Annotated in this window: 89 protein-coding genes, 1 tRNA gene and 1 riboswitch (1 of these 91 running past the window's edge); of the genes, 34 read left to right on the plus strand and 56 right to left on the minus strand. The window is 63.7% G+C overall.

From position 1 onward, the window contains the following. Nucleotides 1–289, plus strand: the 3' portion of a protein-coding gene (locus C7401_RS21100; protein WP_112173332.1) for a nucleotide pyrophosphohydrolase. The gene continues 62 nt to the left of window position 1, outside the view; 289 of the gene's 351 nt are visible here — the last part of the coding sequence; its start codon lies beyond the left edge, outside the window; its stop codon occupies nt 287–289. 47 nt (nt 290–336) lie between these two features. On the opposite strand, the gene C7401_RS21105 is transcribed toward C7401_RS21100, so the two are convergent. The 8 genes from C7401_RS21105 to recA form a co-directional block, all read right to left on the minus strand. After that, nucleotides 337–2,178, minus strand: a complete 1,842-nt coding sequence (locus C7401_RS21105; protein ID WP_112173333.1) for a PglL family O-oligosaccharyltransferase — start codon at nt 2,176–2,178, stop codon at nt 337–339. Between the two features lie 222 nt (nt 2,179–2,400). Beyond that, nucleotides 2,401–3,021, minus strand: coding sequence for a pilin (locus C7401_RS21110; RefSeq protein WP_373864451.1), 621 nt, complete (start codon nt 3,019–3,021; stop codon nt 2,401–2,403). Between the two features lie 142 nt (nt 3,022–3,163). Beyond that, a complete protein-coding gene (locus C7401_RS21115) occupies nt 3,164–3,886 on the minus strand; it encodes a TerC family protein (RefSeq protein WP_112173335.1) in 723 nt (240 codons plus the stop codon). 187 nt (nt 3,887–4,073) lie between these two features. After that, nucleotides 4,074–4,955, minus strand: coding sequence for a succinate--CoA ligase subunit alpha (gene sucD / locus C7401_RS21120; RefSeq protein WP_112173336.1), 882 nt, complete (start codon nt 4,953–4,955; stop codon nt 4,074–4,076). 98 nt (nt 4,956–5,053) lie between these two features. Continuing rightward, nucleotides 5,054–6,220, minus strand: coding sequence for an ADP-forming succinate--CoA ligase subunit beta (gene sucC, locus C7401_RS21125; RefSeq protein ID WP_112173337.1), 1,167 nt, complete (start codon nt 6,218–6,220; stop codon nt 5,054–5,056). Between the two features lie 50 nt (nt 6,221–6,270). After that, nucleotides 6,271–6,966: a DUF2889 domain-containing protein gene (locus C7401_RS21130; RefSeq protein WP_112173338.1), complete on the minus strand. Its 696-nt coding sequence runs from the start codon at nt 6,964–6,966 to the stop codon at nt 6,271–6,273. Nucleotides 6,967–7,084: 118 nt separating this feature from the next. Then, a complete protein-coding gene (gene recX, locus C7401_RS21135; RefSeq protein WP_373864449.1) occupies nt 7,085–7,882 on the minus strand; it encodes a recombination regulator RecX in 798 nt (265 codons plus the stop codon). 167 nt (nt 7,883–8,049) lie between these two features. Further along, entirely contained in the window at nt 8,050–9,126 is a 1,077-nt protein-coding gene (gene recA / locus C7401_RS21140; protein WP_112173339.1) for a recombinase RecA, read from the minus strand. Nucleotides 9,127–9,363: 237 nt separating this feature from the next. Between recA and C7401_RS21145 the strand changes: the two genes are divergently transcribed. The 4 genes from C7401_RS21145 (at nt 9,364) to C7401_RS21160 (ending at nt 13,897) form a co-directional block, all read left to right on the plus strand. Then, on the plus strand, nt 9,364–10,122 hold the full coding sequence (locus C7401_RS21145) for a response regulator transcription factor (protein ID WP_112173340.1): 759 nt from the start codon (nt 9,364–9,366) through the stop codon (nt 10,120–10,122). A 12-nt stretch (nt 10,123–10,134) separates the two neighbouring features. Then, entirely contained in the window at nt 10,135–11,775 is a 1,641-nt protein-coding gene (locus C7401_RS21150) for a sensor histidine kinase (protein ID WP_112173341.1), read from the plus strand. A 316-nt stretch (nt 11,776–12,091) separates the two neighbouring features. Then, nucleotides 12,092–13,750, plus strand: a complete 1,659-nt coding sequence (locus C7401_RS21155; RefSeq protein ID WP_112173342.1) for an MFS transporter — start codon at nt 12,092–12,094, stop codon at nt 13,748–13,750. A 70-nt stretch (nt 13,751–13,820) separates the two neighbouring features. Beyond that, nucleotides 13,821–13,897, plus strand: a tRNA-Met gene (locus C7401_RS21160). A gap of 90 nt (nt 13,898–13,987) precedes the next feature. Here the strand turns inward: C7401_RS21160 and C7401_RS21165 are convergent. Beyond that, nucleotides 13,988–15,214 (minus strand): hypothetical protein, encoded by a 1,227-nt coding sequence (locus C7401_RS21165; RefSeq protein ID WP_112173343.1) that lies wholly within the window; start codon nt 15,212–15,214, stop codon nt 13,988–13,990. Between the two features lie 186 nt (nt 15,215–15,400). On the opposite strand from C7401_RS21165, the gene C7401_RS21170 reads away from it, so the two are divergent. Beyond that, a complete protein-coding gene (locus tag C7401_RS21170) occupies nt 15,401–16,258 on the plus strand; it encodes a hypothetical protein (RefSeq protein WP_146757963.1) in 858 nt (285 codons plus the stop codon). 66 nt (nt 16,259–16,324) lie between these two features. Continuing rightward, on the plus strand, nt 16,325–17,383 hold the full coding sequence (locus C7401_RS21180; protein WP_146757964.1) for a CAP domain-containing protein: 1,059 nt from the start codon (nt 16,325–16,327) through the stop codon (nt 17,381–17,383). A 15-nt stretch (nt 17,384–17,398) separates the two neighbouring features. Here the strand turns inward: C7401_RS21180 and C7401_RS21185 are convergent, their stop codons facing one another. Then, nucleotides 17,399–18,415: a sensor domain-containing diguanylate cyclase gene (locus tag C7401_RS21185; RefSeq protein WP_244314954.1), complete on the minus strand. Its 1,017-nt coding sequence runs from the start codon at nt 18,413–18,415 to the stop codon at nt 17,399–17,401. Between the two features lie 186 nt (nt 18,416–18,601). Further along, nucleotides 18,602–19,357, minus strand: coding sequence for a FadR/GntR family transcriptional regulator (locus tag C7401_RS21190; RefSeq protein ID WP_112173425.1), 756 nt, complete (start codon nt 19,355–19,357; stop codon nt 18,602–18,604). 67 nt (nt 19,358–19,424) lie between these two features. Here C7401_RS21190 and dgoD point away from each other — a divergent pair, with 67 nt between their 5' ends. Beyond that, nucleotides 19,425–20,573, plus strand: coding sequence for a galactonate dehydratase (gene dgoD / locus C7401_RS21195; RefSeq protein ID WP_112173348.1), 1,149 nt, complete (start codon nt 19,425–19,427; stop codon nt 20,571–20,573). 215 nt (nt 20,574–20,788) lie between these two features. Here the strand turns inward: dgoD and C7401_RS21200 are convergent, their stop codons facing one another. Beyond that, a complete protein-coding gene (locus tag C7401_RS21200) occupies nt 20,789–21,715 on the minus strand; it encodes a CopD family protein (protein ID WP_112173349.1) in 927 nt (308 codons plus the stop codon). Between the two features lie 530 nt (nt 21,716–22,245). On the opposite strand from C7401_RS21200, the gene C7401_RS21205 reads away from it, so the two are divergent. From C7401_RS21205 to C7401_RS21220, 4 genes are all read left to right on the plus strand, one after another. After that, nucleotides 22,246–23,001 (plus strand): c-type cytochrome, encoded by a 756-nt coding sequence (locus tag C7401_RS21205; protein ID WP_112173350.1) that lies wholly within the window; start codon nt 22,246–22,248, stop codon nt 22,999–23,001. Nucleotides 23,002–23,023: 22 nt separating this feature from the next. Next, a complete protein-coding gene (locus tag C7401_RS21210) occupies nt 23,024–24,319 on the plus strand; it encodes a c-type cytochrome (RefSeq protein WP_112173351.1) in 1,296 nt (431 codons plus the stop codon). Nucleotides 24,320–24,650: 331 nt separating this feature from the next. Next, nucleotides 24,651–25,271 carry a PAQR family membrane homeostasis protein TrhA gene (gene trhA / locus C7401_RS21215; RefSeq protein WP_112173426.1) on the plus strand — a complete coding sequence of 207 codons (621 nt, stop codon included), beginning with the start codon at nt 24,651–24,653 and terminating at the stop codon, nt 25,269–25,271. A 254-nt stretch (nt 25,272–25,525) separates the two neighbouring features. After that, complete coding sequence (locus C7401_RS21220; protein ID WP_112173352.1) at nt 25,526–27,178, plus strand: DEAD/DEAH box helicase; 1,653 nt, start codon at nt 25,526–25,528, stop codon at nt 27,176–27,178. A gap of 123 nt (nt 27,179–27,301) precedes the next feature. Here C7401_RS21220 and C7401_RS21225 read toward each other — a convergent pair whose 3' ends face one another. Further along, nucleotides 27,302–28,135, minus strand: coding sequence for a ferritin-like domain-containing protein (locus tag C7401_RS21225; protein ID WP_308012633.1), 834 nt, complete (start codon nt 28,133–28,135; stop codon nt 27,302–27,304). A gap of 653 nt (nt 28,136–28,788) precedes the next feature. On the opposite strand from C7401_RS21225, the gene C7401_RS21230 reads away from it, so the two are divergent. Beyond that, nucleotides 28,789–28,986 carry a hypothetical protein gene (locus C7401_RS21230; protein WP_028205977.1) on the plus strand — a complete coding sequence of 66 codons (198 nt, stop codon included), beginning with the start codon at nt 28,789–28,791 and terminating at the stop codon, nt 28,984–28,986. 311 nt (nt 28,987–29,297) lie between these two features. Here C7401_RS21230 and C7401_RS21235 read toward each other — a convergent pair whose 3' ends face one another. Beyond that, nucleotides 29,298–29,675 carry a hypothetical protein gene (locus C7401_RS21235; protein WP_112173353.1) on the minus strand — a complete coding sequence of 126 codons (378 nt, stop codon included), beginning with the start codon at nt 29,673–29,675 and terminating at the stop codon, nt 29,298–29,300. A gap of 242 nt (nt 29,676–29,917) precedes the next feature. Between C7401_RS21235 and C7401_RS21240 the strand changes: the two genes are divergently transcribed. After that, a complete protein-coding gene (locus C7401_RS21240) occupies nt 29,918–30,604 on the plus strand; it encodes an HAD family hydrolase (RefSeq protein ID WP_112173354.1) in 687 nt (228 codons plus the stop codon). Between the two features lie 96 nt (nt 30,605–30,700). Here the strand turns inward: C7401_RS21240 and ribB are convergent, their stop codons facing one another. From ribB to C7401_RS21260, 4 genes are all read right to left on the minus strand, one after another. Then, nucleotides 30,701–31,429, minus strand: a complete 729-nt coding sequence (ribB, locus tag C7401_RS21245; protein WP_112173355.1) for a 3,4-dihydroxy-2-butanone-4-phosphate synthase — start codon at nt 31,427–31,429, stop codon at nt 30,701–30,703. Between the two features lie 166 nt (nt 31,430–31,595). Further along, a riboswitch (FMN riboswitch) is annotated at nt 31,596–31,769 on the minus strand. A gap of 136 nt (nt 31,770–31,905) precedes the next feature. Further along, nucleotides 31,906–32,634, minus strand: a complete 729-nt coding sequence (locus tag C7401_RS21250) for a helix-turn-helix domain-containing protein (protein WP_112173356.1) — start codon at nt 32,632–32,634, stop codon at nt 31,906–31,908. A gap of 189 nt (nt 32,635–32,823) precedes the next feature. Continuing rightward, the gene (locus tag C7401_RS21255; protein WP_112173357.1) at nt 32,824–34,011 is read right to left on the minus strand and encodes an MFS transporter; all 1,188 of its coding nucleotides are present in this window, start codon (nt 34,009–34,011) and stop codon (nt 32,824–32,826) included. A 37-nt stretch (nt 34,012–34,048) separates the two neighbouring features. Next, entirely contained in the window at nt 34,049–34,480 is a 432-nt protein-coding gene (locus C7401_RS21260; protein ID WP_112173358.1) for a VOC family protein, read from the minus strand. A 136-nt stretch (nt 34,481–34,616) separates the two neighbouring features. On the opposite strand from C7401_RS21260, the gene C7401_RS21265 reads away from it, so the two are divergent. From C7401_RS21265 to C7401_RS21325, 13 genes are all read left to right on the plus strand, one after another. After that, the gene (locus C7401_RS21265; RefSeq protein ID WP_112173359.1) at nt 34,617–35,588 is read left to right on the plus strand and encodes a LysR family transcriptional regulator; all 972 of its coding nucleotides are present in this window, start codon (nt 34,617–34,619) and stop codon (nt 35,586–35,588) included. Between the two features lie 297 nt (nt 35,589–35,885). Beyond that, nucleotides 35,886–37,259: a tRNA (N6-isopentenyl adenosine(37)-C2)-methylthiotransferase MiaB gene (miaB, locus tag C7401_RS21270; RefSeq protein WP_112173360.1), complete on the plus strand. Its 1,374-nt coding sequence runs from the start codon at nt 35,886–35,888 to the stop codon at nt 37,257–37,259. A 50-nt stretch (nt 37,260–37,309) separates the two neighbouring features. Further along, nucleotides 37,310–38,419, plus strand: coding sequence for a PhoH family protein (locus C7401_RS21275; protein WP_112173361.1), 1,110 nt, complete (start codon nt 37,310–37,312; stop codon nt 38,417–38,419). A gap of 34 nt (nt 38,420–38,453) precedes the next feature. After that, nucleotides 38,454–38,915: an rRNA maturation RNase YbeY gene (gene ybeY / locus C7401_RS21280; protein ID WP_112173362.1), complete on the plus strand. Its 462-nt coding sequence runs from the start codon at nt 38,454–38,456 to the stop codon at nt 38,913–38,915. A 12-nt stretch (nt 38,916–38,927) separates the two neighbouring features. Continuing rightward, nucleotides 38,928–39,611, plus strand: coding sequence for a gamma-glutamylcyclotransferase (locus C7401_RS21285; protein ID WP_112173363.1), 684 nt, complete (start codon nt 38,928–38,930; stop codon nt 39,609–39,611). 179 nt (nt 39,612–39,790) lie between these two features. Continuing rightward, on the plus strand, nt 39,791–40,684 hold the full coding sequence (locus C7401_RS21290; protein WP_112173364.1) for a CorC family transporter: 894 nt from the start codon (nt 39,791–39,793) through the stop codon (nt 40,682–40,684). A 177-nt stretch (nt 40,685–40,861) separates the two neighbouring features. Further along, the gene (gene lnt, locus C7401_RS21295; RefSeq protein WP_112173365.1) at nt 40,862–42,586 is read left to right on the plus strand and encodes an apolipoprotein N-acyltransferase; all 1,725 of its coding nucleotides are present in this window, start codon (nt 40,862–40,864) and stop codon (nt 42,584–42,586) included. A gap of 258 nt (nt 42,587–42,844) precedes the next feature. Further along, the gene (gene glyQ / locus C7401_RS21300) at nt 42,845–43,852 is read left to right on the plus strand and encodes a glycine--tRNA ligase subunit alpha (RefSeq protein WP_112173366.1); all 1,008 of its coding nucleotides are present in this window, start codon (nt 42,845–42,847) and stop codon (nt 43,850–43,852) included. Between the two features lie 17 nt (nt 43,853–43,869). After that, a complete protein-coding gene (glyS, locus tag C7401_RS21305; protein ID WP_112173367.1) occupies nt 43,870–45,969 on the plus strand; it encodes a glycine--tRNA ligase subunit beta in 2,100 nt (699 codons plus the stop codon). A gap of 22 nt (nt 45,970–45,991) precedes the next feature. Then, nucleotides 45,992–46,555 (plus strand): D-glycero-beta-D-manno-heptose 1,7-bisphosphate 7-phosphatase, encoded by a 564-nt coding sequence (gene gmhB, locus C7401_RS21310; protein ID WP_112173368.1) that lies wholly within the window; start codon nt 45,992–45,994, stop codon nt 46,553–46,555. 147 nt (nt 46,556–46,702) lie between these two features. Next, nucleotides 46,703–47,464: a lysophospholipid acyltransferase family protein gene (locus C7401_RS21315; protein ID WP_112173369.1), complete on the plus strand. Its 762-nt coding sequence runs from the start codon at nt 46,703–46,705 to the stop codon at nt 47,462–47,464. A 175-nt stretch (nt 47,465–47,639) separates the two neighbouring features. After that, on the plus strand, nt 47,640–48,530 hold the full coding sequence (locus C7401_RS21320) for a M48 family metallopeptidase (RefSeq protein WP_112173370.1): 891 nt from the start codon (nt 47,640–47,642) through the stop codon (nt 48,528–48,530). A gap of 88 nt (nt 48,531–48,618) precedes the next feature. Beyond that, nucleotides 48,619–49,782, plus strand: coding sequence for a glycosyltransferase family 4 protein (locus tag C7401_RS21325; RefSeq protein WP_112173371.1), 1,164 nt, complete (start codon nt 48,619–48,621; stop codon nt 49,780–49,782). Nucleotides 49,783–49,824: 42 nt separating this feature from the next. On the opposite strand, the gene C7401_RS44430 is transcribed toward C7401_RS21325, so the two are convergent. From C7401_RS44430 to gloA, 13 genes are all read right to left on the minus strand, one after another. After that, on the minus strand, nt 49,825–50,817 hold the full coding sequence (locus C7401_RS44430) for a hypothetical protein (protein ID WP_133254566.1): 993 nt from the start codon (nt 50,815–50,817) through the stop codon (nt 49,825–49,827). Between the two features lie 49 nt (nt 50,818–50,866). Next, nucleotides 50,867–52,009, minus strand: coding sequence for a glycosyltransferase family 4 protein (locus tag C7401_RS21330; RefSeq protein ID WP_112173372.1), 1,143 nt, complete (start codon nt 52,007–52,009; stop codon nt 50,867–50,869). 33 nt (nt 52,010–52,042) lie between these two features. Beyond that, entirely contained in the window at nt 52,043–53,176 is a 1,134-nt protein-coding gene (locus tag C7401_RS21335; protein ID WP_112173373.1) for a glycosyltransferase family 4 protein, read from the minus strand. 1 nt (nt 53,177) lies between these two features. After that, a complete protein-coding gene (locus C7401_RS44435; protein WP_146757965.1) occupies nt 53,178–54,422 on the minus strand; it encodes a hypothetical protein in 1,245 nt (414 codons plus the stop codon). Then, entirely contained in the window at nt 54,419–55,567 is a 1,149-nt protein-coding gene (locus tag C7401_RS21345; RefSeq protein ID WP_112173375.1) for a glycosyltransferase family 4 protein, read from the minus strand. The genes C7401_RS44435 and C7401_RS21345 overlap by 4 nt, the downstream gene beginning before the upstream one ends. Continuing rightward, complete coding sequence (murJ, locus tag C7401_RS21350; RefSeq protein ID WP_112173428.1) at nt 55,564–56,880, minus strand: murein biosynthesis integral membrane protein MurJ; 1,317 nt, start codon at nt 56,878–56,880, stop codon at nt 55,564–55,566. Before murJ ends, C7401_RS21345 begins: the two co-directional genes overlap by 4 nt. 74 nt (nt 56,881–56,954) lie before the next feature. Continuing rightward, nucleotides 56,955–58,013, minus strand: a complete 1,059-nt coding sequence (locus tag C7401_RS21355) for an NAD-dependent epimerase/dehydratase family protein (RefSeq protein WP_112173376.1) — start codon at nt 58,011–58,013, stop codon at nt 56,955–56,957. A 25-nt stretch (nt 58,014–58,038) separates the two neighbouring features. Continuing rightward, nucleotides 58,039–59,316, minus strand: coding sequence for a Vi polysaccharide biosynthesis UDP-N-acetylglucosamine C-6 dehydrogenase TviB (tviB, locus tag C7401_RS21360; protein WP_112173429.1), 1,278 nt, complete (start codon nt 59,314–59,316; stop codon nt 58,039–58,041). A gap of 18 nt (nt 59,317–59,334) precedes the next feature. Beyond that, nucleotides 59,335–61,569, minus strand: coding sequence for a polysaccharide biosynthesis tyrosine autokinase (locus C7401_RS21365; RefSeq protein WP_112173377.1), 2,235 nt, complete (start codon nt 61,567–61,569; stop codon nt 59,335–59,337). A gap of 85 nt (nt 61,570–61,654) precedes the next feature. Then, entirely contained in the window at nt 61,655–62,089 is a 435-nt protein-coding gene (locus C7401_RS21370) for a low molecular weight protein-tyrosine-phosphatase (RefSeq protein WP_112173378.1), read from the minus strand. Then, nucleotides 62,089–63,153 (minus strand): polysaccharide biosynthesis/export family protein, encoded by a 1,065-nt coding sequence (locus tag C7401_RS21375; protein ID WP_244314955.1) that lies wholly within the window; start codon nt 63,151–63,153, stop codon nt 62,089–62,091. The genes C7401_RS21370 and C7401_RS21375 overlap by 1 nt, the downstream gene beginning before the upstream one ends. Before the next feature lie 165 nt (nt 63,154–63,318). Then, the gene (locus C7401_RS21380) at nt 63,319–64,398 is read right to left on the minus strand and encodes a glycosyltransferase (RefSeq protein ID WP_112173380.1); all 1,080 of its coding nucleotides are present in this window, start codon (nt 64,396–64,398) and stop codon (nt 63,319–63,321) included. A 642-nt stretch (nt 64,399–65,040) separates the two neighbouring features. Then, nucleotides 65,041–65,424, minus strand: coding sequence for a lactoylglutathione lyase (gloA, locus tag C7401_RS21385; protein ID WP_112173381.1), 384 nt, complete (start codon nt 65,422–65,424; stop codon nt 65,041–65,043). A gap of 171 nt (nt 65,425–65,595) precedes the next feature. Between gloA and panE the strand changes: the two genes are divergently transcribed. Both panE and C7401_RS21395 read left to right on the plus strand, forming a co-directional pair. Next, complete coding sequence (gene panE, locus C7401_RS21390; protein WP_112173430.1) at nt 65,596–66,537, plus strand: 2-dehydropantoate 2-reductase; 942 nt, start codon at nt 65,596–65,598, stop codon at nt 66,535–66,537. 125 nt (nt 66,538–66,662) lie between these two features. After that, on the plus strand, nt 66,663–67,625 hold the full coding sequence (locus C7401_RS21395) for a DMT family transporter (RefSeq protein ID WP_112173382.1): 963 nt from the start codon (nt 66,663–66,665) through the stop codon (nt 67,623–67,625). Nucleotides 67,626–67,644: 19 nt separating this feature from the next. On the opposite strand, the gene rsmA is transcribed toward C7401_RS21395, so the two are convergent. From rsmA to C7401_RS21415, 4 genes are all read right to left on the minus strand, one after another. Then, the gene (rsmA, locus tag C7401_RS21400; protein WP_112173383.1) at nt 67,645–68,472 is read right to left on the minus strand and encodes a 16S rRNA (adenine(1518)-N(6)/adenine(1519)-N(6))-dimethyltransferase RsmA; all 828 of its coding nucleotides are present in this window, start codon (nt 68,470–68,472) and stop codon (nt 67,645–67,647) included. A 15-nt stretch (nt 68,473–68,487) separates the two neighbouring features. Next, a complete protein-coding gene (gene pdxA, locus C7401_RS21405) occupies nt 68,488–69,510 on the minus strand; it encodes a 4-hydroxythreonine-4-phosphate dehydrogenase PdxA (protein ID WP_112173384.1) in 1,023 nt (340 codons plus the stop codon). A gap of 23 nt (nt 69,511–69,533) precedes the next feature. Then, on the minus strand, nt 69,534–70,892 hold the full coding sequence (locus tag C7401_RS21410; RefSeq protein ID WP_112173385.1) for a peptidylprolyl isomerase: 1,359 nt from the start codon (nt 70,890–70,892) through the stop codon (nt 69,534–69,536). A gap of 109 nt (nt 70,893–71,001) precedes the next feature. Then, nucleotides 71,002–73,386, minus strand: coding sequence for an LPS-assembly protein LptD (locus C7401_RS21415; RefSeq protein WP_112173386.1), 2,385 nt, complete (start codon nt 73,384–73,386; stop codon nt 71,002–71,004). Between C7401_RS21415 and C7401_RS45030 the strand changes: the two genes are divergently transcribed. Genes C7401_RS45030 through murU form a run of 3 tightly spaced genes read left to right on the plus strand, consistent with a single transcriptional unit; the run spans nt 73,316 to nt 75,479 of the window. After that, nucleotides 73,316–73,615, plus strand: a complete 300-nt coding sequence (locus tag C7401_RS45030) for a hypothetical protein (RefSeq protein ID WP_165842007.1) — start codon at nt 73,316–73,318, stop codon at nt 73,613–73,615. The genes C7401_RS21415 and C7401_RS45030 overlap by 71 nt on opposite strands. 17 nt (nt 73,616–73,632) lie before the next feature. Continuing rightward, the gene (locus C7401_RS21420; RefSeq protein ID WP_112173387.1) at nt 73,633–74,706 is read left to right on the plus strand and encodes an aminoglycoside phosphotransferase family protein; all 1,074 of its coding nucleotides are present in this window, start codon (nt 73,633–73,635) and stop codon (nt 74,704–74,706) included. Between the two features lie 11 nt (nt 74,707–74,717). Continuing rightward, a complete protein-coding gene (gene murU, locus C7401_RS21425) occupies nt 74,718–75,479 on the plus strand; it encodes an N-acetylmuramate alpha-1-phosphate uridylyltransferase MurU (RefSeq protein ID WP_112173388.1) in 762 nt (253 codons plus the stop codon). A gap of 43 nt (nt 75,480–75,522) precedes the next feature. On the opposite strand, the gene C7401_RS21430 is transcribed toward murU, so the two are convergent. Continuing rightward, the gene (locus C7401_RS21430) at nt 75,523–77,442 is read right to left on the minus strand and encodes an ABCB family ABC transporter ATP-binding protein/permease (RefSeq protein ID WP_112173389.1); all 1,920 of its coding nucleotides are present in this window, start codon (nt 77,440–77,442) and stop codon (nt 75,523–75,525) included. 295 nt (nt 77,443–77,737) lie between these two features. Between C7401_RS21430 and C7401_RS21435 the strand changes: the two genes are divergently transcribed. Next, complete coding sequence (locus C7401_RS21435; RefSeq protein WP_112173390.1) at nt 77,738–78,133, plus strand: acyl-CoA thioesterase; 396 nt, start codon at nt 77,738–77,740, stop codon at nt 78,131–78,133. Nucleotides 78,134–78,184: 51 nt separating this feature from the next. Here the strand turns inward: C7401_RS21435 and C7401_RS21440 are convergent, their stop codons facing one another. Together C7401_RS21440 and C7401_RS21445 are read right to left on the minus strand one after the other, a co-directional pair. Beyond that, nucleotides 78,185–81,802: a sensor domain-containing protein gene (locus tag C7401_RS21440; RefSeq protein ID WP_258397176.1), complete on the minus strand. Its 3,618-nt coding sequence runs from the start codon at nt 81,800–81,802 to the stop codon at nt 78,185–78,187. Nucleotides 81,803–82,024: 222 nt separating this feature from the next. Then, complete coding sequence (locus C7401_RS21445; RefSeq protein WP_112173391.1) at nt 82,025–82,507, minus strand: nitrate reductase associated protein; 483 nt, start codon at nt 82,505–82,507, stop codon at nt 82,025–82,027. A gap of 157 nt (nt 82,508–82,664) precedes the next feature. Here C7401_RS21445 and fdhD point away from each other — a divergent pair, with 157 nt between their 5' ends. Beyond that, complete coding sequence (gene fdhD, locus C7401_RS21450; protein WP_258397177.1) at nt 82,665–83,522, plus strand: formate dehydrogenase accessory sulfurtransferase FdhD; 858 nt, start codon at nt 82,665–82,667, stop codon at nt 83,520–83,522. Between the two features lie 14 nt (nt 83,523–83,536). On the opposite strand, the gene C7401_RS21455 is transcribed toward fdhD, so the two are convergent. The 18 genes from C7401_RS21455 to C7401_RS21540 form a co-directional block, all read right to left on the minus strand. Beyond that, the gene (locus C7401_RS21455) at nt 83,537–84,307 is read right to left on the minus strand and encodes an enoyl-CoA hydratase (protein WP_112173392.1); all 771 of its coding nucleotides are present in this window, start codon (nt 84,305–84,307) and stop codon (nt 83,537–83,539) included. Between the two features lie 123 nt (nt 84,308–84,430). Beyond that, nucleotides 84,431–85,630 carry an acetyl-CoA C-acyltransferase gene (locus tag C7401_RS21460; protein ID WP_112173393.1) on the minus strand — a complete coding sequence of 400 codons (1,200 nt, stop codon included), beginning with the start codon at nt 85,628–85,630 and terminating at the stop codon, nt 84,431–84,433. A 34-nt stretch (nt 85,631–85,664) separates the two neighbouring features. Continuing rightward, a complete protein-coding gene (locus C7401_RS21465) occupies nt 85,665–88,106 on the minus strand; it encodes a 3-hydroxyacyl-CoA dehydrogenase/enoyl-CoA hydratase family protein (RefSeq protein ID WP_112173394.1) in 2,442 nt (813 codons plus the stop codon). A gap of 142 nt (nt 88,107–88,248) precedes the next feature. Continuing rightward, nucleotides 88,249–90,036, minus strand: a complete 1,788-nt coding sequence (locus C7401_RS21470) for an acyl-CoA dehydrogenase C-terminal domain-containing protein (RefSeq protein ID WP_112173395.1) — start codon at nt 90,034–90,036, stop codon at nt 88,249–88,251. A gap of 69 nt (nt 90,037–90,105) precedes the next feature. After that, a complete protein-coding gene (locus C7401_RS21475; RefSeq protein ID WP_028206015.1) occupies nt 90,106–90,705 on the minus strand; it encodes a TetR/AcrR family transcriptional regulator in 600 nt (199 codons plus the stop codon). 268 nt (nt 90,706–90,973) lie between these two features. Next, the gene (locus C7401_RS21480; protein ID WP_112173396.1) at nt 90,974–92,362 is read right to left on the minus strand and encodes a phospholipase D-like domain-containing protein; all 1,389 of its coding nucleotides are present in this window, start codon (nt 92,360–92,362) and stop codon (nt 90,974–90,976) included. Next, complete coding sequence (gene nudB / locus C7401_RS21485; RefSeq protein ID WP_112173397.1) at nt 92,359–92,835, minus strand: dihydroneopterin triphosphate diphosphatase; 477 nt, start codon at nt 92,833–92,835, stop codon at nt 92,359–92,361. Before nudB ends, C7401_RS21480 begins: the two co-directional genes overlap by 4 nt. Nucleotides 92,836–92,982: 147 nt before the next feature. After that, complete coding sequence (gene aspS, locus C7401_RS21490) at nt 92,983–94,788, minus strand: aspartate--tRNA ligase (RefSeq protein ID WP_112173398.1); 1,806 nt, start codon at nt 94,786–94,788, stop codon at nt 92,983–92,985. Nucleotides 94,789–94,850: 62 nt separating this feature from the next. Beyond that, nucleotides 94,851–95,492 carry a DUF502 domain-containing protein gene (locus C7401_RS21495; protein WP_112173399.1) on the minus strand — a complete coding sequence of 214 codons (642 nt, stop codon included), beginning with the start codon at nt 95,490–95,492 and terminating at the stop codon, nt 94,851–94,853. A 91-nt stretch (nt 95,493–95,583) separates the two neighbouring features. Further along, complete coding sequence (locus C7401_RS21500) at nt 95,584–95,961, minus strand: FmdB family zinc ribbon protein (protein ID WP_112173400.1); 378 nt, start codon at nt 95,959–95,961, stop codon at nt 95,584–95,586. A 273-nt stretch (nt 95,962–96,234) separates the two neighbouring features. Further along, entirely contained in the window at nt 96,235–96,885 is a 651-nt protein-coding gene (locus C7401_RS21505; RefSeq protein ID WP_112173401.1) for a methyltransferase domain-containing protein, read from the minus strand. Between the two features lie 50 nt (nt 96,886–96,935). Beyond that, entirely contained in the window at nt 96,936–98,513 is a 1,578-nt protein-coding gene (gene ubiB, locus C7401_RS21510) for a ubiquinone biosynthesis regulatory protein kinase UbiB (RefSeq protein ID WP_112173402.1), read from the minus strand. Between the two features lie 18 nt (nt 98,514–98,531). Then, nucleotides 98,532–99,167, minus strand: a complete 636-nt coding sequence (locus C7401_RS21515; protein ID WP_112173433.1) for a ubiquinone biosynthesis accessory factor UbiJ — start codon at nt 99,165–99,167, stop codon at nt 98,532–98,534. Between the two features lie 174 nt (nt 99,168–99,341). Then, nucleotides 99,342–100,376, minus strand: a complete 1,035-nt coding sequence (locus C7401_RS21520) for a Tim44 domain-containing protein (RefSeq protein WP_112173403.1) — start codon at nt 100,374–100,376, stop codon at nt 99,342–99,344. A gap of 36 nt (nt 100,377–100,412) precedes the next feature. Beyond that, a complete protein-coding gene (gene ubiE, locus C7401_RS21525) occupies nt 100,413–101,144 on the minus strand; it encodes a bifunctional demethylmenaquinone methyltransferase/2-methoxy-6-polyprenyl-1,4-benzoquinol methylase UbiE (RefSeq protein WP_112173404.1) in 732 nt (243 codons plus the stop codon). 89 nt (nt 101,145–101,233) lie between these two features. Then, nucleotides 101,234–101,656, minus strand: coding sequence for a gamma-butyrobetaine hydroxylase family protein (locus C7401_RS21530; RefSeq protein ID WP_112173405.1), 423 nt, complete (start codon nt 101,654–101,656; stop codon nt 101,234–101,236). A 60-nt stretch (nt 101,657–101,716) separates the two neighbouring features. Further along, on the minus strand, nt 101,717–102,142 hold the full coding sequence (locus C7401_RS21535) for an HIT family protein (RefSeq protein ID WP_112173406.1): 426 nt from the start codon (nt 102,140–102,142) through the stop codon (nt 101,717–101,719). Between the two features lie 41 nt (nt 102,143–102,183). Continuing rightward, a complete protein-coding gene (locus C7401_RS21540) occupies nt 102,184–106,230 on the minus strand; it encodes a DUF3683 domain-containing protein (protein ID WP_112173407.1) in 4,047 nt (1,348 codons plus the stop codon). Nucleotides 106,231–106,865: the final 635 nt, after the last annotated feature.

Here is a 106,865-nt window from a genome sequence, read left to right on the forward strand (position 1 = left end):
ATTTCACACGCTGCGCAACCTGATCGCCTCCACCAGCATCGAAGCCGGCGAGTTGCTGGAGACGGTTCAGTGGAAAACCGATGGCGAGATCGACGCCCTGCTCCACGATCCCGAGCAAATCCGCAATCTCAGGCACGAGTGCGCGGACGTGTTCATCTACCTCATGCTGGTCGCGCACACCGCCGGATTCGACCTCGTCGATGCGGCCGCGGAAAAGCTCAAGCTGAACGAAACGCGCTACCCCGTGGAGAAGGCAAAAGGAAGCGCCGCGAAGTACTCCGAGCTTTGATTGCCGGATGCGCGGCGCCCGGGGCTTGCCTTAGCCCCGTTTGAGACTCAATCGTCCGAATCGTCCTCGTCGTCCTGTTCGATCGACTTCGCCGGCATGCCGTACTTCTTCACCAGTTGCGCCTTGAAATCCGCAAGCGTGTCCTGCCCTTCGAGCAGGCCATAGACCGAGGCGAGCTGGGTCGGCCAGTCGTGCAACTCCGTCGCGAAGATGCGCAGCCGCTCCATCGTGTCGAGCGCGCCCGCCGTGTCGCCGTTCAGCGCCTGCAAGACGGCATAGCGGCGCAGCACCGTTTCGCCCGGCAAGAGCGCAATGGCGCGCTGGTGCGCATAGAGCTTGCTGGACAGGCTCGCCGCGTTCATCGGCAGGAGCGTGGCCATGCCGTAGTCGCCCCACGCGCCGAACAGGCGCGAAGGATCGTCGGCGTAGTCGCGCGCAGGATGCTGGCCGTAGTACAGCACCTCGGCACGGTTGTAGTCGCGCAGCACCGGGAACAGCGCCGCAATGCCGCCGAACACCACAACCGCATACACGCCGAGCGACACGCGCGAGCCGACGGCGCGCAGAGGCTTCGTTTCGAGCAGGCCGAACACGAACATCGCGGGCAGCAGGAAGAACATGTACTGCTGCGGATATTCGACGAGCGCATGCATGACGAGCACGCCGATCAGCATGAAGCCGAACACGCGCTCGGCGGTGTGCGGCGCGCGCAGCGCACGCACGAACCACGCGACGAGCCCGAGCACGACGATCACGATGCCAGCGAGGCCGGTCTTGGCAAGCAGGTCGAGGAAGATGTCGTGCGCGTTGTTGGCGATCTCGACGCCGCCCAGCGTGCGCACGAGTTCGAACTGATGGATCGGAAAATCGCCCCAGCCCACCCCGAGCACCGGATGCGACTTGAACATGGTCCAGCCATAACGCCATAGCGCGAGGCGAGGCGCGATCTGGCTGGCGTCCTTCATGCGGTCGGCGGCCGACTGAGCAAGGTCCAGGTTGTAATGGACGTTGGCCCAGCGCACGTACGCGTTCATGGCGAAAAAGATCGCCACGAGTGCCACGGGAATGATCCAGGCGCGCAGGCCGCCCGACTTGCGATCCGTGGCCGCCGCCGAGGCCAGGCCTTGAGCGTTCGAGCCGCGCCCGTCACCCGCCTCGGTGCGGCAACCGGTGAGCGCGATCCACAGACCCGCAACGAAGATCACGCCCATCTGCAACCACGGGCCACGCGACACCGTGAGCGCGAGGCCACCCGAATAGACCGCGGTGAGCACAGCCCACAGCACGGGATTCAGGCGGCGCGTTTGCACGAGATACATCGCGCCGGCCATGGCGAACGCGATATAGGAGGCGAGGTGATTGGCCTGCGCCATATTGCCGAAGGGCCGCCGGTCGACGGTAATGTTGTACGCGACCACGAACGGCGTGACTTTCGTTTCCAGATGGAACAACTGGATCAGCTGGCAGAACACGGCGAAGAGGCCGCCGATCTGCAACGCAAACGCCCCCCATACGAGCGCGGCCTGCATGAGACGCGCGCGTGAAATGGTGTACCCCGCATGCGTGGCCACGAAAGCGGCGAGCAGGTAGCCCGCGCCGAGCCAGTTCATCGAGGGCTCGGCGAGCGGCAGCGCAAACGTCTGCACGACCAGCAAGAGGCCGAACAGCAGCGGCACCAGCGCGACCGTGGGCGAGGCGAAGCCCTCGCCCGTACGCGCCGGACGCACGAGCATCAGCGTCGAGGCGCCCACCAGCAGATAGAGCGTCAGCGCAACGAATTCCGCGTAGAACGTGGGAATCGGATAGGTGTGGTTGGCGACGGCATAGGGCAACGTCAGCGCAAGAGCCAGCAGGACGAACGTAAGGTAACGCGCAAAATTGGAAGGCATGTGTTAGGCGGGGGCGACGGCAACCGGCGCACTATACAAAACTTTTCCGCCGCTGTGCGGGAACGTCCGTTCGGACCGTGCCCGCACGCACTGCGCGGCGGTGCGAACAGGCGCTCGCGCCAGCGGCGTGCCCGCCGGTCGAGCGGGCGCGAACGGGTTCACCGTTGCGCCCGCAGCGGCCGCATTTGCGGCGTTGGCCGCGTTGGCCCGCGTTGGCCCTCGTTACGCGCGGCACTCCGGCGGCGCGAGATTGCCGGCGAGCGTTGCTGCGTCCACGGGCGCTGGGCCCGAGCCCGGCGCACCGAGCGACGAAGCCGTCTTGCCGGCTGCGAAGCACTCCCACGTGAGCGTGCCGCCCTGCACGCCGCCCTGCGCGAGCGCGACGCGCGCGGTGGGCGCATCGGCATTGTCGGGCACCGACGGCACGAGCACGATCGTGTTGCTGCCCTCGGGCGCCACGCGCGAAGTGAAGGCAACGGTGATCTGGCCAGTCGCGTCGTCGATGTGCATCGACTCCACGTTGCGCGTGGCCGGTGGCACCGTGTAGCCGGCGCCGAACGCATTGCCGCTCGCAGCGTTCTCCGCCACGGCAAGGCGCGCCGCTGCCGCGAGCGAGAGGCCCTCGCCTACCCGGCTGCGGGCAAGGTAGTCCTGGTACGCGGGAATCGCGTAGGCGGCGATCACGCCGACGATCGCGAGCACGATCATCAGTTCGATCAGCGTGAAGCCGCGCGCCGCCCACCGGCAGGCGAGGTTCGCGAAGCGCGATAGCCGGGCCAGGCCCGAACGTGAAGCATGCGAGCCGACGCACGCCGACGGGCTCAAGTCGAGTACAGATACGATCATCTTCAGGGCTCCTGAAACAAGAAACGCCCGCTCACACGCGTGAACAGGCGTCTTGATCGTATCGGCGGCGGTGCGCGCGCTACAGTCGGCCAAATGGCTTAGGCACAGCGGCAGCGCAATGCCGCCGGGCGCCCGATGCTCAGTGGGATTGCGGCCCCTGCGCCGCGCTGCGCCGCGCGTTGCGGCGCCTGAGCCAGGACCCCAGCGCGACGACGAACACCGCCCCCGCCACGCACATGCCGTACTCGGCCACGGGCGTGTCGAGCAGCGGCCAGCGGTCGCCCGCGGGATCGTTGATGATGAGGCCGCCCGCGATCCAGCCCAGCAACGCCGCGCCGAGCGTCACGATCACCGGATAGCGGTCGAGCAGCTTCAGCACGAGCTGGCTGCCCCACACGATGAGCGGAATGCTGACCATCAGCCCGAAGATCACGAGCGCGATGCGGTGGCGCGGATCGGCGGCTTCGGCCGCACCGGCAATCGCCACCACGTTGTCGAGGCTCATCACCGCGTCGGCCACGATGATCGTCTTGATCGCACCGATCAGCTTGTCGGCGGGCTTCACGTTGGCGTGTTCGAGATGCGAAGGCGCGAGCAGCCGCACGCCGATCCACAGCAGCAGCAGGCCGCCCGCGAACTTCAGGAACGGCACGTTGAGCAGCACCACGGCGAAGGCGATCAGCACCACGCGCAGCGCGATCGCGCCGGCGGTGCCCCACAGGATGCCGCGCAGGCGCTGCTGCGCAGGCAGGTCGCGGCAGGCGAGCGCGATCACCACGGCATTGTCGCCGCCGAGCAGGATGTCGATGACGATGATCTGGATGACAGCGCCCCAGTGGAGCGACGCGAAAAACTCGAGCATGGAAGCGGAAACCCAGCGGAAACTCAGGATCGGCGGCTCAAGCGGCGAGCCAAATAAAAAAGCGAGGAGGCCATGACTGGCTCCCTCGCTTTTTGTTCGGAAACCTCGTGAAAGGATTCCGCAAGCATATCAAAAAACGCTGACCGCTCGCGCATGCGTCATGCACGAGTGGCAGCATCTTTCGAAATTACAGCACCGACTTCAGCAGGCGGGCCATTTCCGACGGATTGCGCGTGACCTTGATGCCGCACGCGTCCATGATTTCCAGCTTCGCGTCGGCCGTATCCGCACCACCCGAGATCAGCGCGCCAGCGTGGCCCATGCGCTTGCCCGGAGGCGCCGTGACGCCTGCGATGAAGCCAACCACCGGCTTCTTCATGTTGTCCTTGATCCACTCAGCAGCATTAGCTTCGTCCGGACCGCCGATTTCGCCGATCATGATCACGGCGTCCGTATCCGGATCGTCGTTGAACATCTGCATGACGTCGATGTGCTTCAGACCGTTGATCGGGTCGCCGCCGATACCGACTGCCGACGACTGGCCGAGGCCGATCGCGGTCAGCTGGGCAACCGCTTCATACGTCAGCGTGCCCGAACGCGACACGACGCCGATGCGGCCCTTGCGGTGGATGTGACCCGGCATGATGCCGATCTTCAGCTCGTCCGGCGTGATCGTGCCGGGGCAGTTCGGGCCAAGGAGCAGCGTCTTGCGGCCTTCGCGGCGCATACGGTCCTTGACTTCGATCATGTCGCGGACGGGAATGCCTTCCGTGATACAGATCGCGAGATCGAGGTCGGCCTCGACGGCTTCCCAGATCGCGGCAGCAGCGCCTGCCGGCGGCACGTAGATGACCGAAACGGTCGCGCCGGTGGCGTCCTTGGCTTCACGCACGTTGGCGTAAATCGGAATGCCTTCGAAGTCTTCGCCGGCCTTCTTCGGGTTCACGCCAGCGACGAACGCTTCACGGCCGTTCGCGTACTCACGGCAAGCGCGGGTGTGGAACTGACCGGTCTTGCCGGTAATGCCCTGCGTGATGACCTTGGTGTCTTTGTTGATCAGAATCGACATGTATTGTCCTCTGTTCGTTTGGCGTCATGCGTCGCGCCAGACCGCTTCTTGCGTTGCGGTGTTCGCGCCGTCACCACGCCATTCGTGTCCGGTGAAAATTACTTGCCTTCGGCAGCCGCGACAACCTTCTGCGCAGCTTCTTCCATGCTGTCTGCCGAGATGATCGGCAGGCCCGATTCGGCCAGCATCTTCTTGCCGAGGTCCTCGTTCGTGCCCTTCATGCGCACGACGAGCGGCACGTTCAGGTTCACGGCCTTCGAACCGGCGATCACGCCTTCCGCGATCACGTCGCAGCGCATGATGCCGCCGAAGATGTTCACGAGGATCGCCTTCAGGCCCGGGTTCTTGAGCATGAGCTTGAACGCTTCGGTGACCTTCTCGGTCGTGGCGCCACCGCCCACGTCCAGGAAGTTCGCCGGCTCGCCGCCGAACAGCTTGATGGTGTCCATCGTGGCCATCGCGAGGCCTGCGCCGTTCACCAGACAGCCGATGTTGCCGTCGAGCGAGATGTACGCGAGGTCGAATTTCGAGGCTTCGACTTCAGCCGGATCTTCTTCGTCCAGGTCGCGGTAAGCGACGATTTCCGGATGACGGGCCAGCGCGTTGGAGTCGAAGTTGAACTTCGCGTCGAGCGCGATCACCTTGCCGTCGCCGGATACGTTCAGCGGGTTGATTTCAGCCAGCGATGCGTCCGTTTCCCAGAATGCCTTGTACAGGCCTTGCAGGATCGTGCGGGCTTGCGGAATCGAAGCAGCGGGCACACCGATCTTCGCGGCGAGGTCGTCGGCCTGGGCGTCGAGCAGACCCGTCGACGGCTCAACGATGACCTTGTGGATCAGTTCCGGGTGCTTTTCGGCAACTTCTTCGATGTCCATGCCGCCTTCGCTCGAACCCATCAGAACGATCTTTTGCGACACGCGATCAACGACGAGGCTGACATACAGCTCTTGCTTGATGTCCGCGCCTTCTTCGATCAGCAGACGGTTGACCTTCTGGCCTTCCGGACCGGTCTGGTGCGTGACGAGCTGCATGCCGAGGATCTGGTTCGCGTATTCGCGGACCTGCTCCAGCGTCTTGGCAACCTTCACGCCGCCGCCCTTACCGCGGCCACCCGCGTGGATCTGCGCCTTGACAACCCAAACCGGGCCGCCGAGCTCTTCAGCGGCCTTGACCGCGTCATCCACCGAAAACACCGGGATGCCGCGCGGGACGGCGACTCCGAATTTCCGCAGGATTTCCTTACCCTGGTACTCGTGAATCTTCATGCGTGATTCCTTCAGTCTGAGAGTTGGAGTGAACTTCGATTCCGCTGTTCTTATTCATGCGCGGTGGCGTCGGCCCTGCCCTCTTGGCCCGGGTTCCTGCCCTCGCGCACGCTGGCGACTTCAGCACCGCGCTCTATTGAACGCGGCACATGGCCATACCAGCGCGGATAAAACTGCTTCACCGCCTCCCCGTCGAACCGCAGCGCATGGCAGCGGCCAAGCTGGAAGGGCGGCTTTTCACCGGCGGCCTCATTGCCTCCGGCGGTCTTGCCGTGTTCCGGTCCGGGCTCTTCGCCCGGCGAGCCATTCGATGTATCCCACACCTCTCCGACGAACGCCTGGATTGCAGTGGTCGGCAATACGCCCAACATTTCTGTGAGATGCGTGCAGCCGACCGTGCCGGCGAGGAGCCGGCCCGCTTCGCGGCGGAAGTTCTGGAGGAGATTGAGCCCGATAAGGGCCCGATAGGCAGGATGAGCGTTCTGGCACTGACCGTCATAAGGCACCCAGTCGGACGACGCTTCTGCGTCGACGACGTTGAGCTTGCGATCGATCGTAATGCGCAGCCAGAGTTCATGGATCGGCAGACCATTGGGCCGGACACCGGCGGCGAGCGGCACGTCGCGTGGCTTGTGGTCGGTCAGGCACGCGTCGATGTCCCACAGGCCGTCTTCGCGCTCATACGCAACCGCCCGGATGGCGCGCTGGTGGCGCAACTGGCGGGGCACGGGCGGAGGAAGCGGCATGCTAAAGGTAAGACCGGATTGGAAAACCTCGTGATTTTAACATACCGGGTATTTGAGACAGCCGGGAACACACAGGCCGCTCATGGTCAAGCGTGCACGGCTTTTCGAGACGGTTGACTCAATTATCGGACCAGTCGTCCTCAATCCCCTTGAGGATCTTGCCGATGATCGACATCGAGAATCCGCGCGCCGCGAGAAAGCGCGCCTGGCGCGCGCGCTCGGCGGGCGTTTCGGGCAACTGGCCGTACTTCTTTTGCCAGACGGCGCGGGCGCGCACGAGTTCGGTCTCGCGCAGTTGCGTGCTGACCTCTTCGATGAGCGTCTCGCCCACGGCGTGGCGCTTGAGTTCGCTCACGATACGCCCTGCCCCCACGCGCGCGGCGCGACGGTGCACGACGCTTTCGGCAAAGCGGGCGTCGGAGAGCCAGCCTTCGCGTTCGAGCGAATCGAGCAGCACTTCGAGTGCGTCGGCGTCTTCGGTGTACGGCATGAGCTTGCGCGAAAGTTCCGCGCGGCTGTATTCGCGGCGCGAGAGATAGCCAAGCGCGCGACCTTTGAGCGAGCGCTCGGGGCGCTGTCTGGCTGCCGATGATTTTTCGCGCGCGCTTTGCCGGGCAGCGCGCGTGACGGTGCTGCGCTCGTAGCGGTCGCCTTGGGGTTCGGCAGCCTCGTCCGGCTCGGCGGTCGGTGCATACAGCCGCTTTTTCAGCGATGTCTGCGAGGAAGAATCGAATGGCGGGCTCGACGAGGCTTCGTCGCCCGCGCCAAAGAAGGCTTCGAACGGCACTTCGAAGACTGCGCCGCCATCGTCGCTGAGATCGGCGGGCGAAGAGTCGGCCGCGCCAGAATGCGCAAAGCCGCGATCGCCCGCATGGGCGTCGCGGCTTGAACCGGCTGTTCGCGACATCGTAGACATCGGCGACGATGCCGACGAAGGCGAAATTCGTGATTCGGCACGCAAGTTCGCCTGCTCGCCAGACTGCGAGGACGTGGAGGACGTCGAAGACGCCGCCGGGGACGGCGGCGCCGAAGCAGACCCGCCCTTGCGCATCAGCTTGCCTTGTCTACGAGAGCCTGGAGAACTTACTCTTCGTCAGCGATCTCGACTTCGCCGGAGTCTTTGACGCCGTCGGGCATCGCACTCACGCCGAGCGATTCGCGAATACGGTTTTCGATCTCACGGGCGATGTCCGGATTCTCACGCAGGAATTCGCGTGCGTTGTCCTTGCCCTGGCCAATGCGCTCGCCGTTATAGCTGTACCACGCACCTGCCTTGTCGACGATCTTGGCCTGCACGCCGAGGTCGATGACTTCGCCCTGACGCGAAATGCCTTCGCCGTAAAGAATGTCGAACACGGCTTCGCGGAACGGCGGCGCAACCTTGTTCTTCACGACCTTCACGCGCGTTTCGCTGCCGATGACTTCGTCGTTCTTCTTGATCGAGCCGATACGGCGAATGTCCAGACGCACCGATGCGTAGAACTTGAGCGCGTTGCCACCCGTGGTGGTTTCCGGGTTGCCGAACATCACGCCGATCTTCATGCGAATCTGGTTGATGAAGATCACCATGCAGTTCGTCTTCTTGATCGTGCCGGTGAGCTTGCGCAGCGCCTGCGACATCAGACGCGCTTGCAGACCCGGCAGCGAGTCGCCCATTTCGCCTTCGATTTCGGCCTTCGGCACGAGCGCCGCGACCGAGTCGATCACGATCATGTCGATCGAGCCCGAGCGCACGAGTGCGTCGGCGATTTCGAGCGCCTGCTCGCCCGTGTCCGGCTGCGAGATGAGCAGTTCAGGCACGTTCACGCCGAGCTTGGAAGCGTATTGCACGTCGAGCGCGTGTTCCGCGTCGATGAACGCCGCCGTGCCGCCGATCTTCTGCAATTCGGCGATCACTTGCAGCGTGAGCGTGGTCTTGCCCGACGATTCCGGACCGTAGATCTCGACCACGCGGCCGCGCGGCAGACCGCCCACGCCGAGTGCGATGTCGAGACCGAGCGAACCGGTGGAGACCACCTGGATGTCCTCGACCGCGTCGCCGTCGCCGAGTCGCATGATCGACCCTTTGCCGAACTGCTTTTCGATCTGCGCGAGCGCGGCGGCCAGCGCCTTGCTCTTTTCAGCAGTCAGCCCAGCCGAGCCTTTCTTGCTATCTTCCATGAATCGTCCTTTGCTATGATGAACGGCGTCTCGTGACCATGCGCACGCCTTATTCGGGCTAATGCACACGAACGCAGACACTGTATAAAAAAACAGTGGTTTTGGCAAGCCCTTCCGGCTAACCAGAACCGTGAATTTCGGGAGACCGCCCCGCGTCGGCTGGCCGCGCCTTCAAAGGTACGGTGCGGCGCGGGCGCTACGAGGCTCACCAGAGCTCGAAGGCGACGCTGGCGCAACATGCGAATCCTCATTGCCGAAGACGACAGCATACTCGCGGACGGGCTCGTCCGATCACTCCGCCAATCGGGCTATGCCGTTGATCACGTGCGTAGCGGCGTGGATGCCGATACGGCCTTGTCGATGCAGTCGTTCGACCTTTTAATCCTCGATCTGGGCCTGCCGAAAATGCCGGGCCTCGAAGTGCTGCGCCGTTTGCGCGCGCGCAATTCCAACCTGCCCGTGCTGATCCTCACCGCCGCCGACAGCGTGGACGAGCGCGTGAAAGGCCTCGACCTCGGCGCCGACGACTACATGGCCAAGCCCTTCGCGCTCAACGAGCTCGAAGCGCGCGTGCGCGCCCTCACGCGGCGCGGCGCGGGCGGCGGGCCGACCATGGTGCATCACGGGGCGCTGTCGTTCGACCAGGTCGGTCGCATCGCGCGCATCCACGACCAGGTGCTCGATCTTTCGGCGCGCGAACTCGGCGTGCTCGAAGTGCTGCTCCAGCGCATCGGGCGGCTCGTTTCGAAGGAACAGCTCGTCGATCACCTGTGCGAATGGGGCGAGGAAGTCAGCAACAACGCGATCGAAGTCTACGTGCACCGGCTGCGCAAAAAACTCGAAGCGGGCGGCGTGCGCATCGTGACCGTGCGCGGGCTCGGCTACTGCCTCGAAAAAGAAGCGAAGGAAGCGCAGACCGGCGCAGCCCCGTCGCGCGCCGCGGCCGCCGCGCCCGAGGCTGCGCCGGCCATGCCCGCCAGCCACTACTTCAAGTAAGAGGGAGCGACGATGGCCGGGCGTCCTGCCGCCGCGCGCTCCGCGCCGCCCCACGGCGCCGCGGGCGCTGCCGGTGAAGACGCGTCGGGCGCCTCGGCATCCGGCGCCGACGCCCTCGACGACGAAGCGCGCGACGCCCGCTACGCCAACCCGTTCGCCCCGCCCGACGAAACCGAAGCCGTTGCCGAGGCGCGCCCGCGCTCGCTCTTCGGCGAAATTCTCGACTGGATGCTCGCGCCGCTGCTGCTGCTCTGGCCGATGAGCATCGCGGTCACCTATCTCGTGGCGAAGTCCATCGCCAACGGCCCCTTCGACCGCGCACTCGAAACCGACGCCTACGTGCTCGCGCGCCAGATCCATCCGGTCAACGGCGTGGCCGAGCTGACGCTGCCCGCCTCCACGCGCGACTTCCTGCGCGCCGACAATGTGGACAGCGTGTACTACCAGGTGCTGGGCAGCCGCGGCGAACTGGTGGGCGGCGACCGCGACATGCCGCTGCCGCACGACGACGACCGCCCGCCGCCAGGTGTCGTGGAGTTTCGCGACGACACGCTGCACGGCATCGACATCCGCGTCGCCTATACGACGGTGGAGCCGACGCATCCGGGCGCCGCCGACCGGCAAGGTCAACCCGTGCTCGTGCAGGTGGCCGAAACGCTCGACAAGCGCCGCCAGCTCGCCAACGACATCATCAAGGGCGTGATCCTGCCGCAGTTCGTGATCCTGCCGCTTGCCATTCTGCTCGTGTGGTTCGGACTCTCGCGCGGCCTTGCGCCCCTGCACGCGCTGCAATCGAATATCCGCATGCGCCGCCCCGACGACCTCTCGCCGCTCGAAGCGCGTCGCGCGCCGCCCGAGATCGAACCGCTCGTCACCTCGTTCAACGACCTGCTCACGCGGCTCGAACAGAACATGGAGCTGCAAAAGCGCTTCATCGCCGACGCCGCTCATCAGATGAAAACCCCGCTCGCGGGCCTGCGCACCCAGGCCGAGCTCGCGCTGCGCCAGGACGCGCCCGCCGAGGTGCACCGCTCGCTCGAGCAGATCGCAACGAGTTCCGAGCACGCCGCGCGGCTCGTCACGCAGTTGCTCGCGCTCGCGCGGGCGGAAAACCGCATGACCGGCCAGATCTTCACACCGGTGGACGTCGCGGACGTGGCGCGCCACGCGGTGCGCGACTGGGTGCAGCCGGCGCTCGCCAAGCAGATGGACCTGGGCTACGAAGGCCCGGAAACGGCGTATGGCGGCGAGGAAAGCGGCGAAGAAGAAAACGCGCGTATCGAAGTGGACGGCAACCCCGTGATGCTGCGCGAGATGCTCTCGAACCTCATCGACAACGCGATCCGCTACACGCCCGCGGGCGGGCGCATCACCGTGCGCGTGCGGCCCGAGCCCACGGCCGGCGTGGTCCACCTCGAAGTGGAGGACACCGGCATCGGCATTCCGGCCGCCGAGCGCGAGCGCGTGATCGAGCGCTTCTACCGCATTCTCGGGCGCGACGGCGAAGGCAGCGGGCTGGGTCTCGCGATCGTGCGCGAAATCGCCACGATGCATGGCGGCACGCTCGCCATCGAAGACCACGTCTACCAGGAAACGCCGCGCCTGACGGGCACGCTCGTGCGCGTGACATTGCGCCTGCGCGCACGCGCCTGAACCGCGCGAGCGCTGCGCAAGCGGTGAATCCGCCGCGAAACTGACGGATCGGGTCAGAAAACCGGGATGGGACTTACCCTTAGCCAGCCCGCTCCACACGCCGCCAGACAATGACGTTGAAAGACGTTACCGCATAAATAAACGAATCTATGCGATCTTGACCGACAATAGACGATCGAACCCCATTCTCACAGCCTGATCAGAAACTCGCACTCGCGTCAGAAGCCCGTAAGTTTCCATTCCAATAATGCTTCGCAGGACCGCCGGTCGAAGCGTCGCCCGCCGGACCACACGCATATCAATATTGGAGACACATATGGCAACCGTTGGCGGACAAGTCTCGCACGCGCCGATGACCAGCGACGAAAAACGCGTGATCTTCGCGTCGTCGCTCGGCACCGTGTTCGAGTGGTACGACTTTTACCTGGCAGGCTCACTCGCGGCCTTCATCAGCAAGAGCTTCTTTTCCGGCGTCAATCCCACAGCCGGCTTCATCTTCACGCTGCTCGGCTTCGCCGCGGGCTTCGCGGTGCGCCCGTTCGGCGCGATCGTCTTCGGGCGCCTCGGCGACCTCGTGGGCCGCAAGCACACGTTCCTCGTTACGATCGTCATCATGGGTGTGTCGACCTTCGTGGTCGGCTTCCTGCCAGGCTACGCGTCGATCGGCATTGCCTCGCCGGTGATCTTCATCGGCATGCGTCTCTTGCAGGGCCTCGCGCTCGGCGGCGAGTACGGCGGCGCCGCGACCTACGTCGCGGAACACGCACCGGCCGGACGCCGCGGCTTCTACACCGCCTGGATCCAGACGACCGCCACGCTCGGCCTGTTCCTGTCGCTGCTCGTGATCCTCGGCGTGCGCACCTTCGTGGGCGAAGAGCAGTTCGGCGCATGGGCATGGCGCATTCCGTTCATCGCCTCAATCCTGCTGCTGGCGATTTCGGTGTGGATCCGCCTGCAACTCGACGAATCGCCGGCATTCAAGCGCATCAAGGCGGAAGGCAAGATCTCGAAGGCGCCGATCAAGGAAGCCTTCGGCCAGTGGAAGAACCTCAAGGTCGTGCTGCTCGCCCTCTTCGGCGTGACCGCCGGCCAGGCCGTGGTCTGGTACACGGGCCAGTTCTACGCACTCTTCTTCCTCACGCAAACGCTCAAGGTGGACGGCGCGAGCGCCAACATCCTGATCGCGGTGGCGCTCCTGATCGGCACGCCGTTCTTCCTGTTCTTCGGCGCGCTCTCGGACAAGATCGGCCGCAAGCCCATCATCATGGCCGGCTGCCTGATCGCGGCGCTCACCTACTTCCCGATCTTCAAGGCGATTACGCACTACGCGAACCCGGCGCTCGAAGCGGCGACCGCACGCGCACCGATCGTCGTGATCGCGAATCCGGACGAGTGTTCGTTCCAGTTCAACCCGGTGGGCACCTCGAAGTTCACAAGCTCGTGCGACATTGCGAAGAGTGCGCTCTCGAAGGCCGGCCTGAACTACGAGAACGTGGCGGCCCCGGCCGGCACGCTCGCGCAGATCAAGGTGGGCGATACGACCATCGACACGTTTGATGGCCGGGCAGCCGGCGCCAAGGAAGCGGGCGCGACGTTCGAGAAGACGCTCGCGGCAACGCTCAAGGCGGCGGGCTATCCGCTCAAGGCCGACCCGGCGCAGCTCAACTGGCCGATGACGGTGGTGATGCTGACGATCCTCGTGATCTTCGTGACCATGGTGTACGGCCCGATCGCGGCGATGCTGGTGGAGATGTTCCCGACGCGCATCCGCTACACGTCGATGTCGCTGCCGTATCACATCGGCAACGGCTGGTTCGGCGGCTTCCTGCCGGCAACGGCCTTCGCCATCGTGGCGGCGCGAGGCGACATCTATTCGGGCCTCTGGTATCCGATCATCATCGCGCTGGTGACCTTCGTGATCGGCATGCTGTTCGTGAAGGAAACCAAGGACTCGGATATTTATGCGCAGGATTGAGCCGCGGTTTGAAAAAAGATGAAGAAGGGGGTTGACGGCCCTAGGGTGGGCAGGCATAATTCTCTTCTTCGGCGAATTAGCTCAGCCGGTTAGAGCGACGGAATCATAATCCGCAGGTCCGGGGTTCGAATCCCTGATTCGCCACCAGTTGCAAGAAAAAGCCGCTGTCCCACAAGGACAGCGGCTTTTTTGTTTTGAAACGCCGGGCGCGCCCTTCCCGGCGCACGCCGCCCTTCCCTACCCCCGCGAAGGCAGCGTAGAGAGCATCCGCACCAGATCCTGCAAACGCCGTTCCCCCGTTTTCGCGAGGATCGAGCGCAACTGCGTGCGCGCCGTGGCCACGCTGATCGCCGCGGCGGCCGAGTACTCGTCCACGCTCACGCCCTTCGCCAGCTCATGCGCGAGGCGCGCTTCCGCCGGCGTGAGTCCGAACACCGCCTTGAGCGAGCCTGCGGAAATGGTCGATTTGCGCCGTTGCGGCGTGATCAGCACGACCAGCTCCGCGCCGCCCAGCACGAACGGAAAACTCGCGGGGTCGCCGCCAGCGTCGGGCCTGGCATCGTCGAACAGGCTGCCCGTCACGCTCGACACCGGGCGCACGAGCTGCTCCGGCGCCACCGGCAACACCGTCACGAGCTGCGTCGATTCGGGCGCGCGCTGCACATCGCTGCCGCCATGCAACGCGAGCGTTTCCGGCTGGCGCGAAAGGCGCACGCGCGCGAATACCGCCGAGAGCTTCGCGGCGTCGCCGAACGCGCACGCCACGAGTTGCCGCCCACGCGCCTTCACCCACGTCTGCCCCTTGAGGAGCGCCTGCGCCGAGCGGTTCAGGAAGATGATCCCGTCGTTCGCATCGACCGTGAAAACGGCCTGTTCGAGCGCGTCGAGCCCGGCTTCGCCGGCAAAGAGGCCCGCACGAAAGCGCTCGTTGCGCATGGCGATGCGCAGCGTGCGCTGCATGTGCGGCACGAGACGCGTCACCGCCTGCTTCTGCTCCGCGGAAAAATGGCCGTGGCCGCTCGTGTGGTTGAACGCGATATACGCGGAGATACCGCTCTCGCGCAGGATGCACGCGTTCAGGATGTAGCGCGCGCCCATCGGAATGATCAGGTCCTGGTAGAACTCGTCGCGGCTCACGAACGAGTCGTCGAAGTGATCGTGGCACGCGAACACGGTGCCCGGCGGCTGGTGCGTGCTGTACTGGCGGCGCGGGTCGATGCTGCCGTAATACTGCTCGTATTTGGCGGCTTCGCCGAGAAATGAGTGATCGGTGAGGATCGAGAAGTGGTGACGGTCGTTGCGATCGTCCCAGGCCATCAAATGACAAAAGCTCGAACCGATCCAGCGGTCGATGCGCTTGACGGTGTCTTGCAGACCGCCCGGATTGAGGACGGACTCGTACAGCTCACCCACGAGCTCATCCCACAGGCCGAGATCCCCGACCGCGCCTTTTTGCTGAACCATCACCCCGACCTCTTACACGGCTGCTTTTTATGGGAAGCGTATCCGCGATCCCCAGCGAACGAATCATCACTTTTGATGAGCCGCTCTCAGCGCTTTTGACGATGCCATTCGATGGCCGACGCGACACACTGGCACGACGAACGCAGCTTCGCCAGTCACTTCGCCCTGATAGCCGGAACGATCGCCATGCATAAACACTACCTCGCCACAATTTCCGTCGCCGCCTTGCTTCTCGCCGCATGCGGCAAGCAGGACGACACGGCTGCAAAATCCACGAGCGCCACCAGCAACAGCGCCGCGCCCCAGACGCAAGCGGCAGCACAGCCAGCGTCGGCTGCGGATGCCAACGCCGCGCCCGTCATCGACAGGAGCGCGTACACGCGCACCGTCTTCATGCAGTTGACCGACTTCACGGCCGACGACTGGAAAGACTTCGAAAAGACGACCATCGACGCCGTCGAGAATTCGAGCACCACGACCCCGGATCAACTGGCGGCCATCAAGTTTCCCGGTTACGCCAGCATCACGAATCCGTTCGACAAGGACACCTTCCAGAAAGCGCACGCCCAGGACCTGACAATCACGGCCACGGCACCCGCGAAGATCCGCATCGTCCAGACGGTGCCCTCGCGCGACTTGCTGCCCGGCAATCCGCTCAAGGGCGAATACGTGATTCAGGCACTCTTTCACGACGGCGACATGCTGGGCTACTCGTTCACGGACAGCGCGACGAGCGTCACGCCCGACGGCAAGATCGTCGAAAAAAGGCTCGATCGCACGATCCGCTACAACCTCAAGTTCAACCGGAACATCAATCAGGAGTTCCACAAGACCGTTTCCGTGGACGCGGCAAAGACCGTGGAATCGCGCATCCAGCGCGAAAACGGCGGCGCTGCATCCGTGCCCGTGATCCTCTACGGCACCGTGCAGTCGGTGGCCACGCAGACCTGGCCCACGAGCAGCAGCCTCGACGTCAACGTGCAGGTCGATGCCTATGAAGTCGGCTACGGCAAGGGCAAGGCGATCAAACCGCTGTTCGACTAAACGCGCCGTCGCGAGGCGTCGCACGCTGGCGCACAACACAACGACATCGATCATTCGGGGAACAACGTGAAGGCCAATCTCTTCGCCTCGCAACGCGTGGCTTCCACCGTGTTGCTGAGTCTTCTTGCGGCTTGCGGTGGCGGCAGTGGCAGCAGCGGCGGTTCCTCGTCATCGAACGCGTCGACGCCCTCTTCGAGCCCAGCCATTGCGCTCGTGCCATCCACCTCGGCAACGATCGCGGCATACGCCGAAACGGGCAACCCGATTGCCGACAGCTTCGGATACCTGAACATGATCCGCGAGACCATGGGCCTGCGCGTGCTGGCGCAGGACGCCAACGTGGCCACCGCGTCGCAGCATCACGCGAACTACCTCGTGGCGAACGACGCGCAAGGGCACGACGAGGTGGCGGGTCAGCCCGGCTTCACGGGCGTCGATCCGCAAACGCGCATCGCGGCGCTGCATCCCACGGCATATACCGGCGAGGTCACCATCACCGTGCAGTCGAACCAGCTGCCGGACAGCCTGTACGACATCGAAACGCTTTTCAACGCGCCGTTTCACCGCATCGTCATGCTTTCGGACTTCGCGCTGGCCGGCGTGGGCTACGGCACAAGCGATCAGGCGGGCGCGGTGAACCTGTATAGCGCGCTCAACGTCGATTTCGCCGATAGCGCGAACAGTCTCGCGAGCAATCAACTCGTTGCGTACCCATACAGCGGCCAGACGGGCGCGCCTTACCAGTGGATCGCGAGCGAGAGCCCGAATCCGATGAACGATGTGCCCAACTACATTGGCAACACGGTTGGCTATCCGGTCACGATCCAGGGCGCGACCGGCGACGCGCTCGTCATCTCTTCGTTCAGGATCGCCTCGAATGGCGCGGACGTGCCCTGCCAGGAAGTCGATCCGCAAACGGCGAGCATTGGCGGCGACCTGCACGGCGCGGCAATGTGCACGCCCTTCCAGCCACTCACGCCCAATACGCCCTATACGGCCACGGTCGCGGGAACGAAGAACGGTCAGGCGTTCAATGTGAGCTGGAACTGGACGACGGCGACGGCCGCCGCCGTGCAAAAGCAGGCGGTCGGCGGCGCGCAGGGTATGAAGGTGACGATTGAGTAATCGTGGTCGCGCCGGTTAGCGCATACGCTTGCGCTCGCGCTTGATTTCGTACATCGAACGATCGGCGTATTCGATCAGCGTCGTCATCTCGACGCCGTCTTCCGGCAAGATGGCCACGCCCACGCTCACACCGAGATCGATGCGCTTGCCTTCGAATTCGAATGGCTCGCCCACCGTTTCCACGAGCCGGCGGCTGTACGCTTCGGCGTCCTTGCGCCCCGCGATGCCTGGCAGGATCATCGCGAACTCGTCGCCGCCCACCCGCGCGGCCGTGTCGACACGGCGGCTGTTGCGCGCGATGCGCGAGGCGGTCTCGCGGATCGCAGCGTCCCCGGCGCGATGGCCATGGAGGTCGTTGATGGGCTTCAGGCCGTCCATGTCGAGGTTGAGCACGCCGAGTCCGCCCGCCGAGCGAACGGCGAGATCCACCGACTGGCGCAGGCGATCGTAAAAGAGCGCGCGATTGGGCAAGCCCGTGAGCGCGTCGTGCGTCGCACGCAGATAAAGCTCGCTCGTTTCGTGCTGCGCGGCATGGAACATGGCCGCCGCGATCAGCTCGGACATCAGCGAAAGCACGCGGATGTCCTCGTCGCCGAATGCGTTGACTTCGGCATTCATGACCTTGAGCACGCCGACGGTCGTCTCGAGATGCTTGAGCGGCATGACGATCATCGAGCGCAGACCGGCGCGGCGGCAGGCTTCGCGATCCACGCGCGCGTCGGTTTCGGAGTCGTCGCAGCGCAGGATTTCACCCGTGCGCACGCACTGGCCGGAGAGGCTCGTTTCGCGCGCAAGCCGCATGCCAAGGAGATTCGCGACACTGCCCGAGGCCGCGCGATACACCATGTCCGAGCCTTCGGCCAGCTCGACCACGGCGCCTTGCGCGCGCGTGAGCCGCTCGGTGCGCTCGGCCACGTAGGCCATCACGCCGCCGAGATCGAGGCCCAGTTTCGCGATATCCGACTGCGCCTTGATGATTTCCAGCAGGGTTGCGTTGTTCAGTTGCGTGTCTTGCGCTTCGTTTTTCTTCATCGCTTCAACCGTTTGCCTCGCCTTCGCCATCCTGTCGGCGCTGTAAGCCCAGGTGCCGTCAGATCGGCTTAAAGCATAGCAAACATTGCGAATCAGCTTCACGCAAACGTTTCAATCGCCCTGTTTGCGGTAGGCATTTTGGCTCGTTGCGGCGGCAACCATCGCCGGTTGCGCTCAACCCTCCGCTCAACCCTCAATACGCTCGCGCGTCACGCGCAACAGCGCGGCCATCGCGCGGCTCGCGGCGTGGGCGTCGCGGCGCGCAATCGCATCGAACACGGCGGTGTGGTCGGGCAGCGCCGCGTTGAACACCTCGGCGCGCTTCGCGTTCACGCGCAACTGCCCTTCGAGCGTGCGCTCAATGAGCGTGCCGAGCGGCACCAGCAACTCGTTGCGACAGGCGCCCAGCACGGCGAGATGGAAGCGCAGGTCGGCGCGCACCCATTCGTCCACGTTGCGCGCCCGCTCCATCGCCGCGTGCGCGCCGGCGAGCGACGCGAGCGCATCGGCGTCGTGCGCGCTCGCGGCGAGCCCCGCCGCAAACGGCTCGATCATCTCGCGCATTTCCTGGAGCTTGAGCGCGAAGGCGAGCGGCGGCGCGACGCGCGCGTACCAGTCGAGCACGTCGGCATCGAGCAGATTCCACGCCTCGCGGGCGCGCACCCGCGTACCCACGCGCGGTCGCGATTCCACAAGCCCTTTCGAGGTGAGCGTGCGCAGCGCCTCGCGCAGCACCGTGCGGCTCACGTCGAACGCTTCCATGAGTTCGGCCTCGCGCGGCAGCACGCACGCGGGCGGGTAGTCGCCGCGCAGGATCGCGCTGCCAAGTTCGTAGGCCACCGTGCCGTGCAGGTCGCGTTGGATCGCCGTTCTCCTGGATATTGGGAAGTGATGCGAAATAATACTATTAATAGCACTTAAAAGCGATTTTTGCAGTAGCATGGCGCTCAAGACGCGCGGCATCCGCCCTGCATGCGATGCGTGCGCCCTGTTCCCTCGGAGACACCGCATGAAAATCACCAAGCTCGAAACCTTCGTCGTCCCGCCGCGCTGGCTCTTTCTCAAGATCGAAACCGACGAGGGCATCGTCGGCTGGGGCGAGCCGATCGTCGAAGGCCGCGCGCATACGGTGGCCGCCGCCGTCGACGAACTCGCCGACTACCTGATCGGCAAGGACCCGCTCCTGATCGAAGACCACTGGCAGGTGATGTACCGCGCGGGTTTCTATCGCGGCGGCCCGATCACGATGAGCGCGATTGCGGGCGTCGATCAGGCGCTCTGGGACATCAAGGGCAAGCATCATGGCGTGCCGGTGCATGCGCTGCTCGGCGGCCAGGTGCGCGACAAGATCAAGGTGTATTCGTGGATCGGCGGCGACCGTCCGAGCGATGTCGCCAACAATGCGCGCGCCGTGGTCGAGCGTGGCTTCAAGGCCGTGAAGATGAACGGCTCGGAAGAGTTGCAGATCATCGATACCTTCGACAAGGTGCAAGGCGTCATCAACAACGTCGCGGCCGTGCGCGAAGCGGTGGGCCCGAATGTCGGCATCGGCGTGGACTTCCATGGCCGCGTGCACAAGCCGATGGCCAAGGTGCTCGCCAAAGAGCTCGATCCGTTCAAGCTGATGTTCATCGAGGAGCCCGTGCTCTCCGAGAACGTCGAGGCGCTGCGCGACATCGTCAACCAGACCAGCACGCCGATCGCGCTGGGCGAGCGGCTGTATTCGCGCTGGGACTTCAAGCACATTCTCGCGGGCGGCTACGTGGACATCATCCAGCCCGACGCCTCGCACGCGGGCGGCATCACCGAGTGCCGCAAGATCGCCGCGATGGCCGAGGCCTATGACGTCGCGCTCGCGCTGCACTGCCCGCTCGGGCCTATCGCGCTCGCCACCTGCTTGCAGATCGACGCGGTGAGCTACAACGCGTTCATCCAGGAGCAGAGCCTCGGCATTCACTACAACAAGGGCAACGATCTGCTCGACTACATCAGGAACCCGGAGGTCTTCAAGTACGAAGACGGTTTTGTGTCGATTCCGCAGGGCCCGGGCCTTGGCGTCGACGTGAACGAAGAGAAGGTGCGCGAGATGGCGAAGATCGGGCACCGCTGGCGCAATCCGGTGTGGCGTCACGAGGACGGCAGCGTCGCCGAATGGTGATGCCGGGGTGATGCGGGAACGCGCGGCGACGACGTCGCGCGTTACGCGATGCCTTGCGCGCCGCGCATGATGCCGGCGTAACGTTTAGCGAGATTTTTCGCTGCCCGCGCATGCCGCCGCGGGCCTGGCGAGCGACGTAAGCCGGTTGCGCACACAGCCGGTTCACGCACAGCCGCGCCGCGGCACGGCTGTGCGTAAGCGCCAGCAGCCGCGCCTCAGCCCTGCAACACGTAGCCCGGCACGCTGTGCGCGAGCGCGGCGGCCGCCACGAGCACGCCGATCATCACGATCGCTTCGAGATGGATCACGTTGACGAAGCGGCGCGCCGCCGCCGTCGACGCCGCACGGCGCAACTCCGGCATCGCCACGAGCCGGTTGAAACCGCCCAGCACGAGCGCGAGCACGACGAGCGCGCACTTGAGCAGGAGCACGCGGCCCCAGGCGCTGTCCACCAGCGCCTCGACCGAGCCGCCGGTGCCGCGCAAGGCGTTGAACACGCCCGTCGCGATCACGAAGCCCACCGCGAACATCGCCACGTTCGACACCTGTCCCGCCGTGCGGATCAGCACGCCGCGCGCGGTCGATGCGCCAAGCGCGGGCAGCACGGCGAGACCGCCCGCCATGACGATGCCGCTCCACGCGCTCGCGCTCAGCACATGCAGGGTATGCAGGCCGAGCGCCGCCGAGGCGAAGCCCGCGTCGGCAGCATGACCGAGGCCCGCGCGGCCCCCCGCGATAGCGATGAGCGCTAGCCACAGCACGCCGTCGCGCGCCACGCTCGACGCCGCGAACGCGCAGCCGAGCAGCACGAGCGCGCCCAGGAACGCGACAGACCACGCGTGCCCGACATGGGTTTGCGCAAGCACGGTGCCGACCACGCCGAACGCGCCGGGCAGCGGCTCGCCGCTGATCGACGCGCTTTCGTAGAGCATCCACATGAGGAGCGCTGCCACGAGCACGAACGCCGACGCGCGCAACGAACGCTGCGCGCGCAGCCACGCGAGGCGCGCGGGCGCGACCGCCGTGCGGCCGTCCTTGTCGAGCCACGCGCCAAAGAACGCCGAGCCGAGCGCGAACGCATACGCAATGTTGACGAGGGTCGCCATGGCGACCTGCCCGATCCAGAGCCAGTCAGCTTTCATCGGACCGCGCCCTCCCGCAGGTTGCCGGTGCCGCGGGCTTCGCGGAGCGAGGAAGGAGGCGAACAGTGCGCTTGCTGCAACGGTAAGGAAAGTGCAATTGGAGTCATCGAGACAAGTGGCAAGGAAACAACATGAAACACAAGGCCGAAGCGGCGGCCACGAGGCGCACGCAAACGGAAACACGTCGGAATCACAGCGCAAACCCGGCGCACACACAATCCGCGCGGGTGCCTGCTTCGATAGGCGCCGCGCCTGTCGGTTCAATGCGCGCGGCATGAACCCTCGCGAGGAGTGTGGCGCGGGTGCGGGACAACCCCGTGTCACCGTTTGGCGAACAGGTGCAGAATCATAACCGGCGACGATGCGACGTTCCGCCGCAAGACCGCCTCGGCGGCGCATGCGGCAAATGGTCACTACCGGTGCCGAATGCTAGAATCTGCTGCGTCGCCGCAGCGCGCACGGTCTTCGGCTTTCATCGCGCGCAGCCTACAAGCCGGGCCGTTCGAAGCCTGGTCAGGTCCACGATAAAGATGGAGTTACGCGTGTCCCCAAGACGTATCTTCCGACCGCTCATTCCGCTCGTCGCGCCTCTGGGAGCAGCACTTTTGCTCGGGACGACCGGCGCTCTCAACGCTGCGCATGCCCAAACCCCGCAGCCCAAAGCCCCCGACACGATCGAATCGCGCGTGCAGGGCTGCACCGCGTGCCACGGCTCGCACGGTCAGGGCACCGACAACGATTACTTCCCGCGTCTCGCCGGCAAGCCGGCCGAGTACCTGTACAACCAGCTAATGAACTTCCGCGAGGGTCGCCGCAAGTACCCTCCGATGAATTATCTGGTCACCTATCTCTCCGACGACTACCTGCACGAGATCGCAACGTTCTTCTCGCAGCAGCGGCCGCCCTACCCGCCGCCCGCCAAGCCGTCGGTGAGCGACACCACGCTCGCGCGCGGCCGCGACATCGTGCTGCACGGCGTGCCGTCCAAGCAGGTGCCCGCCTGCGCGGCCTGCCACGGCGCGAAGCTCACCGGCATGGAGCCGGCCATCCCGGGTCTCGTTGGCCTGCACGCGGACTACATCAGCGCGCAGATCGGCGCATGGCGCTCGGGCTCGCGTCACGCGAAGGCGCCGGACTGCATGCATGAGGTCGCCACGCGCCTCAGCGACGACGACGTCAACGCGGTCGCGGCCTGGCTCTCCACGCAGAGCGCGCCGCAAAACCCCGTGCCGGCAGCCGCCGGCTCCTTGAAGACGCCGCTTGCCTGCGGCAGCGAACCGCAATAAGGCGCCGGGGGAGACAGCCAATATGAACCGCAAGTCCCTGTTCGCACTTTCCGCCGTGATCGTGGCCGCCGCCGCGGCACTCGTGCCCGTGCTCTGGTCGGGCACCGACTACCTGCGCAACGGCGCCGCACAAGCCGCAACGCCCGCCGACCAGGCCGATCTCATCAAGAAGGGCGAGTATCTCGCGCGCGCCGGCGACTGTATCGCCTGCCACACGGTGCGCGGCGGCCAGATGTTCGCGGGCGGCCTGCCGATGGCGACGCCCTTCGGCACGCTCTACACGCCCAACATCACGCCCGACGACCAGTACGGCATCGGCAAATGGAGCGCCGACGACTTCTATCGCGCCATGCACACGGGCCGCTCGAAAGACGGCAGCCTGCTCTATCCGGCGTTCCCGTTCGCGAGCTACACCAAGGTCACGCGCGCCGACTCGGACGCGATCTACGCCTTCCTGCGCTCGGTGCCGCCGGCGAACATTCCGAGCCGCCCGCACGAGCTCAAGTTCCCGTTCAACAACCGCAACCTGTTGATCGGCTGGCGCACGCTGTTCTTCCGTGAAGGCGAGTTCAAGCCCGATCCGACCAAGTCGGTCGAGTGGAACCGCGGCGCGTATCTCGTGGAAGGCCTCGGGCACTGCGGCATGTGCCATACGTCCATCAACGCGGTGGGCGGCCCGGTCAACTCGGCGGCCTTCGCGGGCGGTCTGATCCCGCTCCAGAACTGGTACGCGCCGTCGCTCACGGGCAGCGAAGGCGGCCTCGGCGACTGGGACATCAAGGATATTTCGAGCCTCCTGAAAACCGGCGTTTCGGAGCGCGGCGCGGTGTTCGGCCCGATGGCGGACGTGATCCACAACAGTCTGCAATATCTTTCGGACGACGACATCCACGCGATGGCCTCGTACCTGAAGACCATCCCGCAAAAGAAGGAAGCGCCCGAAACGATGCAGATGGAGACGTCGGAAGCGTTCGGTGGCGAACTCTTGCAGCAAGGTCAGAAGATCTACCATGACCAGTGTGCAAAGTGCCACGCGGAGAACGGTCTCGGCATGCCGCCGAACTTCCCGCCGCTTGCGAACAACCAGTCGATCCAGATGCATTCGGCTGTGAACCCGATCCGCATGGTGCTCAACGGCGGCTATCCGCCGAGCACGGGAGGCAATCCGCGCCCGTACGGCATGCCGCCGTTCGCGCAGTCGCTCTCGAACCAGGAAGTCGCGGCGGTCGTGACGTTCATCCGCATGTCCTGGGGCAACAAGGGCACGCCGGTGTCTCCGCAGCAGGTCGCGGATTTGCGCTCGTCGCCGCTGGACTGACGCACCGCCCGGCCGACCCGAGTTCGCGCTTTGGCGCTGATTCGGGTCCCCTGCGGTCCCATGCGGTCCGGTGGGCCGCCGTTGGGGCCTTAGCCCTTACTGCGGCCCCAGGCAGGTCGTTGCTGCTATAGTGGCGTTTGCCTGATAAGGGCGCAGTCCGCGAAAACGTGGGCTGCGCCCTTCGCTATTTGGCGCCGGGCCGCGCGGTTGAGGCGGTTCCGTGGCCCGTCGGGCGCAATCTTGAACAAGGCGGTCGAGCACCGTGTGTCGCATGACCTGGAACGATGTTCCGCAAGCGCGCCACGGGCAAGAAGAAGAAGGAGTGGTGGTCATGCACGCCGGTGAGCGTCTGAACAGCATTACTCACCTCGTGGGCGCGATGTTGTCGATAGCGGGGCTTGTCTCGCTCGTGACGCTCGGGGCGCTGGATCACGACGCGTACAAGGTCGTGAGCTTCGCTGTCTACGGCGCGATGTTGTGCGCGCTGTACACGATCTCGACGCTGTATCACGGCGTGCGCGGCGTGCGGCTGAAGTCGGTGCTGCAAAAGTGCGACCATGCCGCAATCTATCTGCTGATCGCGGGAAGCTATACTCCGTTCACGCTCGTGACGCTGCGCGGTCCCTGGGGCTGGTCGCTCTTCGGCGTGAGCTGGGGGCTCGCGGTCCTCGGCATCGTGCAGGAGCTCACGCTCGGGCGGCGCACGAGAGCGCTCTCCATGGTGCTCTATGTGGTCATGGGCTGGCTCGCGGTGGTCGCGGTCCGCCCGCTCGTCGAGGCATTGCCGGCGGCGGGCACGGCGTGGCTGCTGGCAGGCGGCCTCATTTACAGCGCCGGCATTTATTTTTTCGTCAATGACGAACGCATCCGGCACGGACATGGGATCTGGCATCTGTTCGTGCTCGCCGGGAGCGTCTGTCAGTTCGTGAGCGTCGCGCGCTACGTCGCGTGACGCGTCAATGTGAAGGCTTCGCATGGTCGCCGCAGTGTCCGCGACCGCGCGATGCAACTTAACGCCAGACGACGAGTCTTGATAGACCGTCCGCTCAAGAAAAAACGCGGCGCGCGCACTGGCGCGCCGTCCGAACAACGCGAGGGGAGCGCGAGGCGCCGGGCGGATCATTTCGCCGGGCGGCGCTCCACGTTTCGCAGCGCGCCTTCGGGCTGCGCCAAGCTGCTCGCGCCACTGCAATACAACAGGTCTTTATGTCTTTCGATTCTCTCGGCTTGTCCGAACCGCTGGTCCGCGCAGTCAACGAACTTGGGTACACCACGCCCACGCCGATCCAGGCGCAAGCGATTCCCGCCGTGCTCGGCGGCGGCGACCTGCTCGCCGGCGCGCAAACCGGCACCGGCAAGACCGCAGGCTTCACGCTGCCGATCCTGCAACGCCTCTCGCAAATGCCGCCCGCCGCGGGCGCCAAACGCGTGGTGCGCGCGCTGATCCTCACGCCTACGCGCGAGCTCGCCGCCCAGGTCGAAGAAAGCGTGCGCGCCTACGGCAAGTATCTGAAGCTCAAGTCCACCGTCATGTTCGGCGGCGTGGGCATCAATCCGCAGATCGACGCGTTGCGGCGCGGCGTGGACATCGTGGTCGCGACGCCCGGTCGTCTGCTCGATCACATGCAGCAGAAGACCATCGACCTCTCGCAGCTCGAGATCCTCGTGCTCGACGAAGCCGACCGCATGCTCGACATGGGCTTCATCCACGACATCAAGCGCGTGCTCGCGAAGCTGCCGCCCAAGCGCCAGAACCTGCTCTTTTCGGCCACCTTCGCCGACGAGATCAAGGCGCTCGCCGACAGCCTGCTCGACTCGCCCGCGCTCATCGAAGTCGCGCGCCGCAACACCACGGCCGAAACGGTTGCGCAGAAGATCTACCCCGTCGACCGCGACCGCAAGCGCGACCTGCTCACGCATCTGATCCGCCAGCACAACTGGTTCCAGGTGCTGGTGTTCACGCGCACGAAGCACGGCGCGAACCGCCTCGCCGAGCAGCTCACGAAGGACGGCATCAGCGCGCTCGCGATTCACGGCAACAAGAGCCAGTCGGCACGCACGCGCGCGCTCGCCGAGTTCAAGGACGGCACGCTGCAAGTGCTCGTGGCCACCGACATCGCGGCGCGTGGCATCGATATCGACCAACTCCCGCACGTGGTCAACTACGACCTGCCGAACGTGCCCGAGGACTACGTGCACCGCATCGGCCGCACCGGCCGCGCGGGCGCGACGGGCGAAGCGGTTTCGCTCGTGTGCGTGGACGAGCATCAACTGCTCAAGGACATCGAGAAGCTGATCAAGCGCGCGGTGCCGCAAGAGGTCATCGCGGGCTTCGAGCCGGACCCGAACGCCAAGCCCGAGCCGATCCAGCGCCGCAGCCAGCAAGGCCGCTCGCCGCGTCAGGGACAAGGGCAAGGCCAGGCCCAAGGCCGCGGTGCGTCGAACGGCGCGAACGGCGGCCGGCCGGCGCAGGCGCGTGAAGCACGCGAGCCGCGCGAATCGCGTGACTCGCGCGGCGGCAATCGCGAAGGTAGCCGCGAAGGTGGCCGTGACAGTGGTCGCGAAGGCAACCGCGCGCATGCAGCCACTGGCGGCGGCAACGGCGGTCAGCGCCAGGCCAAGCCCGCCTCGAACGGCGTGCGCACCGCCAAGCCGGTGAAGCAGCAGCAAGGCGCCAATCACGGCGCGCAAGGCGGACGCGCGGACCATACGCGCCGCGAAAGCCAGCGCGGCGTCTCGCACGAGAGCGCGCTGGGCCGCCCGCAACGCAAGCAGCAAGGCGGCAACCCGGGCGCGCTGCTCGGCGGCCGCCCCGGCGGCAATTCCCGCCGTGACGGCAACGGTCAGCGCGATCGCTGATCCCGCGTGATGCCGAGCCGGTCCACCCTGCGTTGACCGGCCTGCGCCACGAAACGACAAAGCCCGCCTTGCAGCGGGCTTTGTCGTTTTCGCGCTCGCCGAAGCGTGAGCGGAATAGCGGAACTAGCGGAAGAATACGTGCTGCGTGATCTTGGCGAGCGGATAATGCACGCCCGGCTGGATCTTCGCGGGCAGGTTGAGCGGCTTGAGCAGCATCTTCACGCACATGTCGGCGGAAAGATTGTGGCGCACGAGTTTGTTCACGCGCGCAGTGAGCTCGCGATTGTAGGCGTCGTCGCGCACGCGGTCGGGATAGCGGCCCGCGAACACATGGCGCAGCGCGATCTCGGAATCTTCGTTCTTGATCTCCATCACGCGGCGCATGAGCGCACCGAGCACGGCGAGGCGGCCGTGACCTTCTATCTGGTTGTACTTCTTGAAATAGCGGAAAAAGTGCTTGTAGTGACGCACTTCGTCGCTGCGGATATTGTCGGTGATTTCCTTGAGCACCGGCTCGTTCGAGCATTCGCCGATGGCGCGGTAAAGCGTGGCGGTGCCCGTTTCAACCACGCAGCGCGCGACCATTTCGAGCGCGCGCGTTCGTTCGAACTCCTCGAACGAGCAGGTCTTCGAATACTCGTCGATGAAGCTCTGAAACGCCGCGTCCCAGTCGAACTCAGGCCAGACGTACTGAATGTAGGTCTTCAGCGCGCGTCCATGCTGAAGCTCCTCGGGTTCCCATTCACGGTTGAGCCACTCGGAGACCTCGGGGTCGCCGTTGAAGAACACGCTCAGGTTGCTGGTGTAAAGATCGGAGCCGCTTTCGATGAATGAAGAGGCGCACAGCAGGAGCATCAGGTCTTCATTGGCGGCGGCACGTTGACGGTCGATGCGGGTGAGATCGATGTCTTCGATGCGCCAGGGCATCACATGGCGAGGCTCGTTTTCATTGCGCATTGTGTCGTACTCCCGAAGCGGTAGCTACGCTCACGCCGCCTCGCGCATGACCGGAGGCCCCCCGAGGCCCCGCATGCCGCGCGTGTTGCGTGTGGCGAAAGTTACCAGCCATCCTTATTGCATCTTAGCTGTTGTTTAGCGTGGTTGCAGTCACAGAGCACAGACCGGGCCTGCTCGGCACAGTTCCGGAAACAAACAATTTCGGTGCCCGGCGTCATGCGTCGCGGCGGCGGAATTGATGCGCGCAACCGGCTGCCGCCATCGCCCGCCATCGCCCACAAGCGCGCACGGCACAGGAAAGCCCGCGATGCATTCCGGATAGGGCACGGCTCGCCGCGGCGCGACACGAACTTCAAGTGAAATCGCGAATCCCGACGGCTTGTGACACCGCCGATGGCTCGCACGAATGTCAAAGGGAATATTTTCGGGACGTGGTTTGTACAACGCTGCGCCGTTGACTACACTCCAGTTCCCCGTGGCAGATCCCGGGCTGGATGCCGTTTTGGCCGCGCACAAGCGGCCCGGACGGCCGGTCCCTCCGGCCAGACGATCTGCTCGGTCGCAGGCTTTCGCTCACACCACCGCATTCCTGTCGCCTTGCCGCCCTGCGGGCCGCAACCGGCGACCTCTGATGCGGCAACACGGAGAGAACGATGCTGAGTCCGCATGAATTCGCCACCCTGCTGCTAGTGCAGGACGCCCCCAACCAGCTCGACATGGAACGAGAAGAACTGGACGCCCTGCTCGAACGACAGCTCGTCCAACTGGAGCGCCTCGCCTCCGGCCTCCAGCAATGGCGATTAACCGAAATCGGCGACTCCGCGTTGCGCGCCATCAAACGGTGTTCGTAGCCTGAGCCAGCGGGCCGCGCGCCCGCCCAGCCACAGGCTCCATTGCCCCCTATCGATTTGCGCGGACGCGAGGGTCGTCCGCAAGCCCGCCCGGTCGGGCACATCCCCGATGCAGGCGCACGGCAGTAGACGTACGCGCCTGCAGTGCATGGTCACGCGGACCCGCGCGCTTCATGCCCGCGTGACCATTTTTTTGCGCATTCGCGCCAAGGTTCCTCGCGTGCCGTGCCCAGCCGCGCGCGTGTCGGCACGCACCCTGCGGCGCCCATGTGCACGCTACGCGCAATACCCGCGACAGCCTCGTTGCCCGATTAGCCCGCCCGCAGCGTGGGGTCGGCTGCCGCACGCCAGCTTAGCGCCTGCGCGCGCTGGTCGTTGAGGAAGGTAATCCACTGGTTGCGCGCCGCCTGGTCGCTGCTCTTGCCAAGCGTGGCGTACTGCTTCGCGAGTTCGGCCTGGAAGCCGCAGAACTGGGCCTGGGGCAGGCGGCCACGACGCTGGGCCACCCAGGCGTCGAGAATGGCCGAATAGGCGCCCGGCGCGTAGGCGCCAAAGTCCACGGCCTCGCCGCCGCACATCTGCTGCAACGCGGCGAGCGACGGCGCGCGCCCCCCGCCCTGCGGCCCCGGCGGCGCGCCCACGCACCCCGCGAGCAATACGGCCGCGCCGATCCACGCAAATCCACGCATGATTGCCTCGTTTTCGTTTTCGACTGGTTAGAACGGTTGCATCCTGACGCGGCTATTGTCGCACCGAGCCGCGCACCCGGCAGCCTGGCCGCGCGGCCTGGGCGAACGCGCCGCGCGGTGCCCAAACCCCCGCGCAAAAGCACGTATCATTGGGGGTTTCCACCCTCCCGCCGCTCAGGCGCGAGGCGTCGCGCCGGGTCGATTGCCGCGCGTCGCCCCGCCTCTCGCCCTACGTATCACGCATGATCGACCATCTCATCTGCGACTGTGACGGCGTGCTCGTCGACAGCGAAGTCATCGCCGACCGCGTTCTGTTCGAAACGCTCAGCAGCACCTTTCCGGGCATCGATTTCCACGCCGCCGTGAATGCGGCGTTCGGGCAGCAGACCTCGCGCTTTCTCGCCGACGTCGCAGCGCGCTTCAATCTCACGATGCCCGAGGACTTTCTCGAAACGATCGAGCATCGCTGCGAAGCCGCCATCGCCGAATCGGTGAGCCCGATCAACGGCGTGCGCGACGCGTTGCGCCAGGTCGCGCTGCCCGCCGCCGTCGTTTCGAACAGCCGCCTCACGCGCGTGCACGCTTCGGTGCGCCGCGCCGGGCTCGACACGATCTTCGGCGAGCGCATTTTCAGCGCGGAGCAGGTCGCGCGGCCCAAGCCTTACCCGGACGTGTACCTGCACGCGGCGAAGCAGCTCGGCGTGGAGCCGGCGCGCTGCGTCGTTGTCGAGGACAGCATTTCGGGATTGAACGCCGCGCGCGCGGCGGGCATGAAGACGATCGCGTTCGTGGGCGCGAGCCATATCCCGTCGGGCTATGCCGACGTGCTGCGCGAGATGGGCATCACGCGCATCATGGCGCGCATGGAGGAGCTGCCGGCGCTCGTCGAGGCCGGCGTGCGCGGCGAATTCGGCGACGTGCAGTCGTGAGGCAACGCTGTGTGCGAAGCAGGCGCACAGCTTCGATGAAAACGCGACGCGGCGCCAGGCGGCGCCGCGTCCGTCAAACCGCTACTTGAGCGTTGATCAAGCAGGCTCGGCGCAGCGCTCGCGCGCGGCCGCGATCGACTCGCGGAACGCCACCAGCTCGGCAATCGAGAGCACCGGCAGGTTGTGCAGCTTCGCGAAGTCGTCGACCTGCTTGCCGCGCGCCATCGTGCCGTCCGGATTCATCAGCTCGCACAGCACGCCGGCGGGCGCCAGGCCCGCGAGCACCGCCAGATCGACCGTGCCTTCGGTGTGGCCGCGGCGCGCCAGCACGCCGCCCTTCTGCGCGCGCAGCGGGAACACGTGGCCGGGGCGCACGATGTCGGCGGGCCTGGCGTTCGGGGCGATCGCGGCGCGTATCGTCGTCACGCGGTCAACGGCCGAAACGCCCGTGCTCACGCCGTCGCGCGCTTCGATCGACACCGTGAACGCGGTGCGGTTGCGGCTTTCGTTGTGCGCCACCATGGGCGGGAGTTCGAGCGCGCGCACCTTCTCGTCCGAGAGGCACAGGCAGACGATGCCGCTGCATTCGCGGATAAAGAGCGCCATCGTTTCAGGCGTGAGGCGCTCGGCGGCAACGATCAGGTCGGCTTCGTCCTCGCGGTCGTGGTCGTCTTGCAGCACGACCGGACGGCCCTCGCGCATGGCGTCGAGCGCGGCGGCGATGCGCGGGGGCACCGGCTCGGCATCGAGGAACGGGAGGTCGGCGGCGGCGTCGGGCAGCGCACCGGAAGTCGAAGCGAAAGTGGAACTGGCAGTAAGGGACATGTGAAACGCTCCTCGCAAGAGTTAGGCGAAAAACGTTTCAGGGCATTGCAAACAGACAGGAATCCCCGGCGCGCGTCGTCCGGCAGACACGCCGCGCTCCCCGATGGAACGGGGACGCACAGGCATGGGCCGAAGCGCCGCGGCGCATGGGCAAACATGACCATCTGCACATCTTCTTTCATCCGGACTCTGACCGTCGGCTCTGGCATCGCACCAGATCTGCTGACCCTGCGCATCACATCATGAGGCTCGCGCAGGCGCTCGCGGGCTCGCTGGCCTTGCCTTGCGGCGCGGCCGGCATACCGCCGGTGGGGAATTTCGCCCCGCCCTGAAGACGCACTGATTACCGGATCAACCGGCGGGCAAAGGATACAACGGGCTGCGATTGCGTGCAGCGGGAAAAAGTACGACTAGACAATTTTCTCGAAACCGGTTTTGTGCGACGCATCATGGCTACGAACGGGTTCATACGGGCTTCATGCGGGCTGCGCCGCCACCGCCGTCACGGCGCTCACCTCGGCCGGCTCGCTTTCGGCGACCGCCGGCGCGGCGGGCACGTCCCAGCGCGGCGGCGTCTCGGCGTTGAGCGTCACGCGAAACACGCGCGCCTCGGTGTCGCCGGGGTTGCGCAGGCTGTGCGGCTGGTCGGCGTCGAACACGATCGCGTCGCCGGTCGCGAGCAACTGGCGGCGGTTGTGCACGCTCACTTCGAGCGTGCCCTCGCTCACCACGAGGTTCACCGTCGTGCCCGGCGAGCGGCGCACGCCGGGCTCCGTATGCAAAGGCGCAATGCGCAGTTCGTGGAACTCCGCGGTGGCGGGCTCGCCTTCGGGGTAAAGCGCGCGCGCCGAATAACGGCCGTCGGCGCTTACGAGGCGCGACGCGCGCTCCGCAGGCAGATGCTCGAAACCGTTCACGGCATGCCGACGCAGGAACGCCGACACCGACACTTTGAGCGCCGCCGCCACCTTGCACAGCACCTTGATGGACGGCACGCTGCGCGCCGACTCCACCTGGGCGAGCATGGCGCGCGAGACACCCGAGGCGCGGGCGAGCGCATCGAGCGAAAGCTGGCGCTCGGCGCGCAGCCGCGCGAGGTTCACGCCCACGAGATGCTCGAGCGTCTCGAAAGTGTCGTTAGGTCCTTCGGTGTGCGCAACATGGTTGGGCTGCGCGTCGCGCACGAGCGCGAGGGGTGAATGCATGGCTGCCTCCGGGCTAGCCGCGTGAGAAGCGGCGCAAGAGCGTGAATGGAGGCAAGACTAGCATTGCGATTTGCCGCGCCCAACGAAGTTATCTTCACACTGTTATCAGCATTGCAGAGCGCGATTCCGGGATTGCTTTCGCGCTGTGCGCATAAGCCGGATCGGCGCGTCATGCAGCGTGATCCAGCATCACGCGTCCTGTCCCACGGCCACGTTCGCCCCGCGCACCGACGCGCCGCGCGTGTCGAGCCGCGCCGCCGCCCACGTGAGCACGAGCGCCGCGAGCGAGACGACCGCCGCCACCCACGGCAGCGAGTCGAGCGCCACGCCGTGTGCGATGGCGAGACCGCCCATCCACGCGCCCATCGCGTTGCCCACGTTGAACGCACCAATGTTGAGCGTCGATGCGAGATTCGGCGCCGCGGCGGCTTTCGCCACCACGCGCATCTGGAGCGGCGGCACGGTCGCGAACGCAGCGATGCCCCACACGAACACGGTAATGGCGGCCGGCCACATCGCATGGCTCGTCTTCGTGAAGATGGCCATCACCACGGCGAGCACCACCAGAATGCCCATGAGCGAGGGCATCAGCGCGCGGTCCGCGAGCTTGCCGCCCAGCGTGTTGCCGAACGTGAGCCCCACGCCGAACAGCACGAGCATGAGCGTCACGCCGCGCGGCGAGAAGCCGCTCACCTGCTCGAGAATCGGCGCGATATAGGTGAACACGACGAACACGCCGCCAAAGCCGAGCACGGTCATGCCGAGCGCGAGCCACACCTGCGGGTCGCGCAGCACGCGCACTTCGTGGCCGAGGCCGATCGGGCCGCTGTCGTGCTGATTCGGCACGAGCGCGCTCACGCCGATCAGCGAGATCATGCCAAGGCCGCTCACGATCCAGAACGCCACGCGCCAGCCGAACTGCTGGCCAATGGCCGTGCCGAACGGCACGCCCAGCACCGTGGCGAGCGTGAGGCCGGTGAACATGAGCGCGATAGCGCTCGCGCGCTTTTCCTGCGGCACGAGCGAGGCGGCCACCACGGCGCCGATGCCGAAGAACGAACCATGCGCGAACGAGGCCACGACGCGCGCGACCATCAGCAGCGAATAGTCCGACGCGACCGCGCACATCACATTGCCGACGATGAACACGCCCATCAGCAGTTGCAGCGCGAGCTTGCGCGGCATGCGGCTCGTGAGCGCGGCGAGCAGCGGCGCGCCGGCCGCCACGCCGAGCGCATAACCGGTCACGAGCAGGCCGGCGGCGGGAATCGTCACGTGCAGATCGCGCGCGACGTCGGGCAACAGGCCCATGATGAGAAACTCGGTGGTGCCGATGGCAAAGGCGCTGATCGCCAGCGCAAGCAAGGGGATAGGCATGGAAATCTCCGAAAATCGGCCTTGGATTCAGTGGATATCAGTGGGATTCAGGTGCACCCGGTTGCACGCCGGCAGGCGCGCCAACCGGCGACGACGTCACGAACTCGACGACGACGCCCGGCGCGAGCGCCACGAAAAGCTGCACCTCGGCGCTCGCGGGCACTTCGGCGACCTGGTACGGCACGCGGTGCGCGGCGAGCCGCTGCAACAGCGCGCGCCACGCCTCGCCGGGCGCGACGCGAAACGCCACGTGGTCGATGCGCGGCGCGACGAGCGCGGGCGGTTGCGCGGGCACGGTCGCATCGACGAGATGCACGAGCGGCACGCGCGCGCTGCCCTTCGCGTAGAGCCAGTGACCGTCCACGCGAAATGGCGGACGCGGGCCGTCGTCGAGACCGACGATGTCGCAAAAGAAGCGGCGCGTCCCTTCGAGGTCGGGCGTAACGAGCGTGACGTGATCGAGTTGCATGGCGTGTAGGGCGCGCCCGGCGGAAGGCCCGGCGCGGCAGTTGTCCTGAAAACACGCGCATTGTCGGGCTTACGCGCAATTTTGATAATTGGCGTAGCATTTGAAGCATTTTCAATCTTTTTCTAATAATCGCGCGATGGACAATCTCGGCGACGTGCGCCTTTTCGTGGAGGCGACACGCCTCGGCAGCCTTTCCGCGGCGGGCCGCAAGCTAGGCCTCACGCCCGCGGCGGCAAGCGCGCGGCTCGCGCGGCTGGAGGCGGAACTGCACGCGCGCCTGTTCGACCGCACCACCCGCCAGCTGCGCCTCACCGACGAAGGCCGCGTCTACCTCACCTGTAGCGAGCACGCGCTGCGCTCGCTCGACGACGCCAAGGCGGCCTTGCAGGAGGGCCAGAACGCGGTGCGCGGCAAGGTGCGCATTTCCGCGACCTCGGACTTCGGCCGCAACCTGCTGATGACCTGGCTCGACGAGTTTCGCGACCGCTACCCCGACGTACGTTTCTCGCTGATGCTGACCGACTCGATCTCGAACCTCGTGCTCGAAGACATCGATCTCGCGATCCGTTTCGGCACCCCGCAGGACAGCTCGCTCGTCGCGCGCTGGCTCGCGCCGAACCGCCGGGTGCTGTGCGCTTCGCCCAAGTACCTCGCGCGCCACGGCGAGCCGCGCGAACCGAACGATCTGGCCCGCTTCGACTGCATCGTGATCGGCTCGGCGGCGGGGCCGGTGAACGAATGGCGCTTCACGCGCGGCGACGAAACGCAGACTTACACCGTGCCGCTCGACGGCGCGCTCGAATCCACGGATGGCGAAGTCGTGCGCCAGTGGGCGCTGTGCGGCTATGGTCTCGCGGTGAAGTCGATCTGGGACGTGGCCGACGACCTGCGCGCCGGGCGTCTCACGACCGTGATGCCCGAGTGGCGCTACCCCGACGCGCCGCTGCACGCGCTCTATCACCGCAACCGCTTTCTCGCGCCGCGCGTGCGGGTGCTGCTCGATTTCCTGACCGAGCGTTTCGCGCAGACTTCGGGGGAGCTGGAGGCGCTCGTGCCCTGCACGGATCCCGCCGAGGCGACGCAAAGCCGAAGGCGCAAACGGCTATAATGTCCGATTGCGCGCAAAGCGATCCGCAGACGCATCCGTCGTGTCGAATGCCCTTCGGCCCTGGAAAATACCTCGGCAAATGCGTCGGCAAAAAGAAGCGAAAAGCAAAGCGGAACGCCCCAGATCGCGAGGCGCGCATGGCCAGAAAGAGGATGCCAACGCCGGTCTCGTAGCCGGTCTTCCGCGCCCGATTCGACCCCCATAAAACACCGTAGTCCTGACGTGCAGACCGTGCATCACGCGCGCGCATCAAGCGGACGACGCCCCCAGGTCAACCACTGCGAACGGCGAAACCCGATGACCAAGAAAGTTTATGTAAAGACCTTTGGCTGCCAGATGAACGAGTACGACTCCGACAAGATGGTCGACGTACTCGGCGTTGCCGAAGGTCTCGTGAAGACGGACACCCCCGAAGACGCGGACGTCATTCTCTTCAACACCTGCTCGGTGCGCGAAAAGGCGCAGGAAAAGGTCTTTTCCGACCTGGGCCGCGTGCGCGAGCTCAAGGAAGCGAACCCGAACCTGCTGATCGGCGTGGGTGGCTGCGTGGCAAGCCAGGAAGGCGCGGCGATCGTCCAGCGCGCGCCGTATGTGGACCTCGTGTTCGGCCCGCAAACGCTGCACCGCCTGCCGCAGATGATCGACGCGCGCCGCGCCTCGGGCCGCGCGCAGGTGGATATCAGCTTCCCCGAAATCGAGAAGTTCGACCATCTGCCGCCCGCGCGCGTGGAAGGCCCGAGCGCGTTCGTCTCGATCATGGAAGGCTGCTCGAAGTATTGCAGCTACTGCGTCGTGCCGTACACGCGTGGCGAGGAAGTCTCGCGCCCGCTCGACGACGTGCTCACCGAAATCGCCGGCCTCGCCGACCAGGGTGTGCGTGAAGTCACGCTGCTCGGCCAGAACGTGAACGCCTATCGTGGCGCGTTGACCAACGGCGCGCACGACGTGGCCGACTTCGCGACGTTGATCGAGTACGTCGCGGAGATCCCCGGCATCGAGCGGATCCGCTACACGACTTCGCACCCGAAGGAATTCACGCAGCGCCTGATCGACACGTACGCGAAGGTGCCCAAGCTCGTGAGCCACCTGCACCTGCCGGTGCAGCACGGCTCCGACCGCGTGCTCATGGCGATGAAGCGCGGCTACACCGTGCTCGAATACAAGTCGATCATCCGCAAACTGCGCGCGATCCGCCCTGACCTGTCGCTCTCCACGGACTTCATCGTGGGCTTCCCCGGCGAGACCGAAGAGGACTTCGAGAAGATGATGGCGCTCGTCGAGGAGATGAGCTACGACACGAGCTTCTCGTTCATCTACAGCCCGCGTCCGGGCACGCCCGCCGCGAACCTCTCCGACGACACGCCGCGCGAAGTGAAGCTCAAGCGCCTGCAACATCTCCAGGCCACGATCGAAGAAAACGTGGCGCGTATCAGCCATTCGATGGTCGGCCGAGTCGAGCGCATTCTCGTGGAAGGCCCTTCGCGCAAGGACCCGAGCGAACTGTCGGGCCGCACGCAGAACAACCGTGTGGTGAACTTCCCGGCGCCGCTCGCCTCGCACGCGCGCCTGATCGGCCAGATGATCGACGTGAAGATCAACCACGCGTATCCGCACTCGCTGCGCGGCGAACTCGTGCTCACGCACGAAGACGCTTCGACGCTCGCGCATTAATCTCCGTTAATCGCCTACCCAGTATCGGAATTCAGGAGTTCAGAGACACCTTGAAGCCCAATCAGCAGCATCTGGAATTCAACGCGCCGCGCGACGACAATGCGCGGCTTGCCAACCTCTGCGGCCCGCTCGACGAAAACCTGCGGCAGATCGAGCAAGCGCTCGACGTCACGCTCGCGCGGCGCGGCCATCGCATCAGCATTCGCGGGCGCGGCGCCAGGCTCGCGCTCGCGGCGCTCGAAAACTTCTACAACCGGGCACGCGACCCGCTGTCGGTCGACGACATTCAGCTCGCGCTCGTCGAAGCACGCCACGCGGCGAACGACCCGCGCGGCAACGGCAACGGCGGCCTGCGCGGCAACGCGAATGGCGGCAACGGCGGCAACGACGCCACGGAAATCGACCCGCGTTTTCGCGGCGACCCCGACCACCCGTTCGACGAGCCCGCGCGCGAAGGCGTGGACGTCGAGGAACTCGGCCCGAAGCTCTACACGCGCCGCGCCGACCTGCGCGGGCGCACGCCGGCGCAGCGCGAGTACCTCAAGCAGATCATTTCGCACGACGTGACGTTCGGCATCGGCCCGGCCGGCACCGGCAAGACCTATCTCGCCGTGGCCTGCGCCGTGGACGCGCTGGAACGCGACCAGGTCAAGCGCATCGTGCTCACGCGTCCGGCCGTGGAAGCGGGCGAGCGTCTGGGCTTCCTGCCGGGCGACCTCGCGCAGAAGGTCGATCCGTATCTGCGCCCGCTCTATGACGCGCTCTACGACCTGCTCGGTTTCGACAAGACCGCGAAGATGTTCGAGCGCCAGATGATCGAAATCGCGCCGCTCGCGTACATGCGCGGGCGCACGCTCAATCACGCGTTCATCATCCTCGACGAGGCGCAGAACACCACGCCCGAGCAGATGAAGATGTTCCTCACGCGTATCGGCTTCGGCTCGAAGGCCGTCGTGACCGGCGACACCACCCAGGTGGACCTGCCGCGCGGCCACAAGAGCGGCCTGATCGAGGCGCAGCATGTGCTGGCGAACGTGCGCGGCATCGCCGTCACGCACTTCACGAGTGCGGACGTGGTGCGCCATCCGCTCGTCGCGCGCATCGTCGAGGCTTACGACGCGCACTCGAAAAGAGACGAAAACGTTGGCGACGCGCGCTGACGCCGTGGTCTGTCCCGCTTCGCTGATCTAGCCCATGGCCCGTGCACCCAAACTCAAACTGACCGTGCAGTTCCCCGCCGCGAAGGCGTTTCCCGAGCACAAGGCCGCGCTGCCGCGCGCCACGGTGGCGGCGTGGCTCAAGGCCGCCCTCTTCGCGGACGCGGAACTGGCCGTGCGCTTTGTCGACGCCGAGGAAGGCCGCACGCTCAACCGCACCTATCGCGGCAAGGACTACGCGACCAACGTGCTCACCTTCGCCTACGCGGAGAGCGAGGACGACCCGGTCACGGGCGATCTCATCCTGTGCTGCCCGGTGGTGGAAAAGGAAGCCGCCGAGCAGGGCAAGCCGCTCGCCGCGCACTACGCGCATTTGCTCGTGCACGGCGCGCTGCACGCGCAGGGTTACGATCACGAGGACGAGGACGAGGCCGAGGAGATGGAAGGCATCGAGACCGAGGTGCTCAACTCGCTCGGCTTTCCCGATCCGTACAAGTAACGCTCCCCCGCAATGAACGACAAGCGCACGCCCGACTTCGCTCCGCCCTCAGCCCTGCCCGAGGCGGGCGACGCGAGCGTGCCCTGCCCCGGCTACCCGCCGGCGCTCGGCGAGTCGAAGCTCCTGAGCGACGACGAACTGCGCGCCTCGCTTGCCTGCACACTCAAGGACTGGGACGGCGCGAGCGACCTCTGGCTGTTCGGCTATGGCTCGCTGATCTGGAACCCAGGACTGCCCACCGTGGAGAACGTGCGTTCGCGCGTGCACGGCTACCATCGCGGGCTCTACCTGTGGTCGCGCGTGAACCGCGGCACGCCCGAGCAACCGGGCCTCGTGCTCGCGCTCGACCGCGGCGGCGCGTGCGCGGGCGTGGCGTTCCGGCTCGCGGCCGAAGGCGTGATGCCGCACCTCGAAGCGCTCTGGCGCCGCGAAATGCCGATGGGCTCCTACCGCCCAGCGTGGCTGCCCTGCGTGCTCGCCGACGGCCGGCGCGTCGCCGCGCTCGCCTTCGTCATGCGACGCGACGTCGCATCCTACACAGGCAAGCTTTCCGAAGCGACCGTGCGCGCCGTGTTCGGCTGCGCGTCGGGCCGCTACGGCACGACACTCGATTACGTCCGCCGCACCGTGGACGCACTGCGCGAGAGCGGCATGCGCGACCGGGCGCTTGAGCGGCTGCTCGCGCGCTGCGCGTAAAGTCGCGTGGCGGCCTGCCCCTTTTTCGTCCACCGCGCGGCAACGCCCCATCTGCGTTAGGATTGATCTGCCGGTGTGCGCCGAACGTGTGTCATTACACGGTCGCGCCACAGGCATGTTGTATCCTTAACCCTCCGTAACAGCGCGCCCCGCCCCAAAGCGGCAAGGGGCGCACCACCATGAACGACTCCTATCCCAGTCGACGCCAGACCGACAAACCGCAGGAAAAGCGCTCTCTGCTCGAGCGGCTAACCGACTTCATCTCGCCCGAGCCCGACTCGCGCAGCGAGCTTCTCGAAATTCTCCAGGACGCGCACGCGCGCAACTTGATCGACGCCGATTCGCTTTCGATGATCGAAGGCGTGTTCCAGGTGTCCGAGCTTTGCGCGCGCGACATCATGATCCCGCGCGCCCAGATGGACGCGATCAACATCGCCGAAAGGCCTGACGAATTCATTCCGTTCGTGCTGGAGAAAGCGCACTCGCGCTACCCCGTGTACGACGGCAACCGCGACAACGTGATCGGCGTGCTGCTCGCGAAGGACCTGCTGCGCTACTACGCCGAAGAGGAGTTCGACGTGCGCGGCATGCTGCGCCCGGCCGTGTTCATCCCCGAGTCCAAGCGCCTGAACGTGCTGCTGCACGACTTTCGCCAGAACCGCAATCACATCGCCATCGTCGTGGACGAATACGGCGGCGTGGCCGGTCTCATCACGATCGAGGACGTGCTGGAACAGATCGTGGGCGACATCGAGGACGAGTACGACTTCGACGAGGAAAGCGGCAACATCATCGCCTCGCCCGACGGGCGCTTTCGCGTGCGCGCGCTCACCGAGATCGTGCAGTTCAACGAAGCGTTCGGCACCCATTATTCCGACGAGGAAGTCGACACGATCGGCGGCTTCGTCACGAATCACTTCGGCCACGTGCCGCATCGCGGAGAAAAGGTGCGCATCGACGACCTGATCTTCGAGGTGCTGCGCGCCGACGCCCGCCAGGTCCACATGCTGCTCGTGCGCCGCGACCCGATGGCCGGACAGCGCGAATCCGCGTTGCTGCCGCCGGGCACCTGAGCCCGCCGCGAGCGCGAAACGACGACGCCAGCCTTCGGGCTGGCGTTTTGCCTTGAAGGGCGCGACCGCGTATCGACCCGGTATCGACGCACGAAAGTGCTATCGTTGCGCTCGTCCCACATTCCGCGCCTGTGGTTTTCACCGCCGCGCTTTTTACGTCGCACTTCACCGCATCGCATGGCAGAACCGATCGATTCCCGCGCGCGCCGCAAAGCGCACGCGCCCGAAGCCGCAGAGACCGCCGGCAGCGCCACGAACGGCGCGGTGCGCCGCGCGCTGCCCTTCTGGCACTATCTCGCCGCCGCCGCGCTCGGCGCGCTCAATACGCTTTCGTTCGCGCCCACGCCGCATGGCGGCTGGCTCGCCATCGCGATCTTCGCCGGTTTCTATTTCTGGCTCACGCGCACCACCGGCTGGAAAAGCGCGCTCTTCACGGGCTGGGCCTTCGGTTTCGGCAACTTCGTAAGCGGCGTGTGGTGGCTGTACGTCAGCATGCACTTCTACGGCGGCATGCCCGCGGTGCTCGCGGGTGCGGCGCTCGTGCTGTTCTCGCTCTATCTCGGCGTGTATCCGGCGCTGGCCGCGCTCATCTGGTCGTTCTGCGCGGGCCACGCGAAAAACGGCCGCAGCGGCGACCTGCCGTTCTCGCCCACGTGGCACGGCGCGTTCGCTTTCGCGAGCGCCTGGGCGCTCGGCGAATGGGCGCGCGGCTACGTCTTCACCGGCTTCCCGTGGCTTTCGAGCGGCTACGCCCAGGTGGACGGCCCGCTCGCGGGCTTCGCGCCGGTCGTGGGCGTCTATGGCGTGGGCTGGGTGCTCGCGCTCGTGGCCGCGCTCATCGTGCAGGCGCTCTTGCGCGCGCGCCGGGCGAATGCACGCTCCTCGGGGGACGACTCCGGCGTGCCGTCGCGCGGCGCGGTCGCCACGCCCGCGCTCGTCGCCGTGGCCGTGATCGCCGCCGGCCTGCTGCTTCCGCTCGTCTCGTGGACGCAACCCTCCGGCACGCCGCTGAACGTGCGGCTGCTGCAAGGCAACGTCAAGCAGGAGATGAAGTTCTCCGAGTCGGGCATGACCGACGCGCTCAACGAGTTCCAGAAGCTCATCACCGAAAAGCCCGCCGATCTCATCGTCACGCCCGAAACCGCGGTTCCGGTGCTGGTGCAGGAGATTCCCGAGAAGTTCGGGCGCGACATCCGCGCCTTCGCCGACGGCACCCACACAGCCATCCTGTTTGGCGCCGTGGGCGGCACGATCACGCCCGAAGGGCGCGTGGTCGATTACACCAACAGCCTCTTCGGCATCACGCCGGGGCAGAACGGCCTCTACCGCTACGACAAGCACCATCTCGTGCCCTTCGGCGAATTCGTGCCCTGGGGCTTCCGCTGGTTCGTGAACCTCATGAACATCCCGCTCGGCGACTTCGCGCGCGGCGCGCCCGTGCAACCGCCCTTCTTCGTGCGCGGCCAGCCCGTGGCCGTGGACATCTGCTACGAGGACATCTTCGGCGAGGAAATCGCGCGGACCGTGCGCGAGAATCCGACTTCGCCGGGCATCCTCATCAACTCGACGAACCTCGCGTGGTTCGGCGACACCATCGCGCTCGACCAGCACTTGCAGATCGCGCGCATGCGCTCGCTCGAAACCGGCCGCCCGATGCTGCGCGCGACCAACACGGGCGCCACCGCCGCCATCGACGCGAAAGGCCGCGTGATCGCGCGCCTGCCCACGTTCACCGCGGGCTCGCTCGACGTGAAGGTGGAAGGCACGACCGGCTTCACGCCCTACGTGACGAGCGGCAACAACACCGTGGTCGCCGTTTCGCTCCTGCTGCTGGCGTTCGGCTTCGCGTTCGGACCGGCTTTCAAGCGGGCGAAGACGCGCACGCAGGCGATGGCGGAATAAGGCGCGCGCAACGCCCCACCGGCGAAGCCAAACGCGAGGATTCTGGCGACCCAAAGCCGACGCAAAAGCGGCCCGAACCCCGCCCAGGCCTCAACGCTCCGGCAATCCGGTAAAATTCAACGTTTTAGCACCTGGCCGCCTCCCGGCCCGGGCCACGCAAAGAAAAGGGGCGAGGCGCACAACGCCGCCCCGCCCGCGCGCGCGCCTGGCGGGGCCGCCGCATTCCGCCCCCGAAAGTCCGAAAGACACTAGGCACACATGCTCACGTTTCAGCAAATCATCCTGACGCTCCAGTCTTACTGGGACAAGCAGGGCTGCGCGCTGCTCCAGCCGATCGATATGGAAGTCGGCGCCGGCACCTCGCACGTCCACACCTTCCTGCGCGCAATCGGCCCCGAGCCGTGGCGCGCGGCCTACGTGCAGCCCTCGCGCCGCCCGAAAGACGGCCGCTACGGCGAGAACCCGAACCGCTTGCAGCACTACTACCAGTACCAGGTGGTGCTCAAGCCCGCGCCGGAGAACATTCTCGACCTGTACCTCGGCTCGCTCGAAGCGCTCGGCTTCGACCTGAAGCAGAACGACGTGCGCTTCGTCGAGGACGACTGGGAGAACCCCACGCTCGGCGCCTGGGGTCTGGGCTGGGAAGTGTGGCTCAACGGCATGGAAGTCACGCAGTTCACCTACTTCCAGCAAGTGGGCGGCCTTGACTGCAAGCCGGTGCTCGGCGAAATCACCTACGGGCTCGAGCGCCTCGCCATGTATCTGCAAAAGGTCGAGAACATTTACGACCTCGTCTGGACCGAGTGGGAAGAGCAAGGCCCGAATGGCCCCGAGACCCGCCGCCTCACTTACGGCGACGTCTACCACCAGAACGAAGTCGAGCAATCGAAGTACAACTTCGAGCACGCGAACGTCGACCTGCTGTTCACGTTCTTCAATGCGTACGAGAGCGAAGCGAAGCGCATGATGGAGCAGCAACTCGCGCTGCCCGCCTACGAGCTCGTGCTCAAGGCCGCGCACACCTTCAACCTGCTCGACGCACGCGGCGCGATTTCCGTGACGGAGCGCGCGGCGTATATCGGCCGCATTCGCGCGCTTTCGCGCAGCGTGGCGCAGTCGTACTACGAGTCGCGCGAGAAGCTCGGCTTCCCGATGCTCGGCAACCCGGTGCATGGCGTACCCGGCCTCACCACCGACGAACAGGACGCCGCGATGCCCGCCTGGGCGCCGCCGCTGAAGGTCGAACGCAAGTTCGGCGAGGAATGACCGGATCTCCGACAACAATGACCCAAGCTCATCACGCCACTCTCCTCGTCGAACTGCTGACCGAGGAACTGCCGCCCAAGGCCCTCGCGCGCCTGGGCGACGCGTTCGCCGAAGGCATCGCGCAGCGCCTCGCCGCGCGCGACCTGATCGAAGGCGATCTGTCGTTCGAACGTTACGCCACGCCGCGCCGCCTCGCCGTCACGATCAAGAACGTGCGCAGCGTCGCACCCGAAAAGCAGGTGCGCGAAAAAGTGCTGCCCGTTTCGGTCGCGCTCGACGCGGGCGGCCAGCCCACCGCGCCGCTCGCGAAGAAGCTCGCCGCGCTCGGCTTCCCCGACTTCCCGGTGAACGACCTCGAACGCGCGAGCGACGGCAAGAACGAAGCGTTCTTCCTGCGCTACTCCGCGCCGGGCGCCACGCTCGCCGACGGCCTGCAAGCCGTGCTCGATGAAGCGCTCGGCAAGCTGCCGATTCCGAAGGTCATGAAGTATCAGCGCCCGGACGGCAGCGACGTGCAGTTCGTGCGCCCCGTGCATCGCCTCACCGTGCTGCACGGCGACCAGATCGTGCCGGTCACGGCATTCGGCATCGACGCCGACGACACCACGCGCGGCCACCGCTTCCTCTCCGAAGGCCTGATCGCCATCCAGCACGCCGACGACTACGCGCACACGCTCCAGCACAAGGGCTTCGTGATTGCGAGCTACGCCGACCGCCGTGAATCGATCCGCGCGCAACTCATCGAACAGGCGGGCAGCGACAAGGTCGTGATGCCCGAATCGCTGCTCGACGAAGTGAATTCGCTCGTCGAATGGCCGGTTGTGTACGCATGCAAGTTCGAGGACGAGTTCCTGCAAGTGCCGCAGGAATGCCTGATCCTCACGATGCAGACGAACCAGAAGTACTTCGCGCTCACCGATGATCAGGGCCGCCTGCGCTCGCGCTTCCTGATCGCCTCGAACATCGCGACGCAAACGCCCAACGAGATCGTCGAAGGCAACGAGCGCGTGGTGCGCCCGCGACTCGCCGACGCCAAGTTCTTCTTCGAGCAGGACAAGAAGAAGCCGCTGGCCGATCGCGTGCCGCTGCTCGCCAACGTGGTCTATCACAACAAGCTCGGCTCGCAGTTGCAGCGCGTGGAGCGCCTCGAAGCGCTGGCCGGCCAGATCGCCGAGCTTTGCGGCGCGGACGCCGCGCTGGCCAAACGTGGCGCACGCCTCGCGAAGGCCGACCTGCTGACCGACATGGTGGGCGAGTTCCCCGAGCTGCAAGGCACGATGGGCACCTACTACGCACGCCACGACGGTGAACCCGATGAAGTGGCGATTGCGTGCTCCGAGCACTACCAGCCGCGCTTCTCCGGCGACGCCCTGCCCGCCACCACGACGGGCACGATCGTCGCGCTCGCGGACAAGCTCGAAACGCTCGTCGGCATCTGGGGCATCGGCCTCGCGCCGACCGGCGAGAAAGACCCGTTCGCACTGCGCCGCCATGCGCTGGGCGTGCTGCGCATTCTCGTCGAGAAGCAGTTGCCGCTCGACCTCGTCGAACTGCTGCGCGCGACCTACGCGCAATTCGCCGGCAACGCCGCCGTGACGGAATCGACCCAGGCCATCTACGAGTTCTGCATGGACCGCCTGCGCGGCATGCTGCGTGAACGCGGCTTCGCTGCGACCGAAGTCGACGCCGTGCTCGCGCTGAATCCCACGCGCCTGAACGACGTCGTCGCGCGCCTCGACGCCGTGCGCGAATTCGCGGCGCTCGCGGAGGCGGCATCGCTTGCGGCGGCCAACAAGCGCATCTCGAACATCATCAAGAAGTCCGAAGGTGCCGAAGATGCGGGCGTGCAGATCGCGCTCTTCGTCGAAGCCGCCGAAAAGGCGCTCTACGCACAGCTCGAACAGGTCGCGCCGCGCGTGGAAACGCAGCTCGCCGCGCGCGAGTACACGGGCGCGCTCACCGCGCTCGCGGCACTGCGCGAAACCGTGGACACCTTCTTCAACGACGTCATGGTCAATGCGGAAGACCCGGCGCTGCGAGCGAACCGCCTCGCGCTGCTCAAGGCGCTCCATCGCCAGATGAACAGCGTCGCGGACATTTCGCGGCTCGCCGCCTGAGCGGGACTGAGCGGGAGACGCCATGCCGACCAGCACCACCAGAAAACTCGTGATCCTCGACCGCGACGGCGTGATCAACGCCGACTCCGACGCGTTCATCAAGTCGCCGGACGAATGGATCGCGATACCCGGCAGCCTCGAAGCGATCGCGCGCCTGAACCAGGCGGGCTATCGCGTCGCGGTGGCGTCGAACCAGTCGGGCATCGGGCGCGGACTGTTCGACATGGCCGCGCTCAACGCCATGCACACGAAGATGCACCGCCAGGCCGCGGCCGTGGGCGGACGCATCGACGCCGTGTTCTTCTGCCCGCACACGGCGCAGGACCACTGCGAATGCCGCAAGCCGCAGCCCGGCATGCTCAAGATGATCGCGGAGCGCTTCGAGATCGCCCCGGCGGATACACCCGTGGTGGGCGACTCGCTGCGCGACCTGCAAGCGGGCGCGGCGCTCGGCTTTCGCACGCACCTCGTCCGCTCGGGCAAGGGCGAGAAAACGCTCGCTGCGGGCGGCCTGCCCGAAGGCACGCAGATCCACGATGACCTGCGCGCGTTCGCACTCGACTTTCTCGCGAGCGAACCCGCGTAGACACAACCGCCGTGCACGCAAGCTCGCACGCGAAACTGCCCGCATCGTCGCCGGCCCCTGGCCGACGACGGTGCTAACCCGGCGGCACGGCGCCGCGCCGGACGAGAAACCGGCCCACGCCGCGCACGCCCCAGACCGGCTCGACCGATGCGCTTTATCCGCTCCCTGCTGCTGTTCGTCTACTTGATCGCCTACACGATTCCGTACGCGACGGCCTGTTTCATCGCCTTCCCGTTCCTCAACGCGACGCGCCGCTACTGGATGGCCGTGGGCTGGTGCCGCTCGACGCTCTTCGTGGCGCGCTGGCTCAATGGCATCAGCTACCGCATGGAAGGCATGGAGAACCTGCCGAACGGACCGGCCGTGCTGCTCTCGAAGCATCAGTCGGCCTGGGAGACGCTGGCATTCCCGGCGCTCATGCCGCGCCCGCTGTGCTACGTATTCAAGCGCGAACTGCTGTTCGTGCCGTTCTTCGGCTGGGCGCTCGGCATGCTGAAGATGGTTCACATCAACCGCAAGGAAGGCAAGAACGCGTTCACCTCGGTGATCCGTCAGGGCAAACTGCGGATGGCCGAAGGCGCATGGGTGATCATGTTCCCCGAAGGCACGCGCATACCGGTGGGCAAGGTGGGCAAGTACAAGACGGGCGGCCCGCGCTTCGCCATTGAAACGGGCGCGCCCGTGGTGCCGATCGCGCACAACGCGGGCCACGTCTGGCCCCGAAACTCGTTCACCAAATATCCGGGTATAGTCACGGTGTCGATCGGCAAACCGATCGACACGACCGGACTCACGCCCGACCAAGTGAACACACGCGTGGAAAAGTGGATTGAAGCGGAAATGCGGCGCATCGATCCTGACGCGTATCGCGAAACGGATGGCGCAGCAACGAAAGCGGCGCGGATCTGACGCGCGGGGATGGCCAGCGTGCGCCGCGTGGATTGTCGCGCGGTTGCGCGAGCTGCTTGCCGCTCTCGCGCGCCAATGTAAAGGCCACGCTTCACCGCCAGATGAAACGCGCAAACGCCCCGCGAGCCAGGGCAAACGCCCACGCCCTCCACGCGCATCCGCACCAGGCCTGACGATGCAGAAGTCCCCCTCGCCGCGCCCGACCGCGGCACTCGACAACCGGCAACTCGATTTGCCGCTTTTCGCCGAACCGGCGCCGGCTGCGGCGCCCGCCTCTCCCTCTCCTTCCCCTTTCCTCACGCCGACACCTGCGCCTTCGCCTGGCAAAGCACCGCTCGCCCCCGATGGCACGCGGCTGCGCAGCATCGCGCTCGGCACGCATACGCTGCATTACCGGCTCAAGCGCTCGTCGCGTAAATCGATCGGGTTTGTGATCGATGGCACCGGGCTCAGTATCACCGCGCCCAGGTGGGTCACGATCGCCGATATCGAAACCGCTATTGCGGAGAAGCAGCGGTGGATTTTTGCCAAGCTCACCGAGTGGCAAACGCGCACCGAGCAACGGGCGTTGCCTCGCGTGGAATGGGGCGATGGTGCGGAGTTGCCGTATCTTGGCAAGCCAATCACTCTGAAGCTCGGGGCTTCGGGGCTCGCGTTCGATGAGGAGACTCGCGTGCTGGCGCTGCCGCTGCCGCCGCATGCGGATTCGCAGCAGATCAAGGATCGCGTGACCGGGTGGCTTCAGGGTGAGGCGAAGCGGGTTTTTGGCGAGCGCCTTGCGGTTTATGCCGCGAAGCTGGGGGTTACGTTTCGTTCTTATGCGCTTTCTTCCGCTGCTACGCGCTGGGGGAGTTGTTCAAGCGAAGGGAGGATTCGCTTGAACTGGCGGTTGATTCATTTTCCGGTTTCCGTGGTGGACTATGTTGTGGCGCATGAATTATCGCATTTGCGTGAGATGAATCATGGACCGAGATTTTGGGAAACGGTAGAGTCGATCTTTCCGGAATATCAAGCCGCTCGGAAGGCGCTCAAACTACATCCGCCCGAGATGCTGCCCGGAATGTGATTTGCCGCTGTCCGGCGATCTATGTCTTTGATACAAAACAGCACGCGTAAGCTTGCAGTGTTAAAACACGTCTCAGTTTTCCGCTCAAATGAAGATTGTTCACATCATCTCCGGCCTTGGTGTTGGGGGTGCAGAGACAACGCTGCTCAGCCTGGTTAGGCATACACAAAACACCGACGTCATCCATACTGTAATTTGCCTTTCGGCGCTTGCCCCGCTTGCAAGCGATTTCATAGACGCTGGCGCAAAAGTTCGCATACTCGGAATGCATCATTCGCGTCCAAATCCTGGCGCCTTTGTACGTCTCACAAAGTGGATTTTGGAAGAGGAACCCAGTGCGGTACAAACATGGATGTACCATGCGGACTTAATCGGTGGAATTGCCACCAAGATTGCTAACGTCATTAAGCGTATTCGCCGCACACATCCGCTCCCGAAACTTGTCTGGGGAATTCACCGGAGTGAAGTGCCTACGAGGCATAGCGCAATCACTCGATATACTGCCCGCCTTTGCTCAATTCTCTCCAGATATATTCCAGATCAAATTGTGTGTTGCGCAGAGGCCGCCCGGCTGTCTCATATTCAATTTGGGTACGACAGCGAAAAAATGACCGTTATACACAACGGCTTTGACACGGCAAAATTCTCACCGAATCCCGAGATGCGGTTAGCAATGCTCACCGCCTGTCATCTTCCGAATGACTCGCTATTGATCGGAATTGTCGGCCGCTTCAATCCGGCAAAGGATTATGATAATTTTTTGCGCGCCGCAGCCATTGCAGCAACACGTCTTCCGCACGCACGATTTCTGATGGTCGGCAAGGATGTCGATAACTCGAATCACACCCTTTGCGAGCGCATCGAGGAACTCGGCTTGACTGACAAAGTCACGCTTTTGGGCCCTCGTCGCGATGTCGTACAGTTGATGCCGGCGTTCGATTTCTTGTGCCTTTCATCCAGAACAGAGGGATTTCCCACCGTTGTGGGCGAAGCGATGGCCTCTGGTACACCCTGCGTTGCCACCAACGTGGGGGACACTGCGCTATTGGTCGGCGAGACTGGCATAATCGTCCCTCCCGCCGATTCCACCGCTCTCGGACTCGCCCTCGAAAAAATGGGCCTCGCTACATACGAAAAACGCGCGGAGTATTCAATGCACGCCCGGCGCAGAATCATCGAAAATTTTTCTATTAGATCGTGCTGGGACCGTTATTTTAAAATTTACTCGGAGAATAAATCCAGAATTAGATGACGACATCAGATGGCGGATGCAGTTCGGACCTCATAATTCTAATCAATTGATCCTCTTGACGATCAAACCTTGTGGAATGAATCCGTCCACCGATGAATTAATTTTTCCTGCCGAGTGCCAATTCGATCCGTTTACGACAATGTCCCCCGAAATATTTCTACACGTTGACGGAAGTCCGTGCACACGATAGGCCATATCTCTACTACCGAAATCCGCATGGTTTGATATTTCTATATCAATCTTGACTGGTAACTTCCCGGATAACGCCCACAACCAGATCTGAATACCGACCTTACACCTCCTCGACAACGGATTATTGATTCGTATGTCTTCGAGGACATCATTGTTACTATTCGGCTCAATATCGAGCCCGGCAGACGGTAGCGTCCCTTCGATATCCTCCCAGATAGGGTCATCGAACCGGATATGTCGTCCGCTGACTATCGAAACGCCCTGCCTGCGACAATTCATTGCGTGGTGGGATACAACGTGAATTTCCTGGCTCTTTTTCGATGGCGTTGAATAACTGTTCGCCACGTATATACCGTCGCCCCAACACCCCCGCGTTACGGGATTCAGAATCTTTACATTTGACGCTCCTGCAATGGAAATTCCCATTCCATAACCTTGCGCCCGCTTGTTGTCGTCGGCAGTTGACAATTCACGACTGCCGTCAAGCACTGCATTTTCAATCAAAACATTACTGATATCCCAAACCCTCAATATCTGGTGATTTGGCTCTGAATACGGCAATAGCTTCAGCGATGCACCTGGCGCGAATCGAATATGACTACCGTTGCGCAATGAAAGACCGGCCGCATCAATGCGGCTATTTCCAGTTATTATCAGTGTTCTTCCGGCAGCTGCATCAATTGCTTTTTGCAGTGCAAGCCGATCATTCGCGACCCCGTTCCCAGCGACATTAAAGACCTTATCAATAAGCGGAGCTTCATCGCCGTACGATAATTGAGCGTGCTTTGCGAGCGAGCCTATGCCAATAGTAGTCAAGCTCTGTAGAAATACCCGACGCTTCAATTAAATCACCTCCCAATTTCGTGAAAATTAATAACTATTCTCGTTATATTCACAACTCAATCAACTCCCGATAAACAGAAATCGTCTTATCGATAACAATGCGCTCATCGAACTCCTCCAAAGCTCGTTCACGTGCCCGCGCACCCAATTTCAAACGCAAATTGCTGTCATCATCAAGAGACCGAATCGCTGCGGCCAATGCTCTGTAATCGCGAACTGGAACCTTGAAGCCATCGACGCCGTTGTGCGTCACAACCTCCCGGCACCCCGGCACATCGGTGGTGACTAGAGGCAGTCCACACGCTCCGGCCTCGATAAGCGTCTTCGGCAGCCCCTCTCGATAACTAGGCAAAACCATGGCGTCGACTTGCGCAAATAATTTCGGCATATCGTCTACATGTCCCACCCATTCAACGATGCCCTCATCAACCCAGCGCTCTAGTGCATCCATACCAACGGCAGCTGGGTTGCCAGAATCTGGCTCGCCGGCAATCAGAAAGCGAATTTCCCTATTTTCATCGCGTAGAAGTCGAGCTGCATCCACATATTCTTTAATGCCCTTATCCCAAAGCAATCTCGCAGCAAAGAGCACCACCATGGGTTGATGCAACTCATCATCGGCTGTTCTACCAAGAGGTTGAAATCGCTCACAATCGACCCCTGAACCTTTGATCAGCCGAATTCTCTCCTTTTCGACCAATCTGGCTTCAACAAACATTTCAAGATCATCTGGATTCTGCAGGATCAGGCGCGTGCGGTTCCCATTCAGCACCCCTCGCAGCAATGCCCTAACCACAGGACGAAGCAAGCGTGCCTTGATATCCCGACTAGTAAATACATAGCCCAAACCGGCTACGGCACCAACTATCGCCTTCACACCGCTCAGTGACGCGCACAGTGCGCCGTAGACCGCACATTTGATCGTGAATCCGTGAACAATATCTGGTTTCTCACTGCAAAATAGTACGATAAGTTGCCTGATCACACTTAGTTCATCTAATGGATTCAGACTGCGCCGATCCATGTCTATCGAATACCACCTGAACCCCTCTTTCTCCAGCAGCTTTCCGTACTGACCAGGTGGCGAGACAAGTAGCACCTCGCATCCCTTGTCACGTAACGCGCGCGCCAGCGACAATCGAAAATTATAAATATACCAATCCGTATTTGCGAACAGTATTATCTTCTTCATTTTTTATATTAGTATAATTACGCGCACCTCAAATTATTGATGTGCATCTCGGCCATACTTTCGTGATTCAATTGCAACTTTAAAGACACGATCCCAGATCTTCATCACTGCATCGATCGAGTAGCGTCGTCGAATTGAATCTGCTCCGCGTCGCCCCAATTCTTCTCTCAATGCCCCCGCCCTCATCAGATCAGCTAACGCCTGCGCATATGCGTCTTCATCGCTGTGCCCGACCAGAGACCCAACCACACCACCCTCCGTCAATTCCCGAGGTCCGCTCGGGCAGTCTACGGCTACAACTGGAACGCCCAAAGCCATCGCTTCCATCATCGCCATCGGCAAGCCTTCATATTTTGATGTGAGCGCAAATAAACTCGCCCGTCGCATAGAAGACCACGGGTCCGTTGTTTTTCCCGGGAGAAATATGCGCTCAGTCAGACCAAGTTCCGCAATTTGGCACTCCAATCTCTTTCGGTCCGGCCCTTCACCGATAATAACTAGTTTCCACTCCGGGAATTCACTTACGATCTTCGCAAACGAGCGAATTAGCATATCAAAACGCTTGAGAGGCTGAAGACGACCAACCCCAATCACATGTGAATCAACCTTCTCCTTGTCAGTGTGCACGCTATCCCGCTCTAATCCAGCTGGAAGCGGATTCGGGACAACCATGATATTTTTTGCCCCACCCAGAATTGTGCGAAATTGCTCAACAACGCCTTCGGTCAAAACCGTGACCACCGACGCCTTTGGATAAAAAAAACGCCCCATCCAGTTCCAGAATGGCCGCCTTCCATCAGCGATGGGATTACTATGCTCACACGCGATTATTGGCACCCCCGTGCCCTGAAGTGCGGCAATTACCACCATATTCACATTCGTAAGTAGCGAAACGACTATGTCAACATTGCGTTCCCGGATCAACTTCCGGATTGAGAGAATACGTTTGACATACGAGACCGGACCGCGAGCAGTACTCTCTATTACATCGGCAAGGTATATAAATTCAATTTTATCGGAGAGTGAATAGAAACATGAGCCTCGACCGGTAAATGTTGCAATCAGCGTTACATCATGGCCCCTTTCCGACCACGCGTTAGCCAGTGTCGCTGCAACTCTCTCTGCCCCACCACTTCCCATCGAATTGACAAAGACGGTGATTTTCAATTTATACCTCGACCTTGCACGGTTGCTTGAGTTGATGAGTAGACTCTCTCTCACCAAAAGCGGAAATCCAGAATGCAATGAAAAAAAGCAGCCCTCCCGGCTGCGCATCTGCCGATCCAACTAGAGTTTGCAAAACAAAGAAGGCAATTGCAAACGCCCTCAGCAATCCTTTATCTCCCGGATTGGTAAATTTTATCCATTCCCTAAAAAAAATTATCCATGCAATTGAATAAAGAGCAACAGAGAAAATACCGCCACCTAACATCAATGTCGCGAAGGTAGAATCCGTAAAATATTTGTTTTCGAACCCGATTCCAAATATATTCCCATTGAAAAACACCTCCTTCAGCGCCATAGAATTCGTCGATGAGCGACTCCCGACACTAGAATCATTAACGAATCTCGACAAAATTATTGAAGAAATTTCGTCACCGAACATTGCATATACGATAGCGACGAAGATCGATGCAATCGCTATGCCTTTTGACCGTACCCGAGAAATCAGCACAATAATCGAAGCAATCATAAAAGAGCGACTTATCGAAAGCATTGAAATTATCAGCGATACTTTCCCACCCTTCTCCTTCCAGCGTGATATGTAGAGTGCTGCCGCACTAAAATAAATGAAAGAAAAGAAGAATGGATTTGGCGTTAAACCAACGGCCCGCACAATTTTTGCGCAAAATCCGGCAGAATTCAGACAGTCGCCGCCGACTTTCACCGGCAGGCTATGCAGAACGAATGGAGCGACAGGGTAAATGAACTGAGCCAAGCCCCAGATAAAATGAATGGTCAAGGAAAAAAATACTGCAATCCGCATTCCTCGCCCCCAATATCTTGCGAACACCGGTGCACAAAATAGAAACATCGTTGCTTGAAGTATAAAGGGCCGAAATCCGAGCATATTGTCAGCGACAGAATCGTCGATAACGTGATTTCGCCAATCAATCAATTCTGGGCTGCTTGCTGCATGACCGATAAGCCCGGGAACAGGCGTTAGAATTAGAAGTGCACAAAAGGCGATTTCGCCTCGGTTAAGCCCAATTTTCCCCTGGCAGGTCAGCACCAATCCGTAAGCGACAGAAATTCCTATAACGAGATAAGAGAGATAGCCAGGAACCGCTAAGCCGTCGAAACTCTCTGGTTTTTTAGATGGCCAATATAAAACAAGGAACAGAAAGAGTAATGGGGAGAATAAACATACGCAAACAATATTATTTCGAGATCGAGCTAATGCTGTCGTCATGTTTCCACTCCTTGGCCGTTCTGCGCGTCAGATTCCAGTAACTTCAAGAACAAGTCGAGCCAGGTTTGAACTATCCCCTCTTCCGAATATTGACTGCGGACCTCGACCGCGCGAGCCGCGATCTGGCTGCGAATCATCTCGTTGTTGATTAGCTCCTCGAGTGAATTCGCCAGAGCCTCAACGTCGCCAACCGGCCGGACGAGCCGTCCGTTTTCGCCGTCCTTGATGATGTCTCGCGGGCCCGTATCACAGTCATAGCTCACCACTGGGACACCCATGGACATCGCCTCAATCAACGTCATGGGAAACCCCTCAAACCTCGAACTCAAAGCGTAGATATCAGACCTTGAGTACCAATCAGATACATTTCCACAGTTACCGGGAAGGAAGACTCTGCCCTCAAGTCCGCGCTCGCCAATCATCTTCTCCAAATCCAACCGACGATTTCCCTCACCTAATATCACCAGGTCCCAAGACTCAGCTCTGCACCGAATAATATCGAATGCTTCAATTAGATAGTCGAAACCTTTTTGATTGACGAGTCGACCAACGCCCAAGATTAATTTTCTTCCCTCGCTAACAAAGGAATCTGGATGCACGGTTGGTTCGCCGTTTCTTATCGGCCACGTTACAGGATTCGGTATTACTGAAATATTCTGACATCCACATTCTTTTGCCAACCAGTCTCCGCTCTCTCCGGTCAATGCAATAACGCGGCTAGCACGTCTATATGTTACATAGCGTAAAAAACTCCAAAATTTCCCCGGCAACAATTTTGGCGGATGATTATGCTCGGTAACAATGACATGGCATCGCATTCCCGCTGAAGCAATCATTGAGATCACAGATGCACGCGTCATTATCCCTAGAAGAATATCCGGCTTCTCTTGTTGCACTACCTCCCTAAGAGATTTCAGTCGCTTCCAGTTTGTTCGAATCGTTTCGCATATACCTTTACTTGCCCCAAAATTCCCAATAACCAAGCGCTTTACCGCAGGTGACGGACGGTAGAAGTCCTTTTCCTCAGTTTCGAGCGTCACTATAGTTACTTCATGCCCCAACCTGCTCCAGGCATTCGCTAAATTGACCGTCACACGCTCTGCTCCGCCCGCAAATAGTGAATTCAAAAAGACAACGATCTTCAAGGCACACCTCCGTTTTTCGATTTCCCCTTGCTTACATGCTCAAAGAGTAGATAACAAGCCAGAGACGAGGCATGCATCATTGCGGTCGCCAGTTGAATTCCTGCCAAGCCAAGCCAATTAATCAGACATAAATCTGCAATCACTTTCACGAAGAAATTGATTGAAGCGATTATTGTCATCGCCTTAAATCTCCCCTGACTCGCAAATAACTGAACCATCACGAGAACAGGGAAATAGAATGGAATTTGGACGAGCCCCCATCGCAAGAGGTTAGCCACCACTGCCGTGTCGGTTGACGTGAACGCACCACGTTGATATAGCATCGCGACGGCCAGCTTTGAAAACAGGGAAGCAAACAACGCGACGCAAATCGCGCCGATGAATGTCACCACCGTCCACCGCCACGCAATGCGCCCTGCCCGAGGTCCGTCTCCCGCACGCTGAAGCTCGGAGAACACCGGTAGCACAGCCCTGCTGATCGCTAGCGCGCCCATCCCCATCACCAAGGCAAGCAACCTGTTTGCGTAACCAAGCGAGCCAATTGCGCCGTCACCAAGATGCGCGACGAAATATTGGTCCACGGGAGTGACACAACTCATTAGTAACTGACCAGCCGAAAAAATCCCAACTGACATGCATAGTTTTGGCCACTCGCGCGAGCACAACGTAAATTTAGGTAGCACCATTGTCTGATCGGCTTTTCCAGATAGAACCGTAAGCCACGTCAGTTGAAGTGCGTAGCCTATCGTGGTCCCCAGCATTAGCGCGTGAATTGCCTGCGAAGGTGGCGTAAGCAAAATCGTCGCAAGTAATGTGAGCGCGGGAACACACTCCAATAAGGTATTAATGTGGCGTTCCCGTGCTTGAAGTCGTGCTGACTGAATGCTGATGAGCACGGTCAATATGCCGATCGGCATTATTCCCCTAGCCAATTCCTTGACAATGTCCTGCGTCTGCGTTGAAAGCTTCCCGCTCACGATACTCAGCGCGGGTTGCCAGAACACAAACAACAGTAATGTGATGACACTACTGACCATCAACCCGCATCCCTGCAATTCGGCAATGAATTCACGTCTCTCTGGAGGGGGAGCGTGTCTAAGCCGAACCAAGGTTGGGATAAGAACGGTACTCAGTATCGTTACTAATGTACCGGGTATCCATGTTACAAGAGTGAGCGTAAGCTGATAGGCGTCAACGATCGAACTCACGCCATATCGATACGCGATTGCCATCTCTTTGAAGGCGCCCGCGAATTTTCCAATGAATACAAAGAAAGATACCCACGCGGCACCTTGAATAATTCTCCGGTGCATCGCGTGCGAATCTTGAAAACGAAAAGAGTGGCGCGCCCTAAGGCGCGCCATTATTGAAGCAATCATTTCTTAAGTTAAAGCGACTTCATTTCCGACCAACCAATTTCACGCTCAAAACGATCGACATACCAATTCATGGCGATCGCCAATCCCTCCTGAATATGGATAGGGTCACTGTATCCGAGTAATCTGCAAATTTTCTCGATACTAGCCTGCGAATGGAGAACATCTCCCCCTCGGAATTCACCGTAACGTATCGGGCTGCTATTCGCTATTTTCCGGTTACGCAATTGCTCGGCAAGAATCTCCAGCAGTTGGTTCAACGTTGTCCTCCCGCCAACTGCAACGTTATAGACTTCGTTTTTCGCATTGTTTGCCGCCGTAGCCGCAAGAATATTTGCCTGAACAACGTTTTCGACGTAGCAAAAATCTCGACTAGTCTTGCCATTGCCGTTAATCTGGATTCCCTCTCCTCGAATCAGCGCGGCTATCCATCTCGGAATGACAGCAGCGTACGCACCATTCGGATCCTGACGTTTCCCAAATACGTTAAAGTAGCGCAGGCCGACGGTGTTGAAATCGTAGCTTCGCGCGAAAACATCTGCGTAAAGCTCGTTCACATACTTTGTTACTGCGTACGGTGACAGAGGCTTACCGATGAGATTCTCCACCTTGGGTAGGCCAGGATGATCCCCGTAAGTTGAGCTTGACGCAGCGTACGTGAAACTCTTTACCTCCTCATCGCGCGCCGCAACCAGCACGTTGAGAAAGCCACCAATGTTGACGTCGTTCGTTACGACAGGGTCCAGCAACGATCTTGGGACCGATCCCAATGCGGCTTGGTGCGACACGTGATCAATACCCTGGGTTGCCCGGGCGCAGTCCGAAGCATTGCGGATGTCACCTTCGATCAGCTTGAATCTTGCCCATCGCTCCGAACCGACGGAGGAACTTACCTCCTCCAGATTGCTGTGGCTTCCCGTCGAGAAGTTGTCCAGACCGACTACCTGCTGATCCAACTTGAGAAGAGCCTCAAGAAGATTTGAGCCAATGAACCCAGCCACGCCGGTTATTAACCAGCGTTGCGGACAGCGTGCCAAATCCTCACAGGCAATCGTATAGCGATTTTTCATTTCGGCGCGTTCTAGCTGGATGTGGTTACAGGCGAAGATCGGATGAACCGGCCGGAAAGACATACTTGAGGTCGTAGAGTACGTGTTCGAGCTTTCCGAATCTCCGAATGGCTTCTACACCCATATCGGCAAATTCCTTGTGTGCCACCGCAAGGACGACTGCGTCGTAGCTTTGCAAGGACGGCTGCGCCACGAGTTCAATGCCGTATTCGTGACGAGCTTCCTCGGCAGAGACCCAAGGATCGAACACGTCGACATTCATTTCGTATTGCTTGAGCTCGTTGATAATGTCAACGACTCGCGTGTTGCGGAGGTCGGGGCAGTTCTCCTTGAACGCAAAGCCCAACATGAGCACGCGCACATTATTCATCGTGATTCCGCGCCGTGTGAGCGCCTTCACGAGTTGCGAAGCGACATAGACCCCCATGTTGTCATTGACTCGCCGTCCGGCGAGAATAATCTCGGGGTGGTAGCCAATCGCCTGTGCCTTGTGCGTCAAGTAATACGGATCTACGCCAATGCAATGGCCGCCCACGAGACCCGGCCGAAACGGCAGGAAATTCCATTTCGTCCCTGCGGCTTCAAGTACCGATTCGGTGTCGATATCCATCCGATTGAAGATGATCGACAATTCGTTGATAAGAGCAATGTTTACGTCGCGCTGCGTGTTCTCAATCACCTTCGCCGCCTCGGCAACGCGGATACTGCTAGCTTTATGCGTACCCGCCGTGATGATCTCGCCATAGAGTGCGTCAACTACGTCGGCGACTTCAGCCGTGGACCCTGAGGTAACCTTCCGGATAGTGGATACCCGGTGTGATTTATCACCCGGGTTGATTCGTTCCGGGCTGTACCCCACGAAGAAGTCAACGTTGAATTTCAGCCCGGAAACTCGCTCAAGTACCGGCACGCATTCTTCTTCGGTGGCACCCGGATAGACCGTGGACTCGTAAATGACAATATCGCCCTTCCTCAACACCCGGCCGATCGTCTCACTTGCTCCATAAAGCGCGGACAGATCCGGACGCTTATATTGGTCGATTGGCGTCGGCACCGTGGCAATGAATATGCTGCATTCACGCAGATCTTCGATCGTGTGGCTGAATTTCAGGCGCCGCGCCTCAGCAAGCTCCGCCTCGCTGACTTCAAGCGTGGCATCCCGCCCTTCCTTTAGCGAGTCAATGCGAGGCCGGTTGATGTCGAAGCCTACGACATCCCGTCGCTTTCCAAACTCCACCGCTAACGGTAGCCCAACGTAGCCCAAGCCGATGATGCCAATTTTGGTTTCACTGGTTAACTTCATGAACATTTCCCTGGTAGCCTAAACCTTGTCCCGCTTCTCGTAGCCGTACGAAACGTAGCGATAGCTCGCATATTTCCCACCGTATGAGAACTTTCCGCGCGACTTCATACCATTGACCAACAACCCGGCGACCTGCGTACCCACTTGGTCCAGGCGCTTGACTGATTCATCAACTTCGCCAACCCGCGTCTTTCCAGACCTGGCCACAAGGAATACGCGCGCGGCGTGCGGAGCCATAATTTCTGCATCAGAAACAGCAAGTACAGGTGGGGCATCGACAAGGACAATGTCGTACTGGGCCGTCGCTTCTTCGAGAAGAGACGACCAACGACCATTTTCCAGAAGGTCAGACGGATTGGACTGGAACTCGCCGGTAGCAAGGAAATCGAGCTTCGGCCTCACTGAGCGCATGGTCGCGGCCGCCAGCGTCATCTTCCCCAGCAATACGTCAGCCAGCCCACGCTCTCTTTCGACCCCCAAGTACTGGTTTAGATAGCCACGTCGCAGATCGGCGTCGATTAGCAGAACGCGCTTTCCGGAAGCTGCGAACAAATCGGCGAGGTTTGCTGATATAAACGATTTACCGATGCCAGGCGTAGCGCCACTTATCATCACAACGTTATTTATCGCTTCGAGTAGCGAGAATTGAAGAGCGGTTCGCAGACTGCGAAGACTTTCCACAGCGGGATCTCCGGGTGCTACCGACGCTAGCACAGCGGATTTGGCATCCAGCCCATCAATCTTGCGAGCGAGCGCAGCCTGCGCGTCGCTATACGGAATAGTCGCAATAACATTGAGGCCGGTATATGTCTCGAACGTATGCGGATCGCTGACCCCGTGGAATAGCGCTTCACGCAACCAGGCCAAGCCAACGCCGCAGGCCAGGCCTAACAGTGTCGCGGCAGCAATGACTAGAAGCTTCTTGGGCTTGACGGGCATTTCGGGCACGTATGCACTGTCAACGATTCGAACGTTTCCAATCTTGCCGGCCTTTATGAGGCGCAACTGCTCCATGTTGTTGCGCAACGCGATATAGAGATCCGTATTCACGCGCACATCGCGCTCAAGTCGTACCGCACCTTGTTCGTCCAACGGCAATGTTTTGATGCGCTCAGATACCCGGCCGATCTGCGTTTGCGTCGCGTTGACTTGCTCGTCGATTGCCTTGACTGCGGGGTGTTCGTCACCAAAGCGGGTCAGCAACTCCTGCCGCTTTTGACGCAGCGTGAATAATTGATTCTCGAGGTCAGCGGATTGCTGCAGTACGACTTTCGCCTCCTGACCGATGTCGATGATCCCGTGCTCATTGCGATACTGGTTGAACCGGTCCTCGGCTTGCTCCAGTTCGCGCTTCATATCGGGCTCTTGCTCGGACAGGAACTGTAGGGACTGCTCCGCCTGCGCTGCTTTCCTATCAGCGTTCTGCTTCAGATACTGCCCCCCGATCTCATTCAGCGTTGCGGCAATGAGCTGAGGATCGCGACCTTGGAGTGAGGCTGTAATGACGTCAGAGTCTTTCCCCGCCGATGCAATCTTCAAACGCTTCTGCACATCATCAATGGTTTGCAAGCGCGAATGCCGCTCGAGCACGAAGGCGGCGCCTGCTTCGGCGAACAATTTCCGGACGACGAGGCGCCCCGGCCCGGCGGACGTAGAAATGGTCAGCGGCGTTCCGACGTTGCCTCTGGCGATCTGGGTCAAGCTATCGCCTTCCAATGTGTAGCCGCCGTTGCCGGTCGCCGTGAGCTTGAGCTGATGATCGTAGAGATCGGAAGGCAAATCGAAGTCTGCGACCTCGATGCGCTCGGTTCCCCACGTGTATCCGCCAACGCCAAGGAAACCCGGACTAGAGAGCGACTTGGCCCGGCGTGAAATCCACTCGCCGATGAATGGAAATCTGACGGTTCTGGCTGTGATGTAGAGTCCCAATTCGTCCACGGCACGTGAAACAACGAGCCGCGAACCGAGAATCTGTATTTCGGAGTCTGAAGTCGATTTGACGTCGAACATCGAAGACAAATTGCCGATCAGGCTTTTCGCGGCGCTGTCTGCACTATCCTCGACCTGGACAACGATATTCGTCTCGTACACGGGAGTCGCTAGATATGCGTATAGCGCCCCCAGCAGCATAAACACCGCTGTGACGACTGCGATCAACAGTTTGTGTTCGACCAGTACATCCAGTAGGGCTGTGAGGTCGATTTCATCGGACTCGATCTTCGCGTCGGCAGAGGATTGTTTCAAGGGAGACATGGTTGCTACAGACCTGCTGGTTCAAGACTTCCGGGGTTGCCGAACTTCAATCGGATGGTTGGGGGTGACAAACGTGTCAACGGGGCTAAATGGCCGCTATTCGGCCTACCCAGTCGGAAATCCCCTGTTCAATCAAATCGGCACAATCGGAGAACTGTTCGCGGCCACGCTGATACGGATCAGGCACATCGAAGCGGCTGAACTGACCAATCTGGAAAACGCGTCCGCAGGTGAATGTGTAGTTTTGTTCGACGGCATATTTCTGCTCCGCATCCATAACCAGAATAAGTTCCGCGTTCCGGCAAATCGCAGCGGAAACCTGCCGCGCGCGATGCGACGAGATGTCAATGCCGCGGTCTCTCATCACGGAGACCGCGTGAGCCTCTGCCCCAGAGTCGACAAGGGCTCCAATGCCCGCTGACTCCACGCGGCAACCCGGCAAGCGCTTGCGCATCATCGCTTCGGACATCGGGCTGCGACACACGTTGCCGACACAGACCATAAGAATCGACGAGATCATCAATACCCTCCCCAAGCCTGACGGCCCACATTGATGCCCTGCGCACTCGGCAGGAGCAGGTTCATCACGCGGCTCCATCGTGCGAGCCCCGTCGAATCGACGTACACGACGTCCTTGGCTTGCAGCTCAAAGTGCTCGGCGAGTGCGAGACCAACCGGCGAAGCGCTATCCAGACGGAAGACGTCGGGCTTGGACGGATCCTCGGTTGCGCGCACCACATAGATCGCCGCCGGCTCTGCGCTCGTCGGATTCACGCCAAGCGCGGCTCCCAACGCCTCGTTGAGCGTCAAGCGGCCATCGTGCATGGGCAATGCAACTGGACGCGTGACCTCCCCAGTCACCAGCACCTGGTTATAGGTTTGCGGTAGAACTCGCACGACATCACGATCCTGCAGAAAAATCTTCGATGCATCGATCTGACGATCAGCCAGCGCTGGTAGATTGATATGGATCATCTTCCCGTCGCGAATGATCTGAATCTGGCTCGTATCGCCTACGCCGGGCGTCACGCCATTTGCCTCGCTCAATGCCTCGGCAAGCGACATTGGGATATTCGTGATCGGCTTTACGCCAGGTTGCGTCACTTGTCCCTCGACGAAGATCCGCTGACTGCGATAGGCCACCACGCTAACCGTCATCTGCGGATTACGCAGATAAGCTGCGAGCGACTGCTTGAGTTTCACCTGCAACTGAGGAACCGTGAGACCGACCGCTTTAACACTTCCTATGTAGGGGTATTGAATCGTTCCGTCATCTCCGACAACAAAGCCGGGAATGGCCTGAGTGCTCAGACCCGGCCCACTTGGTAGTTGCCCGGCAGTGTCGCCAATTGTGTAAGTCAAGTTGGGAACGACCAGTTCCGGGTGGTCCCACGTAATGATGGAAAGAACGTCCCCCGCCCCAATCCGATATGCACGAGGGCTGCCGACCAGTGCTGCGACGTCAGAGCCAAACGCATCGCGTGCGGCTTTCTGATCTCGAACCAGCTCTGGCGTGATTCGCTTCACGAGAGGCACCGAATTCGGGTCGAGCGGATCGACCGGCGCGTGTGCGTCGAAGCGCATGCCCGGAGCCATTGCACATGCGCCAAGCGTTGCAACCAGCGTAGCTGCGGTCAGTGCAGATCTAAGGAGACGAAATAGCGACATTTACGAGTAGATCAACGGAACTTCACACAGCGAAGACGCACAGCAGTCCTGCTGCCCATACCAAAACACAACCTCCGCTCGCTATCGGGATTTCAACCACGACGGCGTTTTGAAGCGTGCGATCGAGAAGTACAGCCAGACATAGGTCATGCAAAAGAGGACCGAAAAGAAGACCAGCGCTAAAGGCTCGTTCCAAAAGAGCGTTGCCGGCACCACCGCCGCAAATGTCAGAATCCACAAACGTGGCGTCGTACGAGAATTGCGGTTGTTCCAGACGTTATCGGCCGAGTCTGCTTTCACGGCACGCCGGAACAACAGCGCATGCAAGTGCCCTCTATCTGGCGCACCTACTGGCACGCCCCGGAGGAACATGCGTCGGTACATGGAGAAGAGTGTTTCGAACACCGGATAGATGGTGACGAGCAACGCATAGAACGGCGAGACTTCCTTGTGCCGCGTAATCAGCAGGATGAGGAGTTCCGCCGTAAAAAAGCCCGTGAAGTACGCGCCGCCATCGCCGAGAAATACCTTTGCGACTGGATAGTTCCACTGCACGAAACCGAGGATCGCGCCAATGAGCGCGAGCGCCATCGACACAATCAGGCTGTCCCCAACTGCGTGCGCCACGTAAGCCAGCGAGGCGAGAATGATCATCGTCACTACGGACGCAAGCCCGTTGAGCCCGTCGATGAGATTGATCGAATGAACCACGCCTGCGACGCCCAAAATCGTGAAAGCCGTCGCGGCGATTGGCACGAGCAGTACGAGATCGAGCCCCGGCACGTTGGTATGCGTAACGATCGCCTGCAATGCCCAGCAGGCGAGCGCGGCTGCGCCCGCAGCACAAACAAGCCGCAGACTCGCACTGATCTGTTTGGTCAGATCTTCGGCGAATCCGGAAAGGAACACGGGCGCCGAGCAGATCAGGAGTTCCCAATGTTCATGCGCGCTCAGACGCCCGTTGTATTCCTCAAATGCAAACGCGAGGGCAAATCCCGCAAAGATTCCCAAGCCACCAATTCGGGGCACGGCAACACTATGGATTTTTTGAATGCCTTCAAGGTCGTGATCCATGGAGAACACGCCGTGGAAATGCGTCCACCGCACGATCATCGTGACGACCATGGACGACACGAGAAAAGCTATCAGTAAGATAGACATCGAGCATTCCCATCAGATGACGTGAAGGATCCGCCGACGCAGCTCAAAACAAGGCGGATCATTGGCAAGCCCAGAATTTCGATAAAGTGCCTGCATTTCGCTCATCGCTGTCAGCGGATTCGGAGGCGGCACCCACGCGTGCAAGAGATGACCTTGAGATTGAAGTGCGCAATCTCGAACGCTACATTTCACGCGCAAGCTTTTTGCTTAACCGTTGTATGTGTCATGACGAAGGGTAGAAGTCTCTTCCGCCTGCACTTCCGCGTATATAGGAACAGTCTTAAATACCGTGGGAATACGCAGCAGCCCCCCGGCATGTCATCCCAAAGCCCGCAAACACCCTCCTTCAGTGCTGGACCAGCCTTCGATACGCCAACGACAAAATTTGTAGTCCGAATCATTTATATCGACGTATTCATGTGCAATACAAACAAGGGAACTTGATCACTGTGGTGTTCGGATGCACAGGCCACAAACGGCCGCGACCATAACCTTGACGAAATCAATCAAGGACAAGATTTACATTTCTATAAATTTCCGGTTATTTTATTTTTGATTACCGGAACACTATTAGTCCCATTTAAAACTCAACGAGCTTTAAAAAGCGGCGCCAGATCATTTGACACCGCCCCAGAAACCACCCTACTTCTTCTGAATAAATTCGATCTTGTACCCATCCGGGTCGGTCACGAACGCGATCACCGTGCTCCCGTGCTTCATCGGACCGGCTTCGCGCACCACCGTGCCGCCTTGCTCCTTGATCTTCGCGCAAGCGGCGTAAGCATCTTCCACTTGCACGGCCAGGTGACCGAACCCCGTGCCGAGGTCATAGGAAGCCGTGTCCCAGTTGTGCGTCAGTTCGATCACGGTGCCGTCGCGCTCGTCCGTGTACCCGACGAAGGCCAGCGTGAACTTGCCATCGGGGTAGTCTTCGCGGCGCAGCAGTTTCATGCCGAGCAGTTCGGTGTAGAACTTGATCGAGCGATCCAGGTCGCCGACCCGGATCATCGTGTGCAGCAGGCGCATCGTGTACTCCGTTTTGCCGTCGTCAAAACCCGGACTCTACCAAAAACGCGCCGGCCCTGCCCGCCCCGGCAAGATGTGCCGTTTTGCTCTAGCATGGACGCCATCCTGATATTGCCGCGGCAATTTCACTATACGAATGTAAGCAACGTGCGTAAGGAATGAGGAGTGGACATGCGAATTCTGGTTGTCGGTGCCGGTGCAACGGGTGGCTATTTCGGCGGGCGGCTCGCCGCCGCGGGGCGCGACGTGACGTTTCTGGTGCGTGAAGCGCGCGCCGCGCAACTGCGCGAAGACGGCCTCGTGATCCGCAGTCCCGCGGGCGATCTCACGCTGCGCGACGTCAAGTCGGTCACGCGCGAGACGCTTGAGGCGCAAGGCGGCCAACCCTTCGATCTCGTCCTCCTGAGCTGCAAGGCGTACGACCTCGACAACGCCATCGATTCCTTCGCGGCCGCCGTCGGCCCGAATACGCTGATCCTGCCGCTCCTGAACGGCATGCGCCACCTGGAGGTCCTGCAAGCCCGCTTCGGCACGCAGGCCGTGCTGGGCGGCGTGTGCCTGATCGCCTCCACGCTCAACGAGAAGCGCGAAATCGTGCATCTGAACGACGCGCACGCCATCACGTTCGGCGAGCTTGGCGGCGGCGTGTCGCCGCGCGCGCAAGCCGTGGCGGAACAGTTCTCCAACGCCGGCTTCAACGTGAAAGCGAGCGATCACATCCTCCAGGAGATGTGGGAGAAGTGGGTGTTCCTCGCGTCGCTCGCGGGCAGCACGTGCCTTTTCCGCGCGCCCGTCGGCGTGATCCTCGCGACGCCCGACGGCGCCGCGACCGTCGAGCGTCTCTTTGCCGAATGCCGCGCGATCGCCGCCGAGCACGGCCATGCCGTGCGCGACAGCTTCCTCGAGCGTTCGCGCGCGATGCTGTTCGCCACGGGTTCGACGCTCACGGCATCGATGCTGCGCGATGTGCAGAACGGTTCGCGCATCGAGGCCGATCATGTGCTTGGCGACCTGATCCGGCGCGGCGGCGCGGCGCAGCGCGCGTCGAGCGAGCTTTCGGTGCTGCGTGTCGTCTATAGCCAGCTCAAGGCCTACGAGGCGCAGCGCAAATAAGTGGGCTGAAAAGCGGCCCGAGCGCCGCGCGTTCGCCTTCCATTGCCCCGGTAGGGCCATCGTCGGTTAGTAGTAAGCTTTTTTGCTATCGTAACGCTCCGCCCTTTCCCGCCGAGCGTGATTCGATGAGCACCGTCGCTTTGCCCGCGCGCCGCGCGCCCGACTTCCAGGCCGTCCTCCTGATGGTCGTGATTTGTGCGATCTGGGGCTTTCAGCAGGTCGCGATCAAGACCGCCAACGCGTCGGTGCCGCCCGTTTTCCAGGCGGGCCTGCGTTCGGCCATCGCCGCTTTGCTCGTGTGGGGCTGGGCGCGCGCTCGCGGCATGCCGCTCTTTCGCGCGGACGGCACGCTCGCCGCGGGGGTGCTCGCGGGCGGGCTGTTCGCGGCGGAATTCGTCTGCATCTTCGTCGGCCTCACGATGACGAGCGCCTCGCGCATGGCCGTCTTTCTCTACACCGCGCCGTGTTTCACCGCGCTCGGGCTGCACTGGTTCACGCCCGGCGAGCGCATGCGTCGCACGCAGTGGATCGGCGTGACGGTGGCGTTTCTCGGCATGGCCCTCGCTTTCGCCGATGGTTTCGCGCGCAAGGGTACGTCCGGCGACACGCACGCGATGCTGATCGGCCTCGCGGGCGACGGGCTCGGCGTGCTCGGCGGCCTGGTCTGGGCGGCGACCACGGTGATCGTGCGCTCCACCCCGCTTGCGCATGTGAGCGCGAGCAAGGTGCTCTTTTATCAGCTTGCGGTTTCGGGGGTGGCGCTGCTCGCGCTCGCGGCGGGCATCGGCCAGATGGAAATGCACGCGGTCACGCCGCTCGCCATCTTGAGCCTCGGCTATCAGGCCGTAGTGGTGGCGTTCGTGAGCTATCTGACGTGGTTCTGGCTGCTCACGCGCTATATGGCGTCGCGGCTTTCCGTTTTCTCATTTCTCACGCCGCTCTTTGGCGTCACGTTCGGCGTGGCGTTGCTGGGCGAGTCGTTCAGCAGCCGCTTCCTCGCGGCCGCCTTGCTCGTGCTCGCCGGCATCGCGCTCGTGAACGCGCCAGCGAAGGTACCAGCAAAGGTACCAGCGAAGCGGCGCACCTGACGCCGCCTCACCCGCTCTCTCAAGCGCCGCTCGCGCCTTCCAGCGCCTGCGCGAGACTCACGTATTCCTCAACCGGCACTTCTTCGGCGCGGCGCGCCAGGTCGAAGCCGAGCGCGTCGAAGTCGAGACGATCGCGATAATCGCCCAGCGTGTTGCGCAGCATCTTGCGGCGCTGCGAGAACGCGGCCGTCACGAGTTCGCCGAGCACGGCCTGATTCACCTTCGGCAGTTCGTGCGGCGCGAACGGAATCATGCGCACGATAGCCGAGTCCACCTTGGGCGGCGGCTGGAACGATTCGGGCGGCACGTCGAGCATCTTGTCCATCACATAGCGATACTGAAGCATCACCGTGAGGCGGCTAAAGTCCTTGCTGCCCGGCTCCGCCACCATGCGTTCGACCACTTCGTTCTGCAACATGAAGTGCTGGTCGATCACACGGTCGGCGAACGTGGCGAGATGAAACAGCAGCGGGCTCGAAATGTTGTACGGCAGGTTGCCGACAATGCGCAGCGTGGGCTTTTCGCCGGGCGCCGCAAGCGAGCCGAAGTCGAACTTGAGCGCGTCGCCCGCATGGAGTTCGAGCAACGGGCCAAACTTCTTCGTGAGGCGCGCGATCAGGTCGCGGTCCAGTTCGACCGCGTGCAGCGGCGACTCGGGCGTGGCGAGGCGCTCGATGAGCGGTCCGGTGAGCGCGCCGAGACCCGGCCCGATTTCGACCATGCGCTCGCCGCGCTGCGGACGAATGACGTCGACGATCGAATCGATCACGCCCGTGTCGACGAGGAAGTTCTGGCCGAAGCGCTTGCGCGCGAAGTGGCCCTGGTGCTGTCTGCTGCTATTGGACATCTTGTCTGGAATCAATCAGATAGCGCGCCGGTGGCGCGCCATCGAAACGGCGGTGTCGAGGGCGGCGATCAGGCTGCCCGCGTCGGCGCGGCCGGTGCCGGCGAGGTCGAGTGCGGTGCCATGATCGACCGAGGTGCGCACGATCGGCAAGCCAAGCGTCACGTTGATGCCTTCGCCGAACGTCGCGTATTTCAGGACCGGCAGGCCCTGGTCGTGGAACATCGCCAGCACGCAGTCCGCGTCCTTGAGGTAGCGCGGCTGGAACAGCGTGTCGGCGGGATACGGGCCGCGTGCGTCGATGCCTTGCGCGGCGGCGGCGGCCAGCGCCGGGGAAATCACGTCGATTTCTTCGCGGCCCAGGTAACCGTTCTCGCCCGCGTGCGGGTTGAGGCCGGTCACGAGAATGCGCGGCAGCGGCACGCCGAAATGATGGCGCAGATCATGGTCGATGATGCGCAGGGTTTCGACAAGGCTTTCGACCGTGAGCGCCGCCGAAACGTCCTTGAGCGGCAGATGCGTGGTGGCGAGCGCCACGCGCAGCGGCCGCGCGCCAGTGCCCGCCAGCATCATGACCACACGCGGCGTATGCGTGCGTTCGGCGAGGTATTCGGTGTGGCCGGTGAAGGGCACGCCGGCGTCGTTGATGGTGCTCTTTTGCAGCGGCGCGGTGACGATCGCGTCGAACTCGCCTGCCAGTGCGCCGTCGATGGCGCGGTCGAGCAGCGCAAGCACGTAGCGGCCGTTTGCGGCGTCGAGCTTGCCCGGCTTCGCGGGCGTCGCGAGCGCGACATGTTCGACCTGCACGGGCTGGTTCGCCAGCACGGCGCTCCAGTCAACGTGCGCGGCTTGCGCGCGGGCTTCGATCAGCGCGCTGTCACCGAGCACGACGAACTGTGCGTCGGGCCAGTGCGCCGAAGCGCCCGCCAGCGCGGCGGCGCTCAGCTCGGGGCCGACGCCGGCCGGCTCGCCGGTGGTGATGGCGATGCGAATCGGGCCCGCCTTCCGCGGAGCCGGCGACGACGATGCGGAGGCGTTCATGGCTCGAATCCTTGGCTGGGCGCTCAGTTGTGCGGCGGCGTCATGCCCGCGATCTTATAGCTGACGTAGGCGCTGTCGCGCAACTGGCGCAGCCAGTCGGCGTAAGCCTGCTCAGCCTTGCGCTGACCGATGGCCTGGCGCGCGAGCTCCATCTGCTGGGCGATCGAGCCTTCGGCGTCGCGGCGGCCCAGCACCTGGATCAGGTGGTAGCCGTACTCGGTGCGCACCGGTTCGCTCAACTGGCCGTCCTGGAGCGTGTTCATGGCGCGCTCGAATTCAGGCACCGTTTCACCCGGACTGATCCAGCCGAGGTCGCCGCCCTGCGAGGCCGAACCGTCCTGCGAATAGGTGCGCGCGAACTTGGCGAAGTCGCCGCCCGCTCCGATTTCCTGGCGGATTTCGAGCAGCTTCTGGCGTGCCTGCGGTTCGGACATGCCGTCGCCCACGCGCAGCAGAATGTGGCGCACGTGCGTTTGCACGAGCTTCGGCGCATCGGCTGCCGTGCCCTGGCCCTGGCGGCGCTCGACGAGACGTACGATCTCGAAACCGTCGTTGGTGCGGATGACCGTGGGGTTCACCTCGCCCGGACGCAGCGTGGCCGCGGCGGTCACGAACTCGGGCGGCAGCTTCGACGGCGGCAGGAAGCCCATGTCGCCGCCCTTGGTCGCGTCGCTCGCCTGTGAGTTCGACTTCGCGAGGCTCGCGAACTTGCTGCCCGACTGCGCCTCCTTGAGCAGCGCGTTGGCCTTCGCCTGCGCGGCTTCGATGTCGGTTTCCGAGGCGTTCAGCGGCGCCTTGAGGAAGATGTGCTCGAAGTGCAGGTCGTTGCTCTGGCCCGCGTTCGGTCCGCGCTGGCTCGCGATGTAGTTCGCGACTTCGGCGTCGGACACCGTGACCTTGCTGTCCACTTCCTTCTCACGCAGCTTCGAGAGCGTGAGTTCGGTGCGCGCGTCCCGCATGAAGGTGGTCCAGGGCACGCCCGCCGCCTCGATGCGCGAGCGGTAGCTCGCGAGATCCATGCCGTTCGCCTGCGCGAGGCGCTCGAGCGTGCGGTTCACGGCGGCGTCGTCGACGGTGATGCCGTCTTCCTTGGCCTTCTGGAGCTGGATGCGCTCCAGCACCATCTGGTTGAGCACCTGCGCGCGCAGCTGGTCCATCGGCGGGACCGGCGCGTTCTGCTGCTGGAGACGATGCGAGATGAGTTCGACACGGCCGTCGAGCTCGCGCTGCGTGATGACGCCGTCATTGACGACTGCGGCGATCGTGTCGACTGTCTGGCCGCTGCCGCCAGGAAGCCCTTGTGCTTGCGCCGGCGCGACCGGCAACACGAATGCGACGGCGAAGAGACTCGCAGCGTACGCTGCCAGGCGAAGCTTTTTCATGATTCCCACAGATACTCCAATGTTGGCGGGCACGCTTCGCCCGTCTCTATGCAACTCACACCGCGTTGCCCCAAGGCGCCTTTTCAGGAAAAGCACGCCGGATCACGCGTTATTGATAATCGGTGAAGCGCGACGGCGACGGAGCCTGCCCCGGCAGCTGCGTATACCCCGGCACGCTGGCCTTGAACGCCGCCACCAGCCCGTTGTCGACGTTCGACAGCCCCTTGAGCGTGAGCTGCGCGAGAAAGCGCGTGGCCGAATTCGGCAAACCCGACGTATTCACGCCGTTCGCATAGCGCTGCAAGCCAACGCCGAGCACCCAGCAGTCCGCGTCGTACTGCATGCCAACCAGGCCGTCGACAACCCGGTGGCCGTTCAGATCGTAGTTGAAGCGGCCCACGGCGTACACCCGGTGCGACAACGGCCATTGAGCCGAGATCAGAACCTGGTTGATCGGCGTGTAGTCGAGCGTGGTGTTCGCGCGCGTGTAGCGGTAGGCCACGTTCAACACCCGGCTCGGTCCCGGGCTGTACCCGAAACCGATGCTCGCCTTCGTGAGCTGGTTGTTGTCGGCATTATATTGGAACGCCGTTTCCGAAGCGAAACCGCCCCCGATCTTCAGCGACGCGCCCGCGATCAGGTCCGAATGCGTCGCCTGCTCGGTCGTCTCGCCCGGCAAGAGCGTGACGCGCTGGTCCTGGAAGTAGTACTGCTGCGCGATCACGAAGCGCGCGCGTTCGTCGCCCGTCGCCGGGTCGATGAAGCGCGTGGTCAGTGCGGCCGTGATGCGGTTCGCGTCGGCGATGCGGTCGTTGCCAACGAAGGTGTTCGGCGTGAAGATTTCCGCGAGACCGAAGTCCGACTCGGCCGTGTCGAAAAGGGGCGCGAACTGCTGGTTGCGGTACGGCGTGTACACGTAGTACAGGCGCGGTTCCAGCGTCTGGATGTAATCCTGACCGAACAGATGCACCGAGCGGTCGAACACGAGGCCCGTGTCGAAGCTGAAGGTCGGGATCGATTCGGTGAAACTCTTCGGCGTGCCGGCCGGCGAACCGAAGGTCGACCCCGGCGTGCCGATGTTGCTCAGGTTGTACGACGCGAAGTGCCACTGCACCTTCGGCGTGACGAAATAACCCGGCCCCATCAACGAGTACGACACGTACGGGTTGAAGACGACGCGGTCGCCTTCGGTCGCGTTGTCTTCCGTGATGCGGAAGCGCGAGTAGTCCGCTTCCATGCCGTAGTCGAAGCCGCCGACGTTGTACTTCGCGTACTTCACGTTCAACTGCGGCTCGCGGCCGTACGGCGGCGTGGACGACTCGACCGTCTGCCAGTGCTGGTAGCGGCCCAGCACGGACCACGGTCCGTTGTTGTACGTGAGGCCGGCTTCCTGCTGATACAGCGTCTGCGTGCCGTTCAGGAACTGGTTGGCCGGCGACGACAGGTCCGACGGATAGGTGTTGTCCGAGACCTTGTTGTAGTAGATGTACCCGCCGAACCCGTTGCCGAAGTTCTGGTTGTGCTGGATGAACAGCGCATAGCGGTTCGTCTTCGTGATCGCGTCGTCGGGCAGGAAGGTGCCGGTGATCGATCCCGAGTAGTTCGTCGAGAGATACCGGTAGTTGCCCTGCAAGAACACGCCCCGCTTCGAGATGATCTCGGGCGTGAACGTGAAGTCGCGATTCGGCGCGATGTTGAAGTAATACGGCAGCGAGATTTCGTAGCCGTTCGTCGAACTGATCGAGAACGTGGGCGGCAGGATACCGCTGCGCCGGTCGCCCGAGAGCGGGAACGACAGCCACGGGCTCGCGAAGACCGGCACGTTCTGGAAGAACAGCACGGCGTTGTGCGCGACGCCTTCGTCGCTGCCCGTGTCGAAATCGAACTCGCTACCCTTGATGTACCACGCCGGATTGGTCGAGCACTGGCACGCGGTATAGGTGCCGTTCGTGAGCACCGAGCGCTCGCTGTCCAGCAGGTCGGCGCGCGCGGCGCTGCCCGAGCCGCCCGTGACCGTGAAATGGTATTTCGGCGCGGGCATGAAGCCCTCGTTCGCCTCCACCTTCAGGTGCGCCTCGGGCCCCGCAAACGTCGTGCCGTTCTGCGAAACCACGACATGGCCATACGCATTGGCCATGTCGGTGTCCTGGTCGTAGTGCAGGGCGTCGCCCGTGACCACGTTCGTACCCTGGCGCAACTGCGCCGCGCCGCGCACCGCGAGGTCGGTGTCCGCCGTGCCGGTGGTCGAATCGCCGAGCACGAAGGTCGCCGGGTGCTGGCCCGGCGCGTTGGGGTGATCCTCGAGTTGCGGCGCGAGCCACAGGCTCCACGGGCCGTCCAGCGGCTGGGGCTGCGCGGCCGCGCCGGAGAGCTGGGCGTGCGCAAGCACGGGCACCAGACCCGGTACGGCCATGAGTGCCGCGATGAGCCGCCGCTTGCCCGGCACGCCGTCGTCACTGTTGGAGATCGTCTGGAAAAACTGTCTGGGCGGCATGTATGGTTTTGGCGAATCGGCCCGGCCGCCTGCCCTCTGCACGATGGTGGCCCGCCAGCGCGCCCGCCTCCCGATGAACCGGATCGAGGCCGGGCTGCACACAATTAATTACAATTCATCGGACGATGGACCGGCGATGAATGCGGCGAGTGAACCGTCATGCGGGCTTTGGCGCGAGTCGCGTCAAAAAAGTCGTGGGGTATTATATGGCAAGACGTTGATCCACTGATTTTGCCTCTGGCTTTCATGACCTTTTCCGCCGCGCATTCCTCCACCGATTCCCCCGCCGGGCCCCCAGCCGACAAGCGTCGCGACCTGCTCGCCGCCTGGCTCGGCAGCCACGCCGAACGCTACGCCCTGAGCCTCGACACGCTCGCTGCGGCCTCCGCCGACGCGAGCTTTCGCCGCTACTTCCGCCTGTCGAGCGCGGGCGAGCACGGCGCGACGCTGATCGCCGTCGACGCCCCGCCGCCCGAGAAGTGCCGCGAATTCGCCCAGGTCGCGCAGTTGCTCGACGCGGCCGGCGTGCATGTGCCCCGCGTGCTGGAAGTCGATTTCGACGCGGGCTTCATGCTCGTGACCGATCTGGGCACCGCGCCCTATCTGAAAACGCTCCAGCAAAGCGGTCCCGGCCCGCGCTCGCGCGAGCTGATGCGCGACGCGCTCGACGCGCTGATCCGCTGGCAACTGAGTACGCGCGAAGGCGTGCTGCCCGCGTTCGACGAAACCTTCATGCACCGCGAGATGGAGCTGATGCCCGAGTGGTATCTGGAGCGCCATCTCGGCCGCAAGGTGGACGAGGCCACGCGCGGCATGCTCGACCGCACCTTCGCCCTGCTCGTGGCGAGCGCGCGCGCGCAGCCGCAAAGCTTCATGCTGCGCGACTTCATGCCCCGCAACCTGATGATCGCAACGCCCAACCCCGGCGTGCTCGACTTCCAGGACGCCGTGTACGGCCCGATCACCTACGACGTCGTCTCGCTGCTGCGCGACGCGTTCCTGACCTGGGACGAGGAGTTCGAGCTCGACTGCTTCGCGCACTACTGGGAGCGCGCGAAGAAGGCGGGCCTGCCCGTCGATGCCGATTTCGGCGAGTTCTATCGCCAGCTCGAATGGATGGGCTTGCAGCGCCACATCAAGGTGCTCGGCCTCTTTTGCCGCATCAACTATCGCGACGGCAAGCCGCACTACATGGACGACCTGCCGCGCTTTCTCGGCTACGCGAGCAAGGTCGCGCACCGCTATCGACCGCTCGTGCCGTTCGCGCGGCTCATCGACGACCTGCAAGGCAGCGCCGTCGAAGTCGGTTACACGTTCTGAGCCGGGCTGCCATGACCCCATCGAATCACGCGCCGGCAACGGCGAGGGCCGGCAGCGGCCGCACCGCGATGATCTTCGCCGCCGGACGCGGCGAGCGCATGCGCCCGCTCACCGACACCTGCCCGAAGCCGCTCCTCGAAGCGGGCGGCAAACCGCTCATCGTCTGGCAGATCGAGCGGCTCGCCGCGTCGGGCTACACACGCATCGTCATCAACCACGCATGGCTTGGCGCGCAGATCGAAGCCGCGCTCGGCAACGGTTCGCGCTTTGGCGTGACGCTGCACTATTCGCCCGAGCACGACGCGCTCGAAACGGCGGGCGGCATTGCGCAGGCGCTGCCGCTCATCGAGTCGAACGGCGTACCCGAAGTATTTCTCGCGGTGAGCGGCGACGTCTACAGCGCCTACGATTTCGCACGCCTGAAAGCGCGCGCCCAGACGCTCGCGGCGCAGGCCGAGCCCGGCATGCATCTCGTGATGGTGCCGAATCCGCCGTTTCATCCGAACGGCGACTTCGCGCTGAACGCTGAAGGGTTGCTCTCGCTCGAAGGCGCGCCGCGCTACACGTTCGGCAATATCGGCCTTTATGACACGCGCATGTTCCGCGACCTCGCGCCCGGCACGAAGCGCGCGCTCACGCCGTACTATCGCGAGTCCATCGCGCAGGGGCGCGCGAGCGGCGAGCTGTACGAAGGCGCCTGGGAAAACGTCGGCACGCCCGCGCAACTCGAAGCGCTCGACACCGCCTTGCGCGGCGCCGCCCGCCACGGCTGAAACGCGCCGTACGCACGCCGGCCTGCGCTCGGCGCGGCGCGCATCAATGGCCACCCGCCGCCGGCGCTTCGACTTGCCCCTGCTGCCCCGCTTGCGTCTGGGGCGTCTCGCTCGCCTTTTGCTGCTGGAGCGCCCACATCTGCGCGTAGTGTGCGCCCGCGCCCAGCAACTCCGCATGCGTGCCGCGCTCCACGATGCGCCCATGATCCATCACGATGATCTGCTGCGCGTGCACGACCGTGGAGAGCCGGTGCGCGATCACGAGCGTCGTGCGCTCGCGCGCGATCTGGTCGAGCTCGTGCTGGATGGCGCGCTCCGAGCGCGAGTCGAGCGCTGACGTCGCCTCGTCGAACAGCAGAATCGGCGGATTCTTGAGCAGCGTGCGCGCGATCGCCACGCGCTGCTTCTCGCCGCCCGAGAGCTTGAGGCCGCGCTCGCCCACGGGCGTGTCGTAACCCTTCGGCAAACTTTCGATGAACGCGTGAATATGCGCCGCACGCGCCGCCGCGATCACTTCCTCGCGGCTCGCCGTGGGACGGCCATAGGCGATGTTGTAGTAGATCGAATCGTTGAACAGCACTGTGTCCTGCGGCACGATGCCGATCGAGGCGCGCAGCGAATCCTGCGTGACGTCGCGGATATCCTGGCCGTCGATCGTAATCGCCCCGCCGCTCTTGCCAGGATCGGCGCGATCGAGATCGTAGAAGCGGAACAGGAGCCGCGCGAGCGTGGACTTGCCCGAGCCGCTGTGCCCCACCACAGCCGTGGTCGTGCCCGCGGCGATCGTGAAGCTCAGGTCGTGCAGGATCTGCCGCGAAGGCTCGTACGCGAAATTCACATGCGAAAAGCGCACCTCGCCGCCGCGCACCGCGAGCGCGGGCGCGCCGGGCACATCGGCCACTTCGCGCTCGACGACGAGAAGCGTGAACATGCGGTCCATGTCGGTGAGGCTTTGCTTGAGCTCGCGATACACCACGCCGAGAAAATTGAGCGGAATGTAGAGCTGGAGCATGAACGTGTTGATGAGCACGAGATCGCCGAGCGTGAGCCGCCCCGCCATCACGCCTTGCGTCGCACGCCAGAGAATGAACACGAGCCCCGTGCCGATGATCGCCTGCTGCCCGAAGTTGAGCGCGGAAAGCGAGTGCTGTGACTTGATCGCGGCCTTGCGGTAGCGGCGCAGATTCTCGTCGTAGCGCGTGGTCTCCCACTCTTCGTTGCCGAAGTACTTCACGGTCTCGTAGTTGATGAGCGAATCGATCGCACGCGCGTTGGCGCGCGAATCGAGCTCGTTCATGGTGCGGCGGAAATGCGTGCGCCACTCGGTCACCTTCACCGTGAACACGATGTACGCCACGAGCGCGATGAGCGTCACGATCGCGTAATACGCCTCGTACTTCACCACGAAGAAGCCGAGCACGAGGCCCACTTCCACGAGCGTCGGCAGGATGCTGTAGAGCGAGCACGAAATGAGCTGCGTGATGCCGCGCGTGCCGCGCTCGATGTCGCGCGACATGCCACCCGTTTGCCGCTCCAGGTGAAAGCGCAGCGAGAGCGCGTGCAGATGGCGGAACACCTTGAGCGCGAGCTGGCGCACGGCGCTTTCCGTCACCTTCGAAAAGAGGATTTCGCGCAACTCGGTGAACAGCGACGTCGAGAGCCGCACCACGGCATACGCCACCACGAGCAGCCCGACGCCGCCCGCGAGCACGATGCCGGGCGCGTGCTCCGCCCGCCCAAGCGCTTCGAGATGACGCACGGAAGCGAGGCCGTCGACGATGTGCTTCATCACGATCGGCACGCCGAGGTTGGCCACCTTCGCGCCGATCAGGCAGGTGAGCGCGAACGCCACGCGCCATCGATAGGCGGTGAGGTAAGGCAGCAGCGAAACGATCGTCTGCCAGTCGTTGCGCGGCCCGGTGGCGGGCAGCGCGGGTTCATTGGAAGCGGGAAAGCGGCGCATGGGCGAGCGGCGAAAAGCGTGCGGGATGCGTGCGCCCGGCGACGCGCGAAGGCCGGTGCCGGGCGCGTCGCAAGCGGCACGACGAGTCTTGTGGGGTTATCGGCGACGGGTTTCGCGACGGTGGAAGGCGCGAATGGACCGCCCGCCCCACCGGATGCTTTCCCGTACAATTCCTGATCGACGTATTGTCGCAGAAGGCGGCGGGCGCCGCTGGCCGCGCCAGATTGGCCCTGGATTGGCTCCTCGCCCGCGCAGTTTCGCCGCCCGCCGTTCGATCCCTTTTCATGGATGCCCGATGACCGACTCCTTCCCGCTCCCCCCCAAATCGCCTGCCTTGCGCGTCGTGCCGCAACCCTCGGACGCCAACGTGCACGGCGACGTCTTCGGCGGCTGGATCATGGCGCAGGTCGACATTGCCGGCTCGATTCCGGCCAGCCGCCGCGCCAACGGACGCGTCGCCACCGTCGCGGTGAATTCGTTCGTGTTCAAGCAACCGGTGTTCGTGGGCGACCTGCTGAGCTTTTATGCCGAGATCGTCAAGACGGGCACGACTTCGGTGACCGTCGAAGTCGAGGTCTACGCACAGCGCATGCGCCTCCAGGACGAAGTCGTCAAGGTGACCGAAGCCACGCTCACCTACGTCGCGACCGGCGCGGACCGCCGCCCGCGCGCCCTGCCGGACGTCGAATAAGTCCACTGCGAACGCCGCGACCCGCGCCGCGGCGCTCGCCTTGCGACCGGCTCAGGCCGTCCACGCAAGCCCGGGCGGTTCCTCATAGGCCGCGCTCGCGCGCAGCAGCGCCGCCGCCTCGTCGCCGGGCAGCGGCGGCGCGAAAAAGTAGCCCTGCAACTCGTCGCACGCGCGCTCGCGCAGGAAGGCGAACTGCGCCGACGTCTCCACCCCTTCCGCGATCACTTGCAGCCGCAGCTCGTGCGCAAGCGCGATGATGGCCGCCGTGATCGTTTCGTCGTCGCTGCTCGTGCCGATGTCGGCCACGAACGAGCGGTCGATCTTGAGCCGGTCCACGGGCAGGCGCTTGAGGTAGCTCAGGCTCGAATAGCCGGTGCCGAAGTCGTCGATGGCGATGCCGATGCCGAGCGCGTGCAGTTCGTTCAACATCGACACGGCCTCCTCCGCATTGCGCATGAGCGTGCTTTCGGTCAGCTCGATTTCGAGCCAGCAGGCGTCCAGCCCGGTTTCCTGAAGCACATCCTTCACGAGCTGCGCGATGTCGCGCTGATGGAACGTCTTCGCCGAGAAGTTCACCGAAACGCGCACGGGCGGCAGCCCTGCGAGCTGCCACGCGCGATTTTGCCGGCACGCCTCGCGCAGCACCCAGTCGGAGAGCGGGCCGATCAGGCCGCTTTCCTCGGCCACGGGAATGAACTGCGCGGGCGAGACGAGCCCCACCTCGGGGTCGCGCCAGCGCACGAGCGCTTCCATGCCGACGATACGACCGCCCTCGATCTCCACCTGCGGCTGGTAGTGCAGCAAAAACTCGCCGTCGCGCAGCGCGCGGCGCAGGCGCCGCTCCAGGTTCAGGCGCACGCTCACATTCGCGTTCATCTCGGGCTGGAAGAACTGGAACGTGTTGCGGCCCATGTCCTTCGCGCGATACATCGCCACATCGGCCTTCTTGAGCAGCGACTCCGCGTCGTTGCCGTCCTGCGGGTACACGCTCGCGCCCATGCTGCAACCCACGTACAGCTCGGTGCCGTCGATCCACACCGGCTCCGAGATCAGCGTGCGCGCCCGCTCCATCCAGCCGATCAGCGACTTCTCGTCGATGGTGTCGGTCAGCACGATCACGAACTCGTCGCCGCCGTGGCGCGCGACCGTGTCGGTCGTGCGCGTGCAGCGCTGGAGCCGCTCGGCCACCACGCCCAGCAGCCGGTCGCCCACGCTGTGGCCGAGACTGTCGTTCACATTCTTGAAGCCGTCGAGGTCGATGAACACCACCGCCACGCCCGTATCGTGCCGCTGCGCCGCGAGCAGCGCGTGCTGGAGCCGGTCGCGCAGGAGATTGCGGTTGGGCAGCATCGTCAGGCTGTCGTAGTTCGCCTGGTATTCGAGCTGTTCCTGGTAGCGGATCAGCTCGGTCACGTCGTTGATGATGCCGATGTGATGCGTGATGCGGCCGTCCAGATCGGGCACGGGCGCGATCAGCAACTGGTTCCAGAAAAGCGCGCCGTCCTTGCGGTAGTTGCGCAGCACGGCGCTCACCTCGCGATTGGAAAGCAGCGCCTTGCGGATGGCGATGAGGCCTTCCTGATCGCGGTCGTCGCGTTGCAACAGCCGGCAGTCCTGACCGACCACCTCGGCCGGATCGAAGCCCGTGATGCGGCGAAACGCCGGATTCGCGTACTCGATCAGGTTGCTGCCGCCCGGCCCCGGCGCGGTGATGAGAATGGCGTTCACGCAGGCGTCGAGCGCGCGGCTTTGCAGGCGCAGCGCGAGGTCGGCGCGCTTGCTGTCGGTGGTGTCCGAATACGAACCGAGCACGCCGATCACGCGGCCGTCGCCGTCGAGCAGCGGCAGCTTGCTCGTCATGGTGGTGCGATGCAGGCCGTCGATCGTCAGATCCTGCTCGAGGTTGATGCGCGGCAGGCCCGATTCGAGCACGTCGCGGTCCTGCTCGCGCATGACGTCGGCATACGCACGCCAGGGCAGCTCGTCGTCGGTCTTGCCGATGATCTGCTCCGGGTACGAGAGGCCCGCGTCGCGCGCGAAGGTCATGTTGCAGCCGAGATAGCGCGATTGCGCGTCCTTCCAGAAGATGCGCTGCGGAATGTTGTCGATCACCGACTCGAGCATCTGGTTCGAGCGCTGCGCCTCCGCTTCGGCCTGGATCTGCTCGGTGACGTCGTCGGCGAGCACGAACACGGCGTCGCGGCCGAGGAAGGTGAGCGAGTGATGCGAGATGTCCGCGCTGATGAGCGAGCCGTCGCGGCGGCGATGGTGCCAGATGCCGGCCATCGTGCGCACGTTCTGCGTAAGCGTGTCCGAGCGCGAGAGGTGCTGCTCCAGGCGCGATATATCCTCGGCCGGACGGATGTCGCGGATCGTCATCGCGAGGAATTCTTCCTCGCTGTAGCCGTACTGCTGGATCGCGGCGGTGTTCACGGCGAGAAAGCGCAGCGTCTCGCGGTCGAACACGTACATGGGCACCGGGTGCGCGTCGAAAAGGCCCTGGAAGCGCTCGTTGCGCAGGCGCATGCCGCTCACCGCGCGCAGCTTTTCGCGGGCGGCGCTTTCGCGCGCGCCGAACGTGTAGATGAGCAGCGTCGCGCCCGCGAGCATCGTCACGATCAGCAGCAGCGAGGCGCGGCCGCCCGAGCGCGCCGAGTCGGCGAGCGCGCCGGCCAGCGCGAAGTCCTCGGCGCTTTGCAGCGCCGCGAGGCGCGCGGCGAGCCGGTCCACCCGCATGTCGATGCGGATGTATTCGTTGGCGAGCCATGCCGCCGTAGCGGGCGACTGGGTTGTGGCTTCGGTTGTGACTTCGGTCGCGGGTGTAGCGGTGGCTGATGCAGGGGCCGATGCGGGGACCGATGCGCTGTTCGCGACGCCTGGCGCATTCGTGAACGCACTGTCAGATGCAAGCGAAGCGAGTGCATCGGGCGCGACGGCGCTTGCCGCCACGACAGGCGCACCGAGCGACGGCATGATCGCGCCGGTCACCACGTGGCCGGCCGCGCGGGCATCCTTCGCGCTCGCCCACTGCGTGACTGATCGTGCGGCTGACTGCGTGACTGACTGCGCAGCCGTCGCGGCGGCGTTGCGCGCAAGTGCGTCGCGGGCGGCCGGCTGCACCTTGGGCGCGCGCGCCGCATTCGCGGGCGACGCCGAGCCGGATTCCTGCGCCGCCGCACCGCCCTCCACCCCGTTGTCCGCCACGGCCTGCGCGGCCACGGGAGCGCTCGCGCCCTGCGCAACCGCGACGGCCTGGGCGCGCTCGTCGACCAGGCGCTGCTCGGCGCGCGCCAGCGTCGTGTCGATCTCGCCCGCAATCGCCGTGGCTTCCAGCGCCGCGGCGTCGAAGCGCGCCGCGAGGTCCGCGTTGCCCGCCAGTTCCGCACGCAGCGCGCGGCCGGTTGCGTCGAGTTGCGCGGCGCGCGTCTCACGCGCCCCTGCGGCCTCGGGCACCCCTTGCTGCGCGAGACGCCCGAGCGCGCTCACGCCACCGCCCAGGGCGTCGCGATAGAGGTCGAGGTCATGGCGGATCCGGGCGGCTTCACCGGCGCGCCGGTCGATCTCGCGCTGGGCGTCGATCTGCGTCCACGCGACAAAGGCGTTCGCGCCCACGGCCGCCGCAACGACGGCCAGATTGATGAGTTGGCGCTTCGAAAAAAGAAGGTTCATGAAAGCCGAGCGTCGTTCGCGCCCGCGCCGTGTGCGCGGGATGATGGGTCACGAACTGCGCGCGACCGGTCGGCGCCTGAAGCGCCAACCCGAAATAACGGCACGGCCAGGCTCGTCTTGAGGGGCCAGGCGGGGAAAGTGGGGAAAATTCGCGCACGCTCGCTCGCACGCGGCAAGCGCGTGCGAGCGAACGGGGAAAAAGCGGAAAAAGAGCGGGAAAAATCAGCGGGGCGCCGCCAGCCCGAACTCGTGCATCGCGGGCGCGAAGTCGTGATTGCTCTCGGGCTTGCGCGCGAGCTTGGCGAGCACGTAGCGCTGGAACGGATCGAGCTGCGACCACGCTTCGACGCCGGGCGCGCGCAGGTTGGCGAGCTCCGACTGAAGCGCGATGCCGCCCGGCACCGCACTCACGTCGCGCCATGCGGGCGCTTCATCGGGCGCAAACCACTCGGGCTCGACGTTTGCATGCGTGCGCATCATCTCGAAGAGCGCGTGGTCGAAGTTGGGCTCGATCTGCGTGTCTTCGTCCACGGGAAAGCACGCCAGCAACCGGCGGTCTTCGTAGGGCAGCAATTGCCATTGCGCGAGCGAAATGCGCAGCCCGAAGCGATCCAGATTGAAGCGCACGCACATCGGGATAAAGGTGAGGTTTTCCGACGAATCGACCTCGAAGCGGAAAAGGAGCGGAGCTTCGTTTAATGCCATGACGGTGTCCTCGCGACGCGGGCATAAGCGGACACAAACGCACATCAGCGCACGCGGCCCGCTTGAGGTATTTTAGAACCTTCCGCGCGCGGCGCGGCCCCGCCGTCCACCGGCGGCGCCGCGGTGCCGCGCCGCACAAGGTCATGGAGTTTAGCGCTTGAATACCCCTACCCGCGCGCCGATTCCGGCGTCGAATCATCTGGAAACCGAAGAACAGCCCGGCGCCGTCGCATTGCGCGTGCACCGGCACCGTGGCGGCGACGTGCAAACGCGCGAGGACCACGTCGGCCAGGAATGGCCCGTCGCGCTCGTCTTCAACGGCATCTCGCACGCGGTCATGATGTGCACGCCGCGCGACCTCGAAGCGTTCGCCGTGGGCTTCGCGATCTCGGAGGGCATTGTCGGGCGCAACGCCGATATTCAGGACATCGAGGTCCACTGGCATGAGGACGCGGACCTGCCGCACGCCGAAGTCCACCTCACCGTGGTGCAGCAGGCGTTCGTGGAACTGAAGGAAAAGCGCCGCGCGCTCGCCGGGCGCAGCGGCTGCGGCGTATGCGGCATCGAAAGTATCGACCTGCTCGACCTCGAACCCGAGCAGGTGCCCGACACGGGCTTCGTCGCGCGCCTCTCGCCCGACGCCATCGCGCGCGCCGCACGCGAATTGCCGCAGCACCAGGCGCTCACGAAGCTCACGGGCGGCCTGCACGCGGCCGCCTGGTGCGACGAAAACGGCGCGATCCTGCGAGCCTTCGAGGACGTGGGCCGCCACAACGCGCTCGACAAGCTCATCGGCCGGCTCGTGATGGAGCGCGCCGACACGCAGCAGGGCTTCGTCTTCCTCTCCAGCCGCGCGAGCTATGAGCTCGTGCGCAAGGCCGCGCGCGTGGGCATTCCGATGGTCGCGACGATCTCGGCGCCCTCGTCGCTTGCCATCGCCATCGCGAAGCGCGCCGGACTGCGGCTCGTGAGCTTTTGCCGCGAGTCCGGGTACGTCGATTACGAAACGGCCTGAAGCGCCATGGGCGCTTAATCGAACTGCCGGAAATCCGGCTTGCGCTTTTCGAGGAAAGCCGTGAACGCCTCGCGCGCTTCCGGTGCGAGCAGCATCTTGCCGAAGTGCACGAACTCCTCGCTGATGCGCGTCTTGATCTCGTGATCGCTCGCGCGCTTCATGAGCGACTTCGTCACGCGCAGCGACGACGCAGGCAGCGCCGCCAGCTTCGCCAGTTGCCCGGCGACGAACGCGTCCAGCTCGGCGGCGGGCAGCACGCGATTGACGAAGCCCATGCGATGCGCTTCCGCCGCGTCGAAGGTCTCGCCGAGCAGCAGCTTTTCCGCCGCGCCCTGATAGCCCGCAATGCGCGGCAGCAACAGCGACGAAGCAGCTTCCGGGCACAGCCCCAATTGCGAGAACGGCACGCCAAAGCGCGCATTGTCGGCGGCGTAGACCATGTCGCAATGCAACAGCAGCGTCGTGCCTACCCCGATGGCCGGCCCCTTCACCGCCGCGACGAGCGGCTTCTCGAACGTCGAGATGGCATCGAGAAAGCGGATCACGGGCGAATCGGCACCGGTCGGCGGGGTCTTCAGAAAGTTCTCGATGTCGTTACCCGCCGTAAAGCTCTCAGCGTGGCCTTGCAGCAGCACGGCGCGCACCGAGGCGTCCTCGTTCGCGGCGGCGAGCGCGTCGGCCATCGCCTGGTACATCGGAGGCGTGAGCGCGTTCTTGCGCGCGGGCCGGTCGATGGTGATCGTGAGCACGCCATTCTCGCGTGCGGTCAGGATTTCGTTGCTCATACGAATGTCTCATCAGGTCGCAATCTGATACGAAAAACGGTCCGCAAACCGCGAAGTCTGCGAACCGTGTCGATAACGCTATGCGTCAGGGGCCGGTCAGGGGCCAGTGAGGGGCCGAAGCGCTTACAGCCGCTCGATGATGCCCGCCGCACCCATGCCGGTGCCCACGCACATCGTCACCATGCCGTACTTGTAGTTGCGGCGGCGCAGGCCGTGCACGACCGTCGAGGCGCGAATCGCGCCCGTCGCGCCGAGCGGGTGGCCCAGCGCAATCGCGCCGCCCAGCGGATTGATCTTCGAAGGATCGAGCCCCAGGTCCTGGATCACCGCCAGCGACTGCGCGGCGAACGCCTCGTTCAGCTCGATCCAGTCCAGATCGTCCTGCTTCAGGCCCGCGGCCTTCAGCGCCGCCGGAATCGCTTCCTTCGGGCCGATACCCATGATCTCCGGCGGCACGCCGCGCACCGCGAAGCTCACGAAACGCGCGAGCGGCGTGAGGTTGAACTGCTTGAGGATCTTCTCGGAAACGACGATCAGCGCGCCCGCGCCGTCCGACGTCTGCGAGCTGTTGCCCGCCGTGACCGAGCCCTTGTTCGCGAACACCGGACGCAGCTTCGCGAGGCCTTCGAGCGTCGTATCGGCGCGCGGGCCTTCGTCCAGCTCGATCAGGCGCTCCTTCACCTGCACTTCGCCCGAAGCGAGATCGGGGAAGCGCTCGACGAGCGTGTACGGCGCGATCTCGTCCCTGAACTCGCCCGCCTGTTGCGCGGCGAGCGCGCGGCGGTGCGATTCGACCGAGAACGCGTCCTGCGCTTCGCGGCTCACCTTCCAGCGCTCCGCGACCTTCTCGGCGGTCAGGCCCATGCCGTAAGCAATGCCAACGTCTTCGTTGCGATCGAAGATATGCGGCGAGAGCGACGGCTTGTTGCCCATCATCGGCACCATGCTCATCGACTCGCAGCCGCCCGCGATCATCGCGTCCGACTCACCCACGCGAATGCGGTCGGCGGCCATGGCGAGCGCCGTGAGGCCCGACGCGCAGAAGCGGTTGACGGTCACGCCGCCCACGCTTTGCGGCAGCCCCGCGAGCAGCGCGCCGATGCGCGCCACGTTCAGGCCTTGCTCGGCTTCCGGAATCGCGCAGCCGACGATAGCGTCTTCGATCACGCTCGTGTCGAGGCCGGGCACCTGCGCCACGGCCGACTTGATCGCGTGAACGAGCAGCTCGTCCGGGCGCGTGTTCCTGAACACGCCGCGCGGCGCCTTGCCGATGGGCGTGCGGCTCGCGGCGACGATGTATGCATCCTGCAACTGTTTGCTCATCTTTGACTCCAGTATCTCGTATGCGTCGTGCCGCTTAGTTGCGCACCGGCTTGCCGGTTTGCAGCATGCCCATGATGCGTTCCTGCGTCTTCTGCGTGCCGAGCAGTTCGACGAAGGCGCGGCGCTCGAGCTTGAGCAGCCATTCTTCGTCGACGAGGCTGCCCGCTTCGACGTCGCCACCGCACACGGCTTCGGCGATGCGGCTCGCGATCAGGAAATCGTGGTCGCTGATGAAGCGGCCGTCGCGCATGTTCACGAGCGACGCCTTGATGGTCGAGATTGCCGAGCGGCCCGCCACCGGAATCTGCGTCGCGCGCAGCGGCGCACGGTAGCCCGCCGCGCTCAGTGCGCGCGCTTCCTTCTTCGCCGTGTCGAGCAGCTCGAACACGTTGAAGACGATGGTGTCCGAGGGCTTCAGATAGCCCATCGCGCGAGCGTCGTGCGCCGAGCTGGACACCTTCGCCATCGCCGCGTTTTCGAACGACTTTTGCAGGAAGCGCAGCAGATCGCTCGGGGCCGCGCCAATCGCCTGCGCGCCTTCGGCCGCGCGAATCGCCGCTTCCTTCAGGCCGCCGCCCGCCGGCACGAGACCTACGCCCACTTCCACGAGGCCAACGAAGCTCTCGATGTGCGCAACGCGCTTCGCGCTTTGCAGCATGATTTCGCAGCCGCCGCCGAGCGCGATGCCCGAGACCGCCGTCACGACCGGCACGTTCGCGTATTTCACGCGCAGCATCGTGTCCTGGAACTTCTTCACGAACGGCTCGATGCCCTTCGCCCCGCCCATCATGAACGCGGGCATCGCCTCTTCGAGGTTCGCGCCCGCCGAGAACGGGCCGCCCGGCGCGCCGAGCTTGAGCGACGTCGGTTGCCAGATCACGAGGCCCTTGTAGCCGTCTTCGGCGATCTCGATGGCCTTCACGAGCGAGTCGAGCAGCGCCGGACCCATCGTGTTCATCTTGCTCTTGTACGAGACGATGACGACGTCGTCCTCGCCCGCGCGGTCGTCCACCCAGGCGCGCAGGTTGTCGTTCTCGAACAGCGTCTTGCCGAAGGTCTTCGGGTCGCGTGCGTTCGTTTCGCCGAACAGCGCCGCGCGGAACACCTGGCGCTCGTACACCGGCAGAGTCGAGCGCGGCACGAAGCGCGCCTCAGCCGGCGACCACGAACCCTGCGCGCCGTGCACGCCGCCGTTTTCGGCAACCGCGCCTTCGAACACCCAGGCGGGCAGCGGCGCATTCGAGAGCGCCTTGCCTGCGTCGATGTCTTCCTTCACCCACTCGGCCACCTGCTTCCAGCCCGCGGCCTGCCAGCCTTCGAACGGGCCTTCGTTCCAGCCGAAGCCCCAGCGGATCGCGAGATCGACATCGCGCGCGTTGTCCGCGATCGACTGGAGATGCACGCCGATGTAGTGGAACACGTCACGGAAGATCGACCACAGGAACTGCGCCTGCGGATGCTGCGTTTCGCGCAGCAGCTTCAGACGCTCGGCGGGCGGACGCTTGAGGATGCGGCCCACCAGTTCGTCCGCCTTGCCGCCGCCATCGACGTATTCGCCCGTGCCGGCGTCGAGCACCTTGATGGCTTTGCCTTCCTTGCGATAGAAGCCGCCACCCGTCTTCTGGCCGAGCGCGCCCTTCGCCACGAGCCCCGCGAGCACGGCAGGCGTCTCGTACACGGGGAAGAACGGATCGTCCTTCAGGTTGTCCTGCATCGTCTTGATGACGTGCGCCATCGTGTCGAGACCGACCACGTCGGCCGTGCGGAACGTCGCCGACTTCGCGCGGCCAAGGCGAGCACCGGTGAGGTCGTCGACTTCATCGAAACGCAGTCCGAACTTCTTCGCCTCGGCGATCACCGCGAGGATCGAGAACACGCCCACGCGGTTCGCGATGAAGTTCGGCGTGTCCTTCGCGCGCACCACGCCCTTGCCTACCACGCTCGTCAGGAACGATTCGAGCTGGTCGAGGATTTCGGGCTGCGTTTGCGCGGTCGGGATCAGTTCGACCAGGTGCATGTAGCGCGGCGGATTGAAAAAGTGCACGCCGCAAAAGCGCGCCTTCAACGTATCGTCGAAGCCATGCGAAAGTTCGGTGATCGACAGGCCCGAGGTGTTGGTCGCGAAGATCGCGTTCGGGCCGATGTGCGGCGCGACCTTCTTGTAGAGGTCGTGCTTCCAGTCCATGCGCTCGGCGATCGCTTCGATCACCACGTCGCATTCCGCGAGTTTGGCGATGTCGTCTTCGTAGTTCGCGGGCGTGAGATATTTTGCGTCGTCCTTCACGCCGAACGGCGCGGGCGAGAGCTTCTTGAGCGCTTCGATCGCCTTGAGCGCGATGGCGTTCTTCGGGCCTTCCTTCGCGGGCAAATCGAACAGCAGCACGGGCACGCGGGCGTTGATCAGGTGCGCGGCGATCTGCGCGCCCATCACGCCGGCGCCGAGCACGGCCACCTTGCGAATATTGAGGTTGCTCACGTTGTTCCTCCAGCGGGTATGCAATGTCGAGCGGATTGAGGTGTGAGGGCGGCGCGCCGCGACAGATAACGCAACGCGGACCGCCTCTGGACATCGTCGTGTTGACCGGGCGCGCGGTCGAAAAGCGCGCGCCCGTTGGCTTTTAGAACAGCGCTTCGTCGACTTCCATCAGCGTCTTCGAACCCGCGCGCGCCTGGCGGATCGACGTGGCCGTTTCGGGCAGGAGCTTGGCGAAGTAGAAACGCGCCGTGGCCAGCTTCGACTTGTAGAACGGATCGCCCGAGCTTTCCTTGTCGAGCGCGATGCGCGCCATGCGCGCCCAGAAGTACGCGAACACGAGGTGGCCCGCCGTGCGCAGGTACGGCACCGCTGCCGCGCCCACTTCGTCGGGGTTCTGCATGGCCTTCATGCCGATTTCCATCGTGAGCTTCTGCATCTTGTCGCCAATGTCGGCGAGCGGATTCACGAACTCCTGCATTTCCGGCTTGATGCCTTCGGCCTCGACGAACTCCGTCACGATCTTGCCGAACTTCTTGAGCTTCGCGCCCATGTCGCCGAGCACCTTGCGGCCCAGCAGGTCGAGCGACTGGATCGTGTTCGTGCCTTCGTAGATCTGGTTGATACGCGCGTCGCGCACGTACTGCTCCATGCCCCACTCGGAGATGAAGCCGTGGCCGCCGTACACCTGCATGCCGAGGTTGGTGCTCTCGAAGGCGTTGTCGGTGAGGAAGGCCTTGATGATCGGCGTGAGCAGCGCGACGAGGTCGGCCGCTTCCTTGCGCTCTGCTTCGTCGCCGTGCGAAAGCTCCTTGTCGATCTGCAAGGCGGACCAGTACGTGAAGGCGCGCGCGCCTTCGGCCCAGGCCTTCTGCGTGAGGAGCATGCGGCGCACGTCCGGATGCACGATGATCGGGTCCGCCGCCTTCCCGGGCGCCTTCGGGCCGGTCAGCGCGCGCATTTGCAGGCGCTCCTTCGCGTACGTGAGCGAGTTCTGGTATGCGACTTCGGTGAGGCCGAGACCCTGCATGCCGACGCCCAGACGTGCGGCGTTCATCATCACGAACATGGCGTTCAAGCCCTTGTTCGGCTCGCCGACGAGCCAGCCTTTCGCGCTGTCCAGGTTCATCACGCAGGTCGAGTTGCCGTGAATGCCCATCTTGTGCTCGATCGAGCCGCACTTGATGCCGTTGCGCTCACCGACTTCGCCCGCTGCCGTGGGGATGAACTTCGGCACGACGAAAAGCGAGATGCCCTTGGTTCCCGGCGGGGCATCAGGCAGACGCGCGAGCACGAGGTGGATGATGTTCTCGGCCATGTCGTGCTCACCGCTCGAGATGAAGATCTTCGTGCCGGTGATCGCATACGAGCCGTCGCTGTTGGGCTCCGCCTTCGTGCGCAGCATGCCGAGGTCGGTGCCGCAGTGCGGCTCGGTCAGGCACATCGTGCCGGTCCACACGCCTTCGACGAGCTTCGGCAGATAAGCCTTCTGGAGTTCGGACGTGCCGTGCGCGTGCAGACATTCATAGGCGCCATGCGAGAGACCCGGATACATGGTCCACGCCTGGTTCGCCGAATTCAGCATTTCGTAGAGCGCGTTGTTCACGAACGCGGGCAGGCCCTGCCCGCCGTATTCGGGATCGCAGCCGAGTGCCGGCCAGCCGGCTTCGACATACTGCTTGTACGCTTCCTTGAAACCGGTGGGCGTGGTGACGACGCCATCACCCGCGTAGGTGCAGCCCTCGCGGTCGCCGACCTGGTTCAGCGGAAACAGCACCTCGGAGCAGAATTTGCCGGCTTCTTCGAGCACCTGGTTGATGGTGTCGGCGTCGAGGTCGGCGTGCTTCGGCATCTGCTTCACTTCGCCTTCCACGTTCAGCAGCTCGTGCAGCACGAACTGCATGTCGCGCAGCGGCGCGGTGTACTGTCCCATGTCTTCTCTCCAAAAATTCGAGCTTCGGGTCCCTCGCGCCGCCGCGACTTCAATGTTGCGGTCTGGGCGCTACTGGGTCTCGCTCTGATACGAAACAATCAGTTTCTCGAACGCGGCCCACGTATGCTCGACCGCGTCCGGCAGATGCAGGAAGCGGCCGTCATGATGCAGGCCGAGCGTCACGCTATACAGTTCGAAGAGCATCAGCGCGGGATCGGTCTCCTTACGCAAATGGCCTTCTTCAATCGCCTGCGAAATGGCCCTCAGGAGCGCCGCACGCCACATCGACACGCTCGCGACCAGGGTCTCGCGCACCTGGCTGTCCGCGCGGTCGTCGTACTCGACGGCGCCGCTGATATAAATGCAGCCCGTCGTGACTTCGTGGATGCGCTTCTCGAACCATCGTGAGAGCATCGCACGCAGGCGAGGCAAACCGCGTGGTTCACGCAAGCTCGGAAAGAAGACTTCTTCCTCGAATCGACGGTGGTACTCGCGCACCACCTCGACTTGCAGGTCTTCCCGTGAGCCGAAGTGTGCAAAGACGCCACTCTTGCTCATCTGCATACGCTCGGCGAGCAGGCCGATGGTGAGTCCTTCCAGTCCATCGCGACCTGCGAGGTCGAGTGCTGCGTCCAGAATGGCAGCTCGTGTCTGTTCGCCTTTTCGCATAGCTTTCTTTACCGTAACGATGTGGCCGCGATGTTGCCGTCAACTACTCGTCAACTGCTCGCATCGGGGCCTGAATTAAATCGAACGGCCGTACTATTGTTGAGGACAGCCGTCCGCGAAACAAGGACTTTATTAGAAACCGATTTCTAACCGGTACTCTAATTTCCGGGGTTCGCGCGCTGCGCACAAGCCGACATTCTCTCGATTGCACACGCGGCCTGACGTATGGCAGGCGAGCCTTGCCGGGCGGTCTATTTGTCTGATTGTTCTAGTCGTAACCGCCCACCGTGATGAGCTTCATGACCGCGCGGTAAGACGCCCAGGCAAGCCAGTTCACGGCGCGCACGTGCCAGGGGCGCGCCTCGTAGCGCGCACGGTCGATCTGCCCGGCATCGCCGAACGCCGCGAGGATCGCGTCGCGCAACTGCTCGATTTGCGGATGCTGCACGAGCAGCACGTTCGCCTCGTTGTTGAGCACGAGGCTGAGCGCGTCGAGATTCGAGGAGCCGACGGTGGCCCAGGTCGAATCGACCACGGCCACCTTGCCGTGGAGCATCGTTTTCTCGTATTCAGCAATCTGCACGCCCGCGCTGAGCAACTGGTGATAGAGGAACGGCACCCCGTAGTCGAGCACCTTGAATTCATTTCGTCCGACCAGAAGCTTGACCGCCACGCCCCGCTCCGCGGCCGCGACGAGCGCGCGCCGCAAGCGCCGACCCGGCATGAAATACGGATTGGCGAGCAGCACTTCCTTGCGCGCCTCGCCGATGGCGTCGAGATACGCCTTTTCGATGGCCCGCCGGTTCACCACGTTGTCGCGCGCGACAAACGCCACGCAGGGCACGTGCGCCGTGCGCGGGTCGCGCACGCTCGCGCGCAGGCGCTCGCGCAGCCGCGTGAAGAAGCGCTTGGCGCGCGACGAGCGCACGGTGGGCGCAAGCGCGCGCAGCGCGTCGTCCACCATCTGCGTGGGACGCCCCACCGTATGGCCGGTCGGATGCGGCGACATGAAACCGGCGCTCGCGGGCACGCCGGGCGAAACCTGCTGGGGCAGCGGCGGGCGGTAGCCGAGCCGGATGCGCCGCCACTGCTGCTCGATCGCGAGGCGCACGTCCACGACCACGGGGCCGTGCAGTTCCACGGCGAAATCCCAGCGCGGAAACGGCAGCTTCCTGCCGTCCTGCTCGAAATCGTCGATCACGTTGATGCCGCCGCAATAGGCGAACTGGTCGTCGATCACGGCGAGCTTGCGATGCGTGCGCGAAAAGCCGAAGCGCCCGAAGATGTGCGGGTTGTACACGCGGTGCTCGACGCCCGCGCCCGGCCAGCCATCGAAAAGCGCGATGCGCGGCGAGCCGACGCCGTCGGTGATGACGCGCACTCGCACGCCGCGCGCCGCGGCGCGCAACAGCGCCTCGGAGAGCGCGCGGCCGATGTCGTCGTCGCAGAAGATATAGGTCTCGAGGGCGACGTCGCGCGTGGCCGCGTCGATGCGCTCGATCATCGCGCCGAAAAGACCGGCGCTCGAACTGAACAGGCGCACGTCGTTGCCGCTCGTGAAGCGGTAGCGCGAGCGATAACGGCGCCCGAGCAGCGCCTCGCGCAGCCGCACGACGCGCTGCGATTCGATGCCGGGATCGGTGCTGGTCTCGCTCATTTGCCTGCTCCGCGCAGCCGCTCGGGCAACTGGAGGATCGCCTCGCGGTTCGACCACGAGAAGCACTTCGCCGCTGCCTGCTCGTAGGGCAGCCAAACATACGCCGTATGCTCGCGCGGCGCGAGGGTCACGACCGTGCCCTCGGGCACCGCCAGGCTGAACCAGTGCTCGGTGTTGCGCGTGACGCCCGGCGCATAACGATGGCGCCAGACTGGATAGATTTCGTACTCGATCTCGTGATGCCAGTCGAGCAGCGCCGCCTGCGGCAGACCATCGGCGCCGACGGCAATGCCCGTCTCCTCGCCCACTTCGCGCACGGCGGTTTCGGCGAACGGCTCGTCCAGGCGATCCTTCGAGCCCGTGACCGACTGCCAGAAGCCGGGCCGGTCGGCGCGTTCGATGATCAGGACCTCCAGTTGCGGCGTATGGATGACGACGAGTACGGATTCCGGAATCTTCGGCGGCTTCTGCATGGTGATGGAGCGTGGTGGGAACGCGCGCTGCGCGCTTGCGGCGCGTCTAAAGGTAATTTAACGCAAAAAGCAAAAAAGGCGCACGATGCGCCTTTTCTGTTGTTGCGATGCAAAAGCCCTCGCGGGCCTTTGCGGCAGGGGTGTGGCTTACTGCGCCGTCTTCTGCTCGGGCTGACGCAGACGGATGTGGAGTTCGCGAAGCTGCTTCTCGTCCACCGGGCTCGGCGCCTGCGTGAGCAGACACTGCGCGCGCTGCGTCTTCGGGAACGCGATCACGTCGCGGATCGAGTCGGCGCCGGCCATCATCGTGACGATGCGATCGAGACCGAACGCGATACCGCCGTGCGGCGGCGCGCCGTATTGCAGCGCGTCCAGCAGGAAGCCGAACTTCGCACGCGCTTCTTCCGCATTGATCTTCAGCGCGCGGAACACCTTGCTCTGCACCTCTTCCTGATAGATACGCACCGAGCCGCCGCCGATTTCCCAGCCGTTCAGCACCATGTCGTAAGCCTTCGCGAGGCAGCGGCCCGGATCCGTTTCGAGGTATTCCAGGTGCTCGTCCTTCGGGCTAGTGAACGGGTGGTGCGCGGCCACGTAGCGGTTTTCTTCCTCGTCGTACTCGAACATCGGGAAGTCGATGACCCACAGCGGCTTCCAGCCCTTCTCGACGAGACCGTTGGCACGGCCGAACTCCGAGTGGCCGACCTTCAGGCGCAGTGCGCCGAGGCTGTCGTTCACGACCTTCGCGCGGTCTGCCGCGAAGAAAATGATGTCGCCGTCTTGCGCGCCGGTGCGCTCGAGGATCGCGGCGATGGCGGCGTCGTGCAGGTTCTTGACGATCGGGCTTTGCAGACCGTCACGGCCCTTCGCGGCTTCGTTGACCTTGATCCAGGCGAGGCCCTTCGCGCCGTAGATGCGCACGAATTCCGTGTAGCCGTCGATATCGCCGCGCGAGAGTTCTGCGCCCTTCGGCACGCGCAGTGCGGCCACACGGCCGTCCTTGCTGTTGGCCGGCGTGCTGAACACCTTGAAGTCGACGTCCTTCATGGCGTCGGTGAGTTCCGTGAATTCGAGCTTCACGCGCAGGTCCGGCTTGTCCGAGCCGAAGCGGCTCATGGCTTCCGAGTACGGCATGACCGGGAACTTCGCGTCGAGTTCGACGCCGATCGTTTCCTTGAACACGTGACGCGCCATGTCTTCGAACAGATCGCGGATTTCCTGCTCGCCGAGGAACGACGTTTCGCAGTCGATCTGCGTGAATTCGGGCTGACGGTCAGCGCGCAGGTCTTCGTCGCGGAAGCACTTCACGATCTGGTAGTAGCGATCGAAGTTCGCCACCATCAGCAGCTGCTTGAAGAGCTGCGGCGACTGCGGCAGCGCGAAGAACTGGCCCGGGTTCGTACGCGACGGCACGAGGTAGTCGCGCGCGCCTTCCGGCGTGCTCTTCGTGAGCATCGGCGTTTCGATGTCGATGAAGCCGAGCGCGTCGAGATACTTGCGCACGGCCATCGTCACGCGGTAGCGCAGGCGCAGGTTGTGCTGCATCTGCGGACGGCGCAGGTCGAGCACGCGGTGCGTGAGGCGCGTGGTTTCCGAGAGGTTGTCGTCGTCGAGCTGGAACGGCGGCGTAACCGACGCGTTGAGCACCACGAGCTCGTGGCACAGCACTTCGATCTTGCCGCTCGTGAGGTTGGCGTTGACCGTGCCTTCCGGACGATTGCGAACCACGCCCTTCACCTGCACGCAGAATTCGTTGCGCACGCCTTCAGCGACCTTGAACATCTCCGCGCGATCCGGATCGCACACGACCTGAACGAGGCCCTCGCGGTCGCGCAGGTCGATGAAGATGACGCCGCCATGGTCACGGCGGCGATGCACCCAACCGCACAGCGAAACAGTTTGGCCCAGCAGCTGTTCGGTCACCAGACCGCAGTATTCTGATCTCATCGACATGATGTTCGTCTTTCGTTATGCATGAATGGACGGCAGCGTCGCGCGACGCACGTCGTCCGGTATTAAAGCGGAGGATCGATGGGGCGGCGTGGTGAGGCGGCCGGCGCGACCACGCCCATCGAAACAATATACTTGAGCGCGGCGTCGACGGTCATGTCCAGCTCGACCACCTCGCTCTTTGGCACCATCAGGAAAAAGCCCGACGTGGGATTCGGCGTAGTCGGCACATACACGCTCACGTGATCTTCTTGCAAGTGGTTGACCACGTCGCCGCCGGGAATGCCGGTGAGAAACGCGATCGTCCACGAACCCTTGCGCGGGTATTCGATCAGAAGCGCCTTGCGAAATGCGTTGCCGTTACTCGAAAGCAGTGTATCGGAAACCTGCTGGATGCTGCCGTACAGCGGTCCGATGATCGGAATACGGCGCACCAGCGCATTCCACCACTCCACCAGCTTCTGCCCGATGAAGTTGTGCGTGAGCACGCCCACCACGAAAATGAACGCGAGCGTGAGCACCGCGCCCAGGCCCGGCAGGCGCACGCCGAACACGCGCTCCGGCCGCCACGACTCGGGCAGCAAAAGCAGCGTCTGATCCATCGTGCCGATGACGAGGTTCAACACCCACAGCGTGATGGCCAGCGGCACCAGCACCAGCAGGCCGGTCAGGAACACCGATTTCAACGTCGCTTTCTTGATCGTCATGTACACCGCCATGCGGGCCGCGCGCGGCACGGAAGCTGCCGACGCGGCTTGAGCGCAGCACGATCCGCAAGAATCGCGCCGCCGGTTTTCGTCAGGTCGAGGCCGCCGGGCTGGGCGTGCTCGCTGTGCTGCTGGTCGTGCCGTTCGTCGCATTGCTCGCGGCCGCGCCGGAATCGCCGGAGGCGCCGCTCGCGGCGCCCTCGCCGGCCGGCTTGCCGCCTTCCGACGACGCGCCCTCGCTGGCCGCCTTCGCGCCCGTTGCCGCACCACCCGCGCCAGCCGAGTTTCCACCCCGGAAATCGGTGACGTACCAGCCCGAGCCCTTCAGCTGGAAGCCGGCGGCGGTGACCTGTTTGCGGAACGTGTCCGCGCCGCAGCTCGGGCACTGCGTCAGGGGTGCATCGCTGATCTTTTGCAGCGCGTCCTTCTCGAAGCCGCACGACTCGCAGCGATAAGCGTAGATCGGCATGATCTCTATCCTGATGAAAATCTGATAATTGCTTGCAAAGCCTTGAATTATAGCCGCAAACCAGGACCGCCCCTGGCATTTACCGGGCTTGGGGGTCCTGCGGGGAGGAGCGGAAGGCTTGCGGCCGCCAGCGTGTAGATATGGGCGGGTTGCGCGCACATCAAGTGTGAACGGCGGCGAACGCATGACGCGCCCGCCGCAGGCCGCCGGGAGGCGGCCCGGAGGTGGCCTGACAGTGCTCCGGGAACGGCTCGTGAAGGGTTCGGGAGCGGATTAAGCGCGCGACGGCGCAGCGTCGTTACGACGCCACACAAGCCAGCGCTCGCGCCCGGCGAACACCGGCAGCGAGTCGGCCACGGGCTGGTCGTCCACGAGCGTGAAGAACGGCGTGAGCAAGCTGTCGAGTTCGTCGCACGCGATCGCGAACGGCGGCCCCTTGGGCGTCTCGCCGATAAAGAAGTAACCCGCCAGCAGCGCGCCGGGCTGCAACAGTTGAGCCATGCGTTCGGCGTAGCTCGTGCGCTGGTTTTTAGGCAGTGCGCACAGGAAGGCGCGCTCGAACACCCACTCGGGCGTGAACGGCGGCGTGTAGGCGTAGAAGTCCGCCTCCTCGACCACGCCCGCGTGCGGGCCCAGCGCCGCGCGCGCGCTCGCGACGGCGGCCGGCGCGAAGTCGATGGCGCGCACCGTGCGGCCGCGCTCGGCGAGCCAGCGCGCCTCCCAGGCGTTGCCGCAGCCTGGAATCAGCACGGCGGCATCGGCATGCGCGGTAGCGAAGGCTTCGAACTCGCGCTGCACGCCCGCCTGGTCCCACGGTATGAAACCGCGCTCGAAGCGCTCGTCCCAGAACGAGGGCGACGCGGGGTCGCGGGTTTCGAATTCGGGCGCATCGCCCGGTTGGCGCGGCGAGGTCGGGTCGCTCATCGTCTCACTCCTTGTCTTTATGGGCCTGTAGGCGGCTTGCCGTCAGAGCGTCAGCCGCCGTAGGCGAACGCCAGCCAGACGCGCGCCGCCACCATGCCCACGCCCACGGCCACGCCGAACACCAGCAAGCCTTGCAGCAAGCGGTTCGTGCGGCGCTGCTCGGCGAGCATCTGGCGGATCGTCTCGTCGGCCGCGAGATTGCCCGGCTCCTGGCGGTGCAGCAGCGCCTGATGCACGAGGCGCGGCAATTGCGGCAGCGTCTTGCTCCATTGCGGCGCTTCGATCTTGAAGCGCTCGTACCAGCCGCGCAGGCCGATCTGCTCGGTCATCCAGCGTTCGAGATAAGGCTTCGCCGTTTTCCAGAGGTCGAGTTCCGGATCGAGCGAGCGCCCCAGGCCCTCGACGTTGAGCATGGTCTTTTGCAGCAGCACGAGCTGCGGCTGGATTTCCACGTTGAAGCGGCGCGAGGTCTGGAAAAGGCGCAGCAGCACCTGGCCCAGCGAAATGTCCTTCAACGCGCGGTCGAAGTACGGCTCGCACACGGCGCGAATCGCGCTCTCCAGCTCCTCCACGCGGGTGGTCGGCGGCACCCAGCCCGACTCGATGTGCAGCGTCGCCACGCGGTGATAGTCGCGCTTGAAGAACGCGAGAAAGTTCTGCGCCAGGTAGTTCTTGTCGAAGTCCGACAGCGCGCCGACGATGCCGAAATCGAGCGCGATATAGCGGCCGAAATGCGCGGGATCGAGGCTCACCTGGATGTTGCCGGGGTGCATGTCGGCGTGAAAGAAGCCGTCGCGGAACACCTGCGTGAAGAAGATTTCCACGCCTTCGCGCGCGAGTTTCGGAATGTCCACGCCCGCCGCGCGCAGCTTGTCGACCTGGCTGATCGGCACGCCGACCATGCGCTCCATCACGAGCACATTGGGCGTGCTGAATTCCCAGTACATCTCCGGCACGAGCAACAAGTCGAGGCCTGCGAAATTGCGGCGCAGCTGGCTGCCGTTGGCGGCCTCGCGCATGAGGTCGAGTTCGTCGTGCAGATACTTGTCGAACTCCGCGACCACTTCGCGCGGCTTCAGGCGCTTGCCGTCGGCCCACAGGCGTTCGGCCCACACGGCGAGGTCGCGCAGCAGCGCGAGGTCGGAATCGATGACCGGGCGCATGTTCGGCCGCAGCACCTTCACCGCCACCGGCTTGCCCGCGTGCTGGCCCGACTTCACCTTGGCGAAGTGCACCTGCGCGATCGAGGCGCTCGCCACCGGCACGCGCTCGAACTCGTCGAACAGCGTGTCGACGGGCGCGCCCAGCGACTTCTCGATCAGCCCGATCGCCACGCTCGACTCGAACGGCGGCACCTGGTCCTGCAACTTCGCGAGTTCGTTGGCGATGTCGGGCGGCAGCAGATCGCGCCGCGTGGAGAGCACCTGGCCGAATTTCACGAAGATCGGGCCGAGGCTTTCCAGCGCGAGACGCAGACGCAAACCGGGCGGGTCGTCGAACCGGCGGCCGATCGTGGTGACGCGCAGGAGCAGCCGCACACGCCGGTCGTTGATCCGGCTCAACATCATCTCGTCCAGGCCGAAGCGGATGACGGTGAAGCAAATCTTGAGGAAACGCAGAAAACGCATGTCTGGGAGGCCTGTTGTCTAGCGCGAGCCGCGCGGCGCAGCGCTTTGGCTTGCGCCCCTGGCCTGTGATTTTTGTTCGAGACGCTCGATGCGCTTCTCCACGCGCGCCAGCGCATCGCGCGCGCGGGACAGCTCCTCGTTGAAGCCGTCGAGCTCGGCGCGCCGCACGAGCTGCGGATTCTCGTCGAGCAGATATTCCGTGACCGAGCCGAGCACGTTGCGCCCGGTGCGCAGCGCCTGCCCGTGCGCCGTGCGCGCGAGCGAAGCGATGCGCGAAGCCGGTGCGTCACCGATCAGCTTCGCGAGATCCTCTTCAGGCTCCCAGCGCAGATGCTCGGCGAGCTTGCCGATCACCTGGGCGAATTCGGCGTCGCCCTCGATCTTCACGTGCTTCATCACGGCCGCCTGGCCGCCCTGGAGGAACGACGAGAGCGCGCCCGCCGGCAACGAGAGCGTGACGTCGACTGCGCCCGCGTCGTGGTCCTCGACCGCGCCCAGATAGCCGTCCGGCTGCACGAGCAGCGTGAGGACGACCGGCGGGCACGAAAGCCGCGCGGTCTTGCCGGCATAGGGAGCGAGGCGCTCGCGTGCCCACGATTCGCGGGCGAGCAGGTGATTGACAGCGGCAGCGAAGGGCTTGGCGGCGAGAGTCATCGGCATGGAATAAGAAAACCCGCACGGGCACGAGCCCGGGCGGGTTCCTATTGTAGCGTTCGAGCCGTAGGATCGCGCCGCCGCTCAACCCGGCGCGGCGGCCGTCGGAAGTCAGGCTCCGTGATCTGGATCAAATCACGGGACGCCTGGCCTCACTGCGAACCCGTTGCCGACTCAGTGCGACTCGACCTGCTGAATGCCCGCGAGCAGCCAGCCTTCGCCCGAAGCGCGCGACTTCGAGAGGTTCCAGATCTCGACGAACGGCTCGGCCGGCTGGCCCATGCCTTCGCGGATCAGGCCGTTGAAACGCACGCTCGCGAGGTATTCGCTGCCGCGTTCTTCCACGGCGAGCACGTCCGCGTTAAGTTGCACGACGTCGGTCTGGTTGGGCTGCGAGCCGCGGCCGGCGAGATCGACGCGAATTTCGGCGAACATCTCGGGCGTCGTGAACTCACGGATGTCGTCCATGTTGCCCGCGTCCCACGCGGCTTGCAGGCGCACGAAGTACACCTTCGCGTTGCGCAGGAAAGCCTCGGTGTCGAAACCGGCGGGAATCGACGCAGCCGCGGCGGCCGACGTGTCGGCACCCGACGCGTTGAGCGCGTTGGCTTCAGGCGCGAGGTACTGGCCCGTGGACGACGCCGGGTAACGCGGCTCCTGCGGCTGATAACCGCCCGTCGACTGGTTCAGGCTGTTCGACGATGCGTAAGCGCCACCACCCGTCTGGTACGCCGGTTCCACGGGACGGCGGCGGTTCATGAACTTGCGGATCAGCCAGATGGCGACGAAGGCGATGATCGCGATCACGATCATGTTGGCCATCATGCCGGCGAACGCTTCGCCCAGACCGAAGTGCGAGAGCAGCGCGGCAATGCCGAGACCGGCCGCGAGACCCGCGATAGGTCCGAGCCAGCGATTGCGCGCCGGTGCGGCCGCGGGCGTGGGCGCCGGCGTGCCGGGCGCGCGCTGGGCACCGGCCTGCTGCGCGGGGTTGGTCGGGCTGGGCTGGGCCGGCGGCGGCGTGGTGCTGCGCTGCGAAGCGACCGATGACTGCTTGCCGAAGCTGCGGCCGCCACCCATGCGGCGAGCTTCCGCATCGAACGATGCGAAGCTGCCGGCAACCATCACACCCACCATGGCCAGAATGCCGATTCGTCTGGCCCATGACGTTGAAAGCTTTTTGGAAGCAACGATGCGGGGCTCAGACATGGCGAAAATTCCTTTTAAGACAGTGAGTTGGGAACACTAATACTTTGTGCCGACGTGTAAGGCTACCACGCCAGCTGACAAATTGTAATATTTGACGGCATCGAGGCCGACTTGTTCCATCATCGTCTTGAGTGTTTCCTGATCCGGATGCATGCGGATCGACTCAGCGAGATACTGGTAGCTGTCCGCGTCCTGCGCAAAGCGCTGGCCAAGCCACGGCAGCACCTTGAACGAATACACGTCGTACACCTTCTTGAGCGGCTCCCAGACCTTCGAGAATTCGAGCACGAGCACGCGGCCGCCCGGCTTGAGCACGCGGCGCATCTCGGCGAGCGCGCCGTCCTTGTGCGTCATGTTGCGCAGCCCGAAAGCCACGGTCACCACGTCGAAGTAGTTGTCCGGAAAGGGAATTTTCTCGGCGTCGCAGAGCAGCGCGGGCGTGATCACGCCCTTGTCGATCAAGCGGTCGCGGCCCACGCGCAGCATCGACTCGTTGATGTCCGTGTGCCAGACCTCGCCGGTCGGGCCCGCTTTCTTCGCGAACGCCATCGAAAGGTCGCCGGTGCCGCCCGCGATGTCGAGCACCTTCGCACCCGGCCGGATGTTCGCCTGCGCGATCGTGAACGCCTTCCACGCGCGGTGCAGCCCGCCCGACATCAGGTCGTTCATCAGGTCATAGTTCGAAGCGACCGAGTGGAACACGCCGGCCACCTTCTTCGCCTTGTCCTGTTCGTCGACTGTCTGATAGCCGAAGTGGGTTTTGCTCATCGCGCTCGTCCTTTCGCGGAAGGGTGTTCTTTGTTGGTGTGCGCCGCGTCTGTCAGATGCGCGGCGGGGCAGGATCGTAACAGGAAGCGTCAGTGGCAGTGGCCGTGCGCGGCACCGCCGGGTGCCTGCGCGGCCATCGGCGTGTCGCGCTCGACGCCCGCCGCTTTCAGTTTGGCGAAATATTCGGCCCAGAGTTCGTCCTGGCGCGTGGCCAGCTCGTAGAGCTGGTCCCACGAGTAGATGCCGGTGTTGTGGCCGTCGGAGAACGTGGGCTGGAGCGCGTAGTTGCCCACGCCCTCGAGCGCCGAGATCGTGACCTCGCGCTTGCCGGTTTGCAGCGTTTCCTGGCCTGGGCCGTGGCCGCGCACTTCCGCCGAAGGCGAATACACGCGCATCAGTTCGAACGGAATGCGGTAGCTCTCGCCGCTTGCATACTGAAGTTCCAGCACGCGCGAGACGGCGTGCACCACGACGCCGGTCGGCACCGGCGTATCGGATTTCAAACCACTCATGATCGTTCCTGCTCCTGGCTCCACGGTTGGCATGCCCGCGGCCGCCTGCATGCTCAGGCCCTAAGCCTGCTCCATTTCCTGACGCACCGCGTCGCGCAGCAGCGTGGCCTGCGCGCGGCGCTGGCCCAGCATCGCCTCGGACACCGTGCGCTGGCGCGGCGCCCATACGGGCAGCGGAAAGTGTGCGTCGTTCGTGAAGCGCGGGATCACGTGCCAGTGCACGTGCGGCACCTGGTTGCCGAGGCTCGCGAGATTGACTTTCGAAGGTTGCATGATGCGGCGCAGCGCACGCTCGACGGCGTACACGGCGCGCATCAGATGTTCCCGGTCGGCCGCGCTCAGGTCGGAGAATTCGGCGACGTGCGCATTCCAGATGACCCGGCAAAAACCGGGATAGTCGGCCTCGGCCGTCGCGAGCACGACGCGCATGCGCTCGTCCTGCCACAGCACGTCGCCGCCTTCCTCATTGCAGAATACGCATGCCATCGTCGTCCCCGAACCCGTTCACGGAAAATTGAGCGCTGCCATTAGACCAGCACGCGCTCGATTCCGCCATTGTTCGCGCTCTGAACATAGTCCGCCATCCAGTTTTCACCAAGCACGTGTCGGGCGATTTCCACCACGATGTAGTCGGCTTCGATGTTGGCGTCCTCGTTGTACCGCGACAGACCCTGGAGGCACGACGGGCAGCTCGTCAGAATCTTGACGTCCTGTGTCGTACCCTGCCCGCCCGCTTCCTGCTGCGTAGCCGGCTGCACCCCGTTCGCGCCGTTGCCGACGACCGGGATGCCGCGCAGCTTCGCCGCGCCCTTGCGGATTTCCTCTTCCTTGCGGAACCGCACCTGCGTCGAAATGTCCGGGCGCGTGACGGCCAGCGTGCCCGATTCGCCACAGCAGCGATCGTTCTTCTCGATCTTGTAGCCGTCCTTTTCCGAACCCATGAGTTCGTTGACGAGCTTCACCGGATCGATCGTCTTGATCGGCGTGTGGCACGGGTCGTGATACATGTAGCGCGTGCCGCTCACGCCGTCGAGCTTGATGCCCTTCTCCAGCAGGAATTCGTGGATGTCGATAATGCGGCACCCCGGGAAGATCTTGTCGAATTCATAACCCGCAAGCTGGTCGTAGCAGGTTCCACACGACACTACCACCGTCTTGATGTCGAGGTAGTTGAGTGTGTTCGCAACCCGGTGGAACAGCACACGGTTGTCGGTGACGATCTTCTCGGCCTTGTCGTACTGGCCCGAGCCGCGCTGCGGATAGCCGCAACACAGGTAGCCCGGCGGCAGCACGGTCTGCACGCCTGCTTCCCACAGCATGGCCTGCGTGGCGAGGCCCACCTGCGAGAACAGGCGCTCCGAGCCGCAGCCGGGGAAGTAGAACACCGCTTCCGAATCGACGTTGGTCGTCTTCGGATTGCGGATGATCGGCACGATCTTGTTGTCTTCAATGTCGAGCAGCGCGCGCGCCGTCTTCTTCGGCAGGTTGCCCGGCATCTTCTTGTTGACGAAGTGGATCACCTGCTCGACCACGGCCGGCTTGCCCGTGGATGCGGGCGGATGCGCCGTCTGCTTCTTCACGAACTTCTTCAGCACATCGTTGCCGAGGCGCTGCGCCTTGTAGCCCACGCCCATCATCACTTCGCGCGCGAGGTTGATGGTCTGCGGGTTGGTGGCGTTCAGGAAGAACATGCCCGCCGCGTTGCCCGCGTTGAACTTCTTCTTGCCCATCTTGCGCAGCAGATTGCGCATGTTCATCGTCACGTCGCCGAAGTCGATCTTGACCGGGCACGGCGTCACGCACTTGTGGCAGACCGTGCAGTGGTCGGCCACGTCGTTGAACTCGTCCCAATGCTTGATCGACACGCCGCGGCGCGTCTGCTCTTCGTACAGGAAGGCTTCGACCAGCAGGGAGGTCGCAAGAATCTTGTTGCGCGGGCTGTAGAGCAGGTTCGCGCGCGGCACGTGGGTCGCGCACACGGGCTTGCACTTGCCGCAGCGCAGGCAGTCCTTCACCGACTCGGCAATCGCGCCGATGTCGGACTGCTGCATGATGAGCGACTCGTAGCCCATCAGGCCGAACGACGGCGTGTAGGCGTTGCGCAGGTCGGCGCCTTCGAGCAGCTTGCCCGCGTTGAAGCGCCCTTGCGGATCGACGCGCTGCTTGTACGCGCGGAACTCGGCGATCTCGTCATCGGTGAGGAATTCGAGCTTCGTAATGCCGATGCCGTGCTCGCCCGAGATCACGCCGTCGAGCGAACGCGCGAGCTTCATGATGCGCGCGACCGCGACGTGCGCGTCTTGCAGCATCTCGTAGTTGTCCGAGTTGACCGGCAGGTTGGTGTGCACGTTGCCGTCGCCGGCGTGCATGTGCAGCGCCACGAACACGCGGCCGCGCAGCACCCGCTTGTGGATCGCCTGGGCCTCGTCGAGGATCGGCTTGAATTCGCCGCCGTTGAAGATCTTGCGCAGTTCCGCGCGGATCTCCTGCTTCCACGAGATGCGCACCGTGCGGTCCTGGGTCACGTGAAAGACGTTGGCGTCCGGTTGCACGTCCACGCGGTCGGCGAACTTCTCCGCGAGCGCCTCGTAGCCCAGTTGCACGAGATAGTGCTGCGCCTCGCGCAACGGCATGTCGAGCTTCTCGCCCACGAAGGTCCAGCGCTCGCGCACGCGCTTGAGCAGGTCGAGCGCCTGCTGCACGCGGTCTTCGAGCAGCTCGGCGCTCGGAATCTCGTTGGCGTCGTCGGTCTTGCCGAGCGGCAGCTTGCCTTCCTTGAAGAACGCTTCGAGCGCGTCGACCAGTTGCAGCTTGTTCTTGATCGACAGTTCGATGTTGATGCGCTCGATGCCGTCCGTGTACTCGCCCATGCGGTTGAGCGGAATCACGACGTCTTCGTTGATCTTGAACGCGTTGGTGTGCTTCGCAATCGCGGCCGTGCGGCTGCGGTCGAGCCAGAAGCGCTTGCGCGCCTCGGCGGACACCGCGACGAAGCCCTCGCCGCTCTTGCCGTTGGCCATGCGGATGACTTCCGAGGTGGCGGTTGCCACGGCATCGGCGTCGTCGCCGACGATGTCGCCGATCAGCACCATCTTCGGAAACGCGTTGCGCTTGCTCTTGGTCGCGTAGCCCACGGCGCGCAGATAGCGCTCGTCCAGATGCTCCAGACCCGCGAGGATCGCCCCGCCCTGCTTCGACGTTTCGAACAGGTAGTCCTTGATTTCGACGATGCTCGGAATCGCTTCGCGCGCCTGGCCGAAGAATTCGAGACAGACCGTGCGCGTATGCGCGGGCATCTTGTGCAGCACCCAGCGCGCGGACGTGATGAGCCCGTCGCAGCCTTCCTTCTGCACGCCAGGCAGGCCGGCGAGGAACTTGTCGGTGACGTCCTTGCCGAGACCTTCCTTGCGGAAACGCTTGCCTTCGATGTCGAGCGATTCGGTGCGCAGCAGCTTTTCGCCCGGCGCGTGCTCGCCGTCGAACCACTTGAGCTCGAAACGCGCCACGGGGATATCGTGGATCTTGCCCATGTTGTGGTCGAGGCGCGTGACTTCGAGCCAGTTGCCTTGCGGGTCGACCATGCGCCACCAGGCGAGATTGTCGAGCGCCGTGCCCCACAGCACCGCCTTCTTGCCGCCCGCATTCATGGCGACGTTGCCGCCGATGCACGAGGCGTCGAGCGAGGTCGGATCGACGGCGAACACGAAGCCCGCGGCGTCGGCGGCCTCGGTCACGCGGCGCGTGACCACGCCCGCGCCCGAATAGATCGTCGCGACCTTGCGGTCCACACCGGGCAGATCGGTCATCTCGACCGCGCCGAGTTCTTCGAGCTTTTCGGTGTTGATCACGGCCGAGAACGGCGTGAGCGGCACCGCGCCGCCCGTGTAGCCCGTGCCGCCCCCGCGCGGAATGACGGTGAGGCCGAGTTCGAAACAGGCCTTGATCAGGCCCGCAATTTCGGCTTCGGTGTCGGGCGTGAGGACCACGAACGGATATTCCACGCGCCAGTCGGTCGCGTCGGTCACGTGCGAGACGCGCGCGAGGCCGTCGAAGCGGATGTTGTCCTTAGCCGTGCGCTTGCCGAGCACCTTGGTCGCGCGGCGGCGCAGGTCGGCCATCTTCTCGAACTCGCCCGCGAAGGCGCCGATGGCGCGGCGCGCGGCGGCGATCAGCGTTTCCACGCGCGCGGCGCGGTCCATGCCTTCCTTGTCGCTGTGCTCGATCAGGTCGGCGCGGCGGCGCTTCTCGATTTCGGCGATGCGGTGGTTCAGCGCCTCGATCAGCAGCGCGCGGCGCTTCGGATTGTCGAGCAGGTCGTCTTGCAGGTAAGGATTGCGGCGCACGACCCAGATATCGCCCAGCACTTCGTAGAGCATGCGCGCCGAGCGGCCGGTGCGGCGCTCCGCGCGCAGCTCGGCAAGCGCGTTCCATGCCTCTTCGCCCAGCAGGCGAATGACAATTTCGCGATCCGAAAAGGACGTGTAGTTGTACGGAATCTCGCGCAGGCGCGGTTCGATGTCGGCGGCCACGGCGGCGGCGGCGCCGTGAGGATCGAAAACTTGAGGTGCGTTCATGGTTGGACGACTCTTTGAGTCAGTCCCGTGCGCGGCTAGCGGCCGGTGCGACGGAGGCTGACGGGGCGCGTGGGGCGCTATTCTGAATTCGTGTCCGCCTGTGGCAGGCTGCGGACGAAAGGGGTGGGGAGGCACATGGCGGCAACGCTCACGCCGATGGTTCCCCGGCGCTCGGACTTAGCGACACGATCGTGCGTGGCGGGCGTGCCGCTGCGCCGCGGGGCGGGTCTCGCGCCGTGCGGGCATCAAATGGGCTGTCCGAGGTTGCCAGTGCATCTTCCGATCCTTGTTTCAAAAAAAGATTTTACCGCATGATCCGCACCCGCGCTGACGCCTCGTGGGAACGCTGACAGACACAGAAGATTCACTTGCCTTGGCCCGTGCGGCGGGGGATTGCGCTCGCGGGCCGCGCCGCCAGAGCACAAGCCGTTGGCGCTATCATTTACGTTTTCCCGTCCAGACCCGCGCCCGACGCGTCCTCGCATGGCCTCCCACGACGATTACCTGAAGAAAATCCTCACCGCCCGCGTCTACGACGTCGCCCGCGAGACCGAACTCGAACGCGCCCCGAACCTCTCGGCGCGCCTGCGCAACGCCGTGTTCCTCAAGCGCGAGGACAACCAGCCGGTGTTCTC

Source organism: Paraburkholderia unamae (assembly GCF_003268775.1).
Taxonomy (GTDB): domain Bacteria; phylum Pseudomonadota; class Gammaproteobacteria; order Burkholderiales; family Burkholderiaceae; genus Paraburkholderia; species Paraburkholderia unamae.

Excerpts from the sequence above, each read along its gene's own strand:
- gloA (WP_112173381.1), bottom strand. The coding sequence starts at position 65,424 with ATGCGCCTGCTGCACACGATGATCCGGGTCGGCGACCTGGATCGCTCG.
- C7401_RS21515 (WP_112173433.1), bottom strand. The coding sequence starts at position 99,167 with ATGACTCTCGCCGCCAAGCCCTTCGCTGCCGCTGTCAATCACCTGCTC.
- C7401_RS21170 (WP_146757963.1), top strand. The coding sequence starts at position 15,401 with ATGCATAAACACTACCTCGCCACAATTTCCGTCGCCGCCTTGCTTCTC.
- C7401_RS21235 (WP_112173353.1), bottom strand. The coding sequence starts at position 29,675 with ATGCGTGGATTTGCGTGGATCGGCGCGGCCGTATTGCTCGCGGGGTGC.
- C7401_RS21315 (WP_112173369.1), top strand. The coding sequence starts at position 46,703 with ATGCGCTTTATCCGCTCCCTGCTGCTGTTCGTCTACTTGATCGCCTAC.
- aspS (WP_112173398.1), bottom strand. The coding sequence starts at position 94,788 with ATGTCGATGAGATCAGAATACTGCGGTCTGGTGACCGAACAGCTGCTG.
- C7401_RS21520 (WP_112173403.1), bottom strand. The coding sequence starts at position 100,376 with ATGTCTGAGCCCCGCATCGTTGCTTCCAAAAAGCTTTCAACGTCATGG.
- sucC (WP_112173337.1), bottom strand. The coding sequence starts at position 6,220 with ATGAAGATTCACGAGTACCAGGGTAAGGAAATCCTGCGGAAATTCGGA.
- C7401_RS21185 (WP_244314954.1), bottom strand. The coding sequence starts at position 18,415 with ATGAAGAAAAACGAAGCGCAAGACACGCAACTGAACAACGCAACCCTG.
- ubiB (WP_112173402.1), bottom strand. The coding sequence starts at position 98,513 with ATGCGTTTTCTGCGTTTCCTCAAGATTTGCTTCACCGTCATCCGCTTC.
- C7401_RS21355 (WP_112173376.1), bottom strand. The coding sequence starts at position 58,013 with ATGAAAAATCGCTATACGATTGCCTGTGAGGATTTGGCACGCTGTCCG.
- trhA (WP_112173426.1), top strand. The coding sequence starts at position 24,651 with ATGCACGCCGGTGAGCGTCTGAACAGCATTACTCACCTCGTGGGCGCG.
- pdxA (WP_112173384.1), bottom strand. The coding sequence starts at position 69,510 with ATGAACGCCTCCGCATCGTCGTCGCCGGCTCCGCGGAAGGCGGGCCCG.
- C7401_RS21145 (WP_112173340.1), top strand. The coding sequence starts at position 9,364 with ATGCGAATCCTCATTGCCGAAGACGACAGCATACTCGCGGACGGGCTC.
- C7401_RS44435 (WP_146757965.1), bottom strand. The coding sequence starts at position 54,422 with ATGACGACAGCATTAGCTCGATCTCGAAATAATATTGTTTGCGTATGT.
- C7401_RS21230 (WP_028205977.1), top strand. The coding sequence starts at position 28,789 with ATGCTGAGTCCGCATGAATTCGCCACCCTGCTGCTAGTGCAGGACGCC.
- C7401_RS21285 (WP_112173363.1), top strand. The coding sequence starts at position 38,928 with ATGAACGACAAGCGCACGCCCGACTTCGCTCCGCCCTCAGCCCTGCCC.
- C7401_RS21420 (WP_112173387.1), top strand. The coding sequence starts at position 73,633 with ATGACCTTTTCCGCCGCGCATTCCTCCACCGATTCCCCCGCCGGGCCC.
- C7401_RS21205 (WP_112173350.1), top strand. The coding sequence starts at position 22,246 with ATGGAGTTACGCGTGTCCCCAAGACGTATCTTCCGACCGCTCATTCCG.
- C7401_RS21480 (WP_112173396.1), bottom strand. The coding sequence starts at position 92,362 with ATGAGCGAGACCAGCACCGATCCCGGCATCGAATCGCAGCGCGTCGTG.
- ribB (WP_112173355.1), bottom strand. The coding sequence starts at position 31,429 with ATGTCCCTTACTGCCAGTTCCACTTTCGCTTCGACTTCCGGTGCGCTG.
- C7401_RS21435 (WP_112173390.1), top strand. The coding sequence starts at position 77,738 with ATGACCGACTCCTTCCCGCTCCCCCCCAAATCGCCTGCCTTGCGCGTC.
- panE (WP_112173430.1), top strand. The coding sequence starts at position 65,596 with ATGCGAATTCTGGTTGTCGGTGCCGGTGCAACGGGTGGCTATTTCGGC.
- C7401_RS21365 (WP_112173377.1), bottom strand. The coding sequence starts at position 61,569 with ATGTCTCCCTTGAAACAATCCTCTGCCGACGCGAAGATCGAGTCCGAT.
- C7401_RS21225 (WP_308012633.1), bottom strand. The coding sequence starts at position 28,135 with ATGCGCAATGAAAACGAGCCTCGCCATGTGATGCCCTGGCGCATCGAA.
- lnt (WP_112173365.1), top strand. The coding sequence starts at position 40,862 with ATGGCAGAACCGATCGATTCCCGCGCGCGCCGCAAAGCGCACGCGCCC.
- C7401_RS21410 (WP_112173385.1), bottom strand. The coding sequence starts at position 70,892 with ATGAAAAAGCTTCGCCTGGCAGCGTACGCTGCGAGTCTCTTCGCCGTC.
- murU (WP_112173388.1), top strand. The coding sequence starts at position 74,718 with ATGACCCCATCGAATCACGCGCCGGCAACGGCGAGGGCCGGCAGCGGC.
- C7401_RS21250 (WP_112173356.1), bottom strand. The coding sequence starts at position 32,634 with ATGCATTCACCCCTCGCGCTCGTGCGCGACGCGCAGCCCAACCATGTT.
- C7401_RS45030 (WP_165842007.1), top strand. The coding sequence starts at position 73,316 with ATGAGCCGCCGCTTGCCCGGCACGCCGTCGTCACTGTTGGAGATCGTC.
- C7401_RS21165 (WP_112173343.1), bottom strand. The coding sequence starts at position 15,214 with ATGGTTCAGCAAAAAGGCGCGGTCGGGGATCTCGGCCTGTGGGATGAG.
- gmhB (WP_112173368.1), top strand. The coding sequence starts at position 45,992 with ATGCCGACCAGCACCACCAGAAAACTCGTGATCCTCGACCGCGACGGC.
- tviB (WP_112173429.1), bottom strand. The coding sequence starts at position 59,316 with ATGAAGTTAACCAGTGAAACCAAAATTGGCATCATCGGCTTGGGCTAC.
- C7401_RS21260 (WP_112173358.1), bottom strand. The coding sequence starts at position 34,480 with ATGCAACTCGATCACGTCACGCTCGTTACGCCCGACCTCGAAGGGACG.
- C7401_RS21330 (WP_112173372.1), bottom strand. The coding sequence starts at position 52,009 with ATGAAGAAGATAATACTGTTCGCAAATACGGATTGGTATATTTATAAT.
- C7401_RS21290 (WP_112173364.1), top strand. The coding sequence starts at position 39,791 with ATGAACGACTCCTATCCCAGTCGACGCCAGACCGACAAACCGCAGGAA.
- dgoD (WP_112173348.1), top strand. The coding sequence starts at position 19,425 with ATGAAAATCACCAAGCTCGAAACCTTCGTCGTCCCGCCGCGCTGGCTC.
- murJ (WP_112173428.1), bottom strand. The coding sequence starts at position 56,880 with ATGCACCGGAGAATTATTCAAGGTGCCGCGTGGGTATCTTTCTTTGTA.
- C7401_RS21115 (WP_112173335.1), bottom strand. The coding sequence starts at position 3,886 with ATGCTCGAGTTTTTCGCGTCGCTCCACTGGGGCGCTGTCATCCAGATC.
- recA (WP_112173339.1), bottom strand. The coding sequence starts at position 9,126 with ATGGAAGATAGCAAGAAAGGCTCGGCTGGGCTGACTGCTGAAAAGAGC.
- miaB (WP_112173360.1), top strand. The coding sequence starts at position 35,886 with ATGACCAAGAAAGTTTATGTAAAGACCTTTGGCTGCCAGATGAACGAG.
- C7401_RS21505 (WP_112173401.1), bottom strand. The coding sequence starts at position 96,885 with ATGAGCGACCCGACCTCGCCGCGCCAACCGGGCGATGCGCCCGAATTC.
- C7401_RS21105 (WP_112173333.1), bottom strand. The coding sequence starts at position 2,178 with ATGCCTTCCAATTTTGCGCGTTACCTTACGTTCGTCCTGCTGGCTCTT.
- C7401_RS21375 (WP_244314955.1), bottom strand. The coding sequence starts at position 63,153 with ATGCGCTTCGACGCACACGCGCCGGTCGATCCGCTCGACCCGAATTCG.
- C7401_RS21220 (WP_112173352.1), top strand. The coding sequence starts at position 25,526 with ATGTCTTTCGATTCTCTCGGCTTGTCCGAACCGCTGGTCCGCGCAGTC.
- C7401_RS21440 (WP_258397176.1), bottom strand. The coding sequence starts at position 81,802 with ATGAACCTTCTTTTTTCGAAGCGCCAACTCATCAATCTGGCCGTCGTT.
- recX (WP_373864449.1), bottom strand. The coding sequence starts at position 7,882 with ATGTCTACGATGTCGCGAACAGCCGGTTCAAGCCGCGACGCCCATGCG.
- C7401_RS21540 (WP_112173407.1), bottom strand. The coding sequence starts at position 106,230 with ATGAACGCACCTCAAGTTTTCGATCCTCACGGCGCCGCCGCCGCCGTG.
- C7401_RS21475 (WP_028206015.1), bottom strand. The coding sequence starts at position 90,705 with ATGCGAAAAGGCGAACAGACACGAGCTGCCATTCTGGACGCAGCACTC.
- C7401_RS21155 (WP_112173342.1), top strand. The coding sequence starts at position 12,092 with ATGGCAACCGTTGGCGGACAAGTCTCGCACGCGCCGATGACCAGCGAC.
- C7401_RS21265 (WP_112173359.1), top strand. The coding sequence starts at position 34,617 with ATGGACAATCTCGGCGACGTGCGCCTTTTCGTGGAGGCGACACGCCTC.
- ybeY (WP_112173362.1), top strand. The coding sequence starts at position 38,454 with ATGGCCCGTGCACCCAAACTCAAACTGACCGTGCAGTTCCCCGCCGCG.
- ubiE (WP_112173404.1), bottom strand. The coding sequence starts at position 101,144 with ATGAGCAAAACCCACTTCGGCTATCAGACAGTCGACGAACAGGACAAG.
- rsmA (WP_112173383.1), bottom strand. The coding sequence starts at position 68,472 with ATGTCCAATAGCAGCAGACAGCACCAGGGCCACTTCGCGCGCAAGCGC.
- C7401_RS21500 (WP_112173400.1), bottom strand. The coding sequence starts at position 95,961 with ATGCCGATCTACGCTTATCGCTGCGAGTCGTGCGGCTTCGAGAAGGAC.
- C7401_RS21495 (WP_112173399.1), bottom strand. The coding sequence starts at position 95,492 with ATGACGATCAAGAAAGCGACGTTGAAATCGGTGTTCCTGACCGGCCTG.
- glyS (WP_112173367.1), top strand. The coding sequence starts at position 43,870 with ATGACCCAAGCTCATCACGCCACTCTCCTCGTCGAACTGCTGACCGAG.
- C7401_RS21210 (WP_112173351.1), top strand. The coding sequence starts at position 23,024 with ATGAACCGCAAGTCCCTGTTCGCACTTTCCGCCGTGATCGTGGCCGCC.
- sucD (WP_112173336.1), bottom strand. The coding sequence starts at position 4,955 with ATGTCGATTCTGATCAACAAAGACACCAAGGTCATCACGCAGGGCATT.
- C7401_RS21150 (WP_112173341.1), top strand. The coding sequence starts at position 10,135 with ATGGCCGGGCGTCCTGCCGCCGCGCGCTCCGCGCCGCCCCACGGCGCC.
- C7401_RS21255 (WP_112173357.1), bottom strand. The coding sequence starts at position 34,011 with ATGCCTATCCCCTTGCTTGCGCTGGCGATCAGCGCCTTTGCCATCGGC.
- nudB (WP_112173397.1), bottom strand. The coding sequence starts at position 92,835 with ATGCAGAAGCCGCCGAAGATTCCGGAATCCGTACTCGTCGTCATCCAT.
- C7401_RS21240 (WP_112173354.1), top strand. The coding sequence starts at position 29,918 with ATGATCGACCATCTCATCTGCGACTGTGACGGCGTGCTCGTCGACAGC.
- C7401_RS21370 (WP_112173378.1), bottom strand. The coding sequence starts at position 62,089 with ATGATCTCGTCGATTCTTATGGTCTGTGTCGGCAACGTGTGTCGCAGC.
- C7401_RS21470 (WP_112173395.1), bottom strand. The coding sequence starts at position 90,036 with ATGGGACAGTACACCGCGCCGCTGCGCGACATGCAGTTCGTGCTGCAC.
- C7401_RS21190 (WP_112173425.1), bottom strand. The coding sequence starts at position 19,357 with ATGCTACTGCAAAAATCGCTTTTAAGTGCTATTAATAGTATTATTTCG.
- C7401_RS21325 (WP_112173371.1), top strand. The coding sequence starts at position 48,619 with ATGAAGATTGTTCACATCATCTCCGGCCTTGGTGTTGGGGGTGCAGAG.
- glyQ (WP_112173366.1), top strand. The coding sequence starts at position 42,845 with ATGCTCACGTTTCAGCAAATCATCCTGACGCTCCAGTCTTACTGGGAC.
- C7401_RS21130 (WP_112173338.1), bottom strand. The coding sequence starts at position 6,966 with ATGCCGCTTCCTCCGCCCGTGCCCCGCCAGTTGCGCCACCAGCGCGCC.
- C7401_RS21200 (WP_112173349.1), bottom strand. The coding sequence starts at position 21,715 with ATGAAAGCTGACTGGCTCTGGATCGGGCAGGTCGCCATGGCGACCCTC.
- C7401_RS21415 (WP_112173386.1), bottom strand. The coding sequence starts at position 73,386 with ATGCCGCCCAGACAGTTTTTCCAGACGATCTCCAACAGTGACGACGGC.
- C7401_RS21430 (WP_112173389.1), bottom strand. The coding sequence starts at position 77,442 with ATGCGCCGCTTTCCCGCTTCCAATGAACCCGCGCTGCCCGCCACCGGG.
- C7401_RS21535 (WP_112173406.1), bottom strand. The coding sequence starts at position 102,142 with ATGGCATGCGTATTCTGCAATGAGGAAGGCGGCGACGTGCTGTGGCAG.
- C7401_RS21320 (WP_112173370.1), top strand. The coding sequence starts at position 47,640 with ATGCAGAAGTCCCCCTCGCCGCGCCCGACCGCGGCACTCGACAACCGG.
- C7401_RS21380 (WP_112173380.1), bottom strand. The coding sequence starts at position 64,398 with ATGTCTATCTTACTGATAGCTTTTCTCGTGTCGTCCATGGTCGTCACG.
- C7401_RS21460 (WP_112173393.1), bottom strand. The coding sequence starts at position 85,630 with ATGAGCAAACAGTTGCAGGATGCATACATCGTCGCCGCGAGCCGCACG.
- C7401_RS21445 (WP_112173391.1), bottom strand. The coding sequence starts at position 82,507 with ATGGCATTAAACGAAGCTCCGCTCCTTTTCCGCTTCGAGGTCGATTCG.
- C7401_RS21455 (WP_112173392.1), bottom strand. The coding sequence starts at position 84,307 with ATGAGCAACGAAATCCTGACCGCACGCGAGAATGGCGTGCTCACGATC.
- C7401_RS21530 (WP_112173405.1), bottom strand. The coding sequence starts at position 101,656 with ATGAGTGGTTTGAAATCCGATACGCCGGTGCCGACCGGCGTCGTGGTG.
- C7401_RS21395 (WP_112173382.1), top strand. The coding sequence starts at position 66,663 with ATGAGCACCGTCGCTTTGCCCGCGCGCCGCGCGCCCGACTTCCAGGCC.